The sequence below is a fragment of the Candidatus Neomarinimicrobiota bacterium genome, from assembly GCA_036476315.1.
GTDB lineage: Bacteria > Fidelibacterota > Marinisomatia > Marinisomatales > S15-B10 > JAZGBI01.
In genome coordinates this window covers 1-94,976 of record JAZGBI010000022.1, presented here as the reverse complement: position 1 = coordinate 94,976, position 94,976 = coordinate 1, and the positions used below count along the sequence as shown (strand labels likewise).

General features: G+C 51.6%; 75 protein-coding genes. 45 read left to right on the top strand and 30 right to left on the bottom strand.

Features of this window, described 5'->3' with window-relative positions:
• The 3 genes from V3U24_02855 to V3U24_02845 all read right to left on the bottom strand — a co-directional run.
• Positions 1–844: DUF5939 domain-containing protein (locus tag V3U24_02855; GenBank protein MEE9166391.1), on the bottom strand; the 844-nt coding region annotated here is incomplete at its 3' end.
• A gap of 575 nt (positions 845–1,419) precedes the next feature.
• Positions 1,420–3,597, bottom strand: a complete 2,178-nt coding sequence (locus V3U24_02850) for a protein kinase (protein MEE9166390.1) — start codon at positions 3,595–3,597, stop codon at positions 1,420–1,422.
• Positions 3,597–6,248 carry a protein kinase gene (locus tag V3U24_02845; GenBank protein MEE9166389.1) on the bottom strand — a complete coding sequence of 884 codons (2,652 nt, stop codon included), beginning with the start codon at positions 6,246–6,248 and terminating at the stop codon, positions 3,597–3,599. The genes V3U24_02850 and V3U24_02845 overlap by 1 nt, the downstream gene beginning before the upstream one ends.
• 453 nt (positions 6,249–6,701) lie before the next feature.
• Between V3U24_02845 and V3U24_02840 the strand changes: the two genes are divergently transcribed.
• Complete coding sequence (locus V3U24_02840; protein ID MEE9166388.1) at positions 6,702–7,679, top strand: hypothetical protein; 978 nt, start codon at positions 6,702–6,704, stop codon at positions 7,677–7,679.
• 77 nt (positions 7,680–7,756) lie between these two features.
• Here the strand turns inward: V3U24_02840 and V3U24_02835 are convergent, their stop codons facing one another.
• Together V3U24_02835 and V3U24_02830 are read right to left on the bottom strand one after the other, a co-directional pair.
• Positions 7,757–11,209 carry a putative LPS assembly protein LptD gene (locus tag V3U24_02835; GenBank protein MEE9166387.1) on the bottom strand — a complete coding sequence of 1,151 codons (3,453 nt, stop codon included), beginning with the start codon at positions 11,207–11,209 and terminating at the stop codon, positions 7,757–7,759.
• Between the two features lie 243 nt (positions 11,210–11,452).
• Positions 11,453–12,766: a replication-associated recombination protein A gene (locus V3U24_02830; GenBank protein ID MEE9166386.1), complete on the bottom strand. Its 1,314-nt coding sequence runs from the start codon at positions 12,764–12,766 to the stop codon at positions 11,453–11,455.
• A 385-nt stretch (positions 12,767–13,151) separates the two neighbouring features.
• Between V3U24_02830 and V3U24_02825 the strand changes: the two genes are divergently transcribed.
• From V3U24_02825 to V3U24_02810, 4 genes are all read left to right on the top strand, one after another.
• Positions 13,152–13,886 (top strand): TlpA disulfide reductase family protein, encoded by a 735-nt coding sequence (locus V3U24_02825; GenBank protein MEE9166385.1) that lies wholly within the window; start codon positions 13,152–13,154, stop codon positions 13,884–13,886.
• The gene (locus tag V3U24_02820) at positions 13,870–14,439 is read left to right on the top strand and encodes a cysteine peptidase family C39 domain-containing protein (protein ID MEE9166384.1); all 570 of its coding nucleotides are present in this window, start codon (positions 13,870–13,872) and stop codon (positions 14,437–14,439) included. The genes V3U24_02825 and V3U24_02820 overlap by 17 nt, the downstream gene beginning before the upstream one ends.
• A 113-nt stretch (positions 14,440–14,552) precedes the next feature.
• Positions 14,553–14,861, top strand: a complete 309-nt coding sequence (locus V3U24_02815) for a hypothetical protein (GenBank protein MEE9166383.1) — start codon at positions 14,553–14,555, stop codon at positions 14,859–14,861.
• A 144-nt stretch (positions 14,862–15,005) separates the two neighbouring features.
• Positions 15,006–15,740, top strand: a complete 735-nt coding sequence (locus tag V3U24_02810) for a hypothetical protein (protein ID MEE9166382.1) — start codon at positions 15,006–15,008, stop codon at positions 15,738–15,740.
• Between the two features lie 46 nt (positions 15,741–15,786).
• Here V3U24_02810 and V3U24_02805 read toward each other — a convergent pair whose 3' ends face one another.
• Positions 15,787–16,068, bottom strand: a complete 282-nt coding sequence (locus tag V3U24_02805; protein MEE9166381.1) for a hypothetical protein — start codon at positions 16,066–16,068, stop codon at positions 15,787–15,789.
• 329 nt (positions 16,069–16,397) lie between these two features.
• Here V3U24_02805 and V3U24_02800 point away from each other — a divergent pair, with 329 nt between their 5' ends.
• Together V3U24_02800 and V3U24_02795 are read left to right on the top strand one after the other, a co-directional pair.
• Positions 16,398–17,198 (top strand): ABC transporter ATP-binding protein, encoded by an 801-nt coding sequence (locus tag V3U24_02800; GenBank protein MEE9166380.1) that lies wholly within the window; start codon positions 16,398–16,400, stop codon positions 17,196–17,198.
• Positions 17,195–17,884, top strand: coding sequence for a YIP1 family protein (locus V3U24_02795; GenBank protein ID MEE9166379.1), 690 nt, complete (start codon positions 17,195–17,197; stop codon positions 17,882–17,884). Before V3U24_02800 ends, V3U24_02795 begins: the two co-directional genes overlap by 4 nt.
• Before the next feature lie 118 nt (positions 17,885–18,002).
• On the opposite strand, the gene V3U24_02790 is transcribed toward V3U24_02795, so the two are convergent.
• A complete protein-coding gene (locus tag V3U24_02790; GenBank protein MEE9166378.1) occupies positions 18,003–19,982 on the bottom strand; it encodes a sigma 54-interacting transcriptional regulator in 1,980 nt (659 codons plus the stop codon).
• Positions 19,983–20,149: 167 nt separating this feature from the next.
• The gene (locus tag V3U24_02785; protein MEE9166377.1) at positions 20,150–21,118 is read right to left on the bottom strand and encodes a pyridoxal-phosphate dependent enzyme; all 969 of its coding nucleotides are present in this window, start codon (positions 21,116–21,118) and stop codon (positions 20,150–20,152) included.
• A gap of 234 nt (positions 21,119–21,352) precedes the next feature.
• Between V3U24_02785 and V3U24_02780 the strand changes: the two genes are divergently transcribed.
• Positions 21,353–22,372: a hypothetical protein gene (locus V3U24_02780; GenBank protein MEE9166376.1), complete on the top strand. Its 1,020-nt coding sequence runs from the start codon at positions 21,353–21,355 to the stop codon at positions 22,370–22,372.
• Between the two features lie 15 nt (positions 22,373–22,387).
• Positions 22,388–23,758 (top strand): hypothetical protein, encoded by a 1,371-nt coding sequence (locus V3U24_02775; protein ID MEE9166375.1) that lies wholly within the window; start codon positions 22,388–22,390, stop codon positions 23,756–23,758.
• 217 nt (positions 23,759–23,975) lie between these two features.
• On the opposite strand, the gene V3U24_02770 is transcribed toward V3U24_02775, so the two are convergent.
• Positions 23,976–25,400: an HD domain-containing protein gene (locus V3U24_02770; protein ID MEE9166374.1), complete on the bottom strand. Its 1,425-nt coding sequence runs from the start codon at positions 25,398–25,400 to the stop codon at positions 23,976–23,978.
• Positions 25,401–26,015: 615 nt separating this feature from the next.
• Here V3U24_02770 and V3U24_02765 point away from each other — a divergent pair.
• Complete coding sequence (locus V3U24_02765; GenBank protein ID MEE9166373.1) at positions 26,016–26,864, top strand: DUF4835 family protein; 849 nt, start codon at positions 26,016–26,018, stop codon at positions 26,862–26,864.
• On the opposite strand, the gene V3U24_02760 is transcribed toward V3U24_02765, so the two are convergent.
• The 5 genes from V3U24_02760 to recG form a co-directional block, all read right to left on the bottom strand.
• Positions 26,831–27,925 carry a glycosyltransferase family 2 protein gene (locus V3U24_02760; GenBank protein MEE9166372.1) on the bottom strand — a complete coding sequence of 365 codons (1,095 nt, stop codon included), beginning with the start codon at positions 27,923–27,925 and terminating at the stop codon, positions 26,831–26,833. The two genes, V3U24_02765 and V3U24_02760, sit on opposite strands and share 34 nt — an antisense overlap.
• A complete protein-coding gene (locus V3U24_02755) occupies positions 27,882–30,641 on the bottom strand; it encodes a DUF2723 domain-containing protein (GenBank protein MEE9166371.1) in 2,760 nt (919 codons plus the stop codon). Before V3U24_02755 ends, V3U24_02760 begins: the two co-directional genes overlap by 44 nt.
• Before the next feature lie 5 nt (positions 30,642–30,646).
• A complete protein-coding gene (locus V3U24_02750) occupies positions 30,647–30,985 on the bottom strand; it encodes a DUF1844 domain-containing protein (protein MEE9166370.1) in 339 nt (112 codons plus the stop codon).
• A 69-nt stretch (positions 30,986–31,054) separates the two neighbouring features.
• Positions 31,055–31,840 (bottom strand): class I SAM-dependent methyltransferase, encoded by a 786-nt coding sequence (locus V3U24_02745; GenBank protein MEE9166369.1) that lies wholly within the window; start codon positions 31,838–31,840, stop codon positions 31,055–31,057.
• Positions 31,841–31,998: 158 nt separating this feature from the next.
• The gene (gene recG / locus V3U24_02740) at positions 31,999–34,089 is read right to left on the bottom strand and encodes an ATP-dependent DNA helicase RecG (protein ID MEE9166368.1); all 2,091 of its coding nucleotides are present in this window, start codon (positions 34,087–34,089) and stop codon (positions 31,999–32,001) included.
• Positions 34,090–34,140: 51 nt separating this feature from the next.
• On the opposite strand from recG, the gene V3U24_02735 reads away from it, so the two are divergent.
• Entirely contained in the window at positions 34,141–34,302 is a 162-nt protein-coding gene (locus V3U24_02735) for a hypothetical protein (protein ID MEE9166367.1), read from the top strand.
• A 21-nt stretch (positions 34,303–34,323) separates the two neighbouring features.
• Here the strand turns inward: V3U24_02735 and V3U24_02730 are convergent, their stop codons facing one another.
• The 11 genes from V3U24_02730 to V3U24_02680 all read right to left on the bottom strand — a co-directional run bounded on the left by V3U24_02730 (position 34,324) and on the right by V3U24_02680 (position 48,784).
• Positions 34,324–35,676, bottom strand: coding sequence for a hypothetical protein (locus V3U24_02730; GenBank protein MEE9166366.1), 1,353 nt, complete (start codon positions 35,674–35,676; stop codon positions 34,324–34,326).
• On the bottom strand, positions 35,673–38,321 hold the full coding sequence (locus V3U24_02725; GenBank protein ID MEE9166365.1) for a valine--tRNA ligase: 2,649 nt from the start codon (positions 38,319–38,321) through the stop codon (positions 35,673–35,675). The genes V3U24_02730 and V3U24_02725 overlap by 4 nt, the downstream gene beginning before the upstream one ends.
• 47 nt (positions 38,322–38,368) lie before the next feature.
• A complete protein-coding gene (locus V3U24_02720) occupies positions 38,369–38,875 on the bottom strand; it encodes a cyclic nucleotide-binding domain-containing protein (protein ID MEE9166364.1) in 507 nt (168 codons plus the stop codon).
• 12 nt (positions 38,876–38,887) lie between these two features.
• Positions 38,888–40,015 carry an ion channel gene (locus V3U24_02715; GenBank protein MEE9166363.1) on the bottom strand — a complete coding sequence of 376 codons (1,128 nt, stop codon included), beginning with the start codon at positions 40,013–40,015 and terminating at the stop codon, positions 38,888–38,890.
• An 812-nt stretch (positions 40,016–40,827) separates the two neighbouring features.
• Complete coding sequence (gene rlmD / locus V3U24_02710; GenBank protein MEE9166362.1) at positions 40,828–42,240, bottom strand: 23S rRNA (uracil(1939)-C(5))-methyltransferase RlmD; 1,413 nt, start codon at positions 42,238–42,240, stop codon at positions 40,828–40,830.
• Positions 42,241–42,307: 67 nt separating this feature from the next.
• The gene (locus V3U24_02705) at positions 42,308–43,171 is read right to left on the bottom strand and encodes an aldehyde dehydrogenase family protein (protein MEE9166361.1); all 864 of its coding nucleotides are present in this window, start codon (positions 43,169–43,171) and stop codon (positions 42,308–42,310) included.
• Between the two features lie 161 nt (positions 43,172–43,332).
• Complete coding sequence (locus V3U24_02700) at positions 43,333–44,802, bottom strand: aldehyde dehydrogenase family protein (protein ID MEE9166360.1); 1,470 nt, start codon at positions 44,800–44,802, stop codon at positions 43,333–43,335.
• A gap of 81 nt (positions 44,803–44,883) precedes the next feature.
• Positions 44,884–45,789 (bottom strand): deoxyribose-phosphate aldolase, encoded by a 906-nt coding sequence (gene deoC / locus V3U24_02695; GenBank protein ID MEE9166359.1) that lies wholly within the window; start codon positions 45,787–45,789, stop codon positions 44,884–44,886.
• Complete coding sequence (glmM, locus tag V3U24_02690) at positions 45,786–47,132, bottom strand: phosphoglucosamine mutase (GenBank protein MEE9166358.1); 1,347 nt, start codon at positions 47,130–47,132, stop codon at positions 45,786–45,788. The genes deoC and glmM overlap by 4 nt, the downstream gene beginning before the upstream one ends.
• Positions 47,133–47,756: 624 nt before the next feature.
• Positions 47,757–47,924, bottom strand: coding sequence for a 30S ribosomal protein S21 (gene rpsU / locus V3U24_02685; GenBank protein MEE9166357.1), 168 nt, complete (start codon positions 47,922–47,924; stop codon positions 47,757–47,759).
• Between the two features lie 23 nt (positions 47,925–47,947).
• Complete coding sequence (locus V3U24_02680) at positions 47,948–48,784, bottom strand: sigma-70 family RNA polymerase sigma factor (GenBank protein ID MEE9166356.1); 837 nt, start codon at positions 48,782–48,784, stop codon at positions 47,948–47,950.
• Between the two features lie 338 nt (positions 48,785–49,122).
• On the opposite strand from V3U24_02680, the gene V3U24_02675 reads away from it, so the two are divergent.
• The 19 genes from V3U24_02675 to V3U24_02585 all read left to right on the top strand — a co-directional run bounded on the left by V3U24_02675 (position 49,123) and on the right by V3U24_02585 (position 69,728).
• Positions 49,123–50,448: a TolC family protein gene (locus V3U24_02675; protein ID MEE9166355.1), complete on the top strand. Its 1,326-nt coding sequence runs from the start codon at positions 49,123–49,125 to the stop codon at positions 50,446–50,448.
• A 34-nt stretch (positions 50,449–50,482) separates the two neighbouring features.
• Positions 50,483–51,796 carry an efflux RND transporter periplasmic adaptor subunit gene (locus V3U24_02670; protein ID MEE9166354.1) on the top strand — a complete coding sequence of 438 codons (1,314 nt, stop codon included), beginning with the start codon at positions 50,483–50,485 and terminating at the stop codon, positions 51,794–51,796.
• The gene (locus V3U24_02665; protein MEE9166353.1) at positions 51,793–52,515 is read left to right on the top strand and encodes an ABC transporter ATP-binding protein; all 723 of its coding nucleotides are present in this window, start codon (positions 51,793–51,795) and stop codon (positions 52,513–52,515) included. The genes V3U24_02670 and V3U24_02665 overlap by 4 nt, the downstream gene beginning before the upstream one ends.
• Before the next feature lie 2 nt (positions 52,516–52,517).
• Positions 52,518–53,738 (top strand): ABC transporter permease, encoded by a 1,221-nt coding sequence (locus tag V3U24_02660; GenBank protein MEE9166352.1) that lies wholly within the window; start codon positions 52,518–52,520, stop codon positions 53,736–53,738.
• Positions 53,739–53,979: 241 nt separating this feature from the next.
• A complete protein-coding gene (locus tag V3U24_02655) occupies positions 53,980–55,230 on the top strand; it encodes an ABC transporter permease (protein ID MEE9166351.1) in 1,251 nt (416 codons plus the stop codon).
• A gap of 273 nt (positions 55,231–55,503) precedes the next feature.
• Complete coding sequence (locus tag V3U24_02650) at positions 55,504–56,238, top strand: 3-deoxy-manno-octulosonate cytidylyltransferase (GenBank protein ID MEE9166350.1); 735 nt, start codon at positions 55,504–55,506, stop codon at positions 56,236–56,238.
• Positions 56,231–57,853: a CTP synthase gene (locus V3U24_02645; GenBank protein MEE9166349.1), complete on the top strand. Its 1,623-nt coding sequence runs from the start codon at positions 56,231–56,233 to the stop codon at positions 57,851–57,853. The genes V3U24_02650 and V3U24_02645 overlap by 8 nt, the downstream gene beginning before the upstream one ends.
• Positions 57,850–58,674 carry a 3-deoxy-8-phosphooctulonate synthase gene (kdsA, locus tag V3U24_02640; GenBank protein MEE9166348.1) on the top strand — a complete coding sequence of 275 codons (825 nt, stop codon included), beginning with the start codon at positions 57,850–57,852 and terminating at the stop codon, positions 58,672–58,674. The genes V3U24_02645 and kdsA overlap by 4 nt, the downstream gene beginning before the upstream one ends.
• Entirely contained in the window at positions 58,671–59,240 is a 570-nt protein-coding gene (locus tag V3U24_02635) for an HAD hydrolase family protein (GenBank protein ID MEE9166347.1), read from the top strand. The genes kdsA and V3U24_02635 overlap by 4 nt, the downstream gene beginning before the upstream one ends.
• On the top strand, positions 59,230–60,216 hold the full coding sequence (locus V3U24_02630) for a KpsF/GutQ family sugar-phosphate isomerase (GenBank protein MEE9166346.1): 987 nt from the start codon (positions 59,230–59,232) through the stop codon (positions 60,214–60,216). Before V3U24_02635 ends, V3U24_02630 begins: the two co-directional genes overlap by 11 nt.
• Positions 60,216–60,743, top strand: coding sequence for an LPS export ABC transporter periplasmic protein LptC (gene lptC, locus V3U24_02625; GenBank protein ID MEE9166345.1), 528 nt, complete (start codon positions 60,216–60,218; stop codon positions 60,741–60,743). The genes V3U24_02630 and lptC overlap by 1 nt, the downstream gene beginning before the upstream one ends.
• Positions 60,744–60,746: 3 nt before the next feature.
• Positions 60,747–61,493: an LPS export ABC transporter ATP-binding protein gene (gene lptB, locus V3U24_02620; protein ID MEE9166344.1), complete on the top strand. Its 747-nt coding sequence runs from the start codon at positions 60,747–60,749 to the stop codon at positions 61,491–61,493.
• Positions 61,494–62,858, top strand: coding sequence for an RNA polymerase factor sigma-54 (gene rpoN, locus V3U24_02615; protein MEE9166343.1), 1,365 nt, complete (start codon positions 61,494–61,496; stop codon positions 62,856–62,858).
• 35 nt (positions 62,859–62,893) lie between these two features.
• On the top strand, positions 62,894–63,874 hold the full coding sequence (gene hflK, locus V3U24_02610) for an FtsH protease activity modulator HflK (GenBank protein ID MEE9166342.1): 981 nt from the start codon (positions 62,894–62,896) through the stop codon (positions 63,872–63,874).
• Entirely contained in the window at positions 63,871–64,806 is a 936-nt protein-coding gene (gene hflC / locus V3U24_02605) for a protease modulator HflC (protein MEE9166341.1), read from the top strand. Before hflK ends, hflC begins: the two co-directional genes overlap by 4 nt.
• Before the next feature lie 7 nt (positions 64,807–64,813).
• Positions 64,814–65,353, top strand: coding sequence for an ATP-dependent protease subunit HslV (gene hslV / locus V3U24_02600; protein MEE9166340.1), 540 nt, complete (start codon positions 64,814–64,816; stop codon positions 65,351–65,353).
• A complete protein-coding gene (gene hslU / locus V3U24_02595; GenBank protein MEE9166339.1) occupies positions 65,350–66,693 on the top strand; it encodes an ATP-dependent protease ATPase subunit HslU in 1,344 nt (447 codons plus the stop codon). Before hslV ends, hslU begins: the two co-directional genes overlap by 4 nt.
• A 259-nt stretch (positions 66,694–66,952) precedes the next feature.
• Entirely contained in the window at positions 66,953–67,873 is a 921-nt protein-coding gene (argF, locus tag V3U24_02590; protein ID MEE9166338.1) for an ornithine carbamoyltransferase, read from the top strand.
• Entirely contained in the window at positions 67,860–69,728 is a 1,869-nt protein-coding gene (locus V3U24_02585; GenBank protein ID MEE9166337.1) for a hypothetical protein, read from the top strand. Before argF ends, V3U24_02585 begins: the two co-directional genes overlap by 14 nt.
• Positions 69,729–69,890: 162 nt before the next feature.
• On the opposite strand, the gene V3U24_02580 is transcribed toward V3U24_02585, so the two are convergent.
• Genes V3U24_02580 through V3U24_02570 form a run of 3 tightly spaced genes read right to left on the bottom strand, consistent with a single transcriptional unit; the run spans position 69,891 to position 73,511 of the window.
• Positions 69,891–71,480 carry a hypothetical protein gene (locus V3U24_02580; protein MEE9166336.1) on the bottom strand — a complete coding sequence of 530 codons (1,590 nt, stop codon included), beginning with the start codon at positions 71,478–71,480 and terminating at the stop codon, positions 69,891–69,893.
• Entirely contained in the window at positions 71,477–72,646 is a 1,170-nt protein-coding gene (locus V3U24_02575; protein ID MEE9166335.1) for a hypothetical protein, read from the bottom strand. The genes V3U24_02580 and V3U24_02575 overlap by 4 nt, the downstream gene beginning before the upstream one ends.
• Before the next feature lie 7 nt (positions 72,647–72,653).
• Positions 72,654–73,511, bottom strand: coding sequence for a UDP-2,3-diacylglucosamine diphosphatase (locus tag V3U24_02570; GenBank protein ID MEE9166334.1), 858 nt, complete (start codon positions 73,509–73,511; stop codon positions 72,654–72,656).
• Between the two features lie 36 nt (positions 73,512–73,547).
• Between V3U24_02570 and V3U24_02565 the strand changes: the two genes are divergently transcribed.
• From V3U24_02565 to V3U24_02545, 5 genes are all read left to right on the top strand, one after another.
• On the top strand, positions 73,548–76,703 hold the full coding sequence (locus V3U24_02565; GenBank protein MEE9166333.1) for a BamA/TamA family outer membrane protein: 3,156 nt from the start codon (positions 73,548–73,550) through the stop codon (positions 76,701–76,703).
• A gap of 118 nt (positions 76,704–76,821) precedes the next feature.
• A complete protein-coding gene (gene radA / locus V3U24_02560; protein ID MEE9166332.1) occupies positions 76,822–78,174 on the top strand; it encodes a DNA repair protein RadA in 1,353 nt (450 codons plus the stop codon).
• 308 nt (positions 78,175–78,482) lie between these two features.
• Complete coding sequence (gene tgt / locus V3U24_02555; GenBank protein ID MEE9166331.1) at positions 78,483–79,604, top strand: tRNA guanosine(34) transglycosylase Tgt; 1,122 nt, start codon at positions 78,483–78,485, stop codon at positions 79,602–79,604.
• A complete protein-coding gene (locus V3U24_02550; protein ID MEE9166330.1) occupies positions 79,597–80,070 on the top strand; it encodes an NUDIX domain-containing protein in 474 nt (157 codons plus the stop codon). Before tgt ends, V3U24_02550 begins: the two co-directional genes overlap by 8 nt.
• On the top strand, positions 80,067–81,188 hold the full coding sequence (locus V3U24_02545) for a M48 family metallopeptidase (GenBank protein MEE9166329.1): 1,122 nt from the start codon (positions 80,067–80,069) through the stop codon (positions 81,186–81,188). Before V3U24_02550 ends, V3U24_02545 begins: the two co-directional genes overlap by 4 nt.
• Positions 81,189–81,523: 335 nt before the next feature.
• On the opposite strand, the gene V3U24_02540 is transcribed toward V3U24_02545, so the two are convergent.
• Positions 81,524–82,681: a class I adenylate-forming enzyme family protein gene (locus V3U24_02540; protein MEE9166328.1), complete on the bottom strand. Its 1,158-nt coding sequence runs from the start codon at positions 82,679–82,681 to the stop codon at positions 81,524–81,526.
• A 180-nt stretch (positions 82,682–82,861) separates the two neighbouring features.
• Positions 82,862–83,947: a histidinol-phosphate transaminase gene (gene hisC, locus V3U24_02535; protein ID MEE9166327.1), complete on the bottom strand. Its 1,086-nt coding sequence runs from the start codon at positions 83,945–83,947 to the stop codon at positions 82,862–82,864.
• Positions 83,948–84,129: 182 nt separating this feature from the next.
• Here hisC and V3U24_02530 point away from each other — a divergent pair, with 182 nt between their 5' ends.
• The 10 genes from V3U24_02530 to V3U24_02485 all read left to right on the top strand — a co-directional run bounded on the left by V3U24_02530 (position 84,130) and on the right by V3U24_02485 (position 94,851).
• Positions 84,130–85,083 carry a cystathionine beta-synthase gene (locus V3U24_02530; protein MEE9166326.1) on the top strand — a complete coding sequence of 318 codons (954 nt, stop codon included), beginning with the start codon at positions 84,130–84,132 and terminating at the stop codon, positions 85,081–85,083.
• Between the two features lie 301 nt (positions 85,084–85,384).
• Positions 85,385–86,527, top strand: a complete 1,143-nt coding sequence (locus V3U24_02525; protein MEE9166325.1) for a PLP-dependent aspartate aminotransferase family protein — start codon at positions 85,385–85,387, stop codon at positions 86,525–86,527.
• A 31-nt stretch (positions 86,528–86,558) separates the two neighbouring features.
• Complete coding sequence (locus V3U24_02520; GenBank protein ID MEE9166324.1) at positions 86,559–86,897, top strand: carboxymuconolactone decarboxylase family protein; 339 nt, start codon at positions 86,559–86,561, stop codon at positions 86,895–86,897.
• Positions 86,898–87,280: 383 nt separating this feature from the next.
• Complete coding sequence (locus V3U24_02515) at positions 87,281–88,438, top strand: PLP-dependent aspartate aminotransferase family protein (protein MEE9166323.1); 1,158 nt, start codon at positions 87,281–87,283, stop codon at positions 88,436–88,438.
• Between the two features lie 20 nt (positions 88,439–88,458).
• On the top strand, positions 88,459–89,166 hold the full coding sequence (gene sfsA / locus V3U24_02510; protein MEE9166322.1) for a DNA/RNA nuclease SfsA: 708 nt from the start codon (positions 88,459–88,461) through the stop codon (positions 89,164–89,166).
• On the top strand, positions 89,163–90,890 hold the full coding sequence (locus tag V3U24_02505; protein MEE9166321.1) for an Ig-like domain-containing protein: 1,728 nt from the start codon (positions 89,163–89,165) through the stop codon (positions 90,888–90,890). Before sfsA ends, V3U24_02505 begins: the two co-directional genes overlap by 4 nt.
• A gap of 21 nt (positions 90,891–90,911) precedes the next feature.
• Complete coding sequence (locus V3U24_02500; protein MEE9166320.1) at positions 90,912–91,994, top strand: mannose-1-phosphate guanylyltransferase; 1,083 nt, start codon at positions 90,912–90,914, stop codon at positions 91,992–91,994.
• Complete coding sequence (locus tag V3U24_02495; GenBank protein ID MEE9166319.1) at positions 91,994–92,269, top strand: hypothetical protein; 276 nt, start codon at positions 91,994–91,996, stop codon at positions 92,267–92,269. The genes V3U24_02500 and V3U24_02495 overlap by 1 nt, the downstream gene beginning before the upstream one ends.
• Positions 92,262–94,340, top strand: coding sequence for an elongation factor G (locus V3U24_02490; protein ID MEE9166318.1), 2,079 nt, complete (start codon positions 92,262–92,264; stop codon positions 94,338–94,340). The genes V3U24_02495 and V3U24_02490 overlap by 8 nt, the downstream gene beginning before the upstream one ends.
• A 322-nt stretch (positions 94,341–94,662) precedes the next feature.
• The gene (locus V3U24_02485; GenBank protein ID MEE9166317.1) at positions 94,663–94,851 is read left to right on the top strand and encodes a hypothetical protein; all 189 of its coding nucleotides are present in this window, start codon (positions 94,663–94,665) and stop codon (positions 94,849–94,851) included.
• Positions 94,852–94,976 lie beyond the last annotated feature (125 nt).

Sequence of the window (94,976 nt, the reverse complement as noted above, 5' to 3'; positions counted from 1 at the left end):
AGTCTCGAAAGGTTTGAGTCGTCAAAAGCTTTTTGCCAGAAAGAAAGGGATCAAAATCAGGGGTTGTTGGAGGAGACGGGAAATTAAAGATGGCAATGGGCATTCGATTAGGTGTGTCGTTTACCAGCCGCAGGGTCAATTCCCCAGGAGTCAAAGTTTCGAAATGCCTATCCGAAATCTCACGAATCTTATGAGAAAAAGACTGTCCCTTGTCTTTCGCCTTTCCTTCCACCTGAAATGTAAGTCCGATGGTAGTGGCCAGAACGCTCGGTGTAACTTCCAATTCAAAATCTCTTATTTCACCCGGTTCCAAGAAGGTCATCAACCGACTGTAATCCAATAGGTATTCCACAAGTTTCCTGCCACCATTTACCCGCGCATTACGGCTCATCTTATATTTCAGAAAATATTCTTCCGCCGAAAGAGAGTTGGGATCATGGCACCGAATCCTACGAACGTGGGGGGAAATTGTGAAGCTTACCTCAATCATATCATCCATTGAAGCTTCATAGTCGGTCGAGCAAAAGTTACAGAAATATTGTGAATCCACCACGTCAAGGGAACTGAAACTCTCTACTACATCACCACATCCCTTACATAACAACTGCCAGTCCATTTGAAAAAGACCCGCCTTCCTGCCATAAAGAAAGAGATTTATAGCCTGTTCCTCTGAAATACTCTTGTCTTTCGCAAATTGAATGGGATTGATTCGAAATAGAAGAAAGTCATCCTCGGAACGAATGAATGATTCCAATTTTGCAACGACACGTGGACTCCAGCTTCTTGCCCGTTCAAGCTCCTCGAGTCTTTCTTCGAGGTTGTCCTCATTGATTTCCAATGTCATGTCTTCCTGCCTCCATACCATAGGATTGTTCGTCCTGTACGTACAACCTGAATAGTGAAAATTGGCATACACCGCCTCGACGAGGTGGTATCCATGGAATATTTCCTAATCTGTCATATCCTATCATAAATAATTCACTGAAAGATAAGAAAAAGGAGATATTAAACCCCCCCTTTTCACCTCAGAAATTCGAGTTTCATATCGGTATCAGAGGCTGGATTCAAACAAACACGGGCCAAATAGCTCAGCGGGTTTTTAGGTATATCGACTGTCAGTGTAACTTAAGAAATACCGGCGGTTACAGCTTCGGGTGAAAACCGGCATGTCACTTGGCTATGACGTAAACCGGATCGAGCAGGGCTATTTCCGCGCTGCCTCTACCTCAGAAGAATCATCTTGCGGGTCTGGGTGAAATTGCCTGCCTGTCCGAAGAATCCTGCGGAGATACGGTACAGGTAAACGCCACCGCTTACCTGCTCGTCCAGGTCATTGGTTCCATTCCAAATGACTGACCTTTGGCCCGGCTCCTGACGGGCTACCGCCGCGATGGTGCGAGATGATTTGGCCGATCATCTCTAATGCATCTGTTCGACTAAAGATTGAAACTCCTCCTCCTCCCGGAGGGTGTCGAGGTCTGGGTCGCTCTGTGCCCATTCTCGCACACGCCAGCCACTCTTGAACGCCCTTTTTAGGTAACGAAGCCCCCGCTTTTTGTCTCCCATTTTTGCATATGCACAAGCAATGTTGAAAAGGAATAGTCCATCGTTCGGATCGATTTCCAGAATGCGCTTAATCGCTTTGAGAACCTCCTCCTTCATCCCCAAATTCAAATAGGCAGATGGTGCTCGGCTTAGAGTAATCGTGTCGTCAGGATTGAGGTCGAGCTTCCTCTTTATCAGCTCCCCTAGTTCTTGCTGAAGTCTTTTTGACTCTTCCAGGTCACCCGCTTTACGGCGATTCATCTCCAAGAACATCACTGGCTCCTCGCTGTAGGGCTTGATTTTTATCGCCTTGCGATAACACTCCTCTGCTTCGTTCAAATTGCCCAATATGTCGTACGCATGTCCCAGCCATCGATATGCGTCGTAGAAGTCCGATTTGAGGGCGATGGCAGTGTGATATTCACGCTTTGCCTCATCAAAGTGGTTTTCAATCTGGGACGCAAGTCCCAGCGCGAAGTGTGCTTCCGGAAGAGCCGGATTGAGCTGGACAGCTTTTTGACTTGCCTCGATTGCTTTATTTGCAAGCGAGGAGTCAGAATCCCACCACAGGTACCTATAGGCATAGGCTTCCGCAAGTCCCGTGTAGGCAAGAGAAAAATCAGGGTCTATTGTAAGTGCTTTCTTGAACATGTCGATCGTATACTGATTATCACGTCTCGAACGTCGCAAGGAAAATTCTTTTCCCCGGAGATAATAATCGTAGGCCTCAAGATTTTCAGTCGGTCTTTTCTCGAGTGCCTCCCTTTCACTTGTACTGAGCGTTATTGGAAATGCTTCCACAATCTTCTGGGATACTTCGCTCTGGAGATCAAAAATGTTTTCCAATTTCCGGTCAAACCGCTCTGCCCAGACGTGAAAACCACTTCGCACATCGATAAGTTGAGAGGTAATGCGGATTCTTTCTCCGGCCTTCCGCATGCTGCCCTCTAAAATGTAGTTCACATTCAGTGCTTCACCAATCCGGCGGGTACTTATCTGTTTGTCGCGGAATGGAAGCACGTCCGTTCGAGAGACCACTTTCAACATCTTGATCTTCGAAAGGTCAGTGATAATATCTTCAGTCATACCGGAGCAAAAATAATCACTCTCTTTATCTGAACTCATATTCTCAAAATAGAGAACTGCAATGGACTTCTCCTTTCCCCGGGACAATGGAGAGGCTTTTACTGCCTGAGGAGTAATCTTGTTTAGTTTTGTTACGAGCTCCTGTGCAGACCCTAAACGCTCAGACGGCTCCTTCGTCAAGAGGTGATGAACAATTGATGCAAGCTCTTTCAGGCGATCTTGTCGGAGGACCTCTACCGGCCTAGGATCTTGGTTGACAATCTCATAAATAACGGCTGCTTCGTGCTCACCGCGAAACGGCAGCTCCCCCGTCAACATTTCATGTAACACGACCCCAAAGGACCAGAGATCTGATCGATGATCTACTTCAAGTCCTTGCACCTGCTCCGGCGACATGTACGCGAGAGTCCCCATCGTGCTCCCTGTCTTGGTAATTCTTGTTTCCCCTTTCCTCCTGGCCAAGCCGAAGTCCATGATCTTTACCAGTCCTTCGGTGGAAATCATGATGTTCTCGGACTTAATATCGCGGTGGACGATATCCTTCCGGTGAGCTGCATTGAGCCCATCCGCTACGGCAATGGCAATTTTCAGAAGTTCTTTGGTTTTCAGGGGTCCCTTTTCCACCTTGTCCTTGAGCGTCTCACCTTCCACGTACTCCATGGCGATGAATGTTTGCCTGCCCGCCGTGTCGGGATCCTCTACCTCATCAATCTCATGGATAGTCATGATATTGGGATGGCTCAGAGATGAGGCAGCTTGCGCTTCGTGGAGGAACCGGGTCTTGTCCTCTTCATTAGCCAGAAGATGGTGGGGCAAGAACTTAAGGGCGACGGTTCGTTTGAGTTTGGTGTCCTCGGCTTTATAGACGATACCCATACCGCCTTCGCCAAGCTTTTCGAGGACTTTATAGTGGGAAATGGTTTGGCCGACTTGTCCGCCGTTCTTTTGGAGGATCATAGACAACATTAGGCTTTCTTCTTTATCAGCTTCTGAAACCGCGGATGATCACGAAGGGGATCCCAGATTGGATTGACGCGAAGCAAAGATATCGAAATCGTTCCAGGGACGGACAGTAGGAACTCGAGCTGGTCGATAGCATCATTGTATTGTCCAACCATCGCGTATATTTGAGCCAAGTCCTCGAGTCGAACAACCCCTTTCCAGGCTTCCTTGGAAACGGGAAGCAACTCCACCGCCAGCTTTCCTTCCCGGATCGCCTCGTTCTTGCGGCCAAGGCCAGCATAAGCGATGCCGAGAGAACTGTGGAATCGCGCATCTCCGGGCTGCTCCTGGAGATTTCTCTCCAATATGACTCGAGCGGAGTCGTAATAGATTTGCTCCAACTCCCGTTGGTTGATGAAACCATAGATTTGAGCATATAGTAAGGACTTTGGGATAAAGTCAAATTGATCTTCATAGGTCTCTAAAGATCCCAAGGAGAGTCGCTCCAACGCCGCTTCGTAGTCTCCATCAAACAGATCCAGCCACACCCAATCGTAGACAAGCTCTTCTCGGTCCACTTTTTCCAACGCTTCCTCAAGAACCTCCCGAGCTCTTTCGGTACTTCCTTGCCAACTTACGTATAGCCAAGCCTTATTCGCGTACGGCCAAGAAATATCAGGTGCCAACGAGATAGCGCGGTCAAGGTAAGGCTCCGCTTTCGAGTAATCCCGCATGAGGAAGAAAGTTTCTGCTAAATGAAAGGCTATTCCTGAAGAGCGTGGATCAAGTTCTATAGCCTTCTTTAAGTTAATCAATGCCTTTTCGAACTCGCCCTGACGCCTTTTTACATAACCGATACTTGCCCATAGGTCACTGTTGTTTGGTTGACTTTTCTGGGCAATATCGAACTGCTCCAGGGCGTTACCATAATCCAAGAACCCCCAGTAGTAGTAATAACCCAGCGCAATATGCGCTTCGGGGAGATCAGGCTCAAGCTCCAAGGACTTGTTCGCTGCGCTCTTCGCCTTCACCAAGCGCTCGTCCGTCCGGTCATAGTGAAACCAATACATTGCGGCGTGCCCACGAGAGAGTTTCGCGTAGGCCAGTGCAAACTTGGGATCTAACTCGATCGCTTTTTCATACATTTGTACAGCAATCCGCCTATCTCCTTCGACTAGACTCCGATCGGAATAGTCGTTGCCCCGCAGGAAGTAGTCGTAGGCTTCCATGTTTTTCGTAGGTTGCCGCTCAATATTCTTCTTCTCTTCCGGTGTAAGGGTTGCCTTTAAGGCCAGAGCAATCTTCCGTGCCACGTCACTCTGAATCGCAAAGATATCGCTTAAATCCCTGTCATACGTTTCTGCCCAGAGGTTTTCTTCCGTATTCACATCAATTAGCTGGCCAACGATTCGGATTCGTCGACCTGACCTCCGTACACTTCCTTCCAGTACTGTTGCGACACCAAGTTCTTTCCCAATGTCACGGATCCTTGTTTGAGTATTTTTGTACTGCACCACGGAGGTTCGTGCGATAACTTTTAAGTCCCCAATCTTAGATATTTGTGTGATGATGTCTTCGGTAATCCCATCACTGAAAAACTCATCTTCCTTGCTATCACTGAAGTTGGTGAATGGAAGAACGGCAATGGACTTTTCTCCCATTCCGGTTTCCCTAACATCCTCGGTGACAGAAAGGGATTCACCATTGCGGTATAAAAATATGGTAGTTACCAATGCTACTAAGATGATTCCGAAGACCACCATCCAACGATGAGTTTTCAGGGATCGACGCCATACTCGCGTTTTGCCTGGTTCTTTTGTAATTGGAAGAGGAGTTTCAGTAATAGCTGTCCGTTTTGTTTCAATTTCCTTCTTCAACCTATTCAAATCTGCCAGAAGTTCATCCGCATGTTGATAACGATCTTCTACCTCTTTCTCCAAAGCCTTATGAATGAACTCTTCAAGTTTCTTTGGAATATTGGGATTCATCGTACTGACGGGAAGGGGAGCCTCATTTACAATGGCGTAAAGAATCGCGGCATCGTGCTCCCCTTTGAAAGGTAATTGACCGGTCGCCATCTCATACATCACTACACCAAAAGAATAGAGATCACTCCTTCGATCTACCTCTAATCCCTCTGCCTGTTCAGGTGACATATACGCCAAAGTACCCAGGGTACTTCCCTCCTTAGTAACCCTCGTCACTCCTTTCCGCTTCGCCAGCCCAAAATCCATGATCTTCACAGTCCCTGTCTTAGGAATCATGATGTTCTCAGACTTGATATCCCGATGTACAATATCATGCTCGTGTGCTGCATTGAGTCCATCTGCTACAGCAATGGCGATGTTCAAAAACTCCTTTGTCTTCAGTGGCCCTTTCTCCACTTTGTCTTTCAATGTCTCACCCTCAACGCATTCCATGGCTATGAAAGTCTGACCTTCCACTTCATCAATCTCATAGATTGTTGTGATACTTGGATGCTCCAGAGCCGATGCTGATTTGGCTTCGTGGATGAACCGTTGTTTTTCTTCTTCGCTATCAGTGAGGTGAGATGGGAGGAACTTTAATGCAACATGACGGTCAAGCTTGGTGTCTTCAGCTTTATACACTACACCCATACCGCCCTCACCAAGCTTTTTGAGGATTTTAAAGTGGGATATTGTTTTGCCGATCATGGTCGTTTAGCTAGGAGCCTGATCGTTCGCCAGAATCGGGAATTGGACCCAAATTGCATATTCTTAGAGTAGGGATCGCACCCGCCACGGGGAATATGAACCAAAGTCATTTAAAAGGCAACAAAATCGCATAGAAATCTCACTCGGTAAACACAGAGTTCCGGTTAAAAACAATAATTCGTTTTCGGGATACATTCTTTTACTGGGAAAACTACCCGTGTCATTCAGACAAGCTTTCTGGCGGTCGATAATAATTGACGGTTTCTCCTCAAAGGTCATTCTGAGCCAGCTTATGAAATTAGCTCCAAGACCTCCAATGAGGACTATCGACCAGTCGGCCTTGTCCAAGTAGCTTGACTGTAATTCTCGGGATAGCTAAACTCACATTCAAGCTGGGGAATTCATTAGTTTGCCTTAATACCGCTAGAACTTCTACACGAAAGGAGACTAGATATGAGGAAGAACTGGTTTATCGCTGGTTTTCTGCTCCTAACGGGTTGTGCTGTCTTCATTCCCATGAGGGTGGGTCCACCTTCGGACATCCAAGTGGAAATCACAGCGGAGCGTGTGGAACTGGGGACGAAGCTGGCGGAAGGGATCCTGGCGTGCGGGTCCTGTCATACCACCGGGAACTTTGCAGGTGATCCACAACTGGACAAGTATCTGGCGGGAGATGTCTGGACACTTGAAATGGAAGGAACACTCACCGTTCCCAACATTACCCCGGACAAGGAAACAGGAATCGGCAACTGGACGGACGGCGAAATCATCCGGGCTATTACGAAGGGACTCAACAAAGACGGCCGGCAGTTGTTCCCGGCCATGCCCTGGCCCGAATTTGATGTTGCTCTGAGCATGGAGGAGGTCTGCTCGATAGTGGCGTACCTGCGCACCGTTCCTGAGCCGGTCAGAAACGTTGTGCCCGATAATAAACTCAAATTGCCGGTCTCCATGATCATGTCGACAGGAATGATCTATCGGATGGTTACGAAGAACCCGATGTTTGCCGATTACGAGCCCCGGAGCGACACGCCCGTGGAACGGGGAAAGCGTCTGGCTTATATGGGGATGTGTGTTGACTGCCACGCTTATGCACCGGGTATGATGCCTAAGTATGGGGAACCGCTGGCCGGGGGTTTTGCGAATAGGATGACTGATGGAAAATTCGTTGCATGTTCGAACCTCACGCCGGACGAAGAGACCGGCATCGGCAGCTTTACGGATGAGGAGCTGTACCAGTCCATTAAGTACGGCAAGCGCCTGCGACCCCTGCCCGAGACGGAAATGGTCCGCTGGCCCATGATGCCACGCATTCCCAACCATACATTGTTGACCGATGAGGAGATCAACGACCTCATCGCTTTTTTCCGGTCCCAGGAGCCCATCAAGCATGATATCATGAAGAAGGCTGAAGAACTAAGTCAGAAGTGAAAAGGATCCGGGTTCTGACACCATAGTCATTAACCTTGAAAAGGTTGGGATGCGAAACCATTTCAAGGTTCTATTTTTTAGATTCGAGGGCCTTGCCAGCGGCCTCCCCGCGATTCCACCTTGATGTCACGCAGCGATGGCGCTTTCACGTTGATCCTGAGATAGAATCCTCTCCCGAACCCTCCCGGGGTCCAGGTGAAACTGAGTTCCCAGCAGTGGAGATCACGATAGACATAGATATCGTGACTCACAATGTCACGCTCGAGCAAGTCAAACCTCGCAGAATACTGAACACGCCAGGACTTGGTGAGCTGGAGTCTCAAATTGGCGTTCATCCAGAAATTGTCCCTTGGTACCGCGGGATTGGTCCGGTTTGTTGAGTAGCGAAGACTGAGGGCGAGAGCCCACAGATTTCCTCCCGGCACGGGTTTCTTGCCCACCGTTTCAACTTTCATACTCTCCGTGGCTGAAAGATCACCGCCTGCCGCTGCGGTATCCACGAGAGCCGTGTCACTATCCGCCGTTGCACGTTCTGGTCGACGCAGACGACTGCCCGAAAACCTGAGTCCTGTGGATGTACTTGCTGTCAAAAGCCTGGGGACGGGAATGCCCCACTGGTTCGTGGCGATCCCCTCTCCGTTGCTATTGACGCCATAGAAATCGTGGGTCATGCGGAAGTCAAGAGTCAGCTTCCTGGGCAGCTGGGCCCGGATGGACGATTGAAGCTTTGAAAGCTTGAATGTTTCTGCTGCAAAATTGTAGCTCGTTGACATATTCCACGTCAACAGACGGTCGATCTTCCTCTCTTCCTCTCCCTCTCCTACTTTTGCCTGAAACACGTTCTTGATCGACATGTTCAGCTTTCTCTGTTCCCGTCTTGGGGTAGACCCGATTGCCGTGCCGCTGAAAGGATCGAACAGCACTTGATTTCCCTCTCTGTCCGGAACCTTCTTGAAATAACCGAAATCGTATCCGAACAGTGGTTTTGAGTAATCGGGTTGAAAGGAGAATCCCACTGACGGCGTCAACGTGTGGCGAATGGCTCGAAGGGCGCCGATCCTTACGGGAAATAGCCCGTAGAGTTTCGTGTTGCCGCTCAGAGAAAAAGAGACAATGTGGCGTGCACGAAACTTGGAAACCGTGCTCCCGGGCGTGTCCGCCGAATCGGCGTCGAAGTACTTCGTTGTCCATTGTTCACGGAGGGAGACAGAAGGTCGAATCGCGATATGTTTGAGAATCCTGTCCGATCCCGAAAGGGAAACGTTGTGGATCCAGCTGTTATCCCATGTCTGCTGACGTTTGTCGTCCCATTCGTATATGGCGTTTCCCAGAGAGTCGACACCGACGCTGTCGGATTCGTAGAAACCCGCCCCCCTGTTGTTGACGGTACTTCCATAAGACAGGTAGAAAGAGGGTCCACCTGTCTTTCCTCCCGACCCGCCGAATAATTGCATCTGCCCTTTACGGAGGGTGAGGGAGGGAAGAACTGTGTTGGTTTCCACGATGCGCATGCCGGCCTGCTTGGGGGATTGGTAATAGATGGACCCGGAATCTATTTTGGATTCGGCCATGAGGTTGCGGGTCTCGCGCAGGTTGACGGACATGCTGGCATTAAGCCGGGCCCAGCTCTTGGAATAAGTGGCGTTCGAGATGGCTTTCTGGTTTAGACGGGTGTCCCGGTGAATCCCGAGTTTCCGGTTGAATTGACTGTCATTGTAATACTGTGCGTTGACATTGAACGATTGCTTATGCCTCAGTTTTTGAGCGTGACTCCATCCCAGGGACCACCGTTCTGCCCCCGGATTGCCGAAAATACTGGCAATATCCTGGTCCTGCACCGTCCTGTTGTACCGGAACCTTACGTTGCCGCTGAAGCCGTATCGCTTCACATACCGGTTGCTGTTGCGAAAGACAATTCCCTGTCTGTCGTAGAAATCGAGCGTGAACTGGCTATTCCAGTGGTCGTTGACGGCCCAGAAGTAGCCGAGACCTTCCAGGTATTGTCCCTGGCGGCCGTTCTCTCCGTACGAGGGGAGGATCCATCCCGAGTGGCGTTTTCCGCTCTGATCGGGAATTACCGCAAAGGGGAGAGCGAAAAGGGGAATCCCCGAAATGTGAAAGACGATGGGCCTGGCAATGATCTTGTCACTCATGATCATTTTCATCCGGTGACTTTCGAAGTGAAAATGGGGGTCCGGCTCCAGATCGCACGTGGTGTAAATGCCATCGCTCACTAAAAAGATGTCGTTGCTTCGATTCCTGATTTCAGTCCCCCGATAGTATCCGTCCTGCATCCTGGTTTTGCCATAGTTCACCCGCCCCCGTCCCGTGGAGAGGTTATAGGCAAGGGACTCTCCAACCATGGGACTCCTTCCCCGTTCCGTCACCGTGGGAAGTTCCTCGCCCGAAGGGAGCGCGTGAAGAAGGTTGTCCTCCCACGAAACGGAGATGATTCCCGATCTCAGCTGTGTTTCCTCGTAGTCGACGGCTGCGGATTTTTTGAGAATTGTTTTTTCATTAGGAATGTCGTAATGGAGGGTGTCGGCGCTGTAGAAGATGGGGGAATCGGCATCCGAAGAAGACTCATCCGGGTGGTATTCCCCCCGGCAGCCTCCCACGATATGGATTGCTTTGAGGTCTTCGTTCCCGGCGGTATCTGCCTCAAACAGGAGGGTAATGGTATCCCCTGACGCGATATTCTTTCCCTGATACAGGGAATCGTCGAAGATGTGATAGAGAGTGGTGGCCATCCCTTCCAGCCTCACGGAGTCGAGTCTGCCGTCCACGAGATAGGCTTCCAGTCTCTTTCCGGCCATGTCGTCTTCGAATTCCTTCAGCTCGTACTCTGCGGCGGAGGTATCACCTGCTGTGGATTGCGTCCTGACCTTTCCCGTGGAATGGTACGTGACATGAGACTGGTCAGGTATGACGACGCGACTCAGAATATCATCGGTGTAGTAAAGGTATATTTCGCTGCCCGAAAGGATCTGTCCTTCCTGGTTCACCACGGGATCTTCCAGAAGTATGGACGCTTCAGCAGTCGCATCGTAAATGCTTCGCCCGCAGGTTGCCTCTCGGCCTTCTTCCTGGATGACGACCTCACCGATGGCGGTATAGCTTGCGGCTTTTTCACCTTCTTTTTTCTGATAGACAATGCGATGGGCAGTGATCGTCTGGCTTTTCTGCGTGAACTGGACATTTCCTGAGCCCAGGCCGCTATCGGCCTCCAGAAAGTAGATGAGCGTATCGCACAGTAGGTCATATTCTTCGTCGTCGAACTGCACGTGTCCCAGCGCCGTTACTCTGTCATTTCCCGAGTCAAAGATGAGGGAATCGGAAGTGAGAATCTGGTTTCCCCTTTCCATCCTCACCGAGGGTGAAAACGTGCCGATTCCCTCCCGGTCGCGATAGGTGGCGCGGTCCGCGGTGACAGTGGTCTCACCTTTCCTGAATTTGACATTCCCTCTCAGAAACTGCATAGCCTTCCCATCGGAATCCGTGATGTTTTCCAGTTCATCGGCATGAATCAATCTGAGCCTTTCCTGGGGCTCGGCACTCGAAATCGAGAACAAAAGAAAGATAATAAAGCAGAAGTGGAGAATTGGAGAAATGGAGAAATGGAGGCTTCTACGCATTACGAATTACAGATCAAGAAGCAAGAACCAAGAGCCAAGGTCCAAGTAGAACAGTCGCAGTTGCAGTAGAAGTGGGCAGCCTTACGCATCACGAATTACGGATTACGAATCCCGTCTCCAACTCTCCAGCTCTCCATTTCACTTCGGTTGCTTCCGGCCATACCGGTCTTTCCACAGGTGAGCCAGACGTTCGCGGATGAACTTCTCGTATCCCTGTTCGGTGGGCCGGTAGAACGCTGTCTGGTTCACATTCTCGGGGAAGTAGTTCCGGTCCACGAAATGGTCCGGGTGGAGGTGTGGGTAGTCGTAGTCTTTGCCATGTCCCATCGACTCCATGAGGGGTGTTGGAGCGTTTCTTAAATGGAGAGGGACGGGGGAAGTTCCTCCATCGCGGATCTTCTGCCGGGCTTCTTTGATGGCGACGTAGGCGGCATTTGACTTGGGGGCCGCCGCGAGATATACGGTCACCTGGGAAAGTACTAGAGACGCCTCGGGCATGCCGATGGCGTGAACGGCGTGGAATCCAGCGGTGGCGAGGGGGAGTGCCTGGGGATCGGCGTTGCCGATATCTTCTGATGCGAGAATAATAAGTCGCCGGGCGATGAATTCCGGTTGTTCTCCTCCTTCCAGCATGGTGGCCAGCCAGTAGATGGCGGCATCGGGATCGCTCCCTCGAACGGACTTAATGAATGCCGAAATCGTGTCGTAGTGGTAGTCGCCCGTCTTGTCGTAGACGACAGTTTTTGCCTGGAGGGCATCGTTCAGGTTTTTCTTCGTGATGGACTGGGTTCCGTCTTTTGAAGAGGAGAGAAAGAGCGTTCCTTCGAGTGTATTGAGCATTTTCCTGGCGTCGCCACCCGCTGATTGAATCAATGCGGTTCGTGTACCTTCTTTGAAGCGGATGTTTTTCTTTTGCAGGACGATATCGGATCCCAGCGCTCCTGTGAGGATGGCTTCCAGTTCTTTATCGGTGAGGCTATTCAGTGTAAGAACGCGGCACCGGGAGAGGAGGGGGGCTGTCACTTCGAAGGAGGGATTTTCCGTGGTGGTACCCACGAGAATAACGGTTCCCTCTTCCACGGCGTGCAGAAGGGCATCCTGTTGGGCTTTGTTGAACCGATGTATTTCGTCGATGAACAGGATGGTGTGTTTATGCATTTTGAAGCTCGTTTTCGCCGTGTCGATGATCTTGCGTAGATCTTTAACCCCTGAGGAGACGGCACTGATTTCGTAGAAGTCGGCGTCCATTTCCCGGGCCATAATTCTTGCCAGGGTTGTTTTTCCCGTTCCCGGCGGACCCCAGAAGATGAGGCTGAAGGGTGACTTGTCACGGATGGCCTCCTTTAGGAGTGTTTCTTTGCCCACGAGGTGTTCTTGGCCTATGAAGTCCTCGAGGGATGCGGGCCGAACCCGGTCCGCCAGCGGCGGCAGTGTGGATCGTTTTTCCGTCATGCCAGGTTAATTTAGACCTTCACCCAGGGAAAAACAATTGATTGGAGAGTTCAATGATTGATGGTGATCTGTCTTCAGCTCACGGATAAACAGCAGAATTACTTTAGAGAAAATTCTTGTTTGTTTGGAGATATATTTCGCTAATGCAGAATTATATTGCATGCTCACAATTTTTTTACTATGTTGAGGTACCGAGAGGAAGGGGAGAGGCGTCCCGAACAGTGGGGAGGTTCGCATTCCTTCAAAGAGATTTCAAGCAGTTATCCTCACAATTGTAATTGTTCTCGTCTTACCTCTAAGCATGCTCTCCATTGTCCTCTCAGTGCACAAAAAAGACGTAGTTCCGTCTATTGGTGACAATTTTGCTTTTGATAGGATACCAGGGATGGGTTCCGCGGTAGCGAAGGGAAACCAGAGTATCATTATTTTTTTCGATCCCGCATGCCAGCATTGTCTTGCCGTCCTGGCCAACATTTCAGATCTGCTTTTCGATCTTCCGTCAACCGGGACTTCAGTTCTTGCTTTAAGTATCGCTGACAGTCTCGAAACAGCCCGGTTCCTTCGAGCCTATCAACTTCCGATTTCTATTCTTACCGACACAGAGCGACTTCACGAACAGCTGGGAGTCAAGAGTGTACCTGCCGTCTTTCTAGTTGACGGAGATGGGATTATTCGTCACAAGTGGGTGGGAAGACGATCCAGGCAATTCATACGCGATGTTGTATCGGATTTCTCCAGAACCTCAAGAATCCCCATCCGGGCGCTTGCCGACAGAGGTTCTGTTACTTTTGAAAGAAAACTCGACTTGTCAAAATACTTGTCTGATGAAGGGACGTCCATGTCCGAGCTCCAAGCAGTGCTTGAGGAATCATCGTTGCTTTTCGAGGAGTTATGGACGAGGACAGTAGGTGGTGAGCGTATTGCGGATCGGTACATTGCTTACGGTACCGTCTGCGAGTGTGGTGAACAGGCAGGCACCAGTTACGTCTTGATTTCCCTTCTCGTGGATCATGAGACGGGTTCGCTCGTCGACCGTCATGTGGCGGAGGAGGTTAGCATGAGTTATATCAATCGTTATCTTGAATCCCAACACGAGAGATTTCGTGACGATTTCCCTTAAGCGATTGTGCACACTCGTGGGGATTCTCGTCGTTACGGCGGGTGCTGTCTTCCTTCTCCAGGTGGGTTTACTCTTCCATTCGACCAACCGGATGGTTCCGGGAATCCCCCCGATGCTTTCTGATTACACTTACCTCGGCAACGATGATGTCATTTTGCAGCAGGAAGACAGTGATTGCGGTCCGGCAGCCTTAATGAACGTATTTGTTCATTACGGGATCGGGGCTTCGATTGAGAAAGTCAAAACCTTTGTCGGGACGATGGAGAACGGAACCTCCATGTTGAAACTCAAGCAGATGGCGGAACTGAAGGGGTTATCCGCGGAAGGATGGATTTATATGTGGGAAGATTTTCGAAAGATAGATTTACCTGCCATTGTCCTTCTTCGGAGCAATCATTATGTGGTCGTGGAATCGATTCCTAATGAGAGGGAGTTGATTCTCATCGATCCTGCGATAGGGCGGATGATGATATCTCAGAGAGAATTCCTAAGAATTTGGAGCGGTGAAACGCTTCAAATGCAGAAGGCAGACGCATATGAGTCTGCCTCCTGAGAGACGGTTATCGGTGAGTCATTGGGAGATGAGCACCGATAACACATCCCGTAGCCGGTGGGAAATTAGTCCGTCATGGGCCGGTTTCCCACCGAAAATTGAGGAGATGAGCTATGAAGAAGATCATCTCTATAGTCCTAGTTTCCGGCATGACACTGTCTGTTGGAGCATCGGTTATAGGAACCAGTCAAGCCGCACCCGTAACTAAGAGCCGTACCATGGACATGACGCACATGGAGAGCATTCTTGGAGGTGATGGAAGCAGCGACAGTGGTGTTTCGTTGGGTTGCGTCGCTGCCATCCTAGGGATGACTATATTAGCCTTCAGTTTGCTGGGCGTAACGAGCATAGGTGCACTCCTTTGGTGGCACTTTGGCGTGGGCGCTGGGGCATTTGGGATTCTTGCGAGTTGTAGTGGATAACGTACACGCGCTGCAATGATCTCTCATCAAGGGAGCAATCTCGTCTGATAATCATGGTGGTGGGGAAGACATTCCTCACCACCATCCCAATTTTCTGGTACGACAAGAAAGTAACTGCCTATAGGTCATTGAGGATTTCATGAAATGAGTGCTACGACAAGAAATATTGTCACCGTATCCACAACATTGTACAAGAGAGATAGGCGGAGTACCATTTGGAATTATGTTCTCTTCCCCTTGTCGCTGATCTTGGCAGGATCATTTTCATTTTGGGTAGGGTATTCTTACCCTGAACCATACATAGTCAGTTTCATTTTCGCGTACTCTGTTTCTCTCGAGCTTTTGTTGCTACTTTTTGGCTATGTCCGAGACTTAAAGGTTAGAAGAGGTCATATGATTTTGTTCCCGCTATCGGGCGAAAAAAAATATGGTTCTCTGCTGACTATGGTTCTCTATGATAAGAGAAATCTCATACACATAATCGTAATTCTGGGATTGATTGCTGCCTTACCGGAAAGAGTATTGAGTGTAGTGGTATTCGTTTCTATCACAATCATAGTGATCGTCACCCTTCAGGTCTGGATATTGAATATCCTCATGGTAGTGGGCGCACAAATTCGAAAAAGCGATATTTGGTTCCAGCAGGTCTTTTTCATCTTGATTGTCCTGTACCAGATTCCCGTGCTAGTTAAGAAACATTATCTATATAACCTATATCCCTTTTGTGGGTGGATAGGTTCTGTCACCAATGCAGCTCAGAAAGGAGACTACGGACTGGTCACAATCTACTTTATATTTGTTTCATCTTTGCTGGTGATTGGATTGAGGGTAGGTACAAGCCTGATGAAACCCAAGAAAAAACTCCGGAACGATTCATGAGGTACTCACAACTATTTAGACAAACGATTTTGTTATACAAAAGATATCACTCCATTCTTATGGTTGTATTCTTGTATCCAACGTTCATGATCGTGTCTTCTTTTTTCCAAGGTTCACTCAACCCATTATTCTTGCTCATGCCTGGACTTTTCCTAGTGCTCTGGTCTCTGAGCATGGTAATCACGAACATTTTCGCAACCCTTCCCGGCGATTTGCGGTCGTTGATGATTTTCCCCTTAGACTGGACTAAGATAATTATTGCCCGCAACGGTATTCTCTTCTTATCTATGGCAGTTTCCATTCTGTTGGCACTTTTCTTAGTTTCCATAATGTATGAGTCAAATAGTAGTTTTCTTCTCTCATTCTTGGTCCATTCAGGAGTCGTTCTGACAACCGCTCTAGGTGTTGGAAATATTCTGTCCGCAAGATCCCCAAGACCCTTCCGTCAAAGTATATTCTCGTGGAAGGGCCTTGTTATGATAATCGTCCCTGTGCTCGCGAATGGCCTGCTCGTGATTTCCAGTTCTCTCGGGGCATTGTGGTACGCTGTGACCGCGTCGACTTCACTGCTCCTATCCTGTTCTTTCTATCGCTTATCTGTGTGGCGTACATCTGAACATCTCCAAAACGCTGTGCATAGAATTTTGGGAATGGTAGATGAATAGCTCTATCTTGATCGTTCAAGCGCTGAGCAAATCCTATGGTCCTTCCGTGGTCGCACTGAATGGCCTGAACCTTGACGTTTCCAGAGGTGTCATCTTTGGTTTTGTGGGCCCCAATGGTGCGGGGAAAACCACGACCATCAACATTCTCGCCAATATCCTGAAGCGTGATTCCGGAGAAATCCATCTGTTTGGTGAGTCCCTGACGGAAAAATCATACAAATACAAGGGCCGAACGGGATTTGTGCTCGAAAGACCTACCTACATCGAAAAACTGTCTGCAAAAGAATACCTCACATTTGCGGGAGCGATGTATGGACTCGAGGAAAAATCAGTTAAGGAAAGAACTAGTGAACTGATTGGCTTTTTTGAACTGAAGGACAAACAGGACAAATGGATTGAAACCTATTCGGCAGGTATGAAAAAGAAAGTCTCCCTGTCTGCCGCTTTGATCCACGATCCTGAATTCCTTGTTCTCGATGAACCGTTTGAAGGTATGGATGCCATTGCCGTTAAAAAGACAAAGAAACTTTTCCTTGACCTGAAAAAGAAAGGAACAACCATCCTGATTACATCCCATATTCTGAGCTATGTGGAAAACCTCTGCGACGAAGTGGCCATTATCCATAAAGGAAGGGTTGTGTATCAGAATACGATTGAGGATATTCGATCTGAATTCAGGGAGAAACTCGCAGAAGATCCAAAACTATCGGCACTGGAAGAGATATTTCTGAGCGTCGTGGAAGAAAAAGAAAAACAGGCCAAAAACCTTAGCTGGGTGGAGAATAACAAATGACAAACCTGAAACACCTGATCCTTGAACCGTCCCGGCTCTTCCTGAACCTGAAAGAAAAACCGACGTGGATCGTCCCCTTTGTTATCGTTGCCGTTGCCGGAATTATCATTGCGATCCTTATGCAGCCGGCACAGGCCCAGGTCACCGTGGTCAAACTCCAGGAAATGCTTTCTCCCGACCAGATTGACGCGGCACTGCAAAGAGCCAAACGATTCGGACTCATCACAGCATCCATAGTCCCACTGGTGACATTGATCAGATGGGCCATCGTCAGCGGACTCATCCTCATGCTGACGAACCTCTTCACCGAAAAACTCAATTTCAAGCAATCCTTGTCAATCATAAGCTACTCGAACCTGATCCCGCTCGCCGGCTCTGCCGTCAATACCGCAGCCATCTATATCAAGGGCCTGGAGACTATCTCATCCTCGTACGACCTGTGGCTCATCGGACTGAATTTCTGGAGCAGAGAAGCGATAGGTATGCCCCTGTTTCTGTTCTTGAGCGAAATCAGCGTCTTTTCAGTATGGTACCTGGTTCTTGTCGTCCTTGGATTGAACACCATTGCCGATCTATCCAGGGGAAAAGCTGCGTTCGTGGCGGTCTTTACCTGGCTCCTGGGAGTAGCCTTCAGAATGGGGCTGGCCCTCATGGGGAGCCAACTGGCACCGGGTACCGCAGGCTGATAATTGACTATGGACAATTGATGATTGACTATTGAAAACTGGAGAAATGGAGGACTGGAGAGATGGAAAAATGGAGGAGCGGAGAATTGGAAACCCAGGTAATCAGGTAACTGGGGAATTAGGTAATTGGGGAATTGGCCGCCGCAAGCCTATTTTGAATCCGCTCAAGACTGAATCCCTTTTTCTCCAGAACTCTCCGTACCCTCGGTTCTTCCAGCATGGCCAGGAACTTCTCGTCCTTCAATCTCCTCGCCAGCTTGGGATGCTTCCAGCCCAGTTTCTCCTGGGCTTTTGATACGACCCAGTTGTTCTTCATGAGCGCGATGACACTCATGACGAATTCGAGTTCCGCCATGGGCAGATCCTTATAAGGATCGTATTCCACGTAGTGAATCACCGTTCCTTCAGGGAATTGACCCCCGTCTTCCCTCTCCTCCAGCTCCGGCACCTTGGCGTAGATTTCGGATTCGTAGACTTCCCGCACTCTGATGGGCAGCGTTTCAAAGGTGAGGGAGAACGGTTTGCCCGCGTCCCAGTACCACTGAATGCATTCGCTTAGAATGTTCACCAATTCCCTGGCATTTCCCGGCAGATCGTACATCCGAAGCGCCTGAATGTATTCCTCCTCAACCTTCACGTTGGCTCCACGCTCCCCGTTGAACCCGTCCACATAGCGCTCTATAGTTTTCGCGATATCCGACTTTCTTTCTCGCAGCGGGGGGATGTAGATCACGTGGGGAAATCTCCATTTGAGATCGCTTCGAAATATCTCCTCGTCATCGATGTCCCTGTTCGTGGCGGCGATCAACCGGGTGCACGATATATCCACATCGTTATTCTGGCCGACGGGTCTCACCTTGTTCCTGTCAATGGCGTTCAGAAGCTTTGCCTGCACCGACTTGGGAATCTCGGCAATCTCGTCAAGAAGCACAGATTTTGTCCAGTAGACGTTGTTGGTCCGGTGTTTCGCCGACAGTTCCTTCCTGTCAATCAAAAGGTAACCAAACTTCCCACTCACGTCCGTTGCCGATTTGCTGGCAATGCCGAATATTTCCGATTCAAACAGGGTGGGGGTGATGGAGGCCGTGTTCACAATATCCACTTCTGTTTCGTATTCAATCCCGTTCCCCCCTTTCGGATACCGGTCATCCACGATGACCTCCCTGCCGGAGTTGTCCTTTCCCCACTTGTGATTGGATATCTGGAGACCTCTCACGTCGCGGTGCCACATGGAATGCCTGGCGATCAATTTCCCCAGGGTCGTTTTCCCTGTGCCGCTCTCACCCAGGATCAAAAGAGGTTTGTTGGAATGGCACGCCTTGGCCGCCTGCATGCAAATGGTCCTGCTGATGTTCGACGCTCCCCACCAATCCTTCGAAAGATTCTCAAACGTGGACCCTTCCTGTTCCGAAAGGTTGATCTGAGGGACTTTGATATCGAAGACGGCGTTGTCGTTGTAGGTCAAGTCCCTGGAAAGTCTGGCGGCGATATCACGAATCCTGTCCAGGTCATATCCGGGCATCTGTGTTGGGAATTCCGTGATGAATTCATACGGGACGGTTCGCCAATCAATCTTGTTCATGACCCGGAGGATACCCCGTATGCCGCGAACGAATATGGGGATGGCGATGAGGCTCTTGAGTTGTGATTTGAAAAGGTACTTCTCGTACTGGGATTCGTAAGCCGACCTGTGAGGAAAACTGTATTCCATGGGCGATACCCTGTCAAAGTCCTGTACGGTGGTGAGTTCGATGTGATTCGCGGATGAACCCGATAGACTTTTGACGTTTGGGGGATACGTGTTGATGATCCTGTTCTTCGTGTAAACAAGAGGCTTGAAGCGCCAGACATCCGCGGCCACCTCGTCGCAGGTGTTCTCCAGCCCTGCTAATTCCTTTCTGACAGAGTCCTCAACGTCTGTCACGTCACCGCGGTCTTCATAAAACGACGTGAGAATATTGCGATCAATCCTGAAAAGAATGGCCTGGCGAACGAGTCCCTGCCCTTCCTCCTCGAGGAACACCTCCGCGGTCTGGTAACCGTAATCGTTGTGGACCAGCTCCACGAGATAAGTGTCGAAAAACCTTTCGTCAAACATGTCCGCTCCTACCTTGATTTAGTTAAGAACCACAGAGAGCACAGAGAACATAGATTCGATGCCAGTACTTTGTGGCGACTCGTTCCGAGTATTTCCTCCTGCATTTCTCTGTGGCCTCCCCACCTGCTCCCTCCTCGTAGGGAGGGCGGGCAGGTGTGGTTTTGTTGCTAATAATTCGTCAGCGAATCGTAAAGGATGATGAGAATATTCTTGTTCTTCACTTTCGCGGCGACTTTCAGTGCCACGAACAGGGAGGCGGCCGATGTATGCCCCACATAGAGGTTTTCGCCCTCGATGAGGAGCCTCAGAGCGTGCTCCCATTCGTGGGCGGCCACGGTGTATGTTTCATCGATGAGATCGACATCGATGAAAGGGAACCGGACTCCCCAGGCGCCCACGCCGTACAATTCGTGTTCCCTGTAGTCCACAAATTGATTGGCAACACCGTCCTTCATGTTTCGCACAACCGGCGCTTCCACGGGATCGAACGCTACGATACGCGTTTCCCAGGCATCTTTTAGGGCTCTGCCCACACCCGCCATGGAAGTGCCGTTTCCCACAGCTGAGACAAAGAAATCAATCCCACCATCTAACCGGGAAAACTGGGAAACCACTTCACTGCCGCATTGCTCCATGGCCCTCACACTCTCCACGTTCTGAGAGTGATTCAAGCAGAACAGGCGCGAAGGATCACCCACCTTCTTCTTATCGTGGTCCTTTCTTAGCACTTCTCTCAAAAGCCTCTGAGTTCCCAACACATACTCGGTGTCATGAGTGCTGTACAGGTTCTGTGTGTATTTTCGAATATTCTCCGTCCGGTTCCTCGGCAGATTTCCCGGGACAACGATGTGCGTCTCATAGCCCAGTTCCTTGCCGATGTAGGCACACGCCGCTCCTGCACAGCCCGAGGTGTTCTCTATGACCGGGGTAACACCCGGAGAAATCTTTTGTGTCTCCAATTCGCAATAGCGGTAAAGCCTGTAATAGACCCGGTCATAATGTGATCCCGATGGATTCTCGAACTCATGCTTGCAGTATATGGTGTTATTGTTGGGAATGGATAACCTTTCCAACGGGACAAGCCGGGTGCTGCCAATCTTGCGCCCGAGTTCATTATATAGTTGCTCTCTATTCATAATGACACTAGAAAGCTAAGTCCCACCTGATTACTAGTCAAGATTTAAAGCCAGTCCCTCCATTTCCATTGATATGCTTCATAATACTTGAAGATTCAGCTGCAAATGTTCAATTTGAATGTTCTTTATGCACAATGTGCGAGTGGCACGGGATTTGCACTATTCGGATATGGATATTCAGGTGATGAAGCATGTATATTGGTGTTAAGGTGACGCACTTAGACGAGGACAATCATGAAAAAGACTAGCCGTTTGTTGATTCTGAGCGTCCCGGTTTCTCTCTTTTTTCTCCTGCAGGGGTGCTATACCCAACTTGCCGTTTCCCAGAACTTCGTCGAACACCGTTACACTGCTCCCCAGGCGGCAGCTCCCGCTGACACCCTGGTTGAGGAAGGGATTCCCCCCGATCCCGATACCGTGATTCATGAACATTACTGGTCGGGGGGTTCTTACTACGATCCCTGGTACCGGTACGATCCTTTCTACGATCACGGCTACCACTTTGACCTCAGGTTTGCCTGGGGCGATCCTTTCTGGCATCCATGGTGCTACCGTTCCTACGATCCTTACTGGTCCTGGTGGAGCGGACCGTACTGGGCCGATGCATATTACCCGTGGTATTATTCAGGATACGGAGGATACGGCTATGGGTATCCATACCGGAGTCGGTACTGGGCCACGTACACTTACGTCGACCCTGTCCCCAAAAAGAAGCGGGACTGGGACCGGAGAGGAGGCGACCTTGGCGACCGGGAGATTTCACGTCCAGCGAATTCTGCAGGCAGTCAGGACACCCAGCCCGTCGCCGCCGCTCCAGGGCCTATGGTCAGAGTTGAATCCGGTGCCAAAGGCGACGTAAGATCCGTCAAGAGAGCTCAAGACCGCCCGTCAGGGGAGGTTTCAAAGAGGGGCAAATCCACCAAACGAACGGCCCCCCGGTCGGACATCCGCGGAGTCCCCGGCCGCGGGCAAAATTCTAAAGTCAAGATTTCAAGAGCTGTGAGGCGAGTATACGATCACGTTGTGGCTACCAAATCAGGAGCACGCAGCGGGACCGTACGCGGCAGAAGTCCCAAATCGGGTGGGAGTGGCACCTCGGTCAGGTCCTCATCGAAGGGTTCCTCAGGTTCGGTTTCCCAGAGTCGCGGTCACCGGAGCTCATCCTCCCACAGTGGAGGTCATCGGAGTTCCTCCGGGGGAGGAAAATCCTCGCGTTCGGGCGGACGCAGCTCAGGTGGAAAGTCGAAGCGCTAGAGAGAGGGATAACCTGTGAAGTTCTCCATATCCATCGTGACCGCTGCAATCCTCAGCACGTCTCTTCACGGACAGAGCGCCTACGATGCCATTCACCTCATGGACGGAGAGATGGGGTTTGGTACGAGAGCCCTGGCCATGGGGGGCGCCTACGCCGGTCTGGCTGACGACTACACCGCCATTTACTGGAATCCCGCCGGGTTGGGTCTCGTGAAGGAGCGGGAAATATTCACGGAATTTTCCCACCTGAATTTCACCAACGAGGCGCTTTTCAAGGAGAGATCGACGGTTGACGATCAAGGGTACACCCGTTTCCGGTCCGCCGGCGCCGCGTTTCCCTTCGCAACGAGCCGGGGAAGTCTTGTTCTCGCGCTCGGTTACAACCGGATCGTGAATTTTGATGAGAACCTGGCCTTCTCAGGATTCAGCAGCGAAACGAACGACATCGGCTTCGATATCACGGATGAAAACGACATTACCGGGTACTACCTGTTTGACAGGGACGTGTTTCGTTCAGAACAGATGAGCACCGAAGGGGGCCTGCGCCAGTGGACCCTCGGCGGCGCCGTCGCCCTCTCTCCCAATTTCCTCATGGGTATCACCGCCGCCTACACGACAGGGAAGGAGCAATATCAACTCTGGTTTACCCAGGAAGATTCGGATCACCTGTACGAAGAATTCCCTGGAGATTTTGACAGTTATGAAGTGAGCCAGGTTCTTCGATCGGATTATGCCTCGCTCAGCCTGAAGCTTGGGGGCCTGATGCATTTTGGTTGGGGCCTAAGAATCGGAGCGGCCATGACCCTGCCATCCACCTTCTCGGTTGATGAAGTCCATTCAAACTCCGACGAGCTCACCTTTGATGACGGATATGTGGATGCTGCGGAGGAGTCGGGCCGGTGGGACTACAGGGTCAAAACGCCGTTCCGTTTTGACGGAGGACTTTCTTACCGTCTCGTGTTTTTGACCTTCGCCGCGTCGGTGCGCTACCGTGACTGGTCACAGACACGGTTTCTGGTGAGCCGCCGCCGGCTGGAAGATGCCGACTATCGCGAGTTCCTTGAAGAGAACGAACTTATTCGACAGACGTACCGTCCCACTCTGGAATATCGACTGGGTGGGGAAATCGCCCTGCAAAAACTTCACACGAAGCTCAGGGGGGGATATTCCCTCATTCCTTCACCCGTGAGTGATGCAACCGGCGACGAGGACAGGCAATTTTTTAGTGGTGGACTCAGTTTCGCCCTTGACCGTTACGTAAATCTTGACCTGACACTTCTTCACGGGAGTTGGGAGAGACAATCGAGGGACAGTTTCACCCCCGCCGGAACGGTCGAAGAGATCACGTTCCAAAAGCTGTTGGTGGGTATTTCGTTCCAGTTCTAATCCCCTATTTGCCTTGAAGCCACACCTGCCCGCCCTCCCGACGAGGAGGGAGCAGGCGGGAAGGTCACAGAGAAGTCTAATTGGCATAGGCTCATAGACAGATGACGCGTCTGAAATACTCTCAAAAACAGATTTGAAATGGTTTATTGTAGGGTTTTAGATGTCTGCTTAGAAACATCTGTGTTCACCCTGTCCCGATCAAGTCGGGATGTGGTTCTTAAATAGATCTGGCTAGATATTTATCTTTGATCTTCAGGAAATATTCGTACGCCGCGTCGTAGTTATTTTCGATATCCCCGTCCAGAATTGCCTCTTCAATATCCTTCTTTATTTTCCCCACTGTCAGTCCCGGACCGATCCCACATTCCTTCATGATGACGTCCCCGCGCACGGGAGATTGAAATTCCCGCATGGCATCGCGCTCCTGCACGTCCTGCATCATTTTTTCCACCCGGTCGAAGTTGCCCAGGTACTTTGTGACCAGACGCGGGTTCTTTGAGGTGATATCTGCCCTGCACAGTGCCATAAGATCGTCGACATTGTCTCCCGCGGCCACCATCACTCTTCTGACGGCGCTGTCGGTGACGCCTTCCATGGCAAGAGCGATGGGACGGAGGTGAAGAAAGGTCATTTCTTTCAGGTAGTCCTTCGTCTTGTTGGACAGCTTCATCCGTTTTGCGATCGTGTCTATCAACCGGCTGCCCACCACTTCATGGCCGTGGAAAGTCCACCGCTTTTCCGTGTCAAACTTCCTCGTTCGCGGTTTGCCGATATCGTGTACGAGTCCCGCGAACCGAAGGTCACCCTTTTCCGTCATCCCGGCGAGATTGTCCACCACCTGAAGGGTGTGGTAGAAAATATCCTTGTGGTGCCATTCGGAGGGTTGTTCAAGACCGGCCATTGCCGAGACTTCCGGAAAAGTGATCTTCATCAAGCCCACATGTTCAAGGAGATCGAGACCGATGGATGGACGGACGCACTGGAGAATCCTGTAAAATTCGGCGGTAATTCGCTCGGCTGACACGATCCGGATTCTTTCCACCTGTCGCTTCATGCTTTCCACAACCGCGCGGTCGATCTGGAATTCCAGCTCCGCCGCGAACCGGATGGCCCGCATCAGTCGTAGCGGATCTTCAGAAAATGTGGTATCAGGATCGAGGGGCGTCCTGATGATTTTCTTCTGAAGGTCTTTGATGCCTCCAAGGGGATCGTGAACTTCCCCGAGAGCTTTTTTCCCCAGGGAAATTGCCATGGTATTGATGGTGAAATCGCGGCGGAGAAGATCGCTCTCGAGATCCGTAAATGTCACACGCGGTTTTCTCGAGCCGGGATCGTATGACTCCTTGCGGGCGGAAGCGACTTCTATACGGCATGCGTCATAGGGAATCTCGGCCGTACCGAAGTCTTTGAAGGGAACAATCTTTCTTACGCCCAACCGGTGGGCGAATTCCCGCGCGAACTCAATCCCGTCTCCCACAACCATCAGGTCAATATCCGACAACGGCCGGTTCATGAGCAGATCCCGCACGTAGCCTCCCACCACGTATGCATCTGTATCCGTTTCGTCACCCAGTTCTCCCGCCATTTTCAAGAGCGGGAAACGTTCTTTGTCGTCTTCGATGAGGGTCTTGATGTTCGTCACGGTGAAGAATTTACGAAATCCCGTTTGAATTCCCTTATCCGCTGTGGAGGGAAGAAAGGATGCAAAATCTCGCGGCGACTGTCGGCTACGTTCTCGCCGTGGGATTATCCAGGCCGTGGTTTCTTTCGCACTTTTCTCAGGCAGAAAAGTGCCAAAAGGCCTTGTGGCTAGAAAATAATTTGGGCGGGTCTGCCTGCACCCGTGGGAATCAATTAAACTCCCCCCGCATTCTGCGGGGATCAAACAGTAATTGATTCACTTCCACGGTCTTGGGATCCCCTTTATTGCCCAGATTATTTTATGGCCACTGATGGTGCCGATTCGTCGGCACCAAATAGTAGGAAAACGGCCTTAGAAGAGTCCCGCCAGTTTTCCCGTCAGGAGCCGGGCCCTTGACTGGCGTGGAGGCGGAGACACGGATCATCTCAAGATCCTTCGGAGAATCCATGAGTGCTTGCCCCGCGGGGAGTCTGCGTGTCCGGTAGAAAGGGATGTTAGAAACGGAAGTTCCTGCGGTAGTATCCAAAGTGGACAATCGTCACAAGTTTTTGCATGCATGCGAAGACGGACGTTTCTTCTTGATGGTGGACGAGATTCTGTCTATCTTTTTTTGATATGTTTAGTATCCTGAGACATGCTACCCTATTCATTCTAATGTCTTCGGTCACGGCACAATTTGGCGACGTTGAGGTCAATCTGGACACCCAATGGCTCAGGGGGACCGACCGGGTTATTGTCTCAGAGATTGCCGATCAACTGCAGATTTTCTTCACCACCACGCCGTGGGATGAGCAATACGGCGATTTGGAGATGACCCTCTCGATTCAGATGATTTTCGAAGGTGCCGCGGAGAAAGGAGGTGAACGCCTCTATACGGCCCAATGCAGCTTTTCGAACCGGCTGGACCAGCGCTATTTCGCAAAGGGTATTCAATTCCCGTACTCACGGGGGCAGGGTATTGCATATTCCCCTGTAATTTTCAATTCCCTTGCCAGCACGATGGAATACTATGGCTACATAATGCTGGCAGGAGAGGCGGATACGTATGAGCAATTCGGAGGTACCCGCTTCTATGAACGGGCGAGGGATTTGGCCCTTGAAGGCGAAAGGTCGTTGTACCCCCGTGGCTGGAGCGATCGAATCGAACTGGTGGACCAGTTGAGCAAGAACAGGGGCCTGCGTCTGGCCAAGTTCTACTTCTATGACGTGGACGCTTCTCTCCAGGAAGAGGAGATCGAGGCCTCGGACGAATCTCTCGCGAGAATGATCGAAAGCCTTGAACTGATCTTTTTCACGTTCCCCCGGGAATTCTACACCATGATTTTCCTCAGCGGTCACGCCCACGATTTCTGTGATCTACCGGGCATATTGACCAACCGTGAAGTCCTTCTTAAACTCCTGGTTGAGATAGATCCGGAGAATAAGAAGACCTACCTAAGGTGTCTGGGAATCAAGTCCGAGTAGCGGCGCTTCCCGAGGATGTAGTAGTCCAGAACCACACTTCCCTTATATAACAGCTGCAGTACCTCCCTGTCCCTGAGTTTCCGGAGAGCTTTTGTCTTCCGTCGTTTCCGGTAGATGGTTGCGGGATGGGTGACAATCCAGGCAAGGGACTTGAGGATAGCGCCCACATGTTTGAAATCTCTCAGGGCGACAGCATACACCACTGCCACGAATTCAAGGAACAGGCGGATGGGGAACAGGTAAATGGTGAGTGGCAGGTTGTAATTTCCCAGCATCATCATGAGGGAGTTGCGGTGGTTCAGGTATTTCTTTTTGGGCGAATCGACGGCGAGCGTGAGGGCGTTCTTATGGTAGATCAGTGACCTGGGATTCACGAAAATCCGGAATCCCATAAGCTGCATGCGCCACTGCAGGTCAATCTCCTCCTGGTGGGCGAAGAAAACCTCATCGAGTCCTCCGGCAGCTTCAAAGAGTGAGCTTTTCGTGAGAAATGCCGTTCCCGACGCCCAGAAGATCTGTCTTTTGTCGTCGTACTGCCCCCTGTCGCGCTCCCGGGCGAGGAACATCCTTCCCCGGGTAAAAGGGAAGCAGAAAATGTCCATGAGACCTCCCGACCCTCCTGCATAGTCGAACAGAGTGCGGTCGAAATAGTTCAATATCTTCGGCTGCACGGCGCCGACGGAAGAATCCTTTTGGAGCGTTTCCACGAGATGTTCAATCCAGTCCGATTCGTGAACGGTATCGTTATTCAGAAAGAGCAGGTACTCGCCCGCGGCGGCCTTGGCGCCCCGGTTACATCCACCGGCGTACCCGTGGTTCTCGCTGCTGCGAATGAGTTTGACGTCGGGATGGTTGGATTGAACCCATTCCGGACTCCCATCCGTGGAAGCATTGTCGACAACAATGATTTCAATTCGCGGATATGTGGAACGATCGAGGGAATCGAGACAGTCAGACAGAATGTCGACCCCGTTGAAGTGGGGAATGATGATGGAAACCAGGGGAGACCTGGCGCTGCTACGAGTCGGGGGGTTGACTCGTTTTTCCCTTGTACTCTTCAAGGAGTTTCTTGACGCCCGTATCGCCAGGATTTTTCACAAGCCACATCTCCAGAAGCCCGATGGCGTCCTCCACAAGTCCCATATCATCGTAGGCCCGGAGAATGGACGCGATGATTTCGGGGCGGGCGGAACCGTGAAGATTCCTGTAAATATCAACCGCCTTTTCCGTTTCCCCAATTTCGTGGTACAGGTAGCCCAACCTGAACTGCATGTCTTCGTTAGAAACAGGAATGACCGTCTCGGGCAGAACCGTTCCCATCAGTTGAAGGGTCTGCCGGGCAGAATGGCGGGCCCGCTCCAGTTCATCGTCGGTGGCCATGGGATTTTTCTGGACTCTTCTATAATTCCGGGCTTCATTAAACCCCAGTTCCATGAATGCCGAACGGTAGTTCTGAAGAAGTTTGACGACGTTGGGATTAAAATAGACATGAGGATTATTCAAGTTGCGGTACCTGTAGCCGGGTTGATAATCCCGGGTCCATGTGGTGTCCGTGATCACGGTGGTCAGGTTGGTGCGAAGCCTTTCGAAGTTCACCAGGGGAACTGCATGGGACTTGAGCCTGAAGGCAAGTCCCTCCATCTGCAGGTATTTCTCCAGTCCAATCCTGTTCTTGGGTGAAACGGTGACGGCAAAGTAAACGGGATACTTCCACTGACTCTCTTTGACGATGTGGATTATCATGAGATCTTGAACCCTGATCCCCTGTCCCATGGTCGGCTTCACCTCCCACCTGATTTCCCCCTTGCCGTTAAGAGTATCGTCAGGGGCGGGGATTGAGACCGAGGTCTTTTTCCACAGGCTCACATCGAGGAAAAGTGGGTCCCCCGTTGCCGGATTCCTTCCAATAGACTTTTCTCCCAGAATCTGTGCGTCCGTGAAGTTGACAAGGCGCTCACCCGGCGGGCGGGATTCCTTCAATTGGCGGATATACCATTCGGTGTTCAGAAGGCTCAAGTTTGCCACCGTGACGTCTTTCCTGATGCCTTCAACTTCCTGTAGATACCACAGCGGGAAAGTGTCGTTATCCCCATTGGTGAAAATGATGGCATTCGGTTCGCAGGTCTGAAGGATATTGTATGAATAATCCCAGGCAACAAAATTTCCCGATCGGTTATGGGACCGGTAGTTCTTGACAGCCATGACTGACGGCACAGCAAGAAGGAGCAGAAGCGCGGTTCCGTAAGTGGCGTGCAGTCGAAACGGTTTTTGTCTGAAATAATGGAGGACTTTCTCCAGAATGGCAGACGCCCCAATGCCTATCCAGATGGAAAAGGCGAGAAAACTTCCTACGTAAGAATAGTCCCGTTCCCGGGGCTGAAACTTGTCCTGGTTCAGGTAAAGGATGACGGCGAGACCTGTCAGGAAAAAGAGGATAATAACGGACAGGGCCTGGGTCCGGTCTTTCCTGAAGTGGTACACCAGACCCAGGATTCCCAGGAGGAAAGAGAGGGGGAGCCCAAATTGAATCCAGTCCACACCATCTTCATTGCGGTTGGCCAGGGCCCCGTAGCTGGACACCCACCTTTCGCCGGCCGGACCCCTCCCGGCGAACTGCCAGAGGAAATAGCGCAGGTACATTCTCACGATCTGATAGTTCCACAGAAATTCAATCTGTCTGCCGAAATCGTGGAACATGTATTGCAGGTCCTGGGAAGAGGAGAATTCCCTCCCGCTCCGGGGCCGGCCCACTACTTCCATCTTGTGGTTGGGATTTCCCACCCTGCTCTTGATATATCTTCTGGGGAGAAATGTGACGGCCCCGTACTGTTCCCGTTCCAGGTACTTGACTGCCCGTTCCACGGTTTCCGGATCATTTTCATCGATGGAAGGATCTTGATTTGACCGGATAAACAGGATGGAATAAGTGGAATATCCGATGGTAACGAGAAGGAGTGATGAAAGAACCACGGACCACAGTCTGTAATGACGGAGAATGACGTACCCGGTGGCGCCAAGAAAGACGATGAAAAGAAAACCAACACCGCCAACGCCGACCACGGTTGCGAGTTTCGGAAATCCCTTGATGATTCCGAGATAGATAACGAGAAACGTCGCGGCGACAATGGCGGCCATCGTAAGAAACGATTTCCATGTGAACTTCCGCTTTTTGAAGTAAATGATCATGCCCATAAAAGGGAGGGCAAGTAGGTTCAAGAGATGAACGCCCGTGGCGAGTCCCAGAAGATAACTGATGATGAGGATATACCGTTCATTTCCCGGTTTATCGGACCGTTCCGCCCAGTGGAGGATGAGCCACACCACCATCGCGGTAAACAGTGTGCTAACAGCATACACCTCCGCTTCCACCGCGTTGAACCAGTGGCTGTCCGTAAACGCGAAGGCAAGAGAGCCTACCAGGCCGGATCCGAACGCCACCACTCGATCTTCCCTGCTCTTTACGGGCCCCCGCCAGTGGCTCACGAATTGAACAATGATGAGATAAAGAAACATGACGGCGAGAGCGCTTACCAGGGGGGATATGAGATTCACTCGGAAGCCGATGTCTTCACCGAAAGGGATCATGGAGAAAATGCGTCCCAGGATGAGATACAGTGGACTCCCCGGGGGATGGGGAACTCCGAGGGTGTACGACGTGGCGATGAACTCCCCGCAGTCCCAAAACGATACCGTGGGAGCCAGGGTATCCATGTAGATAATAAAGCTGATGAAAAAGGCGGCACCAGCCAGTACCCTGTTCTGTCTCTTAACGGGCACCGGAGTCAATCTCCATTCCCGTCATCCTCCTCCTCACCCGTCTCATCGCTCTTTGCGCCTTCTTCTTCCTCGTCGGTCTCAGGGGCCTTTTCGTCTTTTGCTTCCTCAGGTTCCTTTGTGGCTTCCATATAGTTCAGCTTCAGATTGCTGATGGTGGAGTCGAGGAACTTCTCCTCGTGCTCCGACAGGTTGCCCTTCATGCGCCGCTTGATCATATCCAGCAAATCGATGTAGAGACTGGCACCTTCCAGGTTTTTCTCAATCTTATCCGTTGCGGGATTTTTCAACTTCCCCATGGCAATCCATGCACTCTCACTGAACATGGAGACGAGGTAGACGAACATAGGTTCTTCTTTTGCTGACTGGTTTTCTGCCATAGGCACTTAACGCCGTGGATGGGGGAAGAGTTTCCCTCACGCCCCCACCGCCGGCCCACCTCCTTTGTTGAGAATGAAAAGAATTGAACTGGACCTTCTCGGATCCGGCAGCGCCTGCAGGTAGGACCGGAGACCGATCCACACACCCCGAACCAGACTCCCGTCCCCATTCTTTTCACTCAGCATGGAAACATAGAAGGAATCGAAGGGAAGGTGTCTGATTTTGAACAATCTGAAGCGGTGCTTCCGAAAGAGGGTGGCCAGTGATCCGAAATCAAAGTGGTACAGGTGGCGGGGTGCGTCGTAGGCCGCCCAGAGGGTCTGGTAGTGTTCCGCGTCATACGACCGGTAATTCGGTACGGCCACAAACAGGAACCCGTCGTTTCTCAAACCGTCGCGGATACGTTGAAGGTATCTGTCCAGCCCGTGCAGATGCTCCAGCGTATGCCAGAGAGTCACGATGTCGAACCCCGGACTGTCGCTTTTCAGCCATTGATCGGGTGCCTGTACCTGCAGGCCGTATCTTTTTCGAACGAGTTCTCTCGCCCGTTCGTGGGCCTCAACGCCGTCCACTTCCCAGCCGGCACGATGCATGGTATTCAGGAACGCCCCGGTGCCGCATCCCAGGTCGAGAAGTCGACGACCGGAAAAGTGCGCCATTCTCTCCACAAGGTTGCGCTTCTGCACGAGTGTCAGTCGTTGAACGTTACCGTAAAGCAGAGGAATGATGCCCCTCGGGACTTCCGAATGGGGAACATAATCGTCCGATTCGTAGTACTTGCCCATTCGGGTCTCGTGGGGAAGAGGGTGGGTCACCCTCACGCCGCAGCTCTCACATTCAGAGATTCCGAAGGATTCCCCCGAAACGGTGAAGTCCTTAACCGTGAATATGAAATTGAATTTGTTCTTCTCACAGACGGGGCAGCGGCCGATGGAAGTCACAGGAACTTAGTTCAACGCATTAAACGAGGCTCAAAACGTCAGCCTATGTTGACAAAGTCCAGCATAGGTTGATAATCCCGTATGAACCGTTTTCGAATTTCTTTGTGCTCTGGATTTCGGAGCTGTGGGTCTTCAGAGGCAAGGTCAAATGCTGCTTTCCGGGCCCGGCGGATGATGGGTCCGTCGTTCACCAAATCCGCTATTTTCCACCTGGGATATCCGTGCTGTCTGGTTCCGTAAAACTCCCCGGGGCCGCGTAATTTAAGGTCTTCGTCAGAGATTTCAAATCCGTTGTTCGTGTTGAGTATGATCTCCATTCTTCGACGAGAAGCTTCGGTGAATGTCCGCTGAACCAAGATGCAGTAGCCCTTCTTTTCTCCCCGTCCAACGCGCCCGCGGAGTTGATGCAGTTGAGTGAGGCCGAATCGTTCGGCGTTTTCGACGAGCATGACGGTCGCGTTGGGGACATCGATCCCCACCTCAACCACGGTGGTTGCTATGAGAATCCCGATCTCATTGTTGGCGAACGCGTCCATGGTCGAATCTTTCTCTTCTTTCTTCATGCGACCGTGAAGAAGGGCCACAGGTCTCCCCGAAAAAACTTCTTTGGAGAGGTGTTCGAATCCGTCTTCAGCGGCTTTCAAATCGCTTTTCTCAGATCCTTCGATAACGGGAAATATCACGATGCACTGACGGCCTTCGTCAAGTTGTTTGCCGATAAAGTCATAGACCTTGGGAAGCATATCTTCCGTTACCACGCGGGTGATGTTGGACTTCCGGTTCCTGGGCATCTCATCCAGGAGGGATATGTCCATATCCCCGTGATACGTGATCGCCAGGGTCCTTGGGATGGGAGTTGCCGTCATGACCAGTACATCGGGATTGAGACCCTTTTCCAGCAGTGCTCCTCTCTGAACGACACCGAACCTCTGCTGTTCATCTATGATCACAAAACCCAGGTCGTGAAAGCGAACGTCTTCCTGGATCAGGGCATGAGTTCCCACAGCTACATGTACGTTTCCATTTTCGATCCCTTTCAGGATTTTCCCTCTTTCCTTCGAAGCCTGTTTGCCTACGAGGAGGGCCGTCGTGATGCGGACTCCATCGAGATAGTTCCTGAACACCCGGTAGTGCTGGTGCGCCAGAACTTCCGTTGGGGCCATGATGGCAACCTGCACGTTATTGCCCACGGCGATGGCGGAGGCGAGGACGGCAACGATGGTTTTCCCTGACCCCACGTCGCCCTGCAGTAACCGGTTCATGACGTCAGGGGATGCAAGATCCTTTCGTATTTCCTTAAGCACCCGCTTCTGGGCTCCGGTGAGTTCGAAATCGAGCCGGTCGTACAAAAGTTTCACGTAGGGTCCTATTTTTCCGAGGGCTCTCCCTTTTGCTTCGGTAAGCCCAACTTTTCTGAGTGCCATTAGGAGTTGAAGGAAGAAATGCTCGTCAAATTTCAGCCGGAACACCGCTGCGCCCAGTTGATCCGGACCGGGAGCGAAATGGATAAGCTTGAGTGCTTCGGCAAGGGGAATAAGGTCACTGTTCCGCGTAACAAGCTGCGGCAGGAATTCGACAGGGGTATCCTCGAGAAACTGAAGCGCCCCTTTCATTATCCGTCTGAAGCCCCGGCTGTCCAGTCCCACATCTTTCAGGGCCTGTGTGGAAGGATAGAGGGGAATGACTGCCCCGGTGTGAAGGGGATCGCTCTCCTCATCGCTCAGCTTGTCATACTCGGGATGGACAATCTGATAGCCGTTGTAAAAATCCACTTTTCCATGAAAGGCGACCCTGTCCCCTGCAGAAAAGGCTTTTTGAACGTACTTGATACCATTGAACCATACGCAGTTCAGAAGTCCTGAAGCGTCGCTCACGACGAGTTGAAAGTACTTCCGTCGCGCCCTGCGTATCCCGGAGGTCTCCACTTTGCCCACCACCGTGGCCACATCGTTTTTCCGGAGATCAGAGATGGCCGTAACGGTTGTCCGGTCGAGGTGCCGCCGCGGAAAGTGATAAAGAAGCTCGCTCACCGTCTCAATTCCCTCTTTTGCAAGAACTTCGGACCGCCTGGGTCCTACTCCTTTCACGTACTGGACTGGTGTATCGAGGGGATGAAGGTTGGACTCCATGGCGTTAGGCGGCTATTCTCATCAGCTGGCCTGCCAGCCTGCTCCTGAAGAATGAGGGCTGGCAGGCCCGCCCCTCCCGATCCCGCCGCAGCGGGAGGGGGCAGGCGGGCAAGTTCCCGGAGATATATCGCCCACACTGTTGGAGTGTTTCCCAAAGGGACTCCTTTGGAGGCGGCCAATTCTCAAGTTATCGTGGATGGAGTTTGGAATTAGCAGGCGGGAGGGAAATGGAATCTACTCCCACGCCTTGCGGTATGTATACGTCACTCTTTCCGTTCTCCCGGGAGGCAGTGAAAGGTCAAACTGAACCGTTTGGGCATCTGTTTTCTTGTAATCGTGTGAGGATTCCCGAATTACCCAGTCGCCGGTGATATGTTCCCTAAGTTGAACGGCTATACGATCCTTACGTCTGTTCTTGATTTCCACCTGGATTGTGGCTTCCTCGCTTTTTTTCATTCGATTGTAATTCACCACTGTCCGATTTCCCAGGACGTCAAATGCCCTTCCCGCAATGACACTCGCTTTTTCTCCCACCGCCACCTGCCGAAGAAAATCTTCCCCGGCGAACTTGATGTTCCCTTCGTCCGTCGTGTAGTAGATCTGAAAGGAACCCGCGGGGAGAGGCAGGCCCATGTTGTTCTTCTCAACGTTTTCAAAGCTCAGTTCCACCGTGAGAGGCTCATCGCTTGATGACCGTTCCCTGTTCTCGAATCGGTAGAGGCGGGTGAATTCTATCTGCCTTTCCGGGTAGAGCGAAACTGTAATGGCCTCGTTGTTTGGTACGGTGAGGGCCTCAGAAAGGGTGTAGAAGTGATAGTCACCCAGAGTCTCGTGATCAAAGACCATCGGCTCGACAGCGGTGACCCCTTCCACTCTTATCGGTCTTTCCATGCGGAGTCTCGAGGGCGTCCTCCTTGAAATTCGTCGAAGTTCCCCTTCCACCAGTTCAACCCTTGAGTCGGAAAATGTGAGATTTGTTTCGTTCTTTACAATCGCATAGGTGGAGAGCTTTCCCGCTTTTTCATCGGGTGAAACAACCAGTCGATAGTCAGCATCCCAATCAAAGCCACGGGCGATGTAGATGAGATCCCCGGCCAGGTCTCCTTTCTTGTTCGTGCTGACCTCCCAGACTAACTCCGGGCTCACCGAGGGAATTATCTTCTTTCCCCCAATGGAGATTCTCACCACCTCGTCGAGATTAACGATGCGTGTGGACCACCATCTGCTTATGGTCATCCACTTCCCTTCGATATTCAGGAGTTTTCCTTTGAATGACCACCACCCATGGACAGGCTTTATCTTCACCTTCTGGCCGAGGTGATTCGCCAGGAAGCCGAACGTGTCAAACCTGTTGTGGTTGAATCTCTGATAGATGATCTCAGCCTCCGGCAATGACAGAAAGGGAGATTGAGATTCGATTTTATCGGGCAGTCTGGCATAACGGATCGCATTTCGTCCCGGTTTCACCTTGAATTCAACCGATTGTTTCACCAATCCGAAGCCGTCCTTGTACAGGGTAAGCGTCGCATCCCCGGATTGGGGAAAGACCTGGGCGGCCAGCAGAAAGAGTAGTAGAGCCTTTTTCATTTTAGGACCAGGTAGTTTCTTTTGAGTTTCTTGAGGCTATCTGACATGTCTCCCAGTTTCTTTTTTTCCTTTTCAACAATTTCATCGGGTGCTTTGTGGACGAAATCTTCATTCTGAAGTTTTCCCCTTACCGTGTCGAGCCTCGATTCCAGGTTCTCGATTTTGTCGGCCAGCCGCTTTTTCTCTTTTTCAACGTCGATCAACCCTTTCAATGGAACAAAAAGCTCCATGTTCCCAATGACGACCGTGGCCGAGTGAGGGGGCCTGTCCAGAGCGGGGTCTACCGTGAGGTTGTCAATTTTGGCCAGGTGACGCAGCACCTGCGCATGAGTTTTCATGAATTCTCCGTTGTCGCTTCTCACCAGGAGATCCGCCCTCTTCCCGGGGGGGACATTCATTTCAGCGCGGATGGTCCGGATTCCCGTCACCACATCCTGAAGAAGTTTCAATTCTGATTCAACGTCCTCGCTTACCAGCGTGTCGTCTTCGGAGGGCCAGGCAGACACGATGAGATCGGTCCCTTCATCCAGAAGGGGAGCCGCGGTGTTGAGCTTCTGCCAGATCTCCTCGGTAATGAACGGGGCGAAAGGATGGAGAAGTTTAAGAATATTTCGAACCACATGAACCGCAACGCTCAACGCCATCGATTTGGTTTCCTCGTCATCTCCGTAGAGCCTCGACTTGATTATTTCCACATACCAGTCACAGAAATCGGACCAGGTGAAATCGTAAATCCGCTTGGCGATTTCGTTAAACCTGTATGAAGAAAATGCGGTGTTCACGAAAGAGACGGTCCGGTTCAGGCGGCTGAGAATCCATCGGTCCGCGGGATCAAGCTTCGCCTGATCCAGCTGGGTCAGCGGTTTCGCTTCAACGTCTTCCGTGGCCATCAACACGAAGCGGGAAGCATTCCAGAGCTTGTTCATGAAGTTCCGGCCCACCTCTATTCTCTGTTCGGAGAACAGAATATCGAGGCCTTGAGGCGCAATGAGCATGATCCCGAACCGGAGGGCGTCCGCTCCATACGAGTCGATGATGGCCAGGGGATCGGGTGAATTTCCGAGAGACTTGCTCATCTTCCGGCCCTGGACGTCGCGAACCATGCCGTTGAAATAGACATTTCTGAACGGTACCTCGCCCACGAATTCGAAACTCGCCATAATCATGCGTGCCACCCAGAAGAATATGATGTCGCCTCCTGTCACCAGATCAGCGGTTGGATGAAAATAGCGAAGGTCATCGGTTTCTTCCGGCCACCCGAGTACACCCAGGGGCCACAGCCAGGAACTCGCCCAGGTGTCTAGGACATCTGGATCCTGATCCCAGTTCTCCGAATCCTGCGGCGGGTTTGCGCCGCAGTAGATCTCGTCCGTCTGCCTGTGGTACCATACGGGGATACGGTGGCCCCACCACAACTGTCGGCTTATGCACCAATCGTGAATATTCTCCATCCAGTGTTCGTAGGTCTTGACCCAGTGATGGGGATGAAACTTGATTTTTCCTTCCCGCACCGCATCGATTGCCGGCTTGGCCAGCTCTGACATGCGCATGAACCACTGTTCCGACAGGTAGGGTTCGATGGGCACGTTGCCCCGGTCCGAGTAGCCGATGCTTGTATGGTAATCTTCCACCTTTTCCACCAGGCCCTGTTCCGACATTCTCTCTACCACCCGGTCCCTGGCGACGAAACGGTCCAGTCCCTGGAATTCCTCCGGAGCGTTTTCATTAATAGCGCCTTTTTCATCCAGAATATTGACCATCTCGAGGTTGTGTGTTCTTCCCATTTTGAAGTCATTGGGATCGTGTGCGGGTGTCACCTTAATGCATCCCGTTCCGAATTCCGGGTCCACATAGCTGTCCTCTATGACCGGCATCTCCCGGCCCACAAGGGGTAAGATCACCGTTTTTCCCACGAGATGCCGGAATCTGTCGTCCCCGGGATGGACGGCGATCGCCGTGTCGCCCAGCATGGTTTCGGGACGTGTTGTGGCGACCGTGACGTACTCATCGCTGTTCTTCACGGGATATTTGAAATACCAGAGATGACCGTCGACCTCCTTGTAGATGACCTCCTCGTCTGAAATTGCCGATTCTGTCTTGGGGCACCAATTCACAAGTCTCTTTCCCCGATAGATGTATCCCTTTTTGTAGAGAGTGACAAAGGCATGGATGACGGCACGGGAATAGCTGTCGTCCATGGTAAATCGTTCCCGCTGCCAATCACAGGAACATCCGAGTCGCTTGAGCTGTTCGGTGATTAGGGAACCGTATTCCTCTTTCCAGTCCCACGTCCGCTTCAGAAAGTTTTCCCGACCCAGTTTCTGCTTCTCGATTCCTTCCTTTGCGAGGATCTTGACCAGTTTGGTCTCGGTGGCGATAGAGGCGTGGTCCGTGCCTGGTATCCAGCACGCTTCCTTCCCCCTCATGCGGGCCCGGCGGATGAGAGCATCCTGGATGGTGTTATTCAGAACGTGCCCCACAGTGAGGCTGCCTGTGATGTTGGGAGGGGGGATGACGATGGTATGGGGTGTCTTCTCTTCCGAGACAGATGCGTGAAAATAATTCTTCTCCATCCAGACGCCGTACCACCGGCTTTCCACATCCACGGGATCGTAGATTTTCGAAAGCTGTTGAAAATCGGTCACGGAAGTTATCTGGGCCTATATGTCAAGCGTTGAACGGGAACCGCCAATCACTTCTCGAGGACCAAGCTGAAAGCGGTGGTCAGCTTCAATACATTCTGGTTTGCCTTTACCAAATTATCGGTTACAATATTGGCCACGTTTTTCATCACCTGATAACCGAGGAGGGGATCGGATTCGCAGATGGAAAAGAGGTCTTTTTTCATGATAACTGCCATGGAGCAAACCGTCATAGCTTTGACGGTTGCCGTTCGTCTGTCATCATCTCCGAGAAGGGACATTTCCCCGAAGACGGGGTGCATGTCACTGGTGAGGTTGATGATAGCTTTCTCCCGGGTGTCGTAGCTCCCTTTGCTCAATTGAAGCGTCAGTGCCTGGTTGATCTCCACCTTCCCGTCCAGCAACAGATAGATGGAATCCCCCACCTCTCCCTCCTGGAAAATGAGGTCATCCGCCGGGTATTTCTTGATTCGTACCGCCTGGCGAAACGTATTCAATTGGTCTTCTGTGAGATGACGGAAGATTCGAAACTGCGCGAGATCTTTCAGGTCACTCATACGGTTACTCCGTCAAAGAACGACAACAGCCCTCTCACGTTTCTTTATGGTATAGTCCGGTCCCGGATTCACGACCACCGAGGCTTTGCTTTTTTCGGTCAGGGAGCGACCCGCTTCCGTCAGTTTTCTTTCGATAAAGACATCAAGGGCAGATGTATCCGATGCCAGGATCTCCCCGATTCCAAAATGTTCTTCTTCCGAGAACGTACTCACGAGAATCCATCCGTGCTTTTGGCGAAAATGATCAAAGAGTTCCGTATACGATTTGCCCACAAACTCAGCCGGAACGTCTGCCCGGTGGAAGCGTGAAGGAGAACGGCCGTCCAATAACGCTTCAATGGTCTGGGGAACGCCCGGTTCAGCGACGTGGGCAGCGACCATATAGGCACCGAAATCGTCGCTCAGGATCACTTCATCGGCATTGGCCCTCCGGATGTGCGTCAGGTTTTCCCTTTCCGTGATATATGCCACCACGCGGACACCCGGTGCCAGCGTCTTGATCGTCAATGTGCCGAAGATCGTCTTTTCATCGGGATGACTTCCCCCTTCCGGGGAATCGCTGGGAAGAACGATGGCAGTGGAGGCCTCTTTGATGTTCGCCCGTTCAAGGATGGTCTCCCTTGTGAAATCTCCCCGCACGGGCCTGATCTGCAACCCGCGGTACTTGTTCTTGATGCTGGCGATCAGGTCTTCATGTTCATTATTTATGAGAACGATTTGCACCGTCTTATCTTCACTCAGTGATTGGAGGGAATCGAGGAGGATGTCGGCGTTTCTGAGCCAGCCGCAAATCACAATGTGACCCGTGACGTCAAGTTTTTCCAGCCCTTTGTCTTCCCGAATACGCTTCGCTACGAAAATGGATGAGATGGTGGCCGTAAGGAGGGCGGTCAAAAGAATTCCGCCGTACATAATGAAAATGGCGATCATGCGACCGACAGATGTTTCCGGGGAAAAATCGCCATAGCCCACAGTGGTCATTGTCACGATGGCCCACCAAAAAGGATTGACCCCGTGGGTGATTTCCCGCATTTCTTCAAAATGACCAATGCCCCAGCCCCCCAGAAACATGACGGTATATATGCCAAAAATGATCTGGAAAAACCTGTTTCGGATCACATTTCTCAGTTCTTTTCTCATCGCGCGAATTTAAGCCCCGTCAAGAAAAAATGTTACTGATAGTCCCGAGGAAAGTCAATTCATTTGTGACGATACGTAAGCACGTAAAGTCTTGTGACCATTGTTCAATCTGAACAATACTTGAGCGACTTATGTCGCTTGCATACATGATCTCTCCGAAATTTGGCTCGTAGGATCATGTAGAATACGGCTTTATCTCGCGCTTTTCTTAGTCGTAAGAAAAGCGCTGGAAAAGAACTCCGGCTGAAAAATCCTCCCGCCCGTATCGGCTGGAGCCACGGGAATCCATGAAACTCGCCCGCCTGTTGGCGGTCTCACACAGTCATGGATTCTCCAAAGGATCTTGAGATGTTCCGTGTCTCCGCCTCCACGAATTCTGGCGGGACGCTTTTTAGGCCGATTTATTCTCTTTGGTGCCGATTCATCGGCACCATCAGTGGCCTTAAAATAATTTGGGCAATTAGAGGGATGCCAAGGCCGTGGAATAGAATCAATTACTGCCTGAGTCCTCCCGACCTGTCGGGAGGGGGAGTTCAATTGATTCCCACGGGCGCAGGCAGCCCCGCCCAAATTGTTTTTAGCCAAGTTTCTTTTGCAGTACTTTTCTTACGCTAAGAAAAGTACGAGAAAAAAACACAGTCCGAACAATTCCACCACGAGAATGTGTGGTGAGTGTAAGGAACAGAAGTTCCAGGGGAGCAACCTGATCTGACGACAGCCGCAAGGTCTCGCAGGTTTCCTGACGCCATTTGCGGATGAATGATCGACGTGAAATGCGCCCTGACTGAAAAGGGGTGTCGTTCGTATTGTTTCTAAACACTTCCGGTTCTCTCCAGAAGGGCTACCGTCTCGATATGGGGCGTGTGGGGGAACATGTCCACCATTGCGAGGCTTCTCACCTTGTATTTGCCCTCCGTGAACACCGCCACATCCCTGGCTTGAGTGGAAGGATTGCAGGAGATGTAGATAATCTTTCGGGGGGCCATCCTGATCACGTCTTTCACGAGTTTCGGATGCATTCCCGCTCTCGGCGGGTCAACCAGGACAGCATCCGGTTTCTCAATCTCCTTTAATATGGAGGTTGTCCGGAAGTACCTGTCCAGGTTTGCCTCAAAAAAACGACAGTTGAAAAGCCCGTTTGATATCGCATTGCGTACAGCATCCTGAACGGCGGAAGGGATCACATCGAACCCGTAAACCTGTCCCACGTGCGAAGCCGCGCAGCACGACGTAGACCCTGAGCCGCTGTAGAGGTCGTAGAGAATCTCATCTCCAGAAAAGTCGGCGAACTCCAGCGCCACTTTGTAGAGTTTCTCGGCCTGAGCGGTATTTGTCTGAAAAAACGAGTTGGGGGAGATTTCAAACGTGTATCCGCCCAGTTCCTCCCGAATGGTGGGCTGTCCGAAAAGCAAAACCTCCCATTCCCCGTAAGCCACGGCAGCCTTTCGCCGGGTGATATTGTTCACGATGCTCACAACCTGAGGGAAATCTGTTGTGAGCCTTTCAACCACGGGTCTGAGCAGGTCCGGCTCTTCTCTTGAGGTCACCAGATTTACCATGACTTCCCCCGTGTTCTCTCCCACCCGGATAACGAGATTCCGGACAAAGCCGGTGTGTTTCAGGATGTCGTACGGTTCCAGGCCATTCTCCAGGACCGTTTCTCTGACACTTTTGAGAATCTCATTGGCTATCGGTTTCTGGATCCAGCAGGTGTCTATGTTCAGGACTTTTTCATATCGTCCTGCCACATGGAGTCCCAGAGCGAACGTGGCGTCCACTCCCTGATCTTCATCGGGCAGAATCCAACGTCGGTTGGAGAATGAGAATTCCATCTTGTTCCGGTAGTGGAAGGGGTTTTCCGCCGCAACCACCCTGTCCAGTTTGACGGAGTGGATTCCGCCCATGCGACGGAAAAGATCCAGGGTCTGTTTCCGTTTTTCTTCTAGTTGGGCAGCGTAGTCGAGGTTTTGAAACGCACAACCGCCGCACGTGGGGAAATGGTCGCACTTGGCCCGGACTGCCTGTAGTGACTGTTGAAGTATTTCCACCGGTACGGCCTCAGCATGCCCGCTCTTCCGCTTGACAATTCGAGCAAGGACTTTTTGTTGAGGAAGTCCGTGCTTGACGAAGACCACGAAATCTCCCGCTTTGGCAACGCCTTTCCCTCCGTAGGCGATTGATTCAATCGTCAGTGGTAGTTCATCACCTACTTTTGGCCTGGGAATTTCTATTGTGGTTTATTGGGTTGGAAAGTCCAGCGATGAGGCAACACCGACTCTTACCGACTTCACTTCATATGCCCACCGGGTGCCAGGTTGTTTTTATTTCCTGTGTTTTCAGAATATGATAAGGTCCCTGTGCTGTCTTTCTGTTCCAACCGCTGTCGGTCAGTGTTACGACCCGCTTTACGTTCAATGATGATTTCTCCCCCACCATTTTGATTTCATCGGCATTCTCCCCGCAATACACAATGGCATTGACATCCATGTGCGAGGCGAAGTGTTCCAGCAATTCTGAACGCATTCCGGTAATCATATTGACCACACCAGGAGAGAGATCGGATGTCTGAAGCACCTCCGCAAAGGTAATCGCGCAGAGCGGATGCGAATTGGACGCCAAAACAACACATGTATTCCCGCCGACTACAACTGGAGCAAGCAGTGACACAAGCCCCCACAATGATGACGTTTCAGGAGCGATAACGGCCACCACACCTGTCGCCTCGTGAACGGTAAAGTCGAAGTAGGGCATGGCAACTGGATTTACACTGCTGAAAACCTGCTGATATTTATCAGCCCAACCAGCGTAATAAATCAGTCGATCAATGGTGTTCTCAACCTCCCGCCGTGCTTCCTTTCGAGTCGCTCCCTGAAGGGTGAGTTCAACCTCGAACTGATCCCGACGACCCTCAAGCATTTCAGCAATACGATAGATGATCTGACCCCGGTTGTAAGCGGTTCGCCCTTCCCATGGAGCAAATGCCCTTCGTGCAGCCACTACGGCATCCCGAAAATCCTTCCGGGAACCCCGGCAAATATTCAGGACCTGCCCACCTTTGGGATCTGTCCACTTGTAATATCTTCCTGACTCCGTCCGAGGGAATTTTCCATCAATGTAAAGCTTGTAGGTTTTTCGAATATCCAGTCGCTTACCCATGACAAATCCTCATTTTCTCCTCCGCAGGATCCTTCGGAAAGGAAAACGTCGAACCTGATGCGTCTGCCCCGCCCGCCTGCTCCCGAAGGGCGGGCAGGTGGGAGCGCAGCGACCTTACGGGGATTTGTGATCGGTCAATTTCTTTGTACATGACTCACTCGTTACACGAGCACTACGTAAGGCAACAGACCAGGAACACCCCCTTCACGCCCCATACCACTTTCTTTATAGCCACCGAACGGGGAAGACGGATCAAACTTGTTGAACGTGTTCGCCCAGATGACGCCTGCTCGAATTTCTTTTGTGATCTTGAAAATCTTGGATCCCTTGTCGGTCCATACGCCGCCCGAGAGGCCGTAGGGTGTATTGTTAGCTTTTTCAATCGCTTCATCTGCGGTTCTGAAGGTCTGGATGGGCAGTACGGGTCCAAAGATTTCTTCCTGAACAATGCGGTGCGATTGAGATACGTTCGTAAATAATGTGGGAGGGTGCCAGTAGCCTTTTTCCGGCAGGTCACACCGAGGTTGGTACAGGGTTCCTCCCTCGTCGACACCAATCTTCACATAAGTTTGTATTTTCTCCAACTGCGGTTTGGAGTTGATGGCACCTATATCCGTATTCTTATCCAGGGGATCCCCCACTATGAGCGTTGCAATCCGATCCTTCAGTTTCTGGATGATCTCATGGGCAACGCCTTCCTGAACATAGAGACGGGAGCCTGCACAGCAGACGTGTCCCTGATTAAAGAAAATGCCATTTACGATTCCTTCCACCGCCTGATCAATGGCCGAATCCTCAAAAACAATGTTGGCGGCTTTACCGCCCAGCTCCAGAGTGCATGCCTTGCCCGTGCCGGCTAGAGTCCTTTGGATATACTTCCCTACTTCAGTCGAACCGGTAAAGGCAATTTTATCCACATCAGGGTGATTGACAATCATTTGGCCGGTTCTCGCCCCTCCTGTAATAATATTTACAACGCCCGGTGGCAGATCTGCTTCCTGAATGATTTCCGCCAGTTTCATTGCGGTGAGTGGAGTCGTTTCCGCCGATTTGAGAACGACAGTATTGCCGGTTGCCAGCGCAGGAGCGATTTTCCATGCGGCCATCAGGATGGGAAAATTCCAGGGGATGATCTGTCCCGCCACGCCCATTGGCCTCACACGACGTCCGGGGAAAGCATACTCGAGCTTATCCGCCCAACCGGCATAATAGAAAAAGTGGGCTGCTGCCAGAGGTATGTCCACATCTCTTGATTCACGAATCGGCTTGCCTCCATCCATCGATTCTATGACGGCAAATTCCCGTGCCCGTTCCTGGAGCAAACGGGCAATACGGTAAATGTATTTACCTCGCGTCGATGGCGCCATTCTGGACCATCCTGCTTCATACGCCTCTCTTGCCGCCAGGACAGCCGCATCCACGTCAGCCTGTGTAGTCTCGGGCACTTCAGACAGTTTTTGTTCCGTCGCTGGATTAATCGTATCAAAATAGCGCCCATTTTTTGGCGGTTGAAATTCACCATTGATGAATAAGTCGTACCGGTCCTTCAACCCGATATGATCTTTACTTTCCGGCGCCGGACTGTAGGTCCAGTCCGTATCAAAATCGATTCTGGGCTCACCTGCTTTCATGACGCTTCCTTGTTATCCGGGGGCATTTCACACCAGGAGAAAAAGATAGTGAATGAATCCATCTGTCAAATGTCTCCATTATTAGTCAACGGAAAAGTAATTCATGGACTGATAGACACCCGAAGATTGTTTGACAATCTGCATGAGAACATCATTCGCCAGCGAGCTGGCACCAAACCGGTAGAGGGCGGGTGTCATCCAACTCTGGCCAACCGTCTCTCGCAGCATGACCAGGTATTGAACAGCCTGTTTGGCCGTTTTGATTCCCCCCGCCGATTTCATGCCGACTTGTCGACCTGTGTCGTAATAGAAATCGCGAATGGCTTCCAGCATGACCAGAACCACCGGTGGGGTGGCTGCCGGATATATCTTCCCGGTTGATGTTTTAATGAAATCTGCCCCGGCATGCATGGCAATATCACTGGCTTTGCGGACATTATCCAGGGTAACCAACTCGCCTGTTTCCAGAATGACCTTCAGAGTGGCGGAACCACAGGCCTGTTTCACTGCCGCAATCTCATCACTGACAAATGCATATTCGCCACGCAGAAACCGACCCCGGGAAATGACCATGTCCACCTCATCAGCGCCGTCGCTGACAACTTTCTCGACTTCCTCCAGTTTGACCTCCAGAGAGGCCATTCCGCTGGGAAATGCCGTGGCTACCGAGGCTACCTTGATTTCCGTCCCTTCTAGTGCCTTTTTTGCCACGGGGATCATTGTTGGATATACGCATACCGCTGCCACCGTGGGCAATCCAGGAAACTGGTCATGCAGGTGGGCAGCTTTGTAGCAGAGCTGTTTCACTTTACCGGGTGAATCCTTCCCCTCCAGAGTCGTTAGATCAATCATGCTCAGGATCGTGTTCAAGGCATCGATTTTGGATTCCTTCTTGATACTCCTCTTGAACAGACGAGCTGCTCGTTCTTCTACACCAATCTGATCTATGGGGCGCGCTACTTTAACAACTGTATCTGCTGGTGTCACGCGATATTTTCTTTAACCTCCGCAACCAGTTGCTGAGCTTGATCTCTGGTGGGTGCCTCCGCGTAGACGCGCACTATTGGCTCCGTGTTTGACGAGCGGATGTGAACCCACCGATCCGGCCAGAGCAGCTTGAGTCCGTCAAGAGTATTCTTCTCTGCGTCAAAGTAAGTTTCAGAGATCGCCTTGAACGCGTCATCTAAATCTACACCTGAAACAGAAACTTTGTCCTTTACCATCCAATACCTGGGAAACCCTTGAAAGATGGTACTCAGGGGTTCGCCAGACTTTTCCATTCTGTCCATCACCAATGCCGCCGCCACCAGTGCATCTCGTCCCAGGTGGACGTCTCTAAGAATCACCCCTCCGTTCCCTTCACCGCCTATGGGCGAATTCACCTCTTTCATCAGCTCGACCACATTGATCTCTCCCACGGCGGAACGTTTAACGTTTGCCCCATAGGTCGTTGCCACGCGGTCCACCGCCTGAGTTGTGGAAAGGTTCGTGACGATGGTCTCGCTGGATCCCGTTGAGCGCAAGAAATCGTCCACCGCCAGTACGAGGGTATATTCGTCCCCCAGGGGTTGGCCCCGTTCATCAACGACGGCCAGCCGGTCCCCGTCGGGATCGGTGGCAAGTCCCACGTCACAATGGTGTTCTTTGACGGTTTCGCTCAAAGTGACCAGATTGGAAGGGAGAGGTTCCGGCGGATGGGCGAACTTTCCGGAGAAATCGCAGTTCAGCCTCACCACCCGGCAGCCCAGCTGCTCCAGCAGCATGGGCAGTGCCTCGCTTGCCGCACCATTTATGGTATCCACCGCAACCGAGAAACGACGCTTTTTGATATCTTCCACATCAATCCACTCCACGGCAAGTATCCGGTCCACGTGCCGCCGGATTGCCCCGTCAAATCTGGAGTAGGTTCCGAGTTCATCTCCGGAAAGCTTTTCGAGCTCTTCATTTTCCCCGAACAGCTGGCTGAGACGTTCGAATTCTTCCGCGTTCAGAAAGCAACCGTCCCCGGTGATGAATTTCAAACCATTCCAGTTTCCCGGATTGTGGCTCGCCGTCACCACGATCCCCCCAACGGCATCGGTATCCTCAACTGTGAACTGCACGGTGGGAGTGGGACAGATGCCGCTGTCCCGAATTTCCCTTCCCACCGATTCAAACAGATCGAGGATAGCGGAGATCAGTTTTGCACCTGAACGCCGGGTATCCCGCCCCACGACCAGAGCCCCTGCACCGCAGAAGCGATGAAAGGCAACGGCATACCTTCTTGCAAGGGGAGCGTCAAGATCGGAGGGAAACAGACCTCGAACTCCGGAGACACCCTGGATTAGCATCGATAACCCTATTTATCCCGTTCTATTCGTCAGCCGCCCGGCCCGCGAAGACACTTTGGAGATCTCGGAAGACTGATGACAACGTACTAACCCGGATTATCCACAGGATCTTCCAAAGGATCTTGAGATGAGATCCACAGGATCTTCCAAAGGATCTTGAGATGAGATTCACCACGAAGCCACCCCGATAGAATGGCTTCGCATCCAATGGGACAGGCAGAGGTCACAGAGAAGCGTAATTAACATAAGGTTAGAGAAAGATGACGTGTCTAAAATAGTCGCAAGAATTGATTTCAAATGAATTATCATAAGGTTTTTAGTATCAAATTGATATACTCTGTGTTCACCCTTTCCCGATCAAGTCGGGATGTGGCTAATGAATAGTCCAGGCTAAAAACAGGATTCAATGTTTTCTTTTTCAAGTATGATCTCGCGATCCATTAACTGTTGCGCCTCATCCCTCCAGGTCCTGGTCTTCTTGGTGGAGGATTATCAGGGCCGAATGGAATGCGCTAAGGCCGAGAACGCGACAAGTTAAGATGGGGAAAGATAACGGTGGGATTAAATTTGACAAAAAAATCCATCCACGTTGAGGTGGACGGATACTTTTCATGAACCCGGGGGTCAGTACCGTCTCGACTTCCCTTTCCCTGCTCGTCTGGCCGCGCTGGGTTTCAGATAATATGATTTTCTCCTGACCTCCCTCAGTATGCCTGCCTTTTCGTACTTTTTCTTGAAGCGTCTGAGAGCCCGCTCAAGAGGTTCACCCTTACGAACTGTGACATGAACCAATTCGTTACCTCCTTTCCACGTTTTTAGCCCAGATAGGTCCTGAGCGCTTTGCTGCGAGACTTATGGCGAAGTCGACGGATGGCTTTCTCTTTTATTTGGCGCACGCGCTCACGAGTGAGACTGAACTCCTCTCCAATTTCATTCAGGGTGAGGGCGTAGTCCCGGTCGATACCGAAATACATCTTGATTACATCCCGCTCCCTGTCCTTCAGGGATTCCAGGCAGCTCCGGATTTCCTCTTTCAGGGATTCCGTCATAAGGAGCGAGTCTGGCGGTGTCTGTTTGTTGTCCTTGATAACATCCATGAGGGAGTTCTTATCTCCATCCCGAAAGGGTGCGTGAAGGGAATGGTGCCTTCTCGAGATTCGGATAGCGTCCGTCACTTCATCGGACTGCATCTCCAACCGCTTCGCAATCTCATCCTCATTGGGCGGACGCTCATAATCCGATTCAAGATCCTCGGCCGCCTTCGTGATCTTACTGATGGTACCCACACGGTTGAGGGGAAGGCGGACGATTCTGGAATGTTCCGCCAGAGCCTGCAAAATGGACTGGCGAATCCACCAGACGGCGTAGGAAATGAATTTGAACCCTCGGGTTTCGTCAAACCTTTCCGCAGCCTTGATGAGGCCAAGATTCCCCTCGTTGATGAGATCCGTCAGAGGGAGTCCCTGGCCCTGGTAATCCTTTGCCACAGAGACCACGAAGCGAAGATTTGCCTCCGTGAGTTCCTTCAAAGCTTGGAGGTCATTCTGTTTGACACGTTGGGCAAGTTCAATCTCCCTCTGGGGAGCGAGGGGTTCAAACTTTCCGATTTCTTCGAGATAACGGCTTAGACTTCTGTTTGCGTCAGTTGGCATCTAACACTCCCTGTCAGCTTGTTTGCGCCTCATTTCGTTTGTTTACGACAAAGTATTGTAATTTACGCTACATTTTCGAGACTTTCAAGGACCCGGCGTCAGAAAAAATATTGACCTGCTCCCGGGGAACGGGCGAGAAGAGAATTCTTTGCGATGGAATTCGGCGGGATATTCCTAATTTAAATGATTGCAGTAGTCGGCTGGAAATGAGAGGTCTGCCGGCAGACCAGATGGATGACACCTGAAACTTTTAACTTTTTCGGGCATTGTGAGTCAAAAGGAACGACTCTCTTTATCTAACCAGGGGGGAAAATTCTCCTGTAGGCTATCCTGACCAGATGTTTTTCTCAAATCATACCGTTTCGCCAGGGTCGAAATTCTCCAGTTATCTGCTGGCATTTCTCACATTCCTGACTGGAGGCGCCCTGTTGGGACAGCCAGTCTACACACTGAGCGACTGCATCCGCGTTGCTCTGGAGAATCAACCCGGCATACGCATCGCGCGTCTGAGAGTTCAGTCTTCGCTCGCTGGAGTGAAGGGATCTTTGGCCAATATACTGCCCACCGTGAGCTACAGGGCGGGCTATCTGAACCAGGGATCCTATGTCAACCCGGAAATCGCATTTACCGTCCCGGAGAGTGAATACTACTCCGGGGGAATTTCCCTGAATCAGACCATCTACGATGGTGGGAGGTGGTGGAATCAGATAGCCGCCGCAAATACCCTGTATGAATACACCAACATATCTAAGACTCAGACGAGGATCACCGTTATCCTGGAGGTGAAAAAAGCGTTCTATCAATACTTGAAGAATTTGCAGCTTCTGGAAGTATCGAGGCAGTCCGTGGAGCTGGCGAAACATCAGCTGGAACTTGTGAAGCACCAGTATGAGGTGGAGGCCGTTGCCCGGACGGACCTGTTGAAGCAGCGGGTCCAGCTGGGTAATATGGAGGTGGACGCTCTCAATCAGGAGGCCGCGACGACAAATTCCTTCAATGAACTTGCGAATGCGATGGGTCTGGAGGTGGGGACGGAATTTTCCGTCTTGGACAATCCTGAGGTGAATCCGGTTCCCATGGAATCTTTCCCCGTTGTCTGGAAAAAGGTGACAGAGACCAATCCATCTTTACTCGCTCAGCAGATGCAAGTGGACAATTCAGCTCTGGCTTTGAAGATAGCGCGTTCCGGGTATTTTCCCACATTGTCCCTCTCAGTGGGCTATGATGGATCATCGACGGCCTTTGATCAGCTCTACACCGATGTGGATAAGCACTGGAGGCTCCAGACACGCCTTTCCGTTTCGTATCCCCTCTTCACCGGATTCTCCCGGTCGACGCAGGTTGAAGGTTCGCGGTTGGAGTACAAAATTGAAAGGGAGAATCAGAGGACACTTCTGAGAAATCTTCAGGTTCAGCTCGATTTTACCATGAGACAACTCAGTAATCTGGACAAGATGATTCCCATTTTTGAAGAGACCAGACAGTCGGCGGAGGAGGATCAGCGGCTGGCCCGGGAGAGGTACAATTTAGGGGCCGCGACGATCCTGGATGTTCTGGATGCTCAACTATCGGTGGCCAGGGCAAACAGTTCCCTGGTGCGGGCCATCTACGACAGGAAAATTCTTCAAGCACAGCTTGACGCGTTGTTGGGCAAATCAGGATGAAGCAAGAGTGACAATCATGTAAGGTATCAGGCCTATGGCAAAGAAGAAGGCAAAAAAGAAAAAAAAGAGACGAAACATCATTCTGATTTCCGGTGCCGTCGTAATTGTTGCGGTCATCGTCCTCGTGAAAGTCCTCAGGTCGGACGTTCAGCCCATTGAAGTCCAGAGGGAAAAAGTGAGACGGCAAAAGATTGTCCATAAAGTGACGGCATCCGGAACGATTCAGCCCGAAAGGCAGGTGGACATCAGTGCCAATCTCAGTTCGCTGATTATGGAGATCATGGTTGAAGAGGGAGACTCGGTGATGTTGGGTCAGCTCCTCATATCGCTGGACAAGACGCGCTATGAAGCGTCGGCGGAGCAGGTTCTCTCGCGTTTGAAGTCCGCCGAAGCAAATCTTGTCAAATCGACGGCTTTGAAGGATCGCGCCGAAAAACTGTATTCAGAGCAGCTAGTGTCCAGTCAGGAGTTCGAGTCGGCCACGGCCCAGTTTCAGCTCGCAGAGAGTGAAGTGGAGCTGGCGAAGGCGGCCCTTAAATCGGCCATGGATGATCTGTCAAAAACGAGCTTGCTCGCTCCCGGTTGGGGTGTGGTAACTCAGGTCAGGAAAGATGAGGGGGAGATGGCTCTGGGATCCACCTTCCAGGCCGATGTCCTGATGTCCATCGCCGATCTCAGCAGGATGGAGGTGGTGGTGGAAGTGAATGAGAATGACGTTGTGGACGTTTCCGAGGGAGACACAGCGGAAATTGAAATTGATGCCTTTCAGGATACCGTATTCCACGGGATCGTAAAGGAGATTGCTCACGTGGCTCAGACCACCGCCGTGGGGACGCAGGAACAGGTTACGAATTTCAACGTGAAGGTCAGGATGCTTAAGGTTCCTGAAGGAATCCGGCAGGGGATGTCGGCTACCGTCGATGTCATCACGGATGTAAAACAAGACGTTCTTGCCATCCCCATTCAGGCTCTGACGGTTCGGGCCGAAAAGCCTGCTGGCAGTCCGGGGAAATCCCGCCGCCGGGAAGGGTCACGGGGTCCCCCGGGGGGCGGAGAATGGAAAAAACAGAAGATGGTTGAAGTCGTTTTCGTCATGAGCGACACCTTGGTGGGGAATGGGGAGAATCCCTCCCCCTCAAAGTCAAACGGGACCCAGTTTGCGGAGCAGAGACCGGTGAATGTTGGCCTGTCGAGTGAGACCCATTATGAGGTCCTGTCGGGACTCGAAGAGGGAGAGGAGATTGTCACGGGGAGTTACAAGGCAATTTCCCGGGATCTCCAGCACAACTCTCCCGTCACAGGGAAGGAGAGGGGAGCGCCTGAGACGGAAGAGAAGAGCGGAGAATGATCAATAGTCAAAAGAGTCAGATGAATTCGGATCACATCATTTCTCTCAATCAAATTGTGAGGGATTACGAACTTGGTGAGGATCAGGTCGTTCACGCGCTGCGAGGCGTCGATTTTGAGGTGACACGGAACGACTATGTGTCCATCATGGGACCGTCGGGTTCCGGCAAATCCACCCTCATGAACATCATCGGATGCCTCGACACCCCCACGAGCGGCACCTACAAGTTTGAAGGGGAGATGGTTCATGAAATGGATGACAACCAGTTGGCGTCCATCCGCAACCGGAGGATCGGTTTTGTGTTTCAGACGTTTAACTTACTTCCCAGGGCGACGGCACTCAGGAACGTGGAACTTCCCCTTGTCTATAGAGGGAGCCCACCGGACGAAAGACGTGAAGCAGCCAGAGGTGCTTTGAAGAGCGTGGGATTGGAAAGTCGCATGGAACATCGACCCAATGAACTTTCCGGGGGAGAGAGGCAGCGGGTGGCCATAGCCAGGGCCCTTGTGACGGAACCCTCCATCATTCTGGCGGATGAACCCACGGGGAATCTCGACAGCACGACGGGCGAAGAAATTATGGAAGTCCTCGGTTCCCTTCACAATACGGGAAACACCATTTTGGTGGTTACCCACGAGCAGTACATAGCCGCCCATGCGGGGAGGACCATTCATCTTCTGGACGGCCTGATTTCCGACGACAGTCGACACGATTCCTGAGCATGTTCAAGATCCTTATCGAAGACGTTTTCATCGCCCTTTCCGCCATTATCTCCAACCGCCTTCGAACGTTCCTCACCATGCTGGGGATTGTCATCGGCATTCTCGCAGTGACCTTGATGGGCACTTTGATTGAAGGTCTCGACGGGGCGTTCGAACGAAGCATATCGTTTCTGTCACGAGATGTTCTGTTCGTTTCCCGGCACAAGTGGTTTGGCGGGTCGGACCAGTGGTGGGAGACCCGGAACCGCCGGCATATGAAAGTGGAATACGCCGCAAAAATCAAGGAGTTATCCCAGTACGCCATCGCGGCGGCGCCCACCATGTCCCGGTCAGCCACAGTGCGGTACCTGGACAAGGCCGTCCCCAATGTTCGTACCACCGGGACAACCGATGAGTACCTTCAAACCACGACGTTTGACATTGAAAACGGTCGATTCTTCACCGCCGGAGAGAGCCGGGCAGGAGCACCCGTTTGCGTTCTCGGTTATGATGTGGCTGAACAACTTTTCGAAAGTGAGGATCCCGTCGGCAAAAAGGTGAAACTCGGACCTCACCAGTTTCGTGTCATCGGAGTCATCGAGAAACAGGGGAAATTCCTCGGCCTGTTCAGCCAGGATAACCAGACCGTCATACCCCTGGGTACGTTTCAAAAGGTATTTGCCAGGCGAGGATGGACGCAGATCAACGTGAAAGTGCCCGCAGGATACATCGGGGCGGCAACGGAGGAGATCACGGGGATCATGCGGAGAATACGGGGGTTGAAGCCCCAGGAGAGAGATGATTTCGCCATCAACCAGCAGGAAGCCTTCCGTACACAATACAATGCCATCAAGTTTGCTATCGGAGGAACCGGAATCTTCATTACCGTACTTTCATTGATGGTGGGCGGCATCGGCATCATGAATATTATGTTTGTCTCCGTGAAGGAGCGCACGCGGGAGATAGGAATTCGCAAAGCACTGGGGGCTACAAGAAAGGTCATTATGATGCAGTTCCTGCTCGAGGCCATATTCATCTGTGGATTTGCCGGCCTCTTCGGTCTGGGAATCTCCTTTGTGGGAAGCAGGGCCATCGACCGGTTGGTCTTTCCATCCTCCATGCCGTTGTGGCTGGCAATGGTCGCTTTTCTCCTGTCGCTTCTTGTGGGCGTGGTCTCAGGCCTGGCTCCCTCCTACAGAGCAGCCCGACTCGATCCCATCGAGGCGCTCCGTTATGAATGACGACATGAGCCACATCCCGACTTGATCGGGACGGGGAGACCACAGAGTATATGAATATGGTTTCACTGATCGGCCGCAAAGAACAGTAAGAACCCCAAATGATTAGTGTTGATATTGACGACGTCACCGTGACAAATTTCCAATTCGCGTCGCAACGTTCGCTGCTAAAGGTCTTTTTCTTATCAATCTATATTAGTTGTTTTTCTCTGTGAACTCTGAGGCAAAAAAAAGGGGACGCGGCGTGAATATTCGGCTGCTCGGTCAGGAATTGAAGGAGGGACTCGTGATGTCACTGGAAGCGATCCGTGACAATAAACTCCGCTCCAGCCTCACGCTTCTGGGGATAGCCATTGGTGTATTTTCGGTCGTGGGCGTCATGACCGCACTCCGTACGCTGGAAACATCTATCGAGAGAGGTCTGAACATCTTCGGGACAAACACGTTTGCGGTTCAAAAATATCCGGCCATTCAGATCGGATGGCATTCCCGTATGAAGTATCGAAACCGAAAGAGTATTACCCTTGATCATTTCGAAAGGCTTCAAACGCGGGCTCAACTACCGAAGGTGGTATCGGTAGGAGATGATTGGGGAGGACGTCTGATCCAGTACAAGGACCGTAAGACAAAGGGAAATGTGGGGCTTTATGCGGGGGATGAGTGGACACTGAGGAATTACAACACCTACATTGGTGATGGAAGGAATATCACCCGTGAGGATATCCGCTTTTCAAGAGACATTTGCGTCCTCGGAATGGATGTGGCTGACATCCTTTTCCCTTTCGAAGATCCGTTGGGAAAAAATGTCGTGATGGACGGAGTCAGGTATCTCGTGGTTGGCACTGCGGAACCCCAGGGGCAAATGTTTGGCAGCAGCCGGGATAATTTCATTGCCATCCCCATATCGGTTTTTCTCGAAAATTATGGTCGCCGCTGGACCTCGCTGGTCATCACCGTGGAGGCGGAGTCGGCAGAACTCTACGATGCAACCATGGACGAGACAATCGGGCTGCTCAGGACCATCAGGAAGATTCCTCCCGGGGAGGAGAACGATTTCGAAATCGTATCCAACGCAACGCTTATTGAGACCTTTGGCAGGTTTACGGGCGGAGTAAAACTGTTCGCCTTCATCATCAGTATTATCGCACTCGTCGTGGCAGGGATTGGGATCATGAATATCATGCTGGTCTCAGTGACGGAGAGAATCAAGGAGATCGGGATCCGGAAAGCTGTGGGGGCCACCCGCAGGAACATCTTGACCCAGTTTCTCATCGAGTCGATTTTCTTGAGCGAATTCGGGGGTCTCGTGGGCATCATATTTGGCATTCTGGGAGGAAACGTTGTCGCGGCCCTTTTTAACATTCCCGCTGTGATTCCCCTGGATTGGGCTTTCTTCGGACTCCTCGTCTGCTCCATCATCGGAATAGGGTTTGGGAGTTACCCCGCATACAAAGCCGCGAAACTTGACCCTATTGAGTCGTTGAGATATGAGTAGATAGTCTTCGTCTCTGCGCCACCTGATCTGTATTCCAGAACCCCTGCGGAACCACCCTTTGCAACGGCCGCACGGGGGCTATTCTGAGCCGACGGAACTGCTCCAGGCATCCTGCATCACAGTTGCCTTTTCCTTGATTAGGGGGCACGACAAACCTAAATTTGCACTGGCACGATAATTGTACATGGGCTGTAACCCTGGAGATAAAACAGAAAGTCTCTCCTAAAAAGTCAGTGAAAACTGCCTCGTGCCCAGAGTGGCAGAGAAATCATCATGAAAAAGAAGCCCGGCCCCAGAATTGTGGGCGTTATTCCTGCCCGGTACCACTCGTCAAGGTTCCCCGGAAAGGTATTGATTCCCGTTGACGGTCTCCCCATGGTGGCCCAGGTCTACGCGCGGGCAGCAAGGGCGACTGTACTGGATACGGTCACGGTGGCCACGGACAGCCAGCGGGTGGCCAGGGCGATGGATATTCTGGGGATACCTCTGGTTATGACTTCGTCCAACTGCAGGACGGGCACTGACCGTGTCGCGGAAGTGGCCAGAGATGGTGAGGGTGATATATATGTCAATATTCAGGGAGACGAACCGTTTATTGAGGAAGAGATCATTGAACAAGCTGTTCAGCCGTTTCTTGACGACAGCCGGCTCAAAATGGGGACCGTGGCGACCACCTCATTGAATGGCGAACAGTGGGCCGATGTTAACGTGGTAAAAGTTCGAGTAACGGAAGACGGTTTTGCAGATGATTTCTTCAGGAGTTCATCTGGCCCGTATCCCCCGCCCAATACGTACAAGCACATCGGTCTTTATGTTTACGAGAGGAAGTTTCTCCTCGACTTCTCACGCATGAAGAGGACGTCGGAGGAGAAGGAAAGACATCTTGAACAGATGCGGGCCTTGGATCACGGCATCCCCGTAAAGGTCGTCATCACACTCCACGATCATTTCAGCATTAACTCACCGGAAGACCTTGCGAGGGCTCGGGAGGTATCAGGGGTTGCCTAGAAAGCCTGCCAAGTACATTTTCGTTCTGGGCGGCGTCATGTCGGGTCTTGGCAAGGGGATAGCGACGGCGTCCATCGGTTACCTTTTGAAGAGTCGCGGGCTGACGGTAACAGTCATGAAGCTCGATCCCTATCTCAACGTGGATCCCGGGACGATGAACCCTTTTCAGCACGGTGAAGTTTTTGTCCTTGATGATGGGTCGGAGACTGACCTCGATCTCGGGCATTACGAGCGCTTCATTGACGTGGATATGAGCAGGGAGAATAATGCGACCACGGGGCAGATTTACCAGTCGGTTCTGGACAAAGAACGCAGGGGAGACTATCTGGGTCAGACGATTCAGGTCATTCCACACATCACGGATGAAATCAAAAACCGTATTTTAGGTATAAACAGGCCCAAGCGTTTCGATGTGGTTATCACGGAAGTGGGCGGAACCGTGGGCGATATTGAAAGTCAACCGTTCCTGGAAACCATTCGACAGATGCGTCTGGATCTGGGCCGGCAAAACTGCCTCATCGTGCACGTCACCCTTTTGCCCTTCGTGCAGGCGAGTGAAGAACTCAAGACCAAGCCTACCCAGCACAGTGTCATGAAGCTCAGGGAAATCGGCCTGGAGCCCGACGTTATTCTGTGTCGAACGCCTTCCCATATTTCGCGATCGGTAAGAGAGAAAATATCCCTGTTCTGCAACGTGTTGCCGAGCCACGTTGTTGAGGCGAGGGATGTGGAAAGCATTTACGAAGTTCCCCTGGTGTTCCACAGGCAGAAGTTGGGTGATTTGATTTCTGAGCAGTTCGGGATTGATGGTGTGAAACCGGATATTTCGAAGCTCCAGAAGTTTATCACGGGGTATAAGAAGCCCAGCCGGGAAGTAAGGATTGCCCTGTGTGGCAAGTATACGGAACTTCCCGACGCCTACAAAAGCGTCCTGGAGGCCTTTGTCCATGCGGGAGTGGAAAATGACGCCCGGATTTCCGTTAACTGGATCAACACCGAGGAGCTGGAAAAGGATGCAGATTGTGAAGAGCTTTTGAACGGTGTCCAGGGTGTGCTGGTCCTCCCCGGGTTTGGTGACAGGGGCACTGAGGGCAAGGTACTTGCCGCCAAATACGCCAGGGAGAAGCGGGTTCCCTATCTGGGTATTTGTCTGGGTCTGCAAACGGCCGTTATTGAATTCGCCAGAAATGTATGTGGTTTGGAAAAAGCGAACAGTACGGAGTTCAGAAAGAAAACGCCTTATCCCGTCATTGATCTTATGCCGGGACAGAGAAACGTGAAGGATAAGGGTGCCACGATGCGGCTGGGGGCTTACACGTGTGAAATCAGGCCGGGTACAAAAACCTTCCGTGCCTACCGGAAAAGGAAAATATCGGAACGCCACCGGCACCGATATGAAGTGAACAATGAGTACCGGTCAACACTGGAAGAGCACGGTATGTACGTCGCGGGGGTTAATCCGGATTTGGACCTGGCTGAGATTGTTGAAATAAGGGATCATCCATGGTTCATAGGTACGCAGTTTCATCCTGAGCTCAGGAGCAGGGTGGACAGGGCTCATCCCCTTTTTCGTGATTTTGTCAAGGCGTCCCTAAAGTTTCAGGATTCTAAATGAAGGTCACGGTGGGGAACATTGAGTTTGGCGGGAATCATCTCCCGGTCATAGCCGGACCGTGTGTCATTGAGTCAGAGGATCATTCGGTGAAAATGGCTGACGCACTCAAGTCGATTTGTGAGGAGCTTGATATCCCGTTTGTCTTCAAATCTTCCTTTGACAAAGCGAACCGGACGTCGGTAGGGTCATTCCGAGGGCCTGGCCTGGATAAAGGGCTGGAGATCCTTCAGAAAGTGAAGGAGAAGGCGGGAGTGGCGATATTGACCGACATCCACGGGCCGGAGCAGGCCGGTCCCGTTGGTGAGGTGGTGGACATTATTCAAATACCTGCGTTTCTTTGTCGTCAAACCGATCTCCTCCTCGCAGCCGGCGAAACGGGTAAATGCGTCAACGTAAAAAAGGGTCAATTTCTCGCACCATGGGATATGACTAATGTGGTGAAGAAGATAGAATCCACTGGAAACACCGACATCCTGCTCACCGAACGCGGTGTCAGTTTCGGTTACAACAATCTGGTTTCTGACATGCGGGCCCTCCCATTTCTCAAAGAGATGGGTTATCCGGTTGTCTTCGATGCCACCCACAGTGCCCAGCGGCCCGGCGGTCTCGGAGATCGTTCGGGTGGCGATCGCGACACCATTCCAAGTCTTGCCCGGGCGGCCGTGGCCGCCGGGTTCGACGCGATTTTTGTTGAAGTTCACGACAGCGTGGATGAGGCGAAGAGTGATGCCGTGACGCAATGGCCGCTGGAAAGAACGAAAAACCTGCTCTCGACTCTCAAGAAGATCCGAGAACTGGTCATGGACGGGGAAGTTGCATGACGTTCCATCTGAAGAAAGCCGCGGGAAAGATCAAGATTATTCTTTCCGATCTGGATGGGGTATTCACGGACGGCACCATCTACAAGGGCAGTGACGGAATCGAGCTGAAACGTTTCAGTGTTCTTGACGCTGCCGGCGTCGCCCTCGTCAGAGCCGCGGGGATACGAATGGCAATCATTTCAGGCCGGTATTCACCGGCCACCGATGTGAGGGTCATGGAGATGGGGCTCGAGAAGGACTGTTATCAGGGGAACCTGAACAAGATGGACGCCTACTATGAACTGCGGTCCAAGTACGATTTCAGTGACGAAGAAGCCGCGTTCATTGGAGACGATATTATCGACCTAACCATCATGGAAACTGTCGGACTTCCCATCGCCGTCGCGAATGCTCATCCACGGGCAAAGCAGATAGCGAAATACACCACACAGGCCAGGGGAGGCGAGGGAGCTGTCCGCGAGGCGGTGGAGATGATTCTGGAAAGCAAGGGTATCTACGAATCGGCCCTGGAGAGAGTTCGTCAAAGAACCTCGGATGGAAAGGATGATTTAGTCCATGACGAATAAGAAGAGAAAACCGACTGATGTTGGTCGTGAGGTCATCGAAATCGAGGCGGAGGCCGTGGCCAGACTGGTTGACAGGATTGACAGGGATTTCGAGCGGGCAGTGGAGTTGATTGCTCAATGCAGCGGCCGGGTCGTGGTCACGGGTATGGGGAAATCCGGCCTTATTTCCCAGAAAATCGCCTCCACGCTTGCCAGCACGGGGACGCCGGCCAACTTCCTCCACCCGGCGGAGGCTCTCCACGGAGATCTCGGGATGGTCACCGGGGATGACCTGGTGCTCGTAGTTTCGAGAAGCGGAGAGACGGGCGAAATTGTTCAGCTCATGTATGCATTTTTCCACCTGGGGACGAAAGTGGTTGCCCTGGTTGGGAGGAAGGAATCGACACTCGCTTCCATGGCGGACGTGGCACTTGACGCAAGCGTCGACAGGGAGGCGTGCTCCCTCGATCTCGCTCCCACAGCCAGCACCACAGCCGCTCTGGCTATGGGTGACGCTCTGGCCATTGCTTTGATGGAGAGAAAGGGATTCGAGCGTGACGATTACGCCCTCCTACACCCCTCGGGTGCCCTGGGGAAAAGACTGCATCTGAGAGTAAGGCAGATTATGCACGCGAGGGATCAGCTCCCTGTGGTAAAGGTGGACTCGGACGTGAAGTCCACTCTTCTGGAAATCAGTCAGAAGCGCCTTGGAGTGGCCATCGTCATGGCAGATAACGGAGAACTGGCCGGCATCATCACTGATGGAGACCTCCGTCGAGCGTTTGAGCAGGACGGGCATATCATGGACAGAACCGCGGAATCTTTGATGACCAAGGATCCAAAGTGGGTGTCTGAGGATACTCCGGCCATTCAGGCACTGGAAATTATGGAAGAATTTTCCATCACGAGTTTATTTGTCTACAAGGACGATCGATTCAGTGGAATACCTGCGGGTATTGTACACATCCATGATATTCTAAAGTCAGGATTGACGTAATGATGCGCTATGTGGTGAGCCTGTTCTTGATGGTCATTGCGGGGTGTGGCAACACGGGAGATACGGAGACTGCCCTGACGCTTTCCCGGGAAGAGTTACCGGATCAGGAAACCTGGAACCCCACCATAGTGCTCACGAGAGAAGGGAGAAAACGGGCGGTGGTGAGATCGGGTCATCTGGCCAAATATGAGGACAGGCGGGAAGTAATCCTGGATGAGAAAGTGGACACGGATTTCTATTCCGTGGATGAAGAGCATATGTCAAATGTCAAGTCGGACAGGGCCCTTGTTTTCGAAGCGAGCGATAATCTTCTGGCCATCGGTAACGTGGTGGTTGTTTCGGACAGTGGAGTGACGCTCTACACCGATTCTCTTTTCTGGGATCACAAGAAGGGACAGATTGCCACGCAGGACACCATCATGCTGACGACCGAGTCAATGGATACGCTGTACGGCATCGGTTTCGAATCCAATGTCGACCTGACTCACTGGAAAATTCATAAACCGTGGGGAGTCGCGGATCGATAGTCCATGAAAGATCCCGAGCGCGATGGCAAGATTCTCATGGGCCGCGGTCTGAAGAAATCGTACGGCAAACGAATGGTTGTGAGGGGAATTACGATTGAACTCAAAAAGGGAGAGATCGTGGGGCTTCTGGGTCCCAACGGTGCAGGCAAGACGACAACCTTCTATATGATTACCGGGATGATCAGGCCCACAGCCGGAAATGTATATTTCGGCGAGGAAGATATCACCGAGATGCCCATGTACAAGAGGGCGAGAAAGGGGATCGGATACCTGTCACAGGAAGCATCCATCTTTGCCAAGCTTTCCGTGGAAGACAACCTGAGGCTTGTCCTTGAAATGACGGGACTTTCGGGCGAGGAACAGGAGAGGAAACTTGAATCCCTTCTGGAAGACCTGTCCATCTCGCAGATCAGGGCTCGCAAGGGATATAATCTTTCCGGTGGCGAACGGAGGAGAACCGAGATCAGCAGGGCGCTGATCACGGATCCGGATTTCATGCTCCTGGATGAACCTTTTGCAGGCATCGATCCCATCGCCGTCGAGGATATCCAGTCGATAATAAAGTCCTTGAAGGATCGAAACATCGGTGTTCTTATCACCGACCATAATGTGCGGGAGACGTTATCCATAACCGATCGGGCTTATCTGCTCTATGACGGGCAAGTTTTGAAATCGGGGACGGCGGAGTTCCTGGCCAGAGACGGGGAAGCTCGGAAGTTATATCTCGGCCAACGCTTCAAACTTGATTGAATGGTTGAACTGAGACAATCATTGGAACAGCGTCAGAGACTGACGCCCCAGCAGATTCTGCAGACGGTCCTGTTGCAGTTGAATACTCTCGATCTGGAAGATCGGATCATGGAGGAGTTGGAGAATAACCCTGTTCTGGAAATGGAAGAGTCGGAAGCTGAAGAGCCGGAATCTTCAGATAAAGGGGACCAGGATGAAGGGGTGGATTGGGGCGATCTCGTAAACAGTCCTGAAGACTACCGGATCCGAACCAGGTACGATAAGGGCCAGGAGCATCGGGAGATGCCCATTCCTTACAGGCCAGATCCGATAGATCGACTTCTGGAGCAGATCCGGCTGCTTGATATCACCGGGGAGGAGAGAAGAATCGCGGAAGAGATAGCCTGGAATATCGACGAAAGAGGCTATCTCGCCTCAGACGTAGAAATAATCGCGGACAGACTGAGCGTCTCACCGGAAAAGGTGGAGGAAATTCTCCACACGGTTCAGAGGCTTGATCCCCCCGGGTTGGGGGCCAGGAGTCTGCAGGAGTGTCTCAGAGTTCAGCTCGAGGTCAATTCGAGGAGTGATCTGACACTGGAAATCGTTACCCATCGATTTGAAGATTTTGCCAACCGGAGGTTTGAGAAACTGAGGCGGGGCCTCGGTTGTTCCAGGGAAGAATTGAACGAGGCGATGGACATCATATCGCGTCTGAATCCCAAGCCGGGAGAGGGTGCCCCTACGTCGAGTGCGGACTACATTGTTCCGGATCTCATCGTGGAGGAAGTGGATGGAGAACTGGTTGTCTCTGTAAACGACTCCAATGTCCCGGTACTCCGTCTGTCGCCGGTCTATATCAATCTGCTGGAAACTGAGGATGGGGCCGATCCCGACCTTCGAAGGTTTCTCCGCAAGAAGGTGGGTTCCGCCCACTGGTTCATGCAGGCCGTCCAGCAGCGGCAGATGACCATGTTGAAGGTGATGAAGGCGATTATGACCCGGCAGCCCGATTTTTTCCGCGGTGACACCTCCGCGCTGAAACCCATGGTTCTGAAGGACATCGCAGACCGCATCAATATGGACATATCAACCGTGAGCCGGGTCACCCGGGGGAAATACGTTCAGACACCCTACGGTCTGTATGAACTGAAATATTTTTTCTCCGAAAGAATAACAACGGAGACCGGAGACGAAGTCTCCACAAAGATTGTCAAAGATGGACTCAAAGAGGTGGTGGAGAAAGAAGACAAGCAGCATCCCTATTCCGATGACAAGCTGGCGGAAATCATGAAAAAACTTGGGTATCCCATTGCCCGCCGGACGGTGGCGAAATACCGCGACCAGATGAAAATCCCGGTGGCAAGACTGAGAAGGAGACCCTGAGGATTGCAGTTACACACTAAGAAAGGAGCAAGATCATGGCTCAGAAAATCATAGTCGGGAACAGAGAGATCAACATTCCCACATTCAATGTGGGGTGGGTTACGATCGTTCTGGTCATTCTCGGCATATTCATAGTCTGGAGTTCGGTCTTCACGGTAGCTCCCGAAGAGGTAGGTGTTATCCTGACGTTTGGTGAATACACGCGTCTGGCCCAACCGGGACTCCGCTTCAAATGGCCAAGCCCCATTCAGACAGTCACCAAGGTGCCGGTTCAAATCCAACTCAAGGAGGAATTCGGGTTTCGTACTGAAAGAGCCGGTGTTCGAACCCGGTATTCCCCACAGGCATTTACGGGTGAATCACTCATGCTCACGGGAGACCTCAACGTGGCCGTGGTGGAATGGACGGCCCAGTTTCGTGTGCGCGATCCCTACAAGTTTCTCTTCAGGGTAAGGGCCCTTCTCCCCGAAACGTTTCGCGACATGAATGAGGCGGTAATGCGTGAAGTCATCGGTGACCGGAGCGTGAACGAGGTGCTGACCATCGGCCGGCAGGAGATTGCGTCGGAAGTTGAAGTGAGGCTTCAGGAACTGTGCGATCAGTACGAAACGGGACTCAAGGTGGAACAGATTGTATTGCAGGATGTCAATCCTCCCGATCCCGTGAAGCCGGCGTTTAATGAAGTCAACCAGGCGCAGCAGGAGAAAGAGAGGATGATCAACGAAGCGAGATCCGAATATAATCGTGTGATTCCCCGTGCCAGTGGAGAGGCCGAGCAGACCATCCAGCAGGCTGAAGGGTACGCCACCGATCGCGTGAACCGGTCCAAGGGCGATGCCGAGTTATTCCGGGCCTTGCTCGCGTCCTATCGAAGGGCACCCGAGGTAACGCGACGCCGCATTTACCTTGAGACTATGGAGGCCGTCTATCCGACGGTGAAACAGAAGATTGTTCTGGACAGTGAATTGAAAGGGGTCCTGCCGCTGCTGCCGCTGGGCCAGGAGGTGATAAAATGAGAAACGCTGCCGTTATCCTGATCGTTATTGCAGTACTAGTGGCGCTCCTTGTACTTGGAGGAGGGGTCTTCGTCGTGAATGAAATCGAGCAGGTGATTGTCACGCAGTTTGGAGAGCCGAAAGGGGATGCCATAACGACTCCCGGCTTGAAGATGAAAATCCCGTTCATTCAGAAGGCCAACTATTTCGACAAACGGTTTCTGGAATGGGATGGCGACCCGAATCAGGTTCCAACCCGGGACAAACGGTTCGTCTACGTGGACACTTATGCCCGCTGGCGGATCACTGATCCTCTTAAATACTTTCAACGCCTGCGCACGGAGATCGGTGCTCAATCACGCCTGGACGACATCCTGGACGGTGAAACCCGTAACGTTGTAGCAAATCATGATCTCATTGAAGTGGTGCGAAGCAGCAACCGGGAATTCGAGAGATCCGAAGAGCTCGGGGAGCAGGAGCCTTCTCGACGGGAAATCATTGAGAGCGGACGATCGAAACTTGCCCTGGAAGTGCTGGAGTCCGCGCAGTCCCGCACCTCCGATCTCGGCCTGGAAATCCTCGACTTTCGCTTCAAGCGGATCAACTACGTGGAGCAGGTGAGGCAGGAAGTCTATTCGCGGATGATTTCGGAAAGAAACCGCATCGCGGAACAATTCCGATCGGAAGGGGCGGGCGAGTCTGCCCGAATCAACGGTCGGAGGGAGCGCGAACTCAAGGAAATCACCTCGGAAGCCTATCGCCAGGCACAGGAGATCAAAGGGCGCGCCGACGCGGAGGCTGCGGACATTTACGCCGCTGTTTACAGCCGGGATCCAGAATTCTACCGGTTCCTCAAGACCATGGAGATCTTCAGGGAAACGTTGGATGATAAGACGATACTGGTCCTGACCACTGACGGTGATTTCCTTCGTTATCTCACCACGGCGAAATAGGGCAACCATGACGATTCGATCCACGACCATTCTCGGTGTAAGGCTTGGAAAGAAAGCTGCCATGGGGGGTGACGGTCAGATTACCTTGGGTGATATGCAGCTGAAGCAGAAAGCGGTCAAGGTGCGGAAATTCGAAACGACGCCCAACGAGATACTGGGCGGTTTCGCCGGTGCGGCGGCCGATGCCCTCACCCTTTTTGGGAAGTTTGAGGAGAAGCTGGAGCAGTACAACGGCCAGCTGCAGAGGGCCGTTGTGGAGCTGGCCAAAGAATGGCGTACCGACAAATACCTCCGAAACCTTGATGCACTGTTGGCTCTCATGGATCGAGATCAAAGTTATCTGGTCTCCGGTGACGGAAATGTGGTGGAGCCCGATGGGACCATTGTCGCTGTGGGTTCAGGTGCCGGATATGCCCTGGCGGCGGCTCAGGCGCTCATAAGCTGTGACGTATCCTCGCCGACTGAAATCGTTAAGCGGGCGCTGAAAATCACCGCTGACATCTGTATCTACACAAACGATCAAATCACCCTGCTGGAATTGAAATGAAAGACCTGACTCCCAGAGAGATTGTGGCAGAATTGGATCGCTACATTGTAGGCCAGAAGAACGCCAAGAAGTCGGTGGCCATCGCGCTGCGAAACAGGTGGCGCCGTCAACAACTGTCCGATGAAATGCGTGAAGAGATCGTTCCCAACAATATCATCCTGATCGGCTCCACGGGGGTAGGAAAAACGGAAATCGCGCGCCGGTTGGCGAACCTGGCCAATGCCCCATTCATAAAGGTTGAAGCCTCGAAATTTACTGAAGTGGGCTACGTGGGTCGGGATGTGGAATCGATCATTCGCGACCTCATGGACATCGCGGTTTCCATGGTGCAGCGGGAAAAGGAGCAGGAAGTGGCCGTTAAGGCGGAGGAGATGGCCAACGAAAGGATTCTGGACATCCTTTTTCCCAGCGATGGCACGGTATCGGGAGGGGAGGAAAATCCGGAACTGAAAGAAAGGAGAAAGAGGACGCGGGAAAAACTTCGCGCCAAATTGACGGCCGGGGAGTTTGAAGATCGAATCATTGAGCTTGAGGTTCGTGACGAATCAATGCCGTTTATGCAAGTTTTTGGACCCATTGGGCTGGAAGAGATGGGAGTCAATCTGCAGGACATGTTTGGCAGTGCCATCCCGAGACGGACGAAACGTCGCCGGACCGCTGTGTCTGAAGCCCGGAAGATCCTTGAGGCCGAAGAGGCAGCGAAACTGATCGATCATGAAGAAGTCCAGCGACAGGCGAAATCTCGCGTGGAAAATTCCGGGATCGTGTTTCTCGATGAGATTGACAAGATAGTGGGCGGAAGCGGCGGCGCCGGTCCTGATGTCTCCCGTGAAGGGGTTCAGAGGGATATTCTCCCCATCGTGGAGGGGAGCAACGTTATCACCAAATACGGCATTGTGAGAACAGACCATGTTCTTTTTATCACGGCAGGCGCGTTTCATGTGTCAAAGCCGTCTGATATGATCCCCGAGCTCCAGGGTAGATTCCCCATCCGGGTTGAAATGGATTCGCTGACCACCGATGACTTTGTGAAAATCCTCACTCACCCGGAAAATGCGCTTATCAAACAGTACACGGCCCTTCTCAATACAGAGGGGGTGAGTCTGAAATTCAGCGCGGCGGCCATTCTGGAGATTGCAAAGATTGCCAGTGAAGTCAATGAGGCCACGGAAAACATCGGGGCCCGTCGACTTCATACGGTCATGACAACCCTCCTTGAGGATATCCTGTTTGAGAAATCGAGCGGCAAGGATGAATCCATTGCCGTCACGAAGCAGATGGTCCAAGATAAATTGCAGGAAATCGTCAAGGATCAGGATCTGAGCCGGTACATTCTCTGAAAAACCCCCGTACGGTCGTTTCGCTCCCACCTGCCCGCCCTTCGGGAGCAGGCGGGCGGGGCAGGCAAGATCCAAGGATCAAGTATCAAGGGTCAAGTATCCCCGTACGCTGACGCTACGGGACAGGCAAGTATCAAGGGTCAAGTATCAAGGGTCAAGTATCAAGGATCCAGTATCCAGTATCTAGTATCCAGTATCTAGCATCCAGTATCTAGCATCCAGTATCTAGCATCCAGTATCAAGTATCCAGTCACCAGTCGTGAAACGTGATTTTCTCCACATTATCGATTTCTCATCCCAGGAAATTGATGAGCTTTTTCGACTGGCTGCCCGGCTGAAAAAGGAGACGAAAGCGGGGACGGAACACCACCTGTTGAAGGGGAAATCCCTTGCGATGGTATTTCGGAAGCCATCCGCCAGAACTCGGGTATCGTTTGAAACGGGCATGTGGCAGCTGGGAGGACATGCCATTTATCTGGCGCCTTCAGACATTGGACTCGGCACACGGGAATCGGGAAAGGATCTTGCTCAAGTGCTGTCTCGATATAACGACCTCATCATGGCAAGGGTGTCTGACCACGAACAGTTGCTCGAATTGAGTGAGTACGCCACCGTACCCGTTGTCAATGGACTGACAGACTACAATCATCCGTGCCAGGTCATGGCGGATATCTTCACGATTCTGGAGCACCGGGGACATCTCAAGGAGCTGCAGGTTGTGTTTGTGGGAGACGGCAACAATTTGGCCAACTCGTGGCTCAATCTGGCCCAGAGGATTCCCATCAAGCTGACCGTCGCGTGTCCGGAAGGTTGTGAACCCGATTCAAAGACATTTCAGGCCGCGAAGTCGGCTGGTTTGAGTGAGATTTCCATCTCCCACGATGCGCTGACCGCCGTTCCCGGTGCCCATGTTGTTTATACGGATACCTGGACCAGTATGGGACGGGAATCTGAGGCCGAGTCGCGGAAAGAATTGTTCCGGCCTTATCAGGTAAACTCCCAAATGATGAAAGCCGCGGGGGAGGAAGCCTGGTTCATGCACTGCCTTCCGGCCCACAGGGGTGACGAGGTCACTGACGAAGTGATAGATGGTCCCAGGTCCCTCGTTTTCCATGAGGCAGAGAATCGTCTTCATATTCAGAAGGCAATTATGGTCACCCTGACGGGTGGGGATCGCTAGGAATTTTCAGCAGCGGTACTACCCCATGAAACTCCCACGACTTTCGTACGGCCTCTGTTTGGCGCTGATACTCCCACCCGCCTGGCAGTCGGGTGATCAGGAAGAGCTTTTGAGAACCGGGTTTGAGAGCCCGGTGAGCGAGATAGCTTCATGGGCAAAAGACTCAGAACGGGACTACCGGGAGGTAGAGAAGAAACTGAGGTCTCTGTTCGATGCTGCTTCTCAGAGATCACCTTTCTATCAATCGATTGAAAGCGACTACCAGGCATACAGAAACTCTGTGACAGAACTCCGTGAACACGCCACGTCCCTGAATAAAGACCACAAATCCTACCTGAAGCTTTTCAGCGCAGGATTGCTGAGGTCCGTGGAGAAGCTAACGCCCGAAGACGAAAACTGGGAAGAGGCTGAGAACCTCGCGAGACGATTCGGAGAGAACCTGGAAAACTCCCGTGCTGAAATCAACCGGCAGGAACCTTTAAGGGAATCGGTTTTCACCTTTACGGAAAGGATGGATGAAGTAATAGAATTTGGCAAGGAGCTGGAAACGGATGTCGATGAATCAGGGAAAGAATCTGAAAGGTCCCTTTCCAGGTCCCAAAAGCCGCTGGGGAAGTTTCGGTCGATGGATGATGCGCTGGCTCGATTTCCCGTTTATGGGAAGGGTGATTCGATTCGCCTCTCACTGGAGCAGACCCACAGGCATCTTCGAACCATGACAGATTCTCTCGCCTCATTAATGAGTTCACTCGACTATCTCCTCGCAGGAAGAGCGAAAAGCGGTGATGAAGAGCGTGTCTGGGAACTCTACCGGTCAATTGTTGAGTCAGAGCAAACCGTCACAAATGAAATAGTTTACCTGCAAGAGTCTTCAGAGAGCGACAGGGAGAAGCTCCGGGACATTCTGGAGCTGCTGGATACTTTCGGAGAGCTCATAGGGCAAATGGAAGACGGTGTGGCCGAGATGGCCAGACTACAACTAGAGAGCCAATCGGCAGCTGAGGCGTGCAGTCTTCAGTATTCAGGGCTGTTGGACGCGGCACCAACGGGCGTTTCCACTGAAGAGACTCCATACCGGGAATTAAGGCTGGCATTCCAGAAGTGCAAAACTTCCGTTTCCAGCACAGGCGGGTTACTGGAAGGCGTCCGGCAGATACAGCAGCGACTCATCACGGAGGCGGCCAGGATGGAGAAGCTGGGTGACCGGGAATCAGATTTGCTTGACCGGCTGGAGGATGAGTTTGACGAGGGCGGGGAGAAGGCCCAGGAGCTGTATGGGGAATTTGCCGACGTAACTGAGAAATTCAGAGATATAATTCGCACAGATTTCAAGCATACGGCTCAATACTGGGAGCTGGAATACAGGTTTGAAGAAAAGAAAAGCTCCCGTGGAGAAAAGGTTTTTGAGGAGAACTTCGGATACCTGTATGATCCAAACGAGTATCCGGACAAACCTTATCACGGCAGACTGACAACGACGTTTCAGCTACGACTGCGTGGTGGGGGAGAAAAGAAGAAAACCTACTACCTGATTCTTGAGGGCATGACCGAATTCGGGATCGATGGATTGGTGGTATTGGACGATGACTCCATCCTCTACCAGATATCAGAGGAGAAGGTCGTTGAAATGGATGAAACAGTTGCTGAGGACGGGCGGGTGGAATTCGTTTGGGTACTTCCGGTGGAGGATACGCTCCTGCAGCAGATAGCTCACTCAGGAAGGGCCCTCGTCAAGATTCATCTTTTCACCCTCACCCATCGTATCAACCAGACTCTCTATCGGGAGAAGTTGTTCAGGATTTACGAAATCCCCCAGGTGAGGTTGAGGGAATGGGAACGATGGTTGCGGACCTAGCGCTTTGGCAGAAGGCAGTAACCAGTTAACCAGGTAATCAGGAAACCAGGTAATCAGGCAACCAGTCCACCAGTGCACCAATTAACCGTTCAACCACTAACCAGTATCCAGTCACCAGTATCCTGTCACCAGTATCCAGTTAACCAATCACCAGTCTGTTCTCTATTTATAGTCTCTCCATTTGACTTCATTGGTACGATAGGCCACTTTTTTCCCGGGTTCCTTTTCAACAACCACGCGGTACATCGCGAGTTCTCCCGGGACAACAGTGGCTTCACTGATGACGCCGGTGTCAAACTCAGTCGTGGAACCTTCCACAAACGCCGAGCCCACACCCACGGGATTCGACCTGGCGTCCCAGAGAAAAAAAGTCACTTTGACAAAATCGGCTTTTTTCTTCCCCACGTTCCGGACCATCCCCTGAAATTCCTCTCGATCGCGGTACTCGGTCTGCTCGTATTCGCCCTCGAACTCAACCCTCGGACCCGGGAAGTACTTCTCCTCGAATTCAACGATTGAATCCTTCTCCACGACGAGTTTTCCGATGGCGGTCTGCATAATGATGACGTCAAGGTTCTCTGCCAGGAGCTCACCCACGAACACGGTACCGTTCTTAAGCGTTACCTTATGGCGGAGTGTTGGAAGTTTGAGAATATTGAGGATCTCTTCATCGATCTCCGGAAGTCCTTTTTCTGCGATATCGAAGTAGCGTATAATGCCCTTAAGGGAATCAATCTCTTCCCTGAACAGCTTGATGTTGGTCCCCACCTGGAAGAAGAGACTGTCCGACCCCTGTTTCTGGGCCGTCAGGCTGTCCTGGATCCCCGACGAGAGCTTGGAGAGATCGGTCCTCACGCCGGCTTCCACCTGGCGAATTACGGTGCCAAGAGAGTCGGCACCTTCTTTGAGCTTTGTGTCAAGTCGTGAAAAGCCCTGCTTCTGCTCCTGACGAGTCGTGTCCATTTTCTGCTCCAGCACCTGAATGTCGGTCTGGCTTTTCTGAATCTGTTCTGACAGGACCCTTTCCCGTTCCAGAAAGGCATTCATTTCGGCCTTTGCCGTTTGATACTGCTCGACTGTGGCTCTCAACTGCTCAAGTTCTTTGCTCATATCCTCGATATCCCTCTGCACTTCAAAAAAGAGGTCTACGGAGTCAGCTTCGAGAACGAATGTGGGTCCTGCTTTCAGGCTGTCAAGCGGAAGGGGGAGAGAGGATTCAACGAACTGGAGTTCAGTCATGAGGCTCCGCGCGTTCGACTCGATGGCTGTTCTTTCCACGGCGTCCACGTATTCATCCGTAACGCCGGCATCGATCGATTTGGTATATGACTCATATTTGGCTGCCACATTGTTTCTTCCCCTGGTCACTTCCTGGTCCATGACTCCCCCGGAGGGGACGTACTGAAGGAACATATCGAGGGTGGCAATGAGATCCTGAAAGACTGAGTTTTCTTTTTGCCGCAGTCCATCAAGTTCTGCGGCTTCTCCCTGAGCGATCGCGGAGTCTATTACCGCCGTGAACGTGGCGTCCAATCGCGTTTTGGATAACCCGATAAGGGATGCGATGTCGTTGCGTGCGCGTTCAACCGCAGGGAAGAAATCCATTTTTTCTACAGGTTGAGCGCTCGACTGGAGGGCTGCAGCGACTGTAGCGGAAGGCGAGACGGGTTTCTTAGGTCCGCAGCTAAAGAGAATCATGACCGAAACGATGGCGAGGCCGTATCCGGGACGGAGATATCTTGCGGAACTCATTCCTTCGACTGTTTCTTTTTCAGAGCTTTTTCTTGTGCCACCAGAGCGGCGCTTTCGAGTTCACTCTTGTACCGGTCGGTCACGCCCAGCTGGCGTGCCAGTTTGATGAGGTGTGGATAGTACCGGTAATTTTCGGGTTCTTCGAGCATGGGGAGAACCTGCTCGAACACCGACGGATCATCAAAACTGGCGAGGTTGTTTATCGCCTTGATTCGCAGCTGTGGAGTCAGGTCGGAAGAGAGGGCTATTTCGATGAGGGTTGGCATCACCGCCGGGTCGTCAAAGTTCCCCAATGCGTCCACGAGCGTGTTGAGTAGAGAAAAGTATGATCGCTGTCCCTGGTGGTACGTGTCAAGAAGAGCCAGGATGAGTTGTTCCTCTTTCACGTCCTTCATGGTCCGGAGGGCAAAATCCCTGATCTGAGACTCGATCGTGGGGTCCGTGAGCATTTCCACGAACATGTCCACAACCTCGGGACTGTCCTTCTTCTGGGCAAGGATATCGAGAGCACGGTTCCGGATCTTAATGTCCAGCGAGCGGTCATTGGCGAGAAAAACCAGAACGGGGATGACTTCATCCCGGTCCATTTTGCCCATTATTCTTGAAACCATGAGAGCGGTGTTCTGAAACGCCGCACGACTTCGCTCATACACGTCCAGAAGAAGCAGGATTTTGTCTTCGGTGCTCACCTCCGTGAGACTCTTGAAAACGGCCTGCTGGAGCCCCCTTAGCTTCACATCTATACTCAGGATTGATTCCCTGAGAGCTTCCGATGCCATGGGGTCTCCCTCAAAGTTCCCCAGAATGTCAACACTGACCATCATGAGTTCCAGCTCCAGGGCTTCAGCTTCCTTGACATAACTCGCCAGCGACTGGAGCGCCATGGGATGACGGCTTTCACCCATGGCTCTGACGGACCCTATGCGAATATCCAGGGGTTGATTCTCATCTTCATAGAGAGCAATCAACTCCTGCAGAGCATCCAGATCCCCCTTGAGGTAGGCAATTCTCAGTTCCTCCACCACCTGAGGCGTCATTTCGACGATCTCTTCTTTGCCAAAAAGTCCTTTCACAATGGAACAGGATGACAAGGTGATGACGGCCATGAGGCAAGAAAGAACCGCATACCTTTCGGGGAAACGATGTTTGAGCGAGAAACGTACCATTAACCGTCTATCTCCAGTAATTCAGTGAAAACTCGTTTCCGTCAAAATATCCGAACGAATGATATTTCAGCCAATCCCCCAGGATGACCAGGGATGTACTGCCAAGGTCTACCTGCCGGGCCTGATGGTAATGGCCCATGATTACAAAATCGACCCCATCGCTACCGTGGTTCGACGCAAATTCCTTCAGCTCTTTCAGCACGGCCTCGTCGTACTCCTCACTGTGGGCCTTGTGATTCCCCGTTCTCGATATCCATTTCGCGATGGAATATCCCCAGTCGGGATGCAGCCAGCGGTAGAAAAATACAAATAGTTTGTTGCGGAATAGCCTTCTCAACGCACGATAAGCCCCATCCCGTGACAGAAGTCCATCACCGTGAATGATGTGAAATCTTTTGCCGTTAAATTCCAGGGTGCATCCGTCCGGATAAACCTCCGTGAAAATGATTTTCTCAGCAAATTCCCCTGTCCAGTAGTCGTGATTACCAGGAATGAAATAGATCTTCACTCCCTTTCGTTTTGCCTCGTAGAGGACGGTCAGGATATCAAAGTAGGCTTTGGGCATGACATATTTGTATTCAAACCAGAAGTCAAAGAGATCCCCCACGATGAAAAGGCTACCCTTCTTTTCCACTACATGACGAACAAACTCCGCAAGGCGTTCCCGTTTTCTCAATTCATAGTTGGAATTCTTCAAGCCGAGATGAATATCCGAGATAAAAAAGAGGGGTGAATTCACGGCGCGAAAACTTACCGAACGTCTCTTCCAGGGGCAAATAAAATGTTCCCACCGCTCGGAATATGTCCCCCTTTCCTTGACATCGCTGCTTTTCCTTCCTATTTTCGACGAGAGATGGGCTTTCATGGAACCTTACATATCATTGGTGGTTACAGGATTGCGATGCGTCGAACTGTTTTAATTGTTCTGGCATTCATCCTGACGTCGGCGGGAAGCACTCACGCTCAGTATTTCGGGAAGAACAAGGTTCAGTACAAGGTCTTCGACTGGTCCTATCTGCAGTCTCCCCATTTCGACATCTATTTCTATCAGGGTGGTCAATCACTGGCCGAGTTTGTTTCCAAGGTGGCTGAAAACGCTCATGAGCAGATTTCAAGATATATGAATTGGGATCTTCGGAAACGGGTTTCCATCATTATTTACAATTCCCACAATGACTTCCAGCAGACGAACGTAACCTACCAATACATGCCGGAAGGCGTAGGTGGTGTCACCGAACTGTTCAAGAACCGCGTCGTTGTCCCCTTTGAGGGATCCTACGAGCAGTTCAGGCACGTAGTCCATCACGAACTCGTTCATGCGATTATCAACGATATGATTTATGGTGGATCGGCCCAGAGTCTCATTCAGAACCGGATACGGGTGCGCATTCCTCTCTGGATGAATGAAGGGCTGGCTGAGTATCTTTCAACCGACTGGGACACCCAGGCCGACATGATAATGCGGGATGTGGCAGTCCACGATCGAATTCCAGGGATCCGGGAACTGGACTATTATATGGCTTATAAAGGGGGCCAGTCCGTCTGGAAGTTCATTTCAGAAAAATATGGTCGTGAGAAGATTGGTGAAATTTTTGGCCAGGCGAAATTGCAGCAAGATGTGACAAAGGCATTTCAGAAGGCGTTGGGCATGGATTTCAAGGATCTCTCCAACCAGTGGGAGAAGTATTTGAAAAAGGAGTACTGGCCCGACGTGGCCGGAAGAGACGAGCTGGAGGATTTTGCCCACCGGGTCACGAATCATGAGGAGTTGAAAAACTATTTCAATATTTCGCCTGCAATTTCTCCCGATGGAAGCAAGATTGCCATAATCAGCGATAGGAGCGGTTACTCCGATATCTATCTTCTTTCGGCTATCGACGGGAAGGAGATCAAGCGGCTCGTCAAAGGAAACCGGACGCCTGGACTAGAAGAGCTGAAGCTCCTTCAGCCGGGTATTACCTGGTCCCCAGACAGTAGAAAAATCGCCTTTGCTGCCAAAGCAGGGGAATCCGATGCCCTCTATGTGGTTGACGTGAAAGAGGGAAGCCGGGAAAAAGTGAATTTCGAATCGGACTTTGACGGCATTTTCACGGCTGCGTGGAATCCGGATGGAGAGAGAATCGCTTTCGTGGGGAATAAACAGCAGTCCGGCGACATCTACGTGTACAATATGAGAACGAAATCTCTGGAGAATTTAACCCAGGACATCTTCTCGGATTCCGAGCCGTCCTGGTCTCCCGATGGCAGATATATTGCCTTTGTTTCGGACCGGAGTGGCAAAACCGAAGTGCCAGCCAGTTTCTCCATGTTTGACCACAACTACCGGCAGACAGATATATATGTCATCGATTCCGAGACGCATGAGATAAGCTCTGTTACGGATACTCCTCACAACGAGAATTATCCTGTCTGGTCACACACGACGAATACTCTGGCCTATACGTCCGACAAGAATGGGGTGTGGAATCTCTACCTCCACGACCTCGACAGTGACGACGTGAAAGCGGTGAGTAATGTTCTCACTGGAATCATCCAGCTCAGCTGGTCCACTGACGATCAGAAAATGATCTTCAGCGGATATTCAGGAATCGGATTCGATATCTATTCGGTGAGCAATCCCCTTGAGTTGGGCCACCGGGAGGTGTCACCCTCCAATTTTGTTGTGAAAAGGGATCAGAAAGAAGATGAGCAGGTGGCGGTCTCTCAGCCCCAGGAGCCGACGGAACCACTGGCTCTGGAGCACGGTGCAGGCATCTATTCCCGGTATATTTTCGCTCCTGAATATGCCCATTACAATGAAAATCTGATGGATTCAACCGCTCAAAAATTGGCCGAGCCCCTGTCCAAGGAAGATTACGAGAATCCGGATGGGACCTACAAGACTCACGCGTACCAGACGCGGTTCACCCTGGATCTTGTCAGTGGCCAGGCGGGTTTCAGCAGTGTCTTCGGTTACCGGGGTACTACCCTTTTCGCCTTCAGTGACATCCTGGGGGATCATCGAATTTTTCTGGGGACGGAACTGGTCGTCGATCTTGAAAGCAGTGACTACTTCTTGCTGTATGAGTATCTGAAAAGAAGAAATGACTACTCGTTATCCCTGTTTCACACCGCTGATTTCTTTCGTCCCACCTACAGTTATTCCATTCGCCTGCGGCATTACAGTTTCGATTTCTCAACGTCAAGACCTTTCAGCAGATTTCAGAGAGCGGAGTTTGGCTTCACCCATCATTTCATTAATCACCGTGTGTTTGAACTCGTGGGCTACAACGAGTACGGAATCATCGATTCCCTGGATCAGACGCTGCGACTCCCCACGTATCGCCTCAGCTGGGTATACGACAACAGCATGTGGGGCTTCACCGGACCCAGCGACGGATGGAGGGCCAACATTCAGTATATGGAGAGCTTTGGCCTGTACGGAGATAAAATTGGATTCAGGACGATCATGTTGGATGGCCGCCGCTACTTCAGGCTTTCCCAACTTTACAGCCTGGCCCTCCGTTTGACCGCAGGACGCAGCTTCGGAAGAGACAAACAGAAATTCTTGTTGGGAGGGGTGAACAATTGGATCTTCGGGGTTGGTGAGGCAAACGGGAAACGCAGTGGCGAACGTGTCAACTATGATGAACTTGACATTTTTGATCCGCTCGACTCCGACTACCTTAAGAACCTTTACTTTTCCATCTTCGTCCTTCCGGTGCGGGGAAGCCGGTTCATCGAGCGCGTCGGAACAAATATGTTTCTCGGGAATTTTGAATTCCACTTCCCGTTTATCAACTATTTGGCTCTCGGATTTCCTCTGCGGATAATTCTAGGAAATATTTTCGGTGTCATGTTCGTTGATGCCGGTGCCGCATGGGATGACAACCTGCACCTGATATCCCGCGATCCTGAAACAGGAAAAAGGGAGTTTGACGATTTTATTATGAGCTACGGGATAGGTGTCCGACTCAATCTCGGTTATACCATCCTGAGGTTCGATACCGCCTGGGATTACCTGATCAGAGGTTCTTCCAGACCTCAGTACTACCTGTCGTTGGGCACGGATCTCTAACCCGCATTTCTCACCACCAAATCCACTGCAGCGCACATCTCCCACTTTGCATGAGGGAAGACGGGGCGAATCCACTTGATTTTGCACAGGGGAATCGCCAACTTCGCCGTGCCCGAAAATGGCCAGGACATCAACGAGAATAACTTTTCTCTGCTCTGAGTGTGGAGCCGATTCTCCCAAATGGTTTGGAAAATGCCCCGCATGTGGAGAGTGGGGAACGCTTAAAGAGTATCGCCTTCCCGGTGAAGGAAAAAGAACGGCGAGGGAGCCCAGGGAGTCAGTCCCTCTAACGGACATCCTGGTTGAAAAAGAGGCACCGCGAACAACCACTGGCATTCCGGAGGTGGACCGTGTCCTGGGAGGGGGATTCCTCCCCGCCTCCGTTGTCCTGCTGGGTGGAAATCCAGGCATCGGAAAATCGACATTGGCCCTCCAGATGGTGGCAAATCTGTCGCACCCGGTGCTCTATATCTCGGCCGAAGAGAGTGAAGAGCAGATCGCCATACGGGCGAGGCGATTGGGAGTTGATTCAAAGCACCTGATTCTTACGGGTGAGAATCGCTGGGAGGCGATCGGGGAACACCTTTCACTTCAAAGATCGAGATTCTTCATTGTGGATTCCATCCAGACCATCTACACAGATTCCCTTGACAGTCTTCCCGGCACCCTGAGCCAGCTGAGGGAGTGCGGCCAGAGAATTCTCGACATAACCAAAACCCGAGGTATGATTGCAGTGGTGATCGGTCATGTCACGAAGGAGGGCGTCATCGCAGGGCCTAAAATGCTGGAACATATGGTAGACACTGTTCTCTACCTGGAAGGCGATATGCGTCATGATTATCGGATTCTCCGGGCTGTCAAGAACCGGTTCGGTCCCACCAATGAAATAGGCGTGTTTGAAATGACCTCCCGAGGATTGAAGGAGGTGGCCAATCCTTCCGAACTCTTCCTGGCTGAACGGAAAGACGGCGTGTCAGGCTCTGCAGTGCTGGCCTCTGTAGAGGGAAGTCGCCCCATCCTGGTGGAGGTTCAGGCTCTTGTTTCGAACGCCAGTTTCGGGACTCCACAGCGGAATGTCACGGGATTCGACCTGCGACGTCTCGCCATGCTGCTCGCAGTTCTGGAAAAACGTCTGGGTTTTCCCATGGGGACAAAGGATGTCTTTGTGAACTTCGTGGGAGGAATGCGGATTGATGAGCCTTCTGCGGACCTTGCTGTCATATCCGCCGTTGCCTCGAGTTTCAAGGACAGACCCATTTCTCCGGGTACGGCTCTTGCGGGGGAAGTCGGTCTGGCAGGGGAGTTACGCTCCGTTTCCCGCATGGAAGAACGGATTCGAGAGGCCAAACAACTCCAGTTTGGCAGATTTGTCGGTCCGGCCTCCAGCCTGAACAAAGTGAAAAGGAAGATTTCCGGCATCTCTGTCAGAGGGGCCGAGTCGGTGGAATCGGCCTTCGAAATCCTATTCTGACCTCAATTATCCACAGGATCTTCCAAAGGATCTTGAGATGAGATTCGCCTCAAAACCACACCTGCCCGCCTGCTCCCGAAGAGGAGGGAGCAGGCGGGAAGGTCATCGAGAAGTATGATTGGCATAGGTTTAGAGATCGATGACGTGTCTGAAATATTCTCAAAATAGTCTTGAAATGATCTATTGTAAGGTTCTTAATATCAATTTGATATGCTCTGTGTTCACCCTGTCCCGATCAAGTCGGGATGTGGTTGATGAATAGAATAGGCGAACTGAGTTCTTATTAGGAGAGAGATCTGAATTTCAAGGTGGAAAGACGTGACCCGGCTACGTCTGCGAGACGTGGCCTCTTCTCCACAGATCATGGAGACATCGAAACGCCTGTCTTCATTCCCATCGGTACCTACGGGGCGGTAAAAACCCTGGCTCCGCGTGATCTGGAATCAGCAGGAGCTTCCATCGTTCTCGGGAATGCGTATCATCTCTACCTTCGTCCTGGAATGGAGATCATTCAGAAGGCAGCAGGACTACATGCGTTCATGGCATGGGACCGGTCAATCGTCACCGACAGCGGGGGCTTTCAGGTGTTCAGTCTGGCAGAATTGAGAGAGATAAGCGCTGATGGTGTGACGTTCAAATCGACTTTGAATGGGAGTGTCCATGAAATGACTCCGGAGAAGTCGATGGAAATTCAACGGGTGTTGGGGAGTGATATTATCATGTCTCTTGACGTATGCCCGCCCGGTGATGCACCCCTGGAAGAAATCGCTCGGGCGGTCAGTCTAACGACTACCTGGGCCAACCGGTGCTTCGATTACCTGAAACAGACATCAGAATCTTATGGAAAGAGGGACACTTTTTTTCCCATTGTTCAGGGCGGAATACAGAAAGAACTGCGACAACAGAGTACAGAAGAACTCTTGCCCCTTGCCAACATTGGTGTGGCCGTGGGCGGCCTGGCTGTGGGAGAGGAAAAGTCCGCCATGTTCGATACCGTATCTCTCATGGATCATCTACTCCCCAGGGATAAGATTCGATATCTGATGGGGGTGGGAAAGCCACAGGATATTGTCCGGGCCGTGAGGCTTGGGATGGATATGTTTGACTGCGTGATCCCCACGCGAAACGCCCGGAACGGCCAACTGTTTACCTGGAACGGCACCATCAATGTGTTGAACGAAAAGTACAAACTTGATTTTTCGCCCGTTGACGAAACGTGCGCCTGCCACGGATGCAGGACTTTTTCACGGGCGTACCTTCGACATCTGTATAACTTGAATGAGATTCTGGGGCTTCATCTGGGTTCTCTTCACAACGTTACTTTCTATCTGGATCTCATGTCCAGAATTCGAAAGGAGATCCAGGAAGGAACCTACTTATCGTGGTCCCGCCAGTTTCTGGCAAAGGTGAGGGAGACGACTCATGACTGACATTATTTCAACACACGTGGACAGCTATGCCTACCGATGGGAAGGTGGGAAGCCGTTGTATCTTTTGCTCAAACGGAATGAGGAGGCTGTTTATGGACATTTATGGCAGGGAGTTGCCGGGAAGATGCAGGGAGGCGAGACTGCCGTGGAAACGGTTTTGAGAGAACTGAAAGAGGAGACGGGACTCGATCCCAACCGAATTTTTGTGGTTGATCATGTGAGCCTTTTTTACCAGTCCTACAGGGACAGGCTGCACGTTGTCCCGGTTTTCGGTGTGGAGGTAGAATCGAAAGAGGTGCGGCTGTCCAAAGAACACACCGAGTTCCGGTGGCTGAGTTTTGACGATGCATTCGCCCGATTGAGCTGGACACAGCAGAGAGAGAGTATTGCAGTCCTTCATGACATGCTCCTCAAACGCGACGAGAGGGTAAAGTGGTCAGAGGTGAATCTGGAAAAGTACGCATGACAGTCGTAAATGACATCTCCGATGGAAGAATCTTGAAGCGGTCGAAGCGGTACAATACGATCAAGCTCGTGGCCGGTCTTGGTGAGACTTTCCTTGGCTGGCTGTATCTTCTGATAATCGTGCTCGGGGGATTTACCGCGACGGTGGAAAGGTGGGCATACTCTATTACATCTAACCCTTACCTGGCGCTCCTCGTTCTCGCCGCGGTCATTGGAATCGTTGAGTTGATACTGATGATTCCTCTTTCCTTGTACATCGACTACATCCTTGAGCACAAGTATGAACTCTCGAGTCTAACCTTGAAGTCCTATTGGTGGGAGAAATCAAAAGAGGTGTTCGTTGCGGTTGTCATTGGCGCACCCGTGCTCATCGTATTCTATTATTTCCTCACCACCGTAGTACACTGGTGGATCCCGGTGGGGATTTTCGCCTTTTTCTTCACCGTGCTTCTGGGAAGACTGGCACCCGTTCTAATCTTCCCTCTCTTCTACAAATTTGTTCCCGTCGAAAATGAGGAATTAGAAGCGCTGGTGAGGAACAGGTGTGAATCCGTTGGGATGAAAGTGCAGGGCGTTTTCCAATTTGACTTGAGCAAGACAACGAGGAAGGCAAACGCCGCATTTACAGGTATTGGCAAGTCAAAAAGGATTCTGCTCGCGGATAACCTTGTGGACAATTTTTCTCCCAATGAAATTGACGCCGTGTTGGCTCACGAGCTGGGTCACTTCAAGGGAAAGCATCTCTGGAAAATGATTGTCCTCGGGACACTCTTCACTTTTCTTGGCCTGTACGTTGTTTCCATGGTTTATTCGGGATGGTCAGCAAGGCTCGGATATGAATCGATGGGCAACCTAGCTCCACTTCCTCTCCTCATACTTCTCCTCGGAGTCTATGGATTTGTAACGCATCCCGTACAAAACTCCGTCAGCCGTTTGTATGAACGGGCAGCGGACAGTTTTTCTAAGGAGATGCTCGGCGGTAACGCGGCCCCCCTGGTCGAAGCTCTGGAAAGACTTGCCGAATTGAATCTGGCCGACAGGGATCCTCATCCCGTTGTTGAGTTTCTCTTCCACAGTCATCCATCGATTGAACACCGAATCGGCTATCTTCAAACTTGACTAACGCCGAACACGAACGGAGTAGTGGAGAAATGGAGAACACTGACGATTGACTATGGACCATTGACAATTAATTATTGATGTTGGAGAAATGGAGAAAATGATGCGTAATGCGTGAAACTGCCAACTGCCAACTGGTGACTGGTTACTTGATCCTTGTCACTTGATCCTTGTTACTTGATACTTGTTCCTTGCCTGTCCCGTAGCGTCAGCGTACGGGGATCCTTGTTACTTGATACTTCATCCTTGATACTTGATACTTAATCCGTGATGCGTCCAACGCCTAACGTCTAACTCATAACGTCGAACGTCTAACGTACAACGTCTAACGTTTATCACTTTCTTCCAGTGACGGTGAAATACTTGACGCCGTCAGGACTCTTCTCGTAGAATCCCCTCTCTCCACTGTCAAGCCATCCAAACCTGAAAGCGTGCGCTGTAGCTTTCTCATCGTCCAGGTAGCCTTTCATGACGTGATGCCCCCGGACGGCAACCCATCCCGTCTGCCCCTCAGAACATTCCTCGCCTTGCCCGTCCAGGACGGTCATTTCGCATGCATGAAGGGCTGTTCCCACGGGGAGACCCTCCGTGGATTCGGGCTGGGAGAAAGAGAGGGGTGGGAAGCTGGAAAAGCATGTTGCCTCGGCAATTTCAAATCCGGGAATGACCCGAACGTTGAACTTCCGCTCAACTTTCCGGGTGATATCCGGTGCAAGATGGCGGTGAGAGGAAACGAAGCACTTGAATGTGGACTGTGAGTTTTTCCGGCGAAATCCGGAGGACCCGAGAAAACCGGTCAGCAGTTGCGCGTCTGCAAAGGCCAGGTGTACCCCCTCCCTGTCTATGAGTTTCAGAAGAAAGTCCGGCTTTCCTTCAGTGCCTAACACAATTCGGCATCCTGCATAGAGTGCTGACATAATGCATCCCACAATACCTGTAACGCCGCTGAGAGGAGCTGTGCAGAGGACCGTCTGGTCATCGGTCAATTCGAGAGAACCGGCGATGGCCATGGCATTGACCAGAATATTGTAATGAGAGAGAACAATCCCCCTCAAGTTTCCCCTGTTATCAGTTCGGAGAACGATTAACACGTCGTCCCGGAGCTTGGATTTCCTGCCCGTACGGAAGCCATGTACGGTGCGCAAACCCTCCTTCATCTCAAAAAGCACCGTGGAAGCCCGAGACCTGCGAACGGAGGAACGGTTTCGTTCCTCTCGCGTCGCATTGACGGGAACTCCGACACACCCCATCATCCAGATTGCGAAGTATTCCACGAGGGTTTGAATGCCGTTCCCCGCAGGGATTGCGATTCGGTCACCATGGGCAAGCCCTTCGGACTGCAGCAAGGCCGCCAGGTGGGAGACCCGCCGGGAGAATCCGTTGTACGAGAGTTTTGTTCTGCTTCCCTCTGAGGAGGAAATCACGAATGATCTGTCACCATAGCGTCGAACCTGTGACTCCAGAAGAGAACGGATACTGGGGTATGGAATCATTATCTCCGATGGGGGGACGCCGTTGACAGAGTGAACGGTGTTTCCGCTTTCGTGATCCATAGCGTCGGGGCTCAACTGTTCAAGTGGAAAATCCCAGGATCTCATTTCCCGGGAACAGTTTGGAAGGATTGAGGAATCTTCCAGTACGGATACGCCACTCGGTGTGGTGTGCGTTGACAGTTACAGAAATGATTTCAACGCGCTTGCGACTTTTTCATTCTCATGTGGAAGGCCCACGGATACGCGGATGCGGGAAGGCCATCCGAACGGTTTTAGATGTCTCAGGATCACCCCCATTTTCAGGGTCTTCTGGCAGATCTCTTCCGCCCGGACTTCCGATTTCCATCTGGTGGTGACGAAGTTGGCGGCGGAGGGTACGAAAGGAATTCCCAGTTGGCTAAACGATTCATTGAGGAATTCAATACCCTTATGGGTGAGCTCCACAGTTTTCTTGAGATGGTCTGTGTCGTCCAGAGCTGCAGTTCCTGCGACAAGGGCCAGGCGCGATGGCTCGAAAGTAGGTTTTACTTTCATAAGGTTGGATATGAGTTCATCATGGGCGAATCCGTAACCGATGCGAACTCCCGCCAGACCGTAAGCTTTGGAAAAAGTCCGAAGCGTGATGACATTATCGTACCGGTAGTGCATCGAGTCCGGATAGTCAGATAGATGCCGGGCGAATTCAAAGTAAGCCTCGTCCATAATGATAAGGACCCGGGCAGGGACTTTTTCCATGAACGAGTCGAATTCTTCGACAGTGAAATAGGTCCCCATGGGATTGTCAGGATTTGCGAGGTAGATAATCTTCGTGTATTCATTGATGTGCGTGGCCATGGATTCCAGATCATACCGGTTGTCTTTCATGGGGACCCAGTGGACTCGTTTTCCGCTCGCCCTGGCCAACAGGGTAAACCCGAGAAAGGAGTCGGCTGCCGTGATGATTTCATCCTCAGGAAGAAGAAACGTCCGCATAATGGTGGCCATAACACTTTCGGATCCCGCTCCCAGTATCACATTTTCAGTCTTAATGTTAAATCTGACCGCCAACTCTTTTCGAAGTCCGTTCCCTCCCGACTCCGGGTATCGGTTTGACTGGGTCGATTCCCTTCGGAGTGCTTCGACAGCCATCGGAGAGGGACCCAGGGGATTCTCGTTTGACGCCAGTTGAGAGATCTCCGAGAGGCCAAGCTCCCTGCGGACCTGTTCAATGGGCCGGCCTGGGATGTAAGGGGCGAGCTCTTTGATGTTTTTCGGAACAAGGGGCATTGATTATTCGGGCCCGTCTGAAGACATTTTTCATTTTTTCCCTCCCGAAAGTTTGCTAACATTCTCCTCAAGAGGGATTCGAATCGAGCCTTCTGCAATGACTACATTTCTGCCATCACACCATGAATTTACACAGAGCTTTGGTGAGATGTATTGATGAATTCGTTTTGTGAGGAACCCACATGATTCTAGACAATATTTTAGAGGCAACCTGTAATTCTCCTGTCGTTAGACTTCAAAGAGTCGGGTCCGATCTTGACTGTGACCTTTATGGAAAGTGCGAGTTTCTGAACGCTGGAGGTTCGGTAAAGGACCGCATCGCCGTCAGAATGATTGAGGAAGCGGAGAAGTCAGGACGCATTAAGCCCGGGGATACTCTCATCGAACCCACGTCAGGCAATACCGGGATTGGAATGGCTCTGGTAGCAGCGGTGAGGGGCTACCGCATGATTGTCACCATGCCGGAGAAGATGAGCAGGGAAAAGGAAGTCATCCTTGAGGCCCTTGGGGCAGAAATTGTCCGTACGCCCACCGAAGCGGCCTGGGACGCTCCCGAAAGCCACATCGGTGTTGCCAGGCAGCTCAACGATGAGATTCCCAACTCCCATATCCTCGATCAGTATAGCAATCCTGGTAACACTGACGCGCACTATTACCAAACTGGCGAGGAGATTCTTGAAGACATGGGTGACAACCTGAGCATGGTGGTCATCGGGGTGGGGACCGGGGGAACCGTGACCGGGGTGGCGAAAAGGCTGAAAGAAGAAATGCCAGATGTTACCATAGTGGGGGTCGACCCTTACGGATCCATTCTCGGGGGGGGGGAGGAGGTTTATCCGTACCTGGTGGAGGGAATCGGGTATGATTTCTTTCCGGATGTGTTGGATAATTCCCTGGTGGACAGGTATGTCAAGGTCAATGACAGAGATTCTTTCGTCATGGCGAGAAGGTTGATTCGTGAGGAAGGCCTGCTCGTGGGAGGATCGTCGGGCTCAGCCGTGTGGGCAGCCCTTCAGGTTGCCCCGGAACTCAGGAAAGGTGACAGATGTCTCGTGATTCTCCCCGACTCAATGCGGAATTATTTGAGCAAGTTCGTGGATGACGATTGGATGAGGAAAAAGGGATTTCTCGGTTGATGCCGCAAAGACACAGAAGCACCAAGAACTTTAGGGCCTTGAGCAGCAAAGAAGAGGAGTTAGCTGCAAAGATTGTCGGCGCGGCATTTAGAGTGCACACGACTCTGGGGCCAGGCTTATTTGAAAAGATCTATGAGGTCTGTTTTTGTCATGAGCTGTTCGAGCGAGAACTTCAATTTCAAAGGCAAGTAGACCTCCCGATTGTTTAGGACGAAACAACCTTTGATATGGAATAAGAAGAATAGTTCTGCAGTCTTTGTGTCTTCGTGACTTCGTGGCTGCAAAGTGAAAGGAGAAGAAAGTGAAATTTGACACAAAAGTCGTCAGGGCAGCGATTGAGCCCGATCCGACAACGGGCTCAATACTTCCGCCCCTCTACCAGACCGCGACTTACGTCCTTGAGGAGGTGGGAAAGGACAAGGGATTTGACTACACCCGGTCAGCCAATCCCACGAGGAAACTTTTGGAGGCGAATCTGGCAGCCATTGAGGGGGGGGGATACGGTGTTTCCTTTGCCAGTGGAATGGCAGCTGTCGATGCCTGTTTGAAACTCTTGAAGGCCGGCGATCATCTGGTCTGTTCCGATGACGTATATGGTGGAGTGTATCGATATTTCAGTAATATTCTCGTGAAATACGATCTTGAGTTCACGTACGTGGATACATCCAGTCCGGAGAAGGTCAGAGACGCTGTCCGCTCAAAGACCAAGATGCTCTGGGTGGAAACGCCCACGAATCCTCTCTTGAAGGTAACAGATCTAAAAGTTATGGGGGAGATTGCCAGAGAGAGGGGACTGTACTACGCTGTGGACTCCACTTTTGCCACTCCGGTTTTCTTAAGACCACTCGAATTTGGCGCCCATATGGTCATGCACAGCACCAGTAAGTACTTGAGTGGGCACAATCAACTCATCGGCGGCGTGGTGATCACAAACCGGAAGGATATTCTTGAGAAGTTGAAATTCGTGCAAAAGACAATCGGTGCCATTCCAGGTCCTTTCGATTGCTGGCTGACACTTCTCGGCGTGAAGACGCTCTCACTTCGAATGGCACGTCACGATTCCAATGGACGAAAAGTGGCACTATTCTTGGAAAACCATCCGAAAGTGACCAGAGTCATGTATCCGGGACTACCTTCTCATCCTCAGCACGAGGTGGCAAAAGAGCAGATGTCCGGGTTTGGCGGAATGATCTCCTTCGAATTGAAGGGGGGAATCCCTGCTGCGAGGACCGTCATGAATAGTGTGAGGTTGTGCTCACTGGCCGAGAGTCTTGGCTCCGTGGAAACCATGATCACGCACCCTGCAACGATGACTCACGGAGACGTTCCCAAAGAGGAGCGACATGCGCGGGGCCTCACAGACGGATTGATTCGCATTTCCGTGGGAATTGAAGATCCGGGTGATATTGTCGACGACCTGGAACAGGCGATGGGAAGGGCCTAGAACCGGGTAGTCTCTATAGCAAGGAGCGAACATGAACAAAGTAGAAGAATTCAGAGCGTTCCGGGAAAAGATGGATCATCAGATACTCCATGAAGGAAACCTGGATACGAAACGTTTTTTCGGTCTTGATCGGAGTGTATTCGAAGAAGGGGCTATCGACAGCAGGACCAAGGAAATGATGGGATTGGTCGCCTCACTCGTGTTGAGGTGTGACGACTGCATTTCCTATCATATTATGAAGTGTCGCGAACTGGATGTGACACGGGACCAATTCTACGAACTGTTCAATGTAGGACTCGTGGTGGGTGGCTCGGTCTGTATTCCTCATGTGAGACGGGCTGTCTCCACGCTTGACGAGCTTACGAGTTAGGGTTGCTGAGACTCTCCTATTTGAGCCATAACATACCTGGAGGCTGACAGGGGTACATACCAGACTAAGCTTTCTGTACCAAAAGCGCTCAACGTCACCACTCGTTCCCTCGGCGCAGTGGCGTTCAAGCTCAGCTTTTATGTATGTACTGGTGGTCACCGCCTCGATTGAAAAGAACATGAGTTCCGGATTCCTCGGGGCCTCTCCGAACAAGGACGGCGTGTTTGAGTCAATGTTCGCGGACCATTCATTCAGATGCAAAAAATGTTTCAGACTATTTTTCTTTTGTTAGACCCATCTTTTGAACAAAACTTTACCGGGTTCCTATGGCCGGCGGTTTGAGAAACGTGGGATGTCATCTCTTAACATAGCGGGGGATAATCATGAGCAAGTCTTATGAATCGATTGAGACGAAGATCATTCACAGTGGAGAACCGGATCCGCGCGTTGACGGGGCCGTCGTTATGCCCATTTTTCAGACGGCCATGTACGAATTCAGCGGTGACACGGGCTATCACGATATTCCTTATATCCGCTTGAATAATACGCCGAACCATCTGGTCCTTCACGAGAAACTGGCCGCGCTGGAAAACGCGGAAGCTGCTCTCGTTACCTCCAGCGGAATGGCGGCCATTACGTCGACGCTCCTCACCTTTCTCTCTTCGGGGGATCACCTCCTGGTTCAGGACACACTGTACGGAGGGACTCATACGTTCATCACAAACCATCTGGGCCAATGGGGAATATCTTTTGATTTTATTGACGGGGATGACCCCGATTCCTGGAGAGACAAACTCAGGAAAGAATCCAAGCTGATTTATGTGGAAACCATGACAAATCCTCTCCTTCAGATTGGCAATCTCAATGCCGTGGTTGAATTCGCAAGGGATAACGGTCTTCTCTCCATTATCGACAATACGTTCGCATCCCCTGTCAATTTCCGTCCACCTGAATGGGGATTTGACCTTTCCTGCCACAGCTGCACCAAATACCTGAATGGTCATTCAGATCTGGTTGCCGGCGCTGTGATCGGCCGGGTTGAGTTGATCGATAGAATCACTCACAAGCTCGACCATTTCGGTGCTTCTCTTGATCCTCATGCCTGTTTTCTTCTTCACCGCGGGCTCAAAACGCTGGCCGTGCGGGTGAAGTTTCAGAATGAAAGCGCCTTGAAGATTGCCCGGTTTCTTCAGGATCACCCGGCAATTGAAGAAGTGAATTATCCCGGCCTCACAAGTCACTCCCGACATGAGAGAGCGAAGGAACTCTTTGACGGTTTCAGTGGCATGGTGAGCTTTGAGCCCCGAGGGGGGCGTGAAGCGGCGGAGACATTTATGAAGAGGGCAAGACTTCCCATTGTGGCACCCAGTCTCGGAGGTGTGGAGACTCTCCTCACTCGACCTGCATCAACATCTCACGCAGGGATGGCGGCAAAGGACCGGGCCAGGTTGGGGATTTCTGACAGTCTTGTTCGCGTATCGGTGGGACTGGAATCCACGGAAGAACTGATCGAGGATTTTGGTCAAGCTCTTCGGAATTGACCGACCATGGGAACGTCACCGTGAGGATACCCGGACCTTTGAGGGACGCCACCTTTGTCGAGCGGCCAAATCGATTCTTGACGGTTGTCGAAATTGGCGATACGCAGGTTGAAAGTCACCTTCCCGATCCCGGCCGCTTGAAGGAGCTTCTCGTCCCTGGCGCCAGACTCAAAGTGAGGAAGGTGTTCCGGGAGAACTCGAGTCCCCGGAAGACGGAATGGACGACCGTCATGGTCAAAACAGGACACCAGTGGGTCTCCATTGACAGTACGCTTCCCAACCGGTTTGTGGCGTCGCTGTTGAAGGGGGGAGATCTCCCCATGTTCAAGGGATATCGTCTGGTTCAAACGGAGATAAAGCAGGGACATCATCGATTCGACTTCCTGCTGGAGAAGGACGGCGAGCTCATGTATCTCGAGGTCAAGTCCGTTACCCTGGTGATTGAGGGTGTGGCCATGTTCCCTGACGCAGTGACGAGTCGCGGGGCGAGGCACATGATGGGTCTGATGGATCTGGCAGAATCAGGATTTGAGGCCGGCGCTCTCTTTGTATGTCAGAGGGGAGACGTTACGCTGTTCAGGCCCCACTGGAATCGGGATCCCGCATTCGCAGCCGCTCTTTTAGCCGCCGCGAAAAATGGTGTGAGGGTCTGGGCAATTTCTGCCCACGTGGAACCCCCTCATATCCGTTTCAGAAGGGAAATACCCTACGATCTGATCCCATTTTGAGATCGGCGAACAAAGTACCGTCAATATTCGATTTTTCGTTGCTGAAAAGCAGACACACAGTTTTCGCGTCACTATCTATCCTGCTGGGGTGTGCCGCCGTTTCGCCACCCCCCGGGGGGCCCGTCGACGAGACCCCTCCTTTCCTCGATTCCGTAATTCCCCGTTCCGGTACCACAGGGATATCCGGAGGTTTTGTCATGACGCTCATTTTTTCTGAACGACTCAAGGAGCCGGAGTCAGCTAAGGGGGTCCGAATAGCCCCGGCGCTAACAACGCCTGTCACTATACGGGTAAAGAAGAATCGAATTCTTGTGAACTTCCCTGAGAGTTTGGCGGAAAGCCAAACCTATTTAATCACGGTGACGAGAAATATTCAGGATGAACATGGGAACAGACTGGATCGCACCTACCAGGTTGCCCTCAGCACGGGGACTGAAGTCTCTCAAGGGAGAATCAATGGGACCGTCTACAGTGAAAAGGAAGGTTCCAGCACAGTCTATCTCTACCGGGCTGGGAATAGTGAGCTGGACAGTCTGTTTGCCCAAGAACCAGATTATTACGTTGAAACAGACGATTCGGGTCGCTACACCTTCTCGTATCTAGACCCAGGCCCGTACCAGGTGATCGCGCTCCGCGGCGGGACGCCTCCTGCACCTGTTGTCCCTTCGAGAATGCCCTATGGTGTACACTGGCAGGGTCCCATCTCTGTCTCTCGCAACGACACTGTGAGACATGTGAATGCAAAGCTTTTCAAAGAGGTTCCTCCCTTCCGGGTTGTCTCGGCGGGGATGGAAACATCACGCCGGGGCACAGTCCGATTCACAAATCCGGTTGATCTTTCCGCACAACAAGACTTTGTGATTGAACTTGTTAATCTGGATGACTCCACGAAAATCGAACCCGGTCTACTATTTCAGTACCATGATGGAGGCCGAGAAATCCTCTTCCACGCTGAGGGTCTGGAGGAGGGGAAGGGTTACCTCCTATCCGTTTCTGGACTTCAGGATTCAACAGGTGAGATTGTCTCCGAATTTGCCCGTAAGCTGGTTGTGCCGCAAAGGGACACTCTGGCTCCGGTCGTGGTTATCCCCGGGAAGGACAAACCGGTGCGGATAGATCCCGGCATCGACCCTGTTCATGTTCAGTTTGACGAGCCGGTTCAGGTGGAGAATCTTCAGGAAGCGGTCGCCGTTATGGACACCTCTCAGACGCGCCTGAAATCCACGGTTCACTGGGTCAACTCCGCCAGGTTGCTGGTGGTGCCGGAAGAAGGATGGCGCCCAGACCAAACCTACGATATAATACTTCTCGGGCATATGATACGCTCCCTTCAAGGGGCAGGTATGGAGGACAGCACCGTCCATTTTGAGATCAAGGTAAATGAGGAGATCGCATCCGGTGGACTGTACGGTTCCGTCATGGGAGAATTCATTGAGAATTCTGTTGTCACGGTTTCGGCCACAGAAAATCTGTCGAATTCTTATTCAGTCAGTGTAAATTCAGAAGGTGGCTTTTCCTTCAGTACGCTTCCGGCTCTATTTTGGATTTTGACAGCTTATCAGGACAGAGATGGGAACGGCAGATATACGTATGGTCAGGCTATTCCGTTTCAACCCTCTGAACCATTTCTTGTTTTTTCCGACACCATTGAGGTTCGAGCCAACTGGGATGTCGAAGGGGTAGTTCTCGAGTATCCAGAACAGCCAGGTGCGCTGCCCCGATGAGTGAGGGAGAGCTGATCGATCATGAAATCTGAAGGTATGTATGGAGTTATAATGGCAGGTGGGAGGGGTACGCGATTCTGGCCCCTGAGCCGGGACTCTCGTCCCAAGCAACTTCTGAATATTATTGGTGACCGGTCCATGCTTCAGATAACGGTTGACCGACTGCGCAAAATGGATTTCATGAAGGAGATAGTAATCGTCAGCGGTCGCGAACAAGAGTCAAGAATTAAGGATGAAATCGAAGGTGTAAGTCATGAGAATATCATTGTGGAGCCATCGGGCAAGAATACGGCGCCGTGTATAGGTCTCTCAGCCTACCATCTTCTCAAGCGCGACCCTCATTCGGTTATGGGAGTTTTCCCCGCTGATCACCTTATCGTTGGTCATAAGAAGTTCTCCGCCGCGCTGAGGACTGCCTCGGAGCTGGCCCGGAGCGAGGATGCTCTTGTCACTATTGGGGTGGTGCCGTCCTCCCCCCACGTTGGATACGGGTATATTCAGTTTGATCAGCGAAATGAACTCATCGAAGGGAAAGCTTATAAGGTGAAGACGTTCGCTGAAAAGCCGAGCCGATCCGTAGCGGAGCGGTTCCTCAAGAGCGGCGATTTCCTCTGGAATAGCGGGATGTTTGTATGGAAGGCGTCGGCGTACCTTGATGCCATGGAAACTCTCCTGCCCGAGCACTACGAAATCCTGAAGGATATCGGTGAGTCGGTTGGCACAGAAGACTACCCGTCCACGCTCGAGGACCAGTGGGAACTGCTGACGCCTAAATCGGTGGACTACGGTATTCTGGAGAAAGCGGAGAACATCGTTGTCGTCAGGTCTGAATTCGAATGGAGTGACCTCGGTTCCTGGAATTCATTCTACGATATGTTGCCCAAGAACGGGTCCGGCAACGTCATCCGGGGCGATGCCATTGTGGTTGACGCGGAGAACAGTCTGATTCACTCCAATTCCAAATTGACAGCGGTTATAGGGCTGAAGAATATTGTAGTTGTGAACACTGACGACGCGACACTTGTTGTTTCGAGAGATAGGGTGGAAGAAGTGAAGAAAATTGTCACCCTTCTCAAGAAGTCCGGTCGTGACGAGGTTCTCTGATGGGACCGGACGAACTGTATGCCCATTTCGAGAAGCTGGCAGAGCAAATGGGGATCGTTCTCATTGAGGGTGAAGGTGATTTTGTGGGGGGCTACTGCACGGCTAATGGTGAACAGTTCATTGTCTTGAATAAGAGAAGACCACTGGGCCAGCGATTACGAGTACTGGGGGAATCTTTCCGCCAACTGAGAATTGAAGATCATTATATCGTACCGGCGCTGCGGGACTTCATCAATTCCGGCGGCGGCGTGCTAGAAAGGAATGCCCATGGATGACAGTCGATCCGGAGATATTCGGAATTTTTCTGTCGTGGGTCACGGGACTTCAGGAAAGACGCTTTTGTCCGAAGCCATGCTCTACAATGCGGGTGCGACGAATCGAATTGGAACGATAGAGGATGGGACCACGGTATCCGACTATCACGCTGACGAGATCAAGAGACAGATCTCGATCAGCGCAACTCTGCTCCATTGTGAATGGTTGGGAAAGAAGCTCAACATGATGGACGTGCCCGGTTTTTTCGATTTTGCTGGTGAGGCAAAGAGTGCCCTGAGAGTATCGGATTTTGTCCTGACCACCGTCCACGGCGTCTCGGGTCCGGAAGCGGGGACGGACCTTGTATGGAAATCCGCAGATGAATTCGACCTCCCCAAATTGATCGTGATCACCATGTTGAATAAAGAGAATACACATTTTGAAGGCGTCCTCGAGACGCTTCGTGCACACTATTCGAAGAGGATTTTTCCTTTCACGCTTCCTCTGAATCCGGGGCCCGGTTTCAATCAGATAGCCGATGTGCTCAGACAGGAGTTGCTGACGTATGAAACGGATGGGAGTGGAAAGTTTCAGGAAGGCCCCCTTCCCGATGATTGGCAATCCAAGGTGCAATCCCTGCACAAGGAATTGATCGAATACATCGCTGAATCCGACGATTCCCTCCTTGAGCAGTTCTTCGAAGAAGGAAGTCTATCTGAGGAAGCGCTTCGGGGCGGCATTCACGCCGCCATCCTCAACGGTACTGTCATTCCCCTTATGTGTGTGGCTTCAGATGAGAACGTGGGGGTTTCGCGGATGATGGATATCATCTCCAAATACTGTCCGTCTCCCGCCGATGTGGAATCCGTCAGGGCCCTCAAGGAGGGGACCGAAGAAGAGGTGGATGTAGTTACTTCAGAGGATTCACCTGCCACGCTATTTGTTTTCAAGACCGTTAGCGAACCTCATGTGGGAGAACTCTCATTTTTCCGCGTCTACTCGGGAGCCGTCAAGAGCGGTTTGGATTTGTGGAATTCGTCGCGCAAAGCATCGGAACGGTTGGGGCAGGTCTTTGTCATGAACGGTAAAACCCGGAAGGAAACGGCCGTGATAACGGCAGGTGATGTGGGGGCGGTCGTGAAGTTGAAGAATACTCACACAGGAGATACCCTTTGTGACAGGAAATCAAGGGTGGAATTTCCCAGGATTCAATTTCCTCTGCCGAACATTCATGAAGCCGTTGCGACCAATTCGAAAGGGGATGAAGAGAAAATCGCCATGGGTCTGGCAACACTCCACGAGGAGGACCCGACCTTCATTTTCAAAGTCGATCCGGAGCTGAAGCAGACCATCCTTTCGGGCCAGGGTGAACTGCAGTTGGAGATCGTTGTGGAAAGACTCAGGCGAAAGTTCAACGTGGATGTGGATCTCGTGGAACCTCGGGTTCCCTTCAGGGAGACCATCAAAGGAAAGGGGAACTCCAGGTTTCGTCACAAAAAACAGACAGGCGGGGCGGGACAATTTGCGGAAGTGCGGATGAATATCCAGCCTCTGCCCCGCGGTTCCGGTGTTGAATTCACGAATAGTCTTGTGGGTCAAAATGTGGACCGGGTATTTGTACCCTCCGTGGAGAAGGGAGTGCGGGCGGCTTCTGAAGAGGGAATCCTTGCCGGATACAGGGTGGTGGATGTGAAGGCGGATTTTTACGATGGCAAACAACACCCCGTGGATTCCAAAGATATTGCTTTCCAGATCGCTGGAAGAGAGGCATTCAAGGAGGCATTCATGAAAGCGCGGCCCTGTTTATTGGAACCCATCAGCGAGATAGAGATCAGAGTTTCCGAGGATCATATGGGAGACGTCATGGGCGACATTTCAGGCCGCCGTGGCAAGATTCTTGGAATGGAAACTGAGGGCGGTTTTCAGGTTATTAAGGCTCACGTACCTCAGGCAAACCTCTATAGGTATTCCACCACGCTCCGTTCACTCACGGGTGGGCGGGGTTTTCACACCGAAGCGTTCAGCCATTATGAGGAACTTCCAAAGGATCTTGAACAGAAGATGGTGGCAGCAAGCAAGAAAGAGGAGTAGGTGATGGAAGATGGAGGATGGGAGATGTATGATGTGAGATGGGAGATGGAGGGCGGAGGATTGGGAATTGACATTGTGTGGTGATTCATGCCTTCAAGATAGTTAAATGAGCTCAAAGAATGAAGGATGAGACCATTGAGTTACTGGATAGGACATTCAGTTTTGGGGTAAATATGTTGATGTTTCTCAGTAGTTTGCCAAATCGATTCAAATACTCAGTTCCGTGTAATCAACTTGCAAAGTCATCTACTTCAATTGGCAGCAACTACGAGGAGGCATCCCGACCTGTCGGGAGTGATCCAGAAAGGATTTTGCTCATAAGATTGGTATTGTTCTGAAAGAAAGTAGAGAGAGCCACTATTGGCTAAGGGTTTTGGAAGCCGTCTTCGACGAAAGAACAGGCCTGGAAAAGATTCAAGATTTTCTGAGAGAGGCAAGTGAATTCAAGAAGATATTTACTTCAATTCTACTCACCACGAAACAAGGAAAAAACGAACGACGATGGAGTTGAAAGCCTCAATACTTCATCAAGATTCTAAGATAGTGCGACACTCCACTTCCCGTCTTATAACATTGGTTCATCATCCATTTTCCCTCATCCTTCATCCATCTTCCCTCAACCCTCATCCATATTCC

Bases quoted from the DNA above. Each gene is read 5' to 3' on its own strand.
- V3U24_02845 (MEE9166389.1), bottom strand. From the start codon at position 6,248: ATGATCGGCAAAACAATATCCCACTTTAAAATCCTCAAAAAGCTTGGT.
- V3U24_02650 (MEE9166350.1), top strand. From the start codon at position 55,504: ATGAAAAAGAAGCCCGGCCCCAGAATTGTGGGCGTTATTCCTGCCCGG.
- lptC (MEE9166345.1), top strand. From the start codon at position 60,216: ATGATGCGCTATGTGGTGAGCCTGTTCTTGATGGTCATTGCGGGGTGT.
- V3U24_02785 (MEE9166377.1), bottom strand. From the start codon at position 21,118: ATGAATAGAGAGCAACTATATAATGAACTCGGGCGCAAGATTGGCAGC.
- V3U24_02550 (MEE9166330.1), top strand. From the start codon at position 79,597: ATGACTGACATTATTTCAACACACGTGGACAGCTATGCCTACCGATGG.
- V3U24_02805 (MEE9166381.1), bottom strand. From the start codon at position 16,068: ATGGAAACTAAGAAAAGTGCCAACAGAATGGAAACTGCCATAGATAAG.
- V3U24_02795 (MEE9166379.1), top strand. From the start codon at position 17,195: ATGACAAACCTGAAACACCTGATCCTTGAACCGTCCCGGCTCTTCCTG.
- radA (MEE9166332.1), top strand. From the start codon at position 76,822: ATGGCCAGGACATCAACGAGAATAACTTTTCTCTGCTCTGAGTGTGGA.
- V3U24_02830 (MEE9166386.1), bottom strand. From the start codon at position 12,766: ATGACGGAAAAACGATCCACACTGCCGCCGCTGGCGGACCGGGTTCGG.
- V3U24_02545 (MEE9166329.1), top strand. From the start codon at position 80,067: ATGACAGTCGTAAATGACATCTCCGATGGAAGAATCTTGAAGCGGTCG.
- V3U24_02495 (MEE9166319.1), top strand. From the start codon at position 91,994: ATGGGACCGGACGAACTGTATGCCCATTTCGAGAAGCTGGCAGAGCAA.
- V3U24_02720 (MEE9166364.1), bottom strand. From the start codon at position 38,875: ATGAGTGACCTGAAAGATCTCGCGCAGTTTCGAATCTTCCGTCATCTC.
- hslV (MEE9166340.1), top strand. From the start codon at position 64,814: ATGACGATTCGATCCACGACCATTCTCGGTGTAAGGCTTGGAAAGAAA.
- V3U24_02575 (MEE9166335.1), bottom strand. From the start codon at position 72,646: ATGGTACGTTTCTCGCTCAAACATCGTTTCCCCGAAAGGTATGCGGTT.
- V3U24_02530 (MEE9166326.1), top strand. From the start codon at position 84,130: ATGATTCTAGACAATATTTTAGAGGCAACCTGTAATTCTCCTGTCGTT.
- V3U24_02635 (MEE9166347.1), top strand. From the start codon at position 58,671: ATGACGTTCCATCTGAAGAAAGCCGCGGGAAAGATCAAGATTATTCTT.
- V3U24_02780 (MEE9166376.1), top strand. From the start codon at position 21,353: ATGAAAAAGACTAGCCGTTTGTTGATTCTGAGCGTCCCGGTTTCTCTC.
- V3U24_02660 (MEE9166352.1), top strand. From the start codon at position 52,518: ATGTTCAAGATCCTTATCGAAGACGTTTTCATCGCCCTTTCCGCCATT.
- glmM (MEE9166358.1), bottom strand. From the start codon at position 47,132: ATGCTAATCCAGGGTGTCTCCGGAGTTCGAGGTCTGTTTCCCTCCGAT.
- lptB (MEE9166344.1), top strand. From the start codon at position 60,747: ATGAAAGATCCCGAGCGCGATGGCAAGATTCTCATGGGCCGCGGTCTG.
- V3U24_02670 (MEE9166354.1), top strand. From the start codon at position 50,483: ATGGCAAAGAAGAAGGCAAAAAAGAAAAAAAAGAGACGAAACATCATT.
- hflC (MEE9166341.1), top strand. From the start codon at position 63,871: ATGAGAAACGCTGCCGTTATCCTGATCGTTATTGCAGTACTAGTGGCG.
- V3U24_02765 (MEE9166373.1), top strand. From the start codon at position 26,016: ATGTTTAGTATCCTGAGACATGCTACCCTATTCATTCTAATGTCTTCG.
- hisC (MEE9166327.1), bottom strand. From the start codon at position 83,947: ATGCCCCTTGTTCCGAAAAACATCAAAGAGCTCGCCCCTTACATCCCA.
- V3U24_02730 (MEE9166366.1), bottom strand. From the start codon at position 35,676: ATGAAAAAGGCTCTACTACTCTTTCTGCTGGCCGCCCAGGTCTTTCCC.
- V3U24_02565 (MEE9166333.1), top strand. From the start codon at position 73,548: ATGCGTCGAACTGTTTTAATTGTTCTGGCATTCATCCTGACGTCGGCG.
- V3U24_02815 (MEE9166383.1), top strand. From the start codon at position 14,553: ATGAAGAAGATCATCTCTATAGTCCTAGTTTCCGGCATGACACTGTCT.
- V3U24_02825 (MEE9166385.1), top strand. From the start codon at position 13,152: ATGGGTTCCGCGGTAGCGAAGGGAAACCAGAGTATCATTATTTTTTTC.
- V3U24_02800 (MEE9166380.1), top strand. From the start codon at position 16,398: ATGAATAGCTCTATCTTGATCGTTCAAGCGCTGAGCAAATCCTATGGT.
- V3U24_02705 (MEE9166361.1), bottom strand. From the start codon at position 43,171: ATGGGTAAGCGACTGGATATTCGAAAAACCTACAAGCTTTACATTGAT.
- V3U24_02675 (MEE9166355.1), top strand. From the start codon at position 49,123: ATGTTTTTCTCAAATCATACCGTTTCGCCAGGGTCGAAATTCTCCAGT.
- V3U24_02665 (MEE9166353.1), top strand. From the start codon at position 51,793: ATGATCAATAGTCAAAAGAGTCAGATGAATTCGGATCACATCATTTCT.
- V3U24_02515 (MEE9166323.1), top strand. From the start codon at position 87,281: ATGAGCAAGTCTTATGAATCGATTGAGACGAAGATCATTCACAGTGGA.
- V3U24_02810 (MEE9166382.1), top strand. From the start codon at position 15,006: ATGAGTGCTACGACAAGAAATATTGTCACCGTATCCACAACATTGTAC.
- kdsA (MEE9166348.1), top strand. From the start codon at position 57,850: ATGAAGGTCACGGTGGGGAACATTGAGTTTGGCGGGAATCATCTCCCG.
- V3U24_02500 (MEE9166320.1), top strand. From the start codon at position 90,912: ATGAAATCTGAAGGTATGTATGGAGTTATAATGGCAGGTGGGAGGGGT.
- hflK (MEE9166342.1), top strand. From the start codon at position 62,894: ATGGCTCAGAAAATCATAGTCGGGAACAGAGAGATCAACATTCCCACA.
- V3U24_02540 (MEE9166328.1), bottom strand. From the start codon at position 82,681: ATGATTCCATACCCCAGTATCCGTTCTCTTCTGGAGTCACAGGTTCGA.
- recG (MEE9166368.1), bottom strand. From the start codon at position 34,089: ATGGAGTCCAACCTTCATCCCCTCGATACACCAGTCCAGTACGTGAAA.
- V3U24_02840 (MEE9166388.1), top strand. From the start codon at position 6,702: ATGAGGAAGAACTGGTTTATCGCTGGTTTTCTGCTCCTAACGGGTTGT.
- V3U24_02850 (MEE9166390.1), bottom strand. From the start codon at position 3,597: ATGTTGTCTATGATCCTCCAAAAGAACGGCGGACAAGTCGGCCAAACC.
- hslU (MEE9166339.1), top strand. From the start codon at position 65,350: ATGAAAGACCTGACTCCCAGAGAGATTGTGGCAGAATTGGATCGCTAC.
- rpoN (MEE9166343.1), top strand. From the start codon at position 61,494: ATGGTTGAACTGAGACAATCATTGGAACAGCGTCAGAGACTGACGCCC.
- V3U24_02700 (MEE9166360.1), bottom strand. From the start codon at position 44,802: ATGAAAGCAGGTGAGCCCAGAATCGATTTTGATACGGACTGGACCTAC.
- V3U24_02580 (MEE9166336.1), bottom strand. From the start codon at position 71,480: ATGAGTTCCGCAAGATATCTCCGTCCCGGATACGGCCTCGCCATCGTT.
- V3U24_02735 (MEE9166367.1), top strand. From the start codon at position 34,141: ATGAGGGCTGGCAGGCCCGCCCCTCCCGATCCCGCCGCAGCGGGAGGG.
- V3U24_02490 (MEE9166318.1), top strand. From the start codon at position 92,262: ATGGATGACAGTCGATCCGGAGATATTCGGAATTTTTCTGTCGTGGGT.
- V3U24_02570 (MEE9166334.1), bottom strand. From the start codon at position 73,511: ATGAAAGCCCATCTCTCGTCGAAAATAGGAAGGAAAAGCAGCGATGTC.
- V3U24_02520 (MEE9166324.1), top strand. From the start codon at position 86,559: ATGAACAAAGTAGAAGAATTCAGAGCGTTCCGGGAAAAGATGGATCAT.
- V3U24_02790 (MEE9166378.1), bottom strand. From the start codon at position 19,982: ATGTTTGACGAAAGGTTTTTCGACACTTATCTCGTGGAGCTGGTCCAC.
- V3U24_02630 (MEE9166346.1), top strand. From the start codon at position 59,230: ATGACGAATAAGAAGAGAAAACCGACTGATGTTGGTCGTGAGGTCATC.
- V3U24_02750 (MEE9166370.1), bottom strand. From the start codon at position 30,985: ATGTTCGTCTACCTCGTCTCCATGTTCAGTGAGAGTGCATGGATTGCC.
- V3U24_02715 (MEE9166363.1), bottom strand. From the start codon at position 40,015: ATGAGAAAAGAACTGAGAAATGTGATCCGAAACAGGTTTTTCCAGATC.
- V3U24_02680 (MEE9166356.1), bottom strand. From the start codon at position 48,784: ATGCCAACTGACGCAAACAGAAGTCTAAGCCGTTATCTCGAAGAAATC.